This is a genomic window from Enterobacter sp. 198, assembly GCF_009025585.1.
In the GTDB taxonomy this organism is placed as follows: Bacteria; Pseudomonadota; Gammaproteobacteria; order Enterobacterales; family Enterobacteriaceae; genus Enterobacter; species Enterobacter ludwigii.
Window position 1 is genome coordinate 56,278 of sequence record NZ_WCIM01000010.1, and the last position, 115,343, is coordinate 171,620.

Sequence of the window (115,343 nt, forward strand, 5' to 3'; positions counted from 1 at the left end):
GGCCTGATTATCGATTGTTTTGTGCTGAGCCCTGATTGCGTTTAGACGCATCCGGAACCAGACGATAAAAAGTTTCGCCCGGCTTAGTCATACTGAGTTCATTGCGTGCGCGTTCCTCAATCGCCTCTTGCCCGCCATTGAGGTCATCAATTTCAGCAAAGAGTTGATCGTTTCGCGCCTTAAGTTTGGCGTTTGTTGCCTGCTGAGCCGCGACGTCATCGCTTACCCGGCTATAGTCGTGCAGTCCGTTTTTACCGAACCACAGCGAATATTGCAGCCAGATCAGCAAAGCCAGCAACAGCAGCGTTAGTTTACCCATCCTGCCCCCTGAAAAACGGCATCATCATCCCAAAACGCCCCCAGATCTTTTTGCCGGGGTAACAGAGATGCCGCAACATCGCGGGCAAATGTACCACATTTTTTCCGCAGAATCGCCTTGCTCAATATCGTCACACAGTTGTTTACGGTTTGAATTATGGCTGAAGTTAGCCCATGAGCCACAAAAATAACAGACCAAACATCAGAACCACCGTCACAATCGTGACCACGGTACTGTAAAGAAGTTTGCCATTAAGCAGCGAGTGCAGCGCAATACCGACGACAACCGCCACAGGCATCAGCGCCAGGAAGAAAGGCCAGGTATAGAGAAAGAAGAACAGCGTATTACCGCCGTAGATAAGAAAAGGGATGCCCAGGGCCAACAACCACGAGACGAAGCCGACTATGGCCCCAGGAAAGGACCAGGTCGTCTCGTCGTCGGTCGCTAACGGCTCCGACCCGGTGGTAATAATGTAGTTCTCACTGTTGCGCATAGCTGATCCTGTGACCGTGACTCATCGTTCGGGAAGACAGCTCCCGAACGATACCGTCTCAGGATCTGATAATATCGTCCCGTCTGAGCAGGTCTAATAATTGGCTTACTAAATTTGTTACCAATTGTTGACCTTCCAGGTGAATTTCAGGCGATTCAGGCGCTTCGTACACCGAGTCAATGCCGGTGAAGTTTCGCAACTCTCCCGCGCGCGCTTTCTTATACAGCCCTTTGGGATCGCGCGCTTCGCAAATTTCCAGCGGCGTATCAACAAACACTTCGATAAAGCGATCCTGCCCGACGCGCTCGCGCACCATCTGGCGTTCGGCACGATGCGGTGAGATAAACGCGGTCAGTACCACTAACCCGGCATCCGCCATCAGGCTGGCCACTTCCCCCACCCTGCGAATATTCTCTTTACGATCGTCGTCGCTGAAGCCCAAATCGCTGCACAGGCCGTGGCGCACATTGTCGCCATCCAGCAGGTAGGTACTGACCCCCTGCTGGTGTAGCGCCTCTTCCAGCGCGCCCGCTACCGTGGATTTACCAGAGCCGGATAGCCCGGTAAACCACAGTACCACGCCACGATGACCGTGAAGTTTCTCGCGCTGCGCGACGGTGACCGGATGAGGATGCCAGACGACGTTCTCATCATGGGCGGCCATTACTTGCCTCCCAGCAGATCGCGCGCACCCCAGTGCGGGAAGTGCTTACGCACCAGCGCATTCAGCTCCAGCTCAAAAGCGCTGAACTCAGAGGCTACCGTAGCCTGTTCATTTGGCTCACGCACCATACCGGCACCCACGGTCACATTGGAGAGGCGATCGATAAAGATCAGCCCACCCGTTACCGGGTTCTGCTGGTAGGGATCCAGCACCAGCGGCTCGTCAAAGGTCACGTCGACCAGACCAATGCCGTTCAGCGGCAGCTCGGTGACATCGCGCTGGGTCAGGTTATTGATGTCCACCTGGAACTGGATACCGTCCACGCGGGCACGGGTTTTCTTACCCGCGATTTTAATGTCGTAGCTCTGACCGGCGCTCAGCGGTTGTTCAGCCATCCACACCACATCAACGGAAGCCCCCTGCACCGCTGCCAGCGTCTCCTGAGCGTCCACCAGCAGATCGCCGCGGCTGATATCAATTTCATCTTTCAATACCAGCGTGACCGCTTCACCCGCACCGGCTTGCGGCAGATCGCCATCAAAAGTGACGATACGGCTGATGGTGGATTCCACACCAGACGGCAGAACTTTAACGCGCTGACCGACCGCCACGGTGCCCGACGCGAGAGTGCCGGAGAAACCGCGGAAATCGAGGTTAGGACGGTTAACGTACTGAACCGGGAAGCGCATCGGCTGGGTGTCGACCACGCGCTGGATCTCCACGGTTTCCAGCACTTCGAGCAGCGTCGGGCCGCTATACCACGGCATGTTCGCGCTCTGGGAAGCCACGTTGTCGCCTTCCAGCGCAGAGAGCGGCACAAAGCGAATATCCAGGTTACCCGGCAGCTGTTCAGCAAACGTCAGGTAACTCTGGCGGATCTCATCAAACTTCTCTTCGCTGAAGTTCACCAGATCCATTTTGTTGACCGCCACCACCAGGTGTTTGATCCCCAGCAACGTGGAGATAAAGCTGTGGCGACGAGTCTGATCCAGTACCCCTTTACGGGCGTCAATCAGCAGGATCGCCAGTTCACAGGTAGACGCACCGGTCGCCATGTTACGGGTGTACTGCTCGTGCCCCGGGGTGTCGGCAATAATAAATTTGCGCTTCTCGGTGGAGAAATAGCGATACGCCACATCAATGGTGATGCCCTGCTCGCGCTCGGCCTGCAGGCCGTCCACCAGCAGCGCCAGGTCGAGTTTTTCGCCCTGGGTACCATGACGTTTACTGTCGTTGTGCAGGGAAGAGAGCTGATCTTCGTAAATCTGACGCGTATCGTGCAGCAGACGGCCGATCAGCGTGCTTTTCCCGTCATCGACGCTGCCGCAGGTCAGAAAGCGCAGCAGGCTTTTGTGTTGTTGCGCGTGCAGATAAGCTTCTACGCCGCCTTCATTGGCAATTTGTTGAGCAATGGTCGTGTTCATGGCGGCTCCTTAGAAATAACCCTGACGTTTCTTCAGCTCCATGGAGCCTGCCTGGTCGCGGTCAATCACGCGGCCCTGTCGCTCACTGGTGGTCGACACCAGCATCTCTTCAATGATCTCCGGCAGCGTCTGCGCGCTGGACTCCACGGCACCGGTCAATGGCCAGCAGCCGAGGGTACGGAAACGCACCATTTGTTTTTTGATCACTTCGCCTGGCTGCAGGTCGATGCGATCGTCATCGATCATCATCAGCATGCCGTCACGCTCCAGCACCGGACGTTCAGCGGCCAGGTACAGCGGCACGATCTCGATATTTTCCAGATAGATGTACTGCCAGATATCCAGCTCGGTCCAGTTGGAGAGCGGGAACACGCGAATGCTTTCGCCCTTGTTGATCTGGCCGTTGTAGTTATGCCACAGCTCCGGACGCTGGTTTTTTGGATCCCAGCGGTGGAAGCGGTCGCGGAAAGAGTAGATACGCTCTTTCGCACGGGATTTTTCTTCATCACGGCGTGCGCCGCCGAAGGCCGCGTCAAAACCGTATTTGTTCAGCGCCTGCTTCAGCCCTTCGGTTTTCATGATGTCCGTGTGTTTGGCACTACCGTGCACGAACGGGTTAATGCCCATCGCCACCCCTTCCGGGTTTTTATGCACCAGTAGTTCGCAGCCGTAGGCTTTTGCCGTACGGTCGCGGAATTCATACATTTCACGGAATTTCCAGCCGGTATCAACGTGCAGCAGCGGGAACGGCAGCGTACTCGGGTAAAACGCTTTACGCGCCAGGTGTAGCATCACGCTGGAATCTTTACCGATGGAATACATCATCACCGGGTTAGAGAATTCGGCTGCCACTTCGCGGATAATATGGATACTTTCCGCTTCGAGCTGCCGCAGGTGAGTAAGTCGTTTTTGGTCCATAACCGTTCCTTAAGCCAGATTCACCACAGAGGAGCCAAACCCCTCTGAGTCTGTTGTATGTTGAAACCAGGCGAGTGTGCTGTGCAGGTGCACCACTTCCCCTACCACGATAAGCGCGGGCATAGGGGCCTCTTTCGCCAGGGTGGCAAGATCCTGTAGCGTACCGATAGCCACATGCTGATCGACGCGCGTGCCGCGAGAAATTACGGCGACCGGCGTGGTTGCCTCTCGACCGTGTTGAATAAGTTGTTCACTGATGTCCGCCGCCTTCATCGTGCCCATATAGATAGCCAGCGTCTGACGACTCTGGGCCAGATGCGACCAGTCAAACGGGGTGCTGTCCGCCTTGTAATGGCCCGTGACAAAGGTCACGCTCTGGGCATAATCGCGGTGAGTAAGCGGTATACCGGCGTAGGCCGTCACTGCGGAAGCCGCCGTGATACCCGGGACGACCTGGAACGGCACGCCCGCTTCAGCCGCCGCCTGCAGCTCTTCCCCGCCGCGACCAAAGATAAACGGGTCGCCACCTTTAAGCCGCACCACCGTTTTGCCCGCTTTTGCCGCCGCCACCAGCATCTGGTTGGTGTCATGCTGCGGTACAGAGTGCTCGCCCGCCCGTTTGCCTACGCAGATTTGTTCTGCGTCACGGCGAATCAATTCGCGCACCCCGTCGGTGACCAGATGGTCATAGAACACCACATCGGCATCCTGAAGCACCTGCAGGCCGCGCAGGGTCAGCAGCCCGGCATCACCCGGCCCCGCACCGACCAGAATGATCTCGCCGCCGCTACTGCCAGGGTTATCCAGCTCATCTTCGAGGATCTGCTGCGCCGCCGTTTCATTTCCGGCATGCATCAGGCTGGCAAATCGGCCGCGGAACACGCGCTCCCAGAAGCGACGGCGTTCCGTCACGCTGGTCAGGCGCGTTTTCAGATGGTTACGCCAGAAGCTCGCTTTCTCCGCCATCCGCCCAAGGCTGGTAGGCAAAAGCGCTTCGATTTTTTCCCGCAGCACGCGTGCCAGCACCGGCGCGGTCCCGCCGGAGGAGATGGCCACCAGCAATGGCGAACGGTCAACAATCGACGGGAAGATAAACGAACACAGCGGCCGATCGTCCACCACGTTCACCAGACGGTGACGGGCCTGAGCCGCCTCTGAAATACGGCGGTTGAGCTCACGGTTATCGGTTGCCGCAATCACCAGCACCACGGTGTCGATTTGCGACTCGTCGAAATCCGCCTCGTCGACTACCCGTACCTGCGCCCCCGCTCGCTGCAGAAACGCGATTTTGCGATCGGCAACCTCACCGGTGCCGACTACCAGCACAGGTCTGTCTTTTATCGCGGCAAAAAGGGGCAGATAGTCCACAAGCTACAACTCACTAACAACAAGGAATAGTGGGACTATAGGGGGCGGCTTAGATCGAATGAAATTACGAATTGGAATGAGTAGTTACTCAATGGAATAACGCCGTGGAAAAGCAAAGATCAAAAAGTGCTTAACACGCGAATTTTCGGGCATTTAAGAGCAATTCAAATTGTGTATGGTCGATCACAGTTTCATACTAGGCGGGTTAAAATTTTGCTCTGTTTTTAAGGACTCACTATGTTTTCCGCAACGCGCCACCGTATCGCTGCCCTGGCGCTCGGCGTTTGCTTTATCCTTCCGGCCCAGGCAAAAAATCAGCCCTATGGTGAAATCGCGAATATGCAGGCGCGGCATATTGCGACCGTCTTTCCGGGTCGTATGACCGGCACGCCAGCGGAAATGCTTTCCGCCGATTATATTCGCCAGCAATTTGCTGACATGGGATACCAGAGCGATATCCGATCGTTTCACAGCCGCTACGTCTATACCTCGCGCAATAAAACAAAAAACTGGCATAACGTGACCGGCAGTACGGTCATTGCGGCGCATGAAGGTAGCGCGGCGGAACAGATCATTATCATGGCGCACCTGGACACCTACGCGCCAATGAGCGACGCCGATACCGACAATAATCTCGGCGGGCTGACGTTACAGGGGCTGGACGATAACGCGGCGGGTCTGGGCGTGATGCTCGAACTGGCAGAGCGAATGAAAGACATTCCAACCCAATACGGGATCCGTTTCGTTGCCACCAGCGGTGAAGAAGAGGGAAAACTTGGCGCGGAGAATCTCCTGAAACGCATGAGTGCCGAGGAGAGGAAAAATACGCTGCTGGTGATTAACCTCGATAACCTGATCGTCGGCGATAAGCTCTATTTCAACAGCGGACAGAGTACGCCGGGTACCGTGCGTAAACTGACGCGCGACCGCGCGCTGGCGATTGCCCGCAGCCATGGGGTGTATGCCACCAGCAACCCGGGCGGGAATCCCGATTATCCTCGCGGAACCGGCTGCTGTAACGATGGTGAAGTGTTCGATAAAGCGGGCATTCCTGTTCTGTACGTGGAAGCCACTAACTGGATGCTGGGTAAGAAAGACGGTTATCAGCAGCGGGTGAAATCGAAGGCTTTCCCGGACGGGACGAGCTGGCATAACGTGCTGCTGGATAATCAGCAGCATATTGATAGCGCACTGCCGCAGCGGATTGAACATCGCAGTCGGGATGTGGTTAAAGTGATGCTGCCGCTGGTGAAAGAGCTGGCAAAAGCTGGGAAAGCGTAGAACAGAACATGTCCCTCACCCTTTGTAAGAGGGTGAGGGAAAAGGGAACAGAATTTACCCTTCGTGCAATCCGCACTCACGCTTGAGTCCAAAGAATCGCGTCTCTTCTTCCGCCATGCCCGGTTCCCATTTACGCGTGGTATGGGTATCGCCCACGGACAGATAACCCTGGTCCCAGAGCGGGTGGTATTTCAGTCCGTGTTTTTGCAGGTACTGGTAAACCGTACGGTTATCCCAGTCGATGATCGGCAGCACTTTAAACACCCCGCGCTGAACCGCCAGCACCGGGAGCGTGGCGCGACTTCCGGACTGCTCGCGGCGTAACCCCGCAAACCAGGTCTGCGCGTTAAGCTCTTTCAGCGCCCGGTTCATCGGCTCGACCTTGTTGATCTCATTGTATTTCTCAATGCCCTCAACGCCCTGTTCCCACAGTTTGCCATACCGCGCCTCCTGCCAGGCCGCGCTTTGCTCCGCGCGGTAGACTTTCAGGTTCAGCCCGAGCTTGTCCGTCAGCTCATCGATAAACTGGTAGGTTTCCGGAAACAGGTAGCCGGTATCGGTCAGGATCACCGGAATGTCCGGACGAATCTGGTTCACCAGATGCAAACTCACCGCTGCCTGGATACCAAAACTCGACGAGAGCACATAATCACCTGGCAGGTTCTCCAGGGCCCATGCCACGCGGCCTTCGGCGTCGAGCTTTTCAAGCTGCGCATTGGTTTCTGCCAGCGCCAGAATGCGATCGACTTTTGGCAGTTCATTTAGGGCGTTTAGATCGAGTACGGACATAATTACCTCTCGTGTTTACTCCCAGAAATCCCTTGCGGGATCGAGCACCGGGCGAATAATGCCCGCACGCACCGTAAAGTCGCCGAAGCCTTCACCCGCTTCGCGCTCTTTCGCCCAGCGCCCGACAAGCTCGTCGATAGAATCAAGAATTTCCGGCTCGGTGATGTTCTCACGGAACATGCGCGGAATACGCGTTCCGATACGGTTGCCGCCGAGGTGCAGGTTATAGCGACCCGGCGCTTTACCCACCAGACCCAGCTCGGCCAGCATCGCACGGCCACAGCCGTTCGGGCAGCCGGTGACACGCATAACAATATGCTCGTCCGGAATACCGTGTTTTTCCAGAATCGCTTCCACCTTATCGGTGAATGACGGCAGGAAACGTTCTGCTTCCGCCATCGCCAGCGGGCAGGTCGGGAACGACACGCAGGCCATGGAGTTTTCACGCTGCGGCTTCACCGCGTCCATCAACCCATGGTCGCGCGCCAGTTTCTCGATCTTCGCTTTCTGGCTTTCCGGCACGCCGGCAACGATCAGGTTCTGGTTAGCGGTGATACGGAATTCACCTTTATGGATCTTCGCAATTTCCAGCAGACCGGTTTTCAGCGGGCGGCCCGGATAATCAAGAATACGGCCGTTTTCAATAAACAGCGTCAGGTGCCATTTATTGTCGATGCCTTTGACCCAGCCAATACGATCGCCACGTCCCGTAAATTCATACGGACGGATCGGCTCAAACTTAATCCCCGCGCGACGCTCCACTTCTGCTTTGAACGTCTCTACGCCCACGCGCTCCAGGGTGTATTTGGTTTTCGCGTTTTTACGGTCCGTACGGTTACCCCAGTCGCGCTGCGTGGTGACAACCGCTTCAGCCACGGCCAGCGTGTGCTCCAGCGGCAGGAAACCAAATTCGCTTGCGGTGCGGGCGTAGGTTTTCTTGTTACCGTGTTCGATGGAGAGACCGCCGCCCACCAGCAGGTTAAAGCCCACCAGCTTGCCATTTTCGGCAATCGCCACGAAGTTCATGTCGTTGGCGTGCAGATCGATATCGTTCTGCGGCGGGATCACCACGGTAGTTTTGAACTTACGCGGCAGATAGGTCTGGCCGAGGATCGGTTCTTCGTCGGTGGTGGCCACTTTTTCCTGATCGAGCCAGATCTCCGCATAGGCGCGGGTGCGTGGCAGCAGGTGTTCAGAGATCTTCTTCGCCCACTCATAGGCTTCGGCGTGCAGCTCGGACTCGTACGGGTTCGAGGTGCAGAGCACGTTACGGTTCATGTCGTTGGCCGTGGCCAGCGCGTCCAGCCCGACAGAGTGCAGCATCTGGTGTACCGGCTTCACGTTCTTCTTCAGAATGCCGTGGAACTGGAAGGTCTGACGGTTGGTCAGACGGATGCTGCCATAAAGGGTATTTTCACCCGCAAACTTATCGATCGCCTGCCACTGTTTCGTGGTGATCACCCCGCCCGGAAGACGGCAGCGCAGCAGCATCGCATGACGCGGCTCCAGCTTCTGTTCTGCACGTTCGGCGCGGATATCACGGTCGTCCTGCTGATACATACCGTGGAAACGGATCAGCAGAAAGTTGTCGCCTTTAAAGCCGCCGGTGAGACCGTCATTCAGATCTTCAGCAATGGTGCCGCGCAGATAGTTGCTTTCCAGCTTCATGCGCTCGGCGTCTGTCAGTTTACCTTCGACCACCAGTGGCCCTGGATGTTTTTCGCTCATTAGTAGACATCTCGCTGATAACGGCGCTCAACGCGCAGCTCACTTAAAAATTCATCCGCCGTTTCGGCATCCATACCGCCGAATTCGGCAATCACTTCCAGCAATGCCTGCTCAACGTCTTTCGCCATGCGATTGGCGTCGCCGCAGACATAAATGTGGGCACCGTCATTGATCCAGCGCCACAGCTCTGCGCCCTGTTCGCGCAGTTTGTCTTGTACGTATACTTTTTCTTGCTGATCGCGGGACCAGGCCAGGTCGATGCGCGTCAGGACGCCTTCTTTGACGTAACGCTGCCACTCAACCTGGTAGAGGAAATCTTCCGTAAAGTGCGGGTTGCCGAAGAACAACCAGTTTTTACCCGGCGCCTCATCTGCAGCGCGCTGCTGCATAAAGGCGCGGAATGGTGCAATACCGGTACCCGGCCCAATCATGATGACCGGTGTTTCCGGGTTCGCAGGCAGACGGAAGTTGTCGTTGTGCTCGATAAACACGCGCACTTCACCGTCTTCCTCCACGCGATCGGCCAGGAAGCTTGATGCCCCGCCCGCACGGGCACGGCCTTCGATGTCATAACGCACCACGCCCACAGTGATATGCACTTCGCTCTCCACTTCGGCCTGCGAAGAGGCAATGGAGTAGAGGCGCGGCGTCAGTGGACGCAGCAGGCCGATTAGCGCATCCGCATCCAGCTGTGCCGGAGAGAAACGCACCATATCGACAATCGGCGTCGTCGCGGCGTAATGCTGCAGCTTCGCCTTATCCCCCACCAGAGGCAGCAGCGATTCACTGCGCGTTAAGGTGGCGTAATTTTCAACGATGTTTGGCGTGTTGACCGTCAGCTCGAAATGCCACTGCAGCGCCTCAGAGAGCGGCTGCGTGTTACCGTCGACGGTGACAGGCTCATCGCCTTTCAGCCACAGCAGTTCGACCAGTTCTTTAACCAGCGCCGGATCGTTCTGGTACCAGATCCCAAGTGCATCGCCCGGCTGGTAACGCAGACCGGAATCACCGAGATCGATTTCAATATGCCGCACGTCTTTCTCAGAGGCGCGACCGGTAATTTTCTGATTAACCGCCAGGCTCGCTGCCAGCGGTGCCTCTTTGGTAAACGGGCTGGTGTGAATATCATTGACTGCACCCGCCGCGGTGACGGCAGCCTGCGCTGGCGTCTCTTTCGGCACGCGTGCTTTCAGCACGTCAACGATGCGCGCACGCCATTCAGCGGCTGCAGTCTGGTATTCCACATCCGCATCAACGCGGTCCAGCAGGCGCTCAGCGCCCAGTTCCGCCAGTTTGCTGTCGAAATCTTTACCGGACTGGCAGAAAAATTCGTAGGAGGTGTCGCCCAGGCCAAACACGGCGAACGCCGTCCCGTTCAGTTTTGGGGCTTTTTTCGAGAACAGGAATTTATGCAGGGCCACCGCTTCTTCAGCCGGCTCACCCTCACCCTGGGTTGAGGCAACCACCACCAGCAGTTTTTCGGACGCGATCTGTTTGAATTTATAGTCCCCGGCGTTCACCAGGTTCACGTTCAGTTTGGCGGCCAGCAGGTCGTCGCGCAGCGCTTCGGCCACACGGCGAGCATTGCCCGTCTGCGAGGCAGAAATCAGCGTAATCGCCGGAATTTCTACCGCAGTTGCAGGTGCAGCAGCCACAGCGCCCGGTTGCTGGTTAAGCATTCCCCAGAAATAGCCGGAGACCCAGGCAAGCTGGGTGGGAGAAAAATCAGAAGTGGCAGCCTGAAGGCGCGCCAGTTGCTCCGGGTTCAGGGGAAGCAAATTTGAAGGTGGGGCCTGTGTTGTCATGCGTCGTTATGTTCCAGTAGCCAAGCGGACTTTAAGCGAATAAATCCAAACTGAAGATAAGGTTAACGGCGAGGATAATAACAATTAAAGAAGGGATGGAAATAATAAATAACCAAATGGACTAACCTGTTTTAGTTATCGTTCTTAACGGTAAAAGCGATTAACTAACCCATTGAAATTCAATCATAAAATAGTATTCCTTTCTCGTATGCACCACGTTGCGGCAACAGAGCCGTTTTAGTTAATGATAAAAATTGTGCTTTCCGGTACTATGCGGCGGTTTTTCCGCATTACTGAGAGCAATAATGTCCACCACACTGTTTAAAGATTTCACCTTCGAAGCCGCCCACCACCTTCCGCATGTTCCTGAAGGGCATAAATGTGGCCGTCTGCACGGGCACTCGTTTATGGTGCGTCTTGAGATAACCGGTGACGTCGATCCGCATACCGGTTGGATCATGGACTTTGCCGAGCTGAAGGCGGCATTCAAACCGACCTACGATCGTCTGGATCACTACTATCTGAATGATATCCCGGGTCTTGAAAACCCGACCAGTGAAGTGCTGGCTAAATGGATTTGGGATCAGATGAAACCGCAGGTTCCTCTGCTGAGCGCGGTGATGATCAAAGAGACCTGCACCGCGGGCTGTATCTATCGCGGTGAGTAAAAAAAGCCCGGAATATCCGGGCTTTTTTTTAGGCGATGTTCAGGTACTTGTGCGTCTGCATCGACAGCCGCCAGTTGCGGGCAATACAGGTTTCAATACACAAGCGCGTGGCATCCTCTTTCTGGCTGATAGGCTGCAGCGCGATGATCCGCTGCTTTTCATCCGTCAGCGTGGCGAGCAGTTCATCCAGCGCTTCGATATCACGCACGCGGCCAACCGGGTGTTTGATCTCATCAGCACGCTCCAGAGCCTGAGAGAGTACATCGTAGCCGCCGCGCATGTTAACTTTCGGCGAAACCGTCACCCAGGTGGTGTGAGAACAGCGCACTTCATGCGTGCCGCTGGTTTCAATCTGACAGCTGTAGCCGTTCTTTTCGAGCAGCTCGGTCAGCGGCGTCAGATCGTGGATGCAGGGTTCCCCCCCGGTAATCACCACGTGGCGCGCCGTCCAGCCCTGACGGCCAATGATCGCCAGCAGATCTTCTGCACTTCCCGCGCCCCACTTATCGCTCTCTTTGGTTTTAGCCAGAATGCTAAACAGCGACACTTCCCGATCTGCGAGTTTATCCCACGTATGTTTGGTATCACACCAGGCACAGCCAACCGGGCATCCCTGTAATCGAATAAAGATGGCGGGAACGCCGGTAAAGTAACCCTCGCCTTGCAGGGTCTGGAACATCTCGTTAATCGGGTACTGCATAGTCATCTCAGTTAAGGGGATAAACGATAAGTATCGCAGATCCCCGTCAGATGGTCATGCTCCATCGGTGCTTTGAGCGCCAATCGCTGCCATAAACCGCGCAGTAATTTGCTGTGGACGGGTGATGGCCCCGCCGACAACGACCATAAAGGCACCAAGTTCCAGGCACCTCGCCGCCCGTTCAGGTGTGTCAACGTTGCCTTCGGCCACCACGGGAATGTCGACGGCAGCCAGCACCTCTTTCAGAAACGCGCAGTCATTGTCCGGTAGCGCATGGCCTGCGGTTTCTGTCGTATAACCGTAAAGCGTGGTCCCCACACAATCAAAACCCAGCGCCTGCGCCGTCACGGCCTCTTCTGTTGTGGAAATATCCGCCATCAGGCGTACCGACGGGTACCGCGTGCGGATATGCGCGACCAGCGTCGCCAGGTCTTCGCCGCCAGGGCGCTGTCGCGCAGTCGCATCCAGGGCAATGATTTCCGGAGAAACCGTCATCAGCTCATCCACTTCTTTCATCGTGGCGGTGATAAACACCTCACTATCCGGATAATCGCGTTTGATGATGCCGATAACCGGCAGCGCTACCTGCTGCTTGATGGCTTCGATATCCACCACGCTATTGGCACGGATCGCTGCCGCCCCACCCTGCGCGGCGGCCAGCGCCATTCGTGACATAATAAACGCGCTATGCAGAGGTTCATTCTCCAGCGCCTGGCAGGAGACGACCAATTTTCCCTTCAGGTTATCCAGTACAGTTTTCATTACGATAAGATCTCTTCCACTTCGTTTTTAATAATCGTGACATGCGGCCCATAAATGACCTGAACACCGTTGCCGCGGACGATAACGCCGCGTGCGCCGGTCGCTTTCAGCGCCGATTCATTCACTTTGCTGCCATCCTTCACCGTGACGCGAAGACGCGTCGCGCAGCAGTCCACCTCTTCGAGATTGTCTTTGCCACCTAACCCGGCGATCACTGCAACGGCACGCTCGCTCTGCGAAAAGGTCACTTCATCCGCCATCGCCTCTTTCTCACGCCCCGGCGTGGCAAAATCAAAGCGATTAATCAGATAACGGAACGTAAAGTAATAAAGGAAGAACCACGGCACCCCTACCAGCGGTACGAACATCCAGTGGGTTTTGGCCTCGCCCTGGAGAATGCCGAACAGCACGAAGTCGATAAAACCGCCTGAGAAGGTTTGCCCGATAGTGATGTGTAAAATATGGGCGAGCATAAACGCCAGCCCGTCAAACAGGGCGTGAATGACGTACAGCACAGGAGCAACAAAAAGGAATGAGAACTCAATAGGTTCAGTAATCCCCGTCAGGAACGAGGTCAATGCCGCCGAAAGTAACAGCCCCGCGACGCGTTTTTTGTTCTCCGGCTTTGCCGTGTGGTACATCGCGAGGCAGGCACCCAGCAGACCAAACATCATCGTGATGAAGCGTCCGGACATGAAGCGCGACGTGCCTTCATAAAACTGGCGTGTTGTCGGGTCAGCAAGCTGGGCGAAGAAGATCCGCTGTGTACCTTCGACAAGCTGACCGTTAACGATCTCGCTGCCGCCAAGCGCTGTCGTCCAGAAGGGAAGATAGAAGATGTGGTGTAAACCAAACGGCCCGAGCATGCGCAAAATGAAACCGTACAGCATCGTCCCCAGATAACCGGTGGCATCCACAAGCCCGCCCAGACCGAAGATCAGCTTCTGGAAATGCGGCCAGATGACGGTCATTAATGCCCCGACAAGTATTGCCGCCAGCGAGCTGACGATCGGTACAAAACGTGAACCGCCAAAAAAACCCAGGAACTGCGGAAGCGCGATCTTATTGAACCGATGATGTAACGCGCAGGTCACGAGCCCGATGACGACTCCACCAAATACGCCGGTTTCCAGCGTCTGGATCCCTAGCGTCATTCCCTGCCCTACGGCACCCGGGTTCTCAAGCGCCAGTTTTCCGGTCAGGATCAGCAGCGCATTGATGGTGGCATTCATCACCAGAAAAGCGAGCAATGCCGCCAGCCCTGCGGTTCCTTTATCATTTTTTGCCAGCCCGACGGCGACCCCAACAGCAAACAGCACCGAGAGGTTGGCGAACACAATCGAACCGGCACTGCTCATAATGGTAAAGATGGCCTGTAGCCACGCAACATCTAAAAACGGGTAGGCCGTGAGGGTATTGGGATTTGATAACGCGCCTCCAATCCCCAGCAACAAACCCGCCGCGGGCAAGACGGCGATGGGCAACATAAATGATTTGCCAAAGCGCTGCGCTTTCTCAAACCATCCGCCAGAAGAAGCCCCACTGAACATTTGCATCATTTTTTCATCCCCTCGTGTATAGATGAAAATTTTTGCCACATTAATTATTAATAGTGAAAATTATCATCAATAACCAGGAGGACGATCATACTTTTTCGAAATGACTGGCATCTTTCCCCCGCTTTCCGCCACACTAGTCGACAGAAGAATGCATTAAGGATCTCGCATGTCAGACCATGAAAACCTGCTGCTGAAGCTACGCCAGGAGGCTTCCGGGTACAGCCCAACGCAACGAAAACTGGGTGAGTTTGTCCTCAACGATCCTGCCCGGGTGCTTTACCTGACGATCACTGAGCTGGCGCGCGAAAGTCATACCAGCGAGGCCAGCGTGACGCGTCTTTGCCGCACGCTGGGCTGTAAGGGGTACACGGAATTCAAAATGGCGCTTGCGCTGGACATTCAGCAGGGTCAGCCAGAGCGTCAGGCCGGAGATGAAATTGATAGCGTAGTGGAAGAGTCTGTACAGGCTCTGCAGGATACCGCCAGACTGCTCGACAGAGCGCTGCTGGAAAAGGCGGCGCAGGCGCTGCATCAGGCGCAGTCAGTCCAGATTTATGGGGTCGCTGCCAGTGCGATCCTCGGCGAGTATCTGCATTATAAGCTGTTGCGCCTGGGCAAACCTGTGCAGCTCTTCAGCGATATGCACCGTGCAGCCATGAATGCGACCACCCTCTCTAAAGCGTCGCTGGTGGTAGCCATCTCCAGTTCAGGCTCAACGCGGGATTTACTTCACGTCGTAAAACTTGCCCGCAAACGTGGCGTCCCCGTGCTGGCGCTCAGCAATACGCCGCGTAACCCGCTGGCGTCCCTTAGCGATATGCTACTGGTTGCAGCCAAACCCGAGGGGCCGCTTAGCGCAGGCGCACTCAATGCCAAAGTGGGCGTTATGTTGTTGGTCGAGTTGCTTACCCACTCCCTTATTGCAATAGACGGTCATTACGGCGAGGTCAGCCAACAAACCGCCAGCGCAACGCTTCCGCTGTTGCTGTAAAAAACCTTCGCAGGCTATATATCAATAGCCTGCGAGTTCGTTATTTTAAGTGTACTTAAGCATCCGTTAAATTATTTACCGCATCAATGAATGATGTTACAAAGTATTTTTATAATTACATTTTGACTTAATATTCCCACGACACAGGAAGTGCATTTATGATATATAAATCAGCAAGTTAAAATAAATATCTTGATAGATTGAATTTTCTTCCCTCCTGCAATGTCCAATCTCATCCCCTGAATTCCTTACCTTAAAATAAGCTTAAGAAACGGTAAGGCTGGCCATTTTTTTATTTAAACGCCGTTTACTTTCGCCCGCCTACAATCCGCCTCATCAATCATAATGAGACGGTATCAATGAAAACCTTACTGATTACAGGCGTGACCGGATTTCTGGGTGGTGCAGTACTTGAAAAAATCCTGACCGGCGAAAGCGCCGTAAATTTACTTCTGCTTGCGCGCGCCAGTGACCCGCAAGGTGGGCTGGCGCGAGTGCAGGAGAATATGCGTAAGTTCAACGTGCCTGAGCATGCACTGGCCTCGCTGAGCGTGGAGAATATCCTCATTGGCGATCTCAGCCAGCCGGAAGTCTTCCTGAACGATCCGCGCCTTGAACAGGTGACGCATGTCGTTAACTGCGCGGCCGTCGCGTCATTTGGCAACAATCCGCTTATCTGGAAGGTGAACGTCGAGGGAACCCTGGCGCTGGCGCGCCGCATGGAACGGGTGTCGACCCTACAGCGCTTCCTGCACGTTGGCACGGCGATGTCCTGCACGCCGGAGCAGGATTCGCTGGTCGCCGAAAGCGCAGAATTCAGAGAGAACGCCGAGCATCTGGTGGAATATACCTATTCGAAATCCACCATTGAACAGCTGATGCGCCAGCACTGTCCTGATCTGCCGCTGCTCATCGCCCGCCCGTCCATCGTCGTCGGCCATACCCGTCACGGCTGCACGCCTTCAAGCAGTATTTTCTGGGTCTTTAGCATGGGGTTAATGCTGCAAAAATTCATGTGTTCGATGGAAGACAAAATCGATGTCGTTCCGGTGGACTATTGTGCCGACGCGCTGTTAATGCTGCTTACCAGTGATGCACGTTCAGGGGAAGTGGTACATATTTCTGCCGGGGAAGAGAACAGCGTTCGCTTTGCTGATATTGATAAGGCAATGGCGCAGGCGCTGGAGAAAGCCCCTGTCGGAGATCGATACGCTCAGGTGAGTTACGAAACGCTGGTCAGAATGCGCCGCGAACTGAAGGATATTTTTGGGCCGTGCAACGAGCGCCTGATGCTGAAAGCAATGCGTTTATACGGTGCTTTTGCCACACTCAACGTGCGCTTCAGCAATGATAAGCTGCTTAGCATGGGCATGCCTAAGCCACCCCGCTTTACGGACTATATTGCCCGCTGCGTGCAAACCACTCAGGGGCTGACCATTCCGGAACAAATGGCGGTCGATTTTAAATAGCCAAAAAAAATGCCAGTCTTGCGACTGGCATTTTCATTTTAAGGCTTAGCGATTATGCCTGGCCTTTGATCTCTTTACGACCGTTGTATGGTGCTTTTTCGCCCAGTGCTTCTTCGATACGAATCAGCTGGTTGTATTTAGCAACACGGTCAGAACGGCTCATAGAACCGGTCTTGATCTGGCCAGCCGCGGTACCAACAGCCAGGTCAGCGATGGTAGCGTCTTCAGTTTCGCCAGAACGGTGAGAGATAACAGCGGTGTAGCCAGCGTCTTTCGCCATTTTGATCGCAGCCAACGTTTCGGTCAGAGAACCGATCTGGTTGAATTTGATCAGGATGGAGTTAACGATGCCTTTCTCGATGCCTTCTTTCAGGATCTTGGTGTTGGTTACGAACAGGTCGTCACCCACCAGCTGGATTTTGTCGCCCAGTACTTTAGTCTGGTATGCGAAGCCATCCCAGTCAGACTCGTCCAGACCGTCTTCGATAGAAACGATTGGGTACTGTTTGGTCAGGTCTTCCAGGAAGTGAGTGAACTCTTCAGAGGTGAACGCTTTGTTGCCTTCGCCAGCCAGAACGTATTTACCGTCTTTGTAGAATTCAGACGCTGCACAGTCCATCGCCAGAGTGATGTCTTTGCCCAGCTCGTAGCCTGCTGCTTTAACCGCTTCAGCGATAACAGCCAGTGCTTCTGCGTTAGAACCCAGGTTTGGCGCATAGCCACCTTCGTCACCAACAGCCGTGTTCATACCTTTAGCTTTCAGAACTTTAGCCAGGTTGTGGAACACTTCAGAACCCATACGTACTGCTTCTTTCAGGGATTTCGCGCCAACTGGCTGAATCATAAATTCCTGAATATCAACGTTGTTGTCTGCGTGCTCACCACCGTTGATGATGTTCATCATCGGTACAGGCATGGAGTATTTGCCTGGAGTGCCGTTCAGTTCAGCGATGTGTTCGAACAGTGGCATACCTTTAGCAGCCGCTGCAGCTTTGGCGTTCGCCAGGGAAACGGCCAGGATTGCGTTAGCACCGAAGTTAGATTTGTTTTCAGTACCGTCCAGATCGATCATGATCTTGTCGATGCCAGCCTGGTCTTTAGCGTCTTTGCCAATGATTGCCTGAGCAATAGGGCCGTTTACGGCGCCAACAGCTTTCAGTACGCCTTTGCCCATGAAACGGGATTTGTCGCCATCGCGCAGTTCCAGCGCTTCGCGGGAACCAGTAGAAGCACCTGACGGAGCAGCTGCCATACCGACGAAACCACCTTCCAGGTGAACTTCGGCTTCAACGGTCGGGTTACCACGGGAGTCGATGATTTCACGACCGATGACTTTAACGATTTTGGACATTAGATTTTCCTCAGTACAAGTTAAACTAAAACTCCAGACAAACAACGCGTACCAGGGGTACGCGTTGCCGTTCTAACTTTTTTTACTTCGCCTGACGCTTCTGGTAATCGCTGGCGGCTTTCACAAAGCCTGCAAACAGCGGATGCCCGTCACGTGGCGTTGAAGTAAATTCCGGGTGGAACTGGCAGGCGACAAACCACGGATGGTTTGGCACTTCGATGATCTCGACTAACTGATCATCCCCGGAGCGGCCCGCAACACGCAGACCCGCAGCTTCAATTTGTTTCAACAACATGTTGTTGACTTCATAGCGGTGACGATGACGTTCGGTGATAACCGGCTCGCCATACAGCTTGCGAACGACGCTATCGTCGGACAGCTGGCAGGCCTGTGCGCCAAGACGCATCGTGCCACCCAGGTCGCTCTTCTCGGTACGGACTTCGACGTTACCTTCTTCGTCGCGCCATTCAGTGATAAGCGCCACGACAGGGTACTTACAGTCTGGCACAAATTCCGTAGAGTTCGCGTTTTCCATTCCCGCTACGTTGCGCGCAAATTCGATCAGCGCAACCTGCATACCCAGGCAGATACCGAGGTATGGAATATTGTTTTCACGCGCATAGCGTGCGGTGGCGATCTTGCCTTCTACACCACGGTAGCCGAAGCCGCCAGGGATAAGGATCGCATCCAAATCTTTCAGAATTTCAACGCCACGCGTTTCAACATCCTGCGAATCAATCAGCTTGATGTTAACGGAGACGCGGTTCTTCAGACCACCGTGCTTCAGCGCTTCGATAACCGACTTATAGGCATCTGGCAGTTCAATGTACTTGCCAACCATGCCGATAGTCACTTCGCCAGCCGGATTCGCTTCTTCGTAAATAACCTGTTCCCATTCAGACAGGTTAGCTTCCGGACAGTTCAAGCTGAATCGTTTACAAATATAATCGTCCAGGCCCTGTGATTTCAACAGGCCCGGGATTTTATAAATGGAATCGACATCTTTCATTGAAATAACGGCTTTTTCCGGCACGTTACAGAACAATGCAATTTTCGCGCGTTCGTTCGCCGGAACCGCGCGATCGGAACGGCAAACCAGGATGTCTGGCTGAATACCGATGGAGAGCAACTCTTTAACGGAGTGCTGAGTAGGTTTGGTTTTCACTTCACCTGCGGCTGCCATGTAAGGCACCAGCGTCAGGTGCATGAACAGCGCGTTTTCACGGCCAATATCAACCGCCAGCTGACGAATCGCTTCCAGGAATGGCAGGGATTCGATATCACCCACGGTACCGCCGATTTCAACCAGCACCACGTCGTGGCCTTCACCGCCCGCAATAATGCGTTCTTTGATAGCGTTAGTGATGTGTGGGATAACCTGAACGGTAGCACCAAGATAATCACCACGGCGCTCTTTACGCAGAACGTCGGAGTAGATGCGGCCTGTCGTGAAGTTGTTACGACGGGTCATTTTAGTGCGGATGAAACGCTCGTAGTGGCCAAGATCCAGATCGGTTTCAGCGCCGTCTTCAGTAACGAACACTTCCCCGTGTTGGATTGGACTCATGGTACCCGGATCGACGTTGATGTACGGATCCAGTTTCATCATGGTCACATTGAGGCCACGGGCTTCAAGAATGGCTGCGAGGGAGGCTGCGGCAATGCCTTTACCCAGAGAGGATACGACCCCGCCGGTCACAAAAATATAGTTCGTTGTCATGCTGAACCTGAGAAGTTAGGGTGAAACGATGGAATAACCAGGACGGGAAAGTAGTATACCCGAACACGGCGAGCGCCACAAACTTTCATTCTCCGTCTCCTGTCCAGCCAATGACAAACATAAGGAGTGAGAAAATAGCCCCTTTTGGGTAAATGTTTTTGACGCAAATCAAGCGCTTGTCATTTAAAAAATCACACAAATTGCGCTTGATCGCAAAATTTCGTTAGAGATCAGTTTCCTGGCGTTTTACTTCTTGCCAGACTTCTTCCATCGCATCGAGGTCAATTCCGCTCATTTCCAGGCCGCGCGAGGCCACAATCCGCTCAACTTCGCGAAAGCGTCGTTCGAACTTAATGTTGGCTTTTTGCAGGGCGGTTTCCGCTTTTACACCCAGATGGCGAGAAAGGTTGACGGTCGCGAACAGCAAATCGCCCATCTCTTCTTCAAGCTTTGCTTCATCTACCACGGCCTGTTGCGCTTCGTGCATCACTTCGTCGATCTCTTCATGCACTTTTTCCAGCACCGGACCGAGAGACGTCCAGTCAAAGCCAACCGCGGAGCAGCGTTTCTGAATTTTATGCGCCCGCATCAGCGCAGGCAGGTTCAGGGGAATGTCATCCAGTGCCGAGTGCTGGGATTTCTCCGCGCGCTCGGCGCTTTTAATCTGTTCCCAGCGCGCCAGCACTTCCGCGCTATCGCCTGCGGTGGCATCGCTAAAGATATGCGGATGACGGCGTTCCAGTTTGTCGCTGATGGCAGCGCAGATGTCGTCGAAGTTAAAACGCTCCTCTTCCTGCGCCATTTGCGCATAGAACACCACCTGGAACAGCAGGTCACCCAGTTCGCCACGCAGGTCGTCAAAATCCTCGCGTGAAATGGCGTCCAGCACTTCATAGGTCTCTTCGAGGGTGTACGGGGCGATGGTGGCGAAAGTCTGCTCTTTGTCCCACGGGCAGCCGTTTTCCGGATCGCGCAGGCGTTTCATGATGCCAAGCAGGCGGTCAATTTGGGTCATAATTCTGTCCTGATTAAAAATAAATGCCGGGTAAAGGCTACGCCTTACCCGGCTTACAGAAAGGTGGGCTTACCCGCCGTGCAGACGACGTGCGTCAATCACATCCGGGACCTGGTTCAGTTTGCCAAGCACGCGGCCCAGCACCTGCAGGTTGTATATTTCGATGGTCATATCGATGGTGGCAAGCTGCTCGCGCGTATCGCTGCGGCTGGCCACGCCCAGCACGTTGACCTTCTCGTTCGCGAGAATGGTCGTAATATCACGCAGCAGGCCGCTACGGTCGTTTGCGGTGACGCGAACCACCAGCGAGTACCCCGCCGAGTAGCTCTCGCCCCAGACCGCTTCCACAATACGTTCCGGTGCATGCGACTGCAGCTCGGCAAGCTGGTCGCAGTCTGAACGGTGAATGGAAATCCCGCGTCCCTGAGTGATAAAGCCAACGATATCATCACCCGGGATTGGCTGGCAGCAGCGGGCAATGTGGTGCATCAGATTACCCACCCCTTCCACCACAACGCGGCCATTGTCTTTGCTGCGCTGTTGTGGCGCATAGGTTTTCTGCTGCAGCTGCTTCAGCGCCGCCGCATCCTGCTCCGCCGCGCTTGGCTTGTTGAACTGCGCCTGCAGGAAGTTCACCATCTGATTAAGACGGATATCACCGCCGCCAATCGCCGCCAGCAGTTCATCCAGCTCGTTGAAGTTGTAGCGCGGCAGCAGGAATTTCTCGGCCTCTTTCAGGCTTATGCCGATATGTTCCAGCTCGTCGTCGAGGATCTGGCGACCGGCCAGAATGTTCTTGTCACGATCCTGCTTACGGAACCAGGCGTGAATTTTTGAGCGCCCGCGGCTGGTGGTGACATAACCCAGGTTCGGGTTAAGCCAGTCACGGCTCGGGTTAGGCTGCTTCTGCGTGATGATTTCAATCTGGTCGCCCATCTGCAGCTGATAGGTAAACGGTACGATACGCCCGCCAATTTTCGCCCCGATGCAGCGGTGCCCCACATCACTGTGGATGTGATAGGCAAAGTCCAGCGGCGTGGAGCCTGCTGGCAGGTCGACCACGTCACCTTTCGGCGTAAAGACGTAGACCCGGTCGTCAAAGACCTGGCTTCGCACTTCATCCAGCATTTCGCCGGAATCCGCCATCTCTTCCTGCCACGCAATCAGCTTACGCAGCCAGGCAATGCGGTCTTCATGACCAGAGCGCACGCCACCTGACGTCCCCTCTTTGTATTTCCAGTGCGCCGCGACGCCAAGCTCAGCGTCCTCGTGCATCTGTTTGGTACGAATTTGAATCTCGACCGTTTTGCCGCCAGGCCCCAGCACCACGGTATGAATAGACTGATAGCCGTTAGGTTTCGGGTTCGCGACATAGTCATCGAATTCATCTGGCAGATGGCGGAAGTGAGTATGTACTATCCCTAACGCGGCGTAGCAATCCTGCAGACGCTCTGCAACGATGCGCACGGCGCGCACGTCAAACAGCTCATCAAAGGCAAGATGTTTCTTCTGCATTTTGCGCCAGATGCTGTAGATGTGCTTGGGTCGACCATAGACTTCGGCCCGCACATTCTCTTCTTTCATCGACTGGCGCAATCCGCTGACGAACTCCTCAATATAGTGCTCGCGGTCAATGCGGCGCTCGTGCAGGAGTTTTGCAATCCGCTTATATTCTGCCGGGTGCAGGTAACGGAAGCAGTAATCCTCCAGCTCCCATTTCAGTTGACCAATCCCTAAGCGGTTCGCCAGCGGTGCATAGATGTTCGTACACTCTTTCGCGGCCAGTACGCGCTCGTCTTCCGGCGCATCTTTTACTTCGCGCAGGTGGGCAATGCGTTCAGCGAGCTTGATGACCACGCAGCGGAAATCGTCCACCATGGCCAGCAGCATCCGGCGAACGTTATCAACTTGCTCCGAGGAGACGGAATCGGTATGTGCGGCTTTGAGCTGGCGGATTGCCGCCATATCCCGTACGCCGTGGATCAATGCCACGACGGATTGCCCGACGCTGTCGCGCAGCACGTCTTCAGTGACGACATCCGCATCGGCAAGAGGGAACAAAAGCGCGGCCTGCAGCGTTTCGATATCCATGTTCAGCATGGATAAGATTTCAACCATCTCCACGCCGCGCCACAATAACAGTTCGGCGTCAGGATGCCCCAGAGTGGTGCGCTGACAGTAGGCCCAGGTTTCGGTTAAGCGTTCACACGACTGCTGGCTGGAAATCCCCAGACTTGCTATCCATTTTTGTGGGTCAAACTCCCCAGCTTTATTAAGATGTGCACTTCTTACCGCAACCATTGTCCTCTCCTTTAGGGACCAGGGCCTGTCGAAGTCGACAAGCCAAACTAATTAGATGTGCTCAAACAACACCATCGATTCCAGATGCCCAGTGTGCGGGAACATGTCCAGCATTGCCAGACGCTGAATCTGGTAACCCGCCCGGATTAATGCCTCACTGTCTCGGGCAAGCGTTGCCGGGTTACAGGAAACATAGACCACGCGCCTGGGCGCGAGTTTAATTATATGTTGCATTACACCCGGTGCACCTGCGCGCGCCGGGTCGAGAAGAATTTTGTCAAACCCCTGCATCGCCCACGGCTGCTGCGTCACATCTTCCTCAAGATTTTGGTGAAAGAATGTCACATTTTGCAAGCCGTTCTGTCGTGCGTTCTCCTGCCCTTTAGCCACCAGCGCCTCAACGCCTTCGACACCCACAACGCTTGCCGCCTGGCGGGCCAAAGGCAGCGTGAAATTGCCCATTCCGCAGAACAGGTCAAGTACCCGATCGCTCTTCTGCACATCGAGCCACATCAGCGCTTTCTCAATCATTTGCTGATTGACGCCATCATTTACCTGAATGAAATCGCGCGGACTGAACGTTAAGCGTAGCCCGTTTGACGCATACCAGGGCGCTTCACCTGTCAGTTGCTCAAGTATCTCGCTTTGGGGGGCAAGGAAAAGCGCCAGCTCGTGGGAATGCGAAAAGCGTTCCAGTTTTTCCCGATCTTTTGTCGACAGCGGCGCGGTGTGGCGCAGCACCATCAGCGGGCCATTGTTGGCCATGACCAGTTCGACGTGCCCGAGGTGGCGAACGCCGTCCAGTCCGCAGAGGCAGGCATGCACGTCAGGAAGCAATGCCTCAAGACGGGGCACCAAAATGGGGCACTGCCTGATATTGACGATATCGCTGGAGCTGGCTTTGCGAAACCCCATCTCCAGCCGCTCAGTTTTTGGCTGATAGTTCAGGCTCAATCGCGCGCGACGACGATAGCCCCAGGGCTGGTCGGCGATGATCTCGTTGACGTCGCGCTTAAGCAGGCGGGCCAGGGCGCTGCTTTTACTTTTTTGCTGTAATTCTGTGCTGACATGCTGTTGCTGGCAGCCACCGCAGACGCCAAAATGCGGGCAGCGAGGCTTCACGCGGTCCGGGCTATCGTTATGACGCTGCTTAACCTGCCCGCGTGCAAACTGGCGTTTATCTTCCGTCAGCGTAATTTCTGCTCGTTCTGTTGGCAGTAAACCTGTTATAAACAGTGTCTTACCATTATGACGCGCAACCCCCTGGCCAAAGGGATCGAGGTCAGTGGCTTCAACAGTTATGATCTGACGCGTCGTCACGCGTCGCTTTGCAGAGTAGAATTGCGCCATCGCCGAGATTTTTCTCACATAAACATAATTATCCTAATTGTCCCATAACGGAACGCCATGACCAACTACAGCCTGCGCGCGCGCATGATGATTTTGATCCTCGCCCCCACCGTTCTCATCGGTTTGCTGCTGAGTATCTTTTTTGTGGTGCACCGCTATAACGATTTGCAGCGGCAACTGGAAGATGCCGGTGCCAGCATTATCGAACCGCTGGCCGTCTCCAGTGAGTATGGGATGAACCTGCAAAACCGCGAATCGATAGGTCAGTTAATCAGCGTGCTGCACCGCCGTCATTCGGATATCGTGCGTGCCATCTCCGTTTACGACGAGCATAACCGCCTCTTTGTCACCTCGAATTTTCATCTGGATCCAGCGGCCCTGAAAATTCCTGACGGTACGCCCTTCCCGCGCCACCTCACCGTGCTGCGACGCGGCGATATCATGATCCTGCGCACCCCGATTATTTCGGAAAGCTATTCACCCGATGAATCCGCCCAATCTGACGCCAAATCCAGCGACAATATGCTCGGATATGTGGCGCTGGAGCTGGATCTCAAGTCGGTGCGTCTGCAGCAGTACAAAGAAATTTTCATCTCCGGCGTTATGATGCTGTTCTGTATCGGGATTGCACTTATCTTCGGCTGGCGCCTGATGCGTGACGTGACGGGGCCCATTCGCAACATGGTTAACACCGTCGACCGCATTCGCCGGGGCCAGCTCGACAGCCGGGTGGAAGGGTTTATGCTGGGCGAGCTCGATATGCTCAAAAACGGCATTAACTCGATGGCGATGTCGCTGGCAGCGTATCACGAAGAGATGCAGCACAACGTCGACCAGGCGACCTCTGACCTGCGCGAAACCCTGGAGCAGATGGAGATTCAGAACGTTGAGCTGGATCTGGCGAAAAAACGCGCGCAGGAAGCCGCACGTATCAAATCCGAGTTCCTCGCGAATATGTCCCACGAGCTGCGTACGCCGCTCAATGGCGTGATTGGCTTTACCCGTCTGACGCTAAAAAGCGAGCTGAACCCAACCCAGCGCGATCATCTGCACACCATTGAGCGCTCGGCCAACAACCTGCTGGCGATCATCAACGACGTGCTGGACTTCTCCAAGCTGGAAGCCGGCAAGCTGATCCTGGAGAGCATCCCGTTCCCGCTGCGCAGCACGCTCGATGAAGTGGTGACGCTGCTCGCACACTCGTCGCACGATAAAGGCCTGGAGCTGACGCTCAACATTAAAAATGACGTGCCGGATAACGTCATTGGAGACCCGCTGCGCCTGCAGCAGGTGATTACAAACCTTGTCGGTAACGCCATCAAATTCACCGAAAGCGGCAACATTGATATTCTGGTGGAAAAGCGCTCCATCAGTAATAACAAGGTTCAGATTGAAGTTCAGATCCGCGATACCGGCATCGGTATTCCGGAGCGGGATCAGTCCCGTCTGTTCCAGGCGTTTCGTCAGGCCGATGCGAGTATTTCCAGACGCCATGGCGGCACGGGGCTGGGTCTGGTTATCACACAGAAACTGGTTAAGGAGATGGGGGGAGATATCTCTTTCCACAGCCAGCCAAACCGGGGCTCCACGTTCTGGTTCCATATCAATCTGGACCTTAACCCGAACGTGCTGACCGACGGTCCGGTAACCAATTGCCTGAAAGGAATGCGCCTTGCCTACGTTGAGCCGAACGCCGCAGCGGCGCAGTGTACGCTTGATATCTTAAGCACCACGCCGCTGGAGGTGATCTACAGTCCTACCTTCTCAGCGCTTGCCGTGGAGCATTACGACATCCTGCTGTTGGGGGGCCCGGTCACCTTTACCGGCGAGCTCACCATGCAACAGGAACGGCTGGCGAAAGCCGCATCGATGACCGACTACCTGCTGCTGGCCCTGCCGTGTCATGCCCAGATCAATGCGGAAGAGTTAAAAAATGACGGGGCCGCCGCCTGCCTGCTTAAGCCACTTACCGCGACCCGCCTGCTGCCAGCACTGACGGAATACTGTCGTCTGAGCCAGCACGCTCTGCCGCTGATTGACGATGAGCAAAAATTGCCGATGAGCGTAATGGCGGTGGATGATAATCCGGCCAACCTGAAGCTGATTGGCGTGTTGCTTGAAGATCAGGTTCAGCACGTAGAGCTGTGTACCAGCGGTGCGCAGGCGGTTGAGCATGCGAAACAGATGCAGTTCGATTTAATTCTGATGGATATTCAGATGCCCGGCATGGATGGTATTCGTGCCTGCGAGCTGATCCGTCAGCTCCCGCATCAGCAGCAAACGCCGGTGATTGCGGTCACCGCTCACGCGATGGCCGGTCAGAAAGAGAAGCTGCTAAGCGCCGGAATGAATGATTATCTGGCCAAACCTATCGACGAAGAGAAGCTGCATAGCCTGCTGTTACGCTATAAGCCGGGGCATATCGGCGGAACGTACACGGTATCGTCCGAACTGGTGGAAATCAGCGTCAATCAAAACGCCACTTTTGACTGGCAGCTTGCGCTGCGCCAGGCGGCGGGTAAGCCTGATTTGGCCCGCGATATGCTGCAAATGCTGGTCGCGTTTCTGCCGGAAATTCGTAATAAGGTCGAAGAGCAGCTGGTGGGTGAAAACCCGGAAGATCTGCTGGAAGCCATTCATAAGCTGCACGGTAGCTGCGGCTACAGCGGTGTGCCGCGGCTGAAGAATCTCTGCCAGTTGCTGGAGCAACAGCTTCGCGCGGGCACGCCGGAAACAGAGCTTGAACCGGAATTTCTGGAGCTGCTGGACGAGATGGATAATGTGACGCGGGAAGCCATGAAGGTGTTAGGTAACTAGCGTTGCCCTCTCCCGCCGGGAGAGGGCAAACAGGATTGCCCGCCGTTCAGAGCCTGAACGCCTGCCCCACTTTCAGCACTGCAGCGATATTGCGTGCGGCCATCCGCACATTGTCGCTGGCATTTTCCAGCGCGTCCTCCAGCGAACAGATGGTATAAATCACGCTGAATACCGCGTCGATGCCGTGATTATGTACCACCCCGACATCCGCCGTCAGGCTACCCGCAATACCGATGACCGGTTTATTAAAGCGTTTAGCCACCTTCGCGACGCCCACCGGCACTTTGCCGTGGATCGTCTGACTGTCGATGCGCCCTTCTCCCGTAATCACCAGATCGGCGTTAGCCACCTGTTCTGCCAGATGCAGCGCATCGGTGACAATCTCAATCCCCTGACGAAGCTGCGCACCGCAGAAAGCGTAGAGTGCCGCCCCCATCCCACCCGCCGCACCGCCGCCGGCAAGGTTGATGACGTCGATATCCAGATCCCGGGCAATGACCTGCGCGTAATGCGCCAGGGCGTTGTCCAGGGTCACAATCATCTCCGGCGTGGCGCCTTTTTGCGGGCCAAAGACCGCGGATGCCCCTTCGTCTCCGGTGAGCGGATTAGTGACGTCACAGGCGACTTCAATCCGGCACTCCGCCAGACGGTTATCCAACCCGCTCAGGTCGATACGGGCCAGTTTTGCCAGTTCGCCGCCCCCCTGTCCAAGGGGCTGCTCGTTGGTATCCAGCAGCTTTACCCCCAGCGCCTGCACCATGCCGGCACCGCCGTCATTGGTGGCACTGCCGCCAATACCAATAATAATATGCTTAACGCCCGCATCCAGCGCGTGCCGGATAAGCTCGCCGGTCCCCCAGGAGGTGGTAAGAAGGGGATTGCGTTGCGAAGGCGCGACCAGCTCCAGACCGCTTGCCGCCGCCATTTCAATAAACGCGCTCTGTTCGTCACCGGAGATGCCATAGAACCCGTCCACAGGCTCACCCAGCGGGCCTGAGACAGAGGCATGGACAATGCGCCCCTGCGTCGCCGCCACCATAGCTTCTACGGTACCTTCTCCACCATCGGCGACCGGCAATTTCACAAAGTCAGCCGCGGGGAAAATCTCGCGAAAACCCTGCTCAATCGCGGTGGCTACCTCAAGGGCGCTCAGGCTTTCCTTATACGAATCCGGTGCGATAACAATCTTCATAAGCCATCCTTACGCATAGTCATTACGTTAAGCATACACCACGTAAACGACCGCTCATGGGAGCGGTCCCAATGCGTTTATCGTACCATGCACGGACGTTTATTGTCGAATTTCCAGTCAGGTATCAAATATTGCATGGCCATCGCATCGTCGCGTGCCCCCAGACCATGTTTTTGATACAGCTCGTGGGCTTTCATCACCTGATCCATATCCAGCTCAATGCCCAGACCCGGCGTGGTTGGCACCTGCACCATGCCTCCTTTGATCTCAAACGGCTCTCTGGTCAGACGCTGATTACCTTCCTGCCAGATCCAGTGAGTATCGATAGCGGTGATCGTGCCCGGTGCAGCAGCGGCCACGTGGGTGAACATCGCCAGCGAGACATCAAAGTGGTTATTGGAGTGCGAGCCCCAGGTCAGGCCAAATTCATGACACATCTGTGCCACACGCACCGACCCCTGCATCGTCCAGAAGTGGGGGTCTGCCAGCGGAATATCGACAGACTGTAACGACAGGGTGTGCCCCATCTGACGCCAGTCGGTGGCAATCATATTGGTCGCGGTGGGTAAACCGGTGGCGCGACGGAATTCCGCCATCACTTCACGGCCCGAGAAGCCCTGCTCAGCCCCGCACGGATCTTCCGCGTACGCCAGCACGCCTTTCAGTTGTTTACCAATGCGGATAGCTTCATCCAGAGACCAGGCACCGTTCGGGTCGAGCGTGACGCGTGCCTGCGGGAAACGTTTTGCCAGTGCGGTAATGGCTTCCGCCTCCTGTTCACCCGTAAGCACGCCGCCCTTCAGTTTGAAATCGTTAAAGCCATATTTTTCGTACGCGGCTTCCGCCAGGCGCACCACCGCATCCGGGGTCATCGCGTCTTCGTGGCGGAGTCGGTACCAGTCACATTTTTCATCCGCCTGGTTCTGGTACGGCAGCGGCGTCAGCGTGCGGTCGCCAACGAAGAACAGATAGCCCAGCATTTCCACTTCACTGCGCTGCTGGCCTTCGCCCAGCAGCGACGCAACGTTAACGCCCAGGTGTTGGCCCAGCAGATCCAGCATCGCGGCTTCGATACCGGTGACCACGTGAATGGTGGTTCGCAGGTCGAAGGTTTGCAGACCACGACCGCCGGCATCACGGTCAGCGAAGGTGCTTCTCACGGTATTGAGGATATTTTTATATTCGCCCAGCGTTTTTCCCACCACCAGCGGAGCGGCCTCTTCCAGCGTTTTGCGGATCTTCTCACCACCGGGGATTTCACCCACGCCGGTATGCCCGGAGTTATCGTTGATAATGACAATATTGCGGGTGAAAAACGGCGCATGCGCTCCGCTCAGGTTCATCAACATGCTGTCATGGCCGGCGACCGGAATGATCTGCATGGAAGTGACTACAGGGGTAGTAAAAGTACTCATCGTTCAATCCTTTTATCAGTGACGTCCAAAAACAGGGCGCTTACGATCAAATGTCCAGCCGGGGATCAGGTACTGCATCGGCCCCGCGTCGTTACGCGCGCCGCCTGGCAGTTTTTTATACGCCTCATGCGCGTGATGAACCTGATCCCAGTCAAGCTCAACGCCCAGCCCCGGTGCATCTGGTACGGCAATCTTGCCATTTTTGATTACCAGCGGTTCTTTCGTCAGGCGGGCTTCTCCCTCCTGCCAAATCCAGTGGGTATCAATGGCGGTCGGGTTGCCCGGAGCCGCCGCGCCAACGTGCGTAAACATCGCCAGCGAAATGTCGAAATGGTTGTTGGAGTGACAACCCCAGGTCAGTCCCCAGTCGTCGCAGAGCTGTGCGACGCGAACGGCACCTGAGAGTGTCCAGAAATGCGGGTCCGCCAGCGGAATATCGACCGCGTTCAGCATCACCGCGTGGCCCATTTCACGCCAGTTGGTGGCGATCATATTGGTGGCCACCGGTAGACCGGTGGCACGCCTGAATTCCGCCATCACTTCACGACCGGAGAAGCCCTGCTCGGCCCCGCACGGATCCTCCGCGTAGGTCAACACGTCGTCCAGCCCTTTGCATAAGGCAATAGCCTCATCCAGCAGCCATGCACCGTTCGGATCCACCGTGATGCGCGCATCCGGGAAGCGTTTTTTGAGCGCGCGGGCAGTTTCAATCTCCTGCTCGCCGGGCAATACGCCGCCTTTCAGCTTGAAATCTTTAAATCCGTAGCGATCCTGCGCGGCTTCCGCCAGCCGAACCACCGCCTCACCGGAAAGTGCCTCCTGGTGACGCAGGTGATACCACTCGTGGTCGCCAGGGGAATGCGCCAGATAAGGCAGGTCGGCTTTATTGCGATCGCCAACGTAAAACAGATAACCGAGCACCGTCACCGCGTCGCGCTGTTTTCCTGGCCCCAGCAGTTCGCAGACCGGAACCTTCAGCGCCTTACCCAGTAAATCAAGCAGCGCAGCCTCCAGCGCGGCGACGGCGTTGACGCGCAGTTCGAACGTCCAGGCGCCTTTGCCGAACGTGTCAAAGTCTGCCGACTGGTTGCCCTTGTGCACCCGCTGCACCACGTTATTGAGGCGAGCGACCTCCTTCCCGACGACCAGCGGAATGGCGTCTACCAGCGTCTGGTGGATAACCTCGCCACCCGGCGCTTCCCCAACGCCGGTGTGGCCCGCGGAATCCGTCAGCACCACGATATTACGGGTAAACCAGGCGTTATGTGCGCCGCCGATGTTGAGCAGCATACTGTCCTGTCCGGCCACCGGTATGACCTTCATGTCGGTAATCACCGGGCTTGATTGAGTCGTCATCAGCCGCGCTCCACTACAGGTTTAAGTTCCACGCGCTTGATATCACCCACCAGAACCAGGTAGCTCAGGACCGCCACCAGCGCGTGTACGCCAACGTAAATCAGCGCGCCGTTGAAGGAGCCGGTGGTTCCCACGATGTAGCCGATGGCAATGGGGGTCACAATCCCGGAGATGTTGCCAAACATATTGAACAGTCCACCGCTCAGGCCGCTGATCTCTTTCGGTGCGGTATCCGCCATGACCGCCCAGCCGAGGGCACCGATCCCTTTACCGAAGAAGGCCATCGCCATAAAGCCAATAATCATCCACTCAGCGCTGACGTAATTACAGAACACCATGGTCATGGAGAGCAGCATGCCGAGCACAATCGGCGTTTTACGCGCGATATTCAAAGAGCCTGTACGACGCATCAGCCAGTCGGAAATCACGCCCCCCAGCACACCCCCTACAAAACCGCAGATAGCCGGGACTGACGCCACAAAGCCCGCTTTCAGGATCGACATCCCGCGCGCCTGCACCAGGTAAACCGGGAACCAGGTGATGAAGAAGTAAGTTAAGGCGTTAATGCAATACTGGCCCAGATAGATGCCGATCATCATGCGCGAGCCGACGAGCTGTTTGATCTGCGCCCATTTCTGGCTGAACGGCACTTTTGCTTTTGCAGATTTCTGATCCATGTTGATCAGCGCCCCGCCTTCAGCAATGTATTCCAGCTCTTTTTTATTCACGCCGGGATGCTGGTTCGGTTCGTGGATCACTTTCAGCCAGACGAAGCTAATGATGATCCCAAGCCCACCCATAAAGAAGAAGACATGTGACCAGCCCACTTCATGCGTCAGCCAGCCCATAATGGGGGCAAAGATCACCGTCGCAAAGTATTGCGCAGAGTTAAAAATTGCTACCGCCGTTCCCCTCTCCTGCGCCGGGAACCACGCCGCCACAATACGGCTGTTACCGGGGAAGGAAGGTGCTTCGGCTAAGCCCACCAGGAAGCGCAGGGTGAAGAGCGCAACGATGATGCCAAATCCGTTGAACACATCGACGAAGCCCTGCAACAGGGTAAATGCCGACCAGATGAAGATGGACCAGAAATAGACGCGTTTGGAGCCAAAACGATCAAGCAGCCAGCCGCCAGGAATTTGGCCGATAACGTAGGCCCATGAAAATGCGGAGAAAACGTAGCCCATGCCAACCGGATCAAGACCGATGTCTTTTGCCATTTCAGAACCGGCAATCGACAGCGTGGCACGGTCACCATAGTTAAAGGATGTGACGATAAACAGCATCACCACTATCCAGTAGCGCGCATTTGTGCGCTTCTCAGCGCTGCTCGCCGCGTGGCTTAATGTACTCATTGTTGCACTCCTGAATCCAGGCTCTCGCCAGTTCATTCTGTACAGCACCGGTAGGGTAACCAGAATGAGGGTTAGTATTTGGCAGTTTTGGTACGGCTTGATGCCGTTTTATAGTGCGCACTGCCTTTTTGATGACTGACCGGAAAAGTATAGGGAGAAGTGCCTCTGTCCCTCACCGTGCATGAACACAACATTGAGGGGTCAATGAGAAGTTGTTTGGGGCATAAGCCCAAAGCAGTGGAAGGTAGTTCACGGAATTCGCCGGAAGGCGGGAGAAAAGCAAAACGGTAACCGACGTTACCGTTTTGTGTTTGCGCTCGCGCCACGTGGGCGCGGGGGCCCGGGTATGCGAAGGGCTGCCCGGCCAGAGGGTTATTTAAGCAGCGTGGCCCAGTGTTCAACCCACGGGTTCGATTCACTCTCTGGCTCAGGGTGTTCACCGGCATCAATCAGCAGCATTTCACCGACGCGTTGCGCGCTCTGTTCCTGCAAAAGCGCATCGAACTGCTTACCGCCACCACAGAAATTGGCGTAAGAACTGTCGCCCAGAGCAATGATGCCGTAGTGAACATCTGGCTGATAGCCAAGCTGATCCTTGATTGCCTGGAAAAGCGGCACGATGCTGTCCGGCAGATCGCCCTGCCCGGTAGTGGAGGTAACCACCAGAATGTATTTATCTTTGTACTTTTCCCAGTCTGCCAGTTCCGGGTCTTCATAGACCGTGGCTTTATGGCCCTGACCTGCGAGTATCGCCTCAGCCTCTTCTGCTACCAGCAGCGAGTTGCCGTACATTGTGCCGACAAAAATGCCCACTTCAGCCATGATGTATTTCCTTGATTATTGCGCTTGCTGTTCATCCTGGACGTTGCCCGATACAAACTCAACCCTTTCATTTTCGGGGAGTTGCCCCAGCCAGCCAAACTGTGACAGCGCCTGCATCCAGACGTTGTCCAGCCCCGCATGGAGAGTCAGCGGTTCGCCGGTAAACGGGTGCGTCAGGCTCAGTTCACTGGCATGCAGCATCAGGCGGTCGCAGCCAAAATGTTCGGCAGCACTGCGGTTCTGGCGCAAATCGCCGTGCTTGCTGTCACCGATAATCGGATGACGCAGATGTTTCAGGTGACGGCGGAGCTGGTGTTTGCGCCCGGTTTTGGGCAACAGCTCAACCAGACTGTAGCGGGTGGTCGGAAACTTGCTGGTTGCCACCGGCATTTCCGTGGTCGCCATGCCGCGGTAATCCGTCACGGCTGGCTGCGGGCCTTTGTCATCGCGGGCAAATTTATCGGCAATTTTGTCCAGCTCTTCCACCAGCGGATAATCGAGCGTGGCGCTCTCCGTCAGCCAGCCACGAACGATCGCGTGGTAGCGTTTCTGGATCTGGTGCTGTTCAAACTGCTGCGACAGCAGGCGGCCCGCTTCGCTGGAAAGCCCCATCAGCAACACTCCGGAGGTTGGCCTGTCGAGACGATGAGCCGTAAAGACGTGCTGACCAATCTGGTCGCGCACGGTTTGCATCACCACCACTTTTTCATCGCGGTCCAGCCAGCTTCGGTGCACCAGCCAGCCAGACGGTTTGTTTACCGCGACCAGCCACTCATCCTGATAGAGGATCTCAAGCGTCATGCATCTTCACCGGCAAACACAGCATCCAGCTTTTCCAGCTCAATCAGCATGACATCGCGCGCAGGGTGGGTCGCGTCCAGCGCCATTTCATAGTAAGGCGCAACAGCGAACGCCTGCGGCAGCGGGTGGCCACCGTCGAGCAGCGCGTGCATACGCGGAATTAATACCCACTGGAGCCATTCGAACGGTGCCAGCGTATCCAGACAGAACGGCTGAGTGCTTGCGAAGGCTTCTGGCTGCGGCGCGGTCTCCTGCCACAGCTGATGTTGGCGCAATAATGCCTCGATGGCGTGCAACCGGGCACGAACGCTATCGTGTTGCGTCATAGTAACCTCAACTGAAAAAGTGAACGGCGCGCAGCATAGCATTGCAGGAGACAGAAATAAAAAAAGGGAGCACTGTAAAAACAGTGCTCCCGGTTCGTTCCGCAGCAATCCAGCTACAATTCGTGCTCCCTGCTCATCCGTGACAACTTTTCCTGAAGCCCGAAGGCCTGGTCATCCTTCACCTTGTGCATCCTGCTCACATCGTCCTGATGTGTTTGTTTCATCCTGAAACGTCCTGGCCATCCTGACCCACCGACCATCCTGACCGGCTCTCATTCTCCCTTCCTGGAGGTGTCCCTTACGCATCCTGCGCGATCCTTTTGCTTCATCCTGAAGCCTTCCTGCAGCGTCATCCTGACGTGTTCCTGGTGAGAAACGCCATCATCCTGTTGTTCGTTTCTCGTGTCGGCGTCCTGTCGACACAACTAGAATCCGCTATTCTGCTTCGTCTTACAACCCATGCTGGCAGCGCTGTAAGCCGTCCAGTGCCCCCTGGACGCGGCGATACCTCATTAACATATTGAAAAATAGAGTAATGTTAATCTTAATTAAATAAGGTAATACTGAATGATCCAGCGATCTCTCACAACTCTGTAAGAGATCTCTCACACGCGCGATAGCATCGTGGATTACAGAAGTGGCTCAAGTCGGGTGAGGAATTCCGCAAGTGAGGGGGCGAGAGTCTCGCGATTGCGGGTACCGATGGTCTCTTTAACCACTTCACCAGACAGGTTGCAGACTGAGATAACGTCCAGTTCACTGTCCAGCGTGGCAATAAAGAGCGTCGGAGAAAGCTTAAGGCGTTTTTGCGTGACCAGATGACCAATCAGGTTTTCCTGAACACGCTGCAGATCGTCTTCACTCCAGGTCTGCAACAGCGTCAGCGTGATACCAGCAAATCGCGCAGGCATATCCCCTGCAAATTGCGTGGTATAAAACGCGTGAACCGCTGGTTGTACCACAATGTCCATTGCCCGTTCAACCGCATTTACATTTTGCTCACCCGTCGGGGGTTGCGGTTGCCAGATAACGTAATCATCCGGAGAAGAGATAATACATGGCGAAGGTACACCATATAAGTCAGTGCTTTGCGGCCATGTGCCGTGCGTTTCATGCCATGCATCGCAATAGCGGGTCGTGAAGGCAGTGAGGGCATTTGCAGTTTCGATGTCCACCGATTTCTCTCTTCTTGTAAGACAGGATAAACTCAGCCCATAAGTGTACCTGTAAAGTGGCTATGAAACATGTCTTACGAAAATCATCAGGCGTTAACGGGCTTAACGCTGGGTAAATCGACCGATTACCGCGACACCTACGATGCAAACCTGCTGCAGGGCGTACCGCGCAGTCTGAATCGCGATCCTCTGGGCCTGCGCGCTGACGCGCTGCCGTTTGTTGGCGGTGATATCTGGACGCTGTACGAGCTTTCCTGGCTCAACGCCCGCGGTCTGCCGCAGGTTGCTGTGGGCCATGTTGAACTGGATTATGCCAGCCAAAACCTGGTGGAATCCAAAAGCTTTAAGCTCTATCTCAACAGCTTTAACCAGACCAAATTCGACAGTCAGGAAGAGGTTCAGCATACCCTGGAGCGGGATTTAAGCGCCTGCGCACAGGGTAAGGTGAGCGTGTCACTCTATCGTCTGAATGAGCTGGAAGGGCAGCCGGTTGCTCACTTCAACGGCACCTGCATCGACGATCAGGATATCGCAGTGGATAATTACGAATTCAGTACCGATTACCTCGAAAATGCGGCGAGCGGAAAGATCGTTGAAGAGACGCTGGTAAGTCATTTATTGAAATCCAACTGCCTGATCACCCATCAGCCGGACTGGGGCTCCGTGCAGATCCAGTATCGCGGTCCGAAGATTGACCGGGAAAAACTGCTGCGCTACCTGGTGTCGTTCCGCCATCACAACGAATTCCACGAGCAGTGCGTGGAGCGCATCTTTAATGATATTCAGCGTTTCTGTCATCCCGAAACGTTAAGCGTTTATGCGCGCTACACCCGCCGTGGTGGTCTGGATATCAATCCATGGCGCACCAACACGGACTTTGTGCCTGCCACCGGCCGTCTTGTACGCCAGTAACCTAAATATTTTCGCAATATGCGCGGTCTATTCCGCGCTTTAGGTTGTGAAACGTCGTAAGCCAGGGCTATTGTAATCAACAGGGAAAGACGATAATCGTCCCGTAAGGAGCTCACTTGATTACACATATTAGCCCTCTTGGCTCAATGGATATGTTGTCGCAGCTGGAAGTGGACATGCTTAAACGCACGGCCAGCAGCGATCTTTATCAATTGTTTCGTAACTGTTCACTTGCCGTACTGAACTCCGGAAGCCTGACCGACAACAGTAAAGAGCTGCTGTCCCGCTTCGAAAGCTTTGATATCAACGTGCTGCGCCGCGAGCGTGGCGTGAAACTTGAAGTGATCAACCCGCCGGAAGAGGCCTTTGTGGACGGGCGCATCATTCGCTCCCTTCAGGCTAACCTGTTTGCCGTGCTGCGTGACATCCTGTTTGTTAACGGGCAGATCCACAACGCAGGCCGCTTCCAGCATCTCGACCTGGAAAGCTCGGTACATATCACCAATCTGGTGTTCTCCATTTTACGTAACGCCCGCGCCCTGCACGTGGGCGAAGCCCCTAATATGGTCGTCTGCTGGGGTGGTCACTCAATTAACGAAACCGAATATCTCTATGCCCGTCGGGTGGGAAACCAACTCGGCCTGCGTGAGCTGAATATCTGTACCGGCTGTGGTCCCGGGGCGATGGAAGCGCCAATGAAAGGCGCGGCAGTGGGACACGCTCAGCAGCGTTACAAAGAAGGGCGCTTTATCGGCATGACCGAGCCGTCGATCATCGCCGCTGAGCCACCTAACCCGCTGGTTAACGAACTGATTATTATGCCGGATATCGAGAAGCGCCTTGAGGCGTTTGTCCGTATCGCCCACGGGATAATCATCTTCCCGGGCGGCGTGGGAACCGCAGAAGAGCTGCTCTACCTGCTGGGTATTCTGATGAACCCGGCTAACAAAGATCAGGTTCTGCCGTTGATCCTGACCGGGCCGAAAGAGAGCGCTGACTACTTCCGCGTACTGGACGAGTTTATCGTGCATACGCTGGGGGAAACCGCGCGTCGTCACTATCGCATCATCATTGACGATGCGGCAGAAGTGGCGCGTCAGATGAAAAAAGCGATGCCGCTGGTTAAAGAGAACCGTCGCGACACCGGAGATGCCTACAGCTTTAACTGGTCAATCCGCATCGCGCCGGATCTGCAGATCCCGTTCGAACCCTCGCACGAAAACATGGCCAACCTGAAACTGTACCCGGACCAGCCGGTAGAAGTCCTGGCTGCCGACCTGCGACGCGCCTTCTCCGGCATCGTGGCGGGTAACGTGAAAGAGATGGGTATCCGTGCTATCGAGAAGTATGGTCCGTATAAGATCCATGGCGATCGCGAAATGATGCGCCGCATGGATGACATGCTGCAGGGCTTTGTTGCCCAGCACCGCATGAAGCTACCCGGGTCAGCGTACATTCCTTGCTACGAAATCTGCACGTAACATTTTCACTCTCCTGATAAAAGCCGGGTCACGATGCTTTGGGGCCCGGCTTTTTTATTACCGAAACAACTCATAGATATTGCTTATACCTTTTACAAACTCTGATGCCACGCAAACGATTACCTCGTTTTTACAACCGTAAATTATCAGCCTTAAACTAAATTACCTGCCAGAAAATCCTAAAAACCCATTTCTTTACAGCGTAAGACACCTATCTTCGCGGGTACTCTTTTAGCTCACATGTTGTTGATGGTAGCCTTCGCGCCCGTAAATCCTATTCGATGTTTTTTTAATAGATAAATGGTCTAAAGATGCCCACATCAAAAGTGGATTATTGCAATTGGGATCGGGATCACTGATAGATTCATAACGAGAATGTATCTTTCCGCCCGCCAATAGTTACGGGCGAAAATTATTAAAAAACCGTCACTGAACGAATTTCATATTACCGTCAGGCACTTTTTCATCGGATTTGACTACAAACCTGACAATTTGCTTCCTCCAGGAGATACAGATGGAAACCACTCAAACCAGCACCGTTGCTTCGATTGAATCCCGAAGTGGTTGGCGCAAATCAGATACCATGTGGATGCTTGGCCTTTACGGCACAGCTATCGGCGCTGGTGTATTGTTCCTTCCTATTAACGCAGGCGTCGGCGGTCTGATTCCGCTGATTATCATGGCTATCATTGCCTTCCCGATGACCTACTTTGCGCACCGCGGCCTGACCCGCTTCGTGCTGTCCGGTAAAAATCCTGGCGAAGACATTACTGAAGTCGTTGAAGAACATTTTGGCGTGGGCGCAGGTAAACTGATTACCCTGCTCTACTTCTTCGCGATTTACCCTATTTTGCTGGTTTACAGCGTTGCAATCACTAACACCGTTGAAAGCTTCATGCTGCACCAGCTGCACATGACGCCACCACCGCGTGCCATTCTGTCTCTGATCCTGATTGTGGGCATGATGACCATTGTCCGTTTCGGTGAGCAGATGATCGTGAAAGCGATGAGCATCCTGGTGTTCCCGTTTGTGGCTGCACTGATGGTACTGGCGCTGTATCTGATTCCACAGTGGCACGGTGCCGCGCTGGAAACGCTCTCCCTGAGCAGCGCATCTGCAACCGGTAACGGCCTGCTGATGACCCTGTGGCTGGCTATCCCGGTGATGGTATTCTCCTTTAACCACTCACCGATCATCTCCTCCTTCGCCGTGGCGAAGCGTGAAGAGTACGGCGACGGTGCAGAGAAGAAGTGCTCCAGCATCCTGGCGCGTGCGCACATCATGATGGTGCTGACCGTTATGTTCTTCGTCTTCAGCTGTGTACTGAGCCTCTCCCCGGCGGATCTGGCAGCAGCGAAAGAGCAGAACATCACCATTCTGTCTTACCTGGCGAACCACTTTAACGCACCGGTCATCGCGTGGATGGCACCTATCATCGCGATCATCGCCATTACCAAATCCTTCCTCGGCCACTACCTGGGCGCACGTGAAGGCTTCAACGGTATGGTGATTAAATCTCTGCGCGGTAAAGGCAAGAGCATTGAAGTCAACAAACTGAACAAGATGACCGCGCTGTTCATGCTGGTCACCACCTGGGCAGTTGCCACGCTGAACCCAAGCATCCTGGGCATGATTGAAACCCTGGGCGGCCCGGTTATCGCGATGATTCTGTTCCTGATGCCGATGTACGCGATTCAGAAAGTACCTGCCATGCGCAAGTACAGCGGTCAGATGAGCAATATCTTCGTGGTTATCATGGGGCTTATCGCTATCTCCGCAATCTTCTACTCCCTGTACACCATGTTCTGATTATCACCCGCGCCGTCTCAGGACGGCGCACTCCTCCCCCTCTGACTGAAAGCAATGGACGCATCATGATTAGCGTATTCGATATTTTCAAAATCGGTATTGGTCCTTCCAGCTCTCACACCGTCGGACCAATGAAAGCCGGTAAGCAGTTCACGGATGACTTGATTGCGCGCGGCATTTTGCACGACGTAACCCGCGTGGTTGTCGATGTGTACGGCTCTCTCTCCCTGACAGGTAAGGGCCACCATACCGATATCGCCATTATCATGGGCCTGGCAGGAAACCTGCCGGATACCGTTGATATTGATGCGATCCCTGGTTTCATCCAGGACGTCAATACCCACGGTCGCCTGCTGCTGGCAAATGGCGAACATGAAGTGGAATTCCCGGTTGATCATTGCATGAATTTCCATGCTGACAACCTGTCACTGCACGAAAACGGAATGCGTATTACCGCACTGGCAGGCGACAAAGCGGTATACAGCCAGACTTACTACTCTATCGGCGGCGGGTTTATCGTCGACGAAGACCACTTTGGTGAAACCAGCACATCTTCCGTTGACGTGCCTTATCCGTACAAAACCGCGGCGGATCTTCAGCGTCACTGCCAGGAAACAGGGCTCTCCCTTTCCGGCCTGATGATGAAAAACGAGCTGGCCTTGCACAGCAAAGCGGAACTGGAGCAGCACTTCACCAACGTCTGGGAAGTCATGCGCGGCGGTATCGAACGCGGGATCACTACCGAAGGCGTTCTGCCCGGTAAGCTTCGCGTACCACGCCGTGCGGCAGCGCTGCGTCGGATGCTCGTGAGCACCGACAAAACGACCACGGACCCTATGGCGGTCGTTGACTGGATCAATATGTTCGCGCTGGCGGTAAACGAAGAGAACGCTGCGGGTGGCCGCGTGGTGACAGCACCGACTAACGGCGCCTGCGGTATCGTTCCGGCAGTACTGGCGTACTACGACAAGTTTATCCGCGAAGTGAACGCCAACTCGCTGGCACGCTACCTGCTGGTCGCCAGTGCGATTGGTTCACTGTACAAGATGAACGCCTCCATTTCCGGTGCAGAAGTAGGCTGTCAGGGTGAAGTTGGCGTCGCCTGCTCCATGGCTGCGGCGGGTCTGGCAGAACTGCTGGGCGCAAGCCCGACACAGGTCTGTATTGCGGCTGAAATCGGCATGGAACATAACCTGGGACTGACCTGCGACCCGGTTGCCGGACAGGTACAGGTGCCTTGCATCGAGCGTAACGCCATCGCCTCCGTGAAGGCGGTCAACGCCGCACGTATGGCGCTGCGTCGTACCAGTGAACCGCGCGTTTGCCTCGATAAAGTTATCGAAACCATGTACGAAACAGGTAAAGATATGAACGCCAAATACCGCGAAACATCTCGCGGCGGCCTGGCGATGAAGATCGTGACCTGCGATTAAGCCTTTCAGGAAGCCTCGTTTTGCGAGGCTTCTTCCTGTTTTCCCCGCCGCACATAGTTTCCCACCGCTGACAATGTTACCCTTCCCCCATTAAACAGAAGGGAGATTATCTGTGGCTGTTCATTTGCTTATCGTCGATGCGCTCAACCTCATTCGCCGGATCCATGCGGTGCAAGGTACACCCTGTAAGGACACGTGTCTGCACGCGCTGGAGCAACTTATCCGCCATAGCGAACCGACCCATGTGGTTGCCGTTTTTGATGACGAAGCGCGTAACAGCGGCTGGCGACACCAGCGCCTTCCCGACTACAAGGCCGGGCGCGCACCGATGCCTGACGATTTGCATGCCGAAATGCCGGCCATTCGCGCCGCCTTTGAACAGCGCGGCGTTCCCTGCTGGGGAGCCCATGGCAATGAAGCCGATGATCTGGCCGCCACGTTAGCCGTCAAGGTCGCGAACGCCGGGCATCAGGCCACCATCGTCTCAACCGATAAAGGCTACTGCCAGCTGCTTTCGCCCACCGTCCGCATCCGCGATTACTTCCAGAAGCGCTGGCTTGATGCCCCCTTTATCGCCAGTGAGTTTGGCGTCTCGCCGGAACAACTTCCTGACTACTGGGGGCTGGCCGGAATAAGCAGCTCGAAGGTTCCGGGAGTGGCAGGCATCGGGCCGAAGAGTGCCGCCCAACTGCTGACGGATTTTCAGAGTCTGGAAGGGATTTACGCCAGGCTGGACGAGGTCCCGGAAAAATGGCGCAAGAAGCTGGAGGCGCATAAAGAGATGGCCTTTATCTGCCGGGATGTGGCGACGTTACAGACGGATTTACAGCTGGACGGGAACTTGCAGCAGTTGCGCTTAGAACGTTAAATCGTTTTCAGATGAATCGCCCGGCAAGCAAAACGCCACCGGGCAATGTAACGCGTATTATCGCTCGTCGCGACGTCCGCCGACAGCAGCCCACCAGCGACGAATGTGCACCGTCACTTCTTCGCGGTCGTGATACAGCTGGCGCGCCTGAATCTCCACGTTAATGCCGTGCTCATCCATTTGCGCCTGGATATAGGCCAGGTTTTGCGAGACTTCCTCATAGCGCTTTTTCATCGGCAGCTTGAGGTTAAAGATAGTCTCACGGCACCAGCCGTTCACCAGCCAGGAGGCCATCAGCGCGGCCACTTTTGCCGGCTTCTCAACCATATCGCACACCATCCAGGAGATGTTGTTGCGGGTGGGACGATAGCGGAAACCATCTTCACGCAGCCAGGTGACCTGTCCGGTATCCATCAGGCTTTGGGCCATCGGGCCGTTATCAACCGAAGAGACCCACATGTTGCGTTTCACCAGTTGATAGGTCCAGCCGCCCGGACACGCGCCGAGATCGACCGCGTACATGCCGTTCGCCAGACGCTCATCCCACTCATCCGCCGGGATAAACACGTGGAACGCCTCTTCCAGCTTCAGGGTCGAACGGCTTGGCGCATCTGAAGGGAATTTCAGCCGCGGAATGCCCATGAAGAAGGGAGAGTTGTTATTGGTGTAGGAGTAACCCGTATAGCAGCAGCCGGGGGCGATAAAGAATATATGCACCACCGGACGTTTTGGCGTTTCGTAGTTTGTCAGCACGCCTGCGTCACGCAGTGCAGCGCGCAGCGGTACGGTGAATTTACGGCAGAACTTCATCAGCTCTTTGCTTTCGTTGGTGTCCGCGACTTCAACACGCAGCTCGCCACCCTTTTCCACGACGCCCTGCAGCATACCCACAACCGGCGTGATGCGGTCTTCCGGCGGAAGATCTTTTAGCAGTTCACCGGCAACAAACATCTGGCGAGCGAAAATCAGTGAGCTGAACGGCAGCTCACGCGCGAGTTTATCCGCATCCTCAGGCTGATAGCACTCGAATACGACGTAGCCGGCATTATCTTTAACGCGTGCAAAGCCAAAGACTTCGCGCTTCGCCGCTTTATCAGTAATTTCCGCGGCGCACTCTTTCTCAAACCCCGGGCGACAATATAAAACAACCTTATTCATGAACAACGCCCTTGCGTTTCAGACGGATGGCTCCGATAAACATTAATACCCAACCTGCCAGGAAGCTGACGCCGCCGACAGGTGTAACAAACGCCCACAGGCGTAAATGCGAAAGCGCCAGGCAGTACAGACTACCGCTGAACAACACGGTGCCTAACGCCAGGAATACGCTGCTCCAGTAAAACCAGATGCTGATGCGGCGCTGCATTGCCACCGCCAGCCCAAAAATCGCCAGCGTGTGGAATGCCTGGTATTCAAGGCCGGTCTGGATCCAGCCCATTTCTACCGCCCCCAACGACTTGCTTAATACATGTGCGCCAAAGGCGCCCAGTGCAACAAAAATAAAGCCACTCACCGCGGCAAAAATCAGCATGAATCGGCTGGTCATGTTTAAATCCTAAAGTGATGCGTGCCCGGCACACAAAAGTTACTGTTCATACCTGAAGCGGAATTTTTCTTGCTCACTCGCCGCTTTCGCCAGAATCCACTGTCGGAAAGCGGCTATTTTACCCAGTTCTGCCTGACTGTCATGACAAACCAGATAAAACGCGTTCTTGCTGACCAGCACATCATTAAATGGACAAACCAGACGGCCTGCCTCAATTTCGGACTGCGCCATGACGTTATTCGCCAACGCCACGCCTTGCCCGTGAATGGCAGCCTGTAACACCATTGCGCTGTGGCTAAAAATGGGGCCCTGCTGCACGTTTATATGATTAAGACCTAATTGACGGGTATAAGTTTGCCAGTCACGGCGAGAAGCATCATGTAAAAGCGTATGTCGCGCCAGGTCAGCGGGGGTCTTCAGCGCCTTTTCGCCCGTTAAGAGCAGCGGTGAACAGACCGGCAGCAGATATTCTGCGTATAATTTTTCGACACGCAAGCCTGGCCAGTTACCGCGGCCATAAAAAATGGCGACGTCCACATCATCGGCCAGCTTGTCTTCCTGACGGTCCACCGCCTGGATTCGAACGTCGATTCCCGGATAAGCTGAGTTAAAGCTTGTGAGTCTTGGCACCAGCCACTGAATGGCAAAACTGGGTAATAAACTTACCGTCAGCGCGCCTTTTGCACTGCGGGCCTGCAGCTTGCGCGTGGCTTCCGTGAGCTGGGAAAAAATCTCTTTAATATCCTGAAAATAGCTCTGCCCCTCTTCGGTCAACAGTAATGAACGGTTGCGCCGACGGAACAGCTTAAGGCCCAGGAAATCCTCCAGAGACTTGATTTGGTGACTTACTGCGGCCTGTGTCACAAAAAGCTCATCGGCTGCGCGCGTGAAACTCAGGTGACGTGCTGCTGCATCAAAAACACGTAATGCATTTAGGGGTGGCAATCGCTTCGACATGGTTATCTGGCTTAGATGTTAACGAGATTTAACAAACAGGAAACAATGTTTAACCTATTAGTTTTTTTTATCTGAGCCATTATAATTTGTCCGTTGAGGAACTACCAGCAAATACCTATAGTGGCGGCACTTCCTGAGCCGGAACGAAGAGCTTTTTTCGGAATGCGTGTTCTGAAGGGCTTTTGGCTTACGGTTGTGATGTTGTGTTGTTGTGTTTGCAATTGGTCTGCGATTCAGACCACGGTAGCAACGCTACCAATTTTTCACTTCCTGTACATTTACCCTGTCTGTCCATAGTGATTAATGTAGCACCGCCAATTTGCGGTGCTTTTTTTTCGCCTGCGATCGATTAATGCTCGATTTCTTTCATTTCCTTCACGTCAGTGCGATTAATCTGCTGCTTGTTCCCGTTCGCATCTTTATACGAAATCATACCGGTGTCGTTATCGGTTGTCGGTTTCCCTTCAGAGACGATAGAACGGCCATCGTTAGTATGCATTACGTAGTTGTTACCGGAACAGGCGCTCAGGGCAAAGGTCAACGCACAGGCAGAGATAATGGCGGCTGTCTTTTTCATGCTTATTCTCCTTTAGCAATTAATGCTATTCAAACATCGATTTATAACAGGCTTAAACATTCACCTAACCTTATTTAGCATAACCTGCTTTTTCAGAGTCGCCAGGATAAGTAAGGATTAGCAGACAAATCTGATAGATATCAACCTCCTTGCCCTGCCGATGAAATTGCGCGACGATCTCACTATTGAGATGAGGAATTCCATGAACGCTTTCAGTCCCGCGCAGTTTCGCGCACAGTTCCCGGCGCTGGCCGATGCCGGTATTTACCTTGATAGCGCTGCCACCGCCCTTAAGCCTCAGGCAGTCATTGAAGCGACGCAGCAGTTCTACAGCCTGAGCGCCGGGAACGTGCACCGTAGCCAGTTTGCCGAAGCACAGCGATTAACCGCGCGCTATGAAGCCGCACGCGATCAGGTCGCACGCCTGATCAACGCCGAAAGCGGGAAAAACATCGTCTGGACGCGAGGCACAACTGAAGCCATTAACATGGTGGCCCAGTGCTATGCGCGCCCGCGGCTAAAGCCCGGCGATGAAATTATTGTCAGCGAGGCAGAACATCACGCCAACCTGGTTCCATGGCTGATGGTGGCTGAGCAAACGGGCGCGCGCATTGTGAAACTGCCGCTGGGTGCAGATCTTCTGCCAGACGTAGCACGCTTATCTGAGTTCATTACCCCCCGCAGCCGCATTCTGGCACTTGGACAAATGTCGAACGTCACAGGGGGTTGCCCGGATCTGGCTCTGGCCATCGACGTGGCCCACGCTAACGACATGGTGGTGATGGTCGACGGTGCCCAGGGCGTGGTGCATTTCCCCGCTGATGTACAAAAGCTGGATATTGATTTTTATGCCTTCTCAGGACATAAGCTGTATGGCCCAACCGGGATCGGGGTGCTGTACGGAAAACCGACCCTGCTGGCGCAAATGACGCCGTGGCTTGGGGGAGGCAAAATGATCACCGAGGTGACCTTTGAGGGCTTTAAAACACAGGATGTCCCTTACCGTCTGGAAGCCGGAACGCCGAACGTCGCAGGCGTCATCGGCCTGAGTGCCGCGCTTGAATGGCTGGCTGAAACGGATATCGCTCAGGCAGAACGCTGGAGCCGGGGTCTGGCGACGCTTGCAGAAGAAGCGCTGCAGAAACGTCCGGGTTTTCGATCGTTCCGCGTGCAGGACTCAAGCCTGCTGGCCTTTGATTTTGCCGGCGTTCATCATAGCGATATGGTTACGCTGCTTGCCGGGTATGGCATTGCCCTGCGTGCCGGCCAGCACTGCGCGCAACCATTACTGGCCGCGCTGGGTGTTAGCGGTACACTGCGTGCGTCGTTTGCGCCGTATAATACGCAAAGCGATGTGGATGCGCTGGTTGATGCCGTTGACCGCGCCCTTGAAATACTGGTGGATTAATGACGAGTTCAGCGTTAGCCGAGCATCCGTTTGGCACGGTTATCACAGAAGAGACCTTAAAACAGACTTTCGCCCCGCTGTTGCAATGGGAAGATAAATATCGCCAGCTGATCCTGCTCAGCAAGCAGTTGCCGGCGCTGTCAGACGAACGCAAAGCGCAGGCGAAAGAGATTTCCGGCTGCGAGAACCGTGTCTGGCTGGGATGCACGGTATCCGGTGAAAAACTGCATTTCTTTGGCGACAGCGAAGGGCGTATCGTTCGCGGACTGCTGGCGGTACTGTTAACCGCCGTGGAAGGGAAAAGCGCGGCGGAGCTGCTGACGCACTCGCCGCTGGCATTGTTCGATGAGCTGGGGCTACGGGCGCAGCTCAGCGCCTCACGCGGTCAGGGCCTGGTCGCACTCAGTGAGGCGGTACAGGATGCCGCGCGTCAGGCTCAGGCCTGACGTTCCGCCTTCGCCATCATTTTCTTCAGGGCGTGAGAGACGGCTACAAAGCCGAAAGAGGCGGTCACCATGGTGGCCGCACCAAAGCCTGAGGCGCAATCCATCCTTTTTGGCCCTTCCGCCGTGCTTTTCATCGCACACACCGAACCGTCAGCCTGCGGGTAGACCAGGGCTTCAGTCGAAAAGACACAGTCAACGCCCAGCTTGCCTTTGCTGTTTTTCACGACGTTAAAATCGCTTTTTAAGCGCTCGCGCAGCTTGGCCGCGAGCGGGTCCTGAATCGTCTTTGCCAAATCGGCCACCTGAATCTGCGTGGGATCGATTTGCCCGCCAGCCCCCCCGGTGGTAACCAGAGGAACCTTGTAACGCCGACAGTAGGCAATCAACGCCGCTTTTGGACGCACGCTGTCGATAGCATCGATGACATAGCTGTAGCCTTTACTCATGTATTCGGCGACGTTATCTGCCGTCACAAAGTCATCGATCACCGTCACGCGGCATTCCGGGTTAATCAGGCGAATACGCTCCGCCATCACCTCAGATTTCGCCAGCCCGACGTTATCGCGCAGGGCATGGATTTGACGGTTGGTGTTGGTGACGCAAACGTCATCCATATCAATCAGCGTGATCGCGCCAATGCCGGTTCTCGCCAGCGCTTCCGCCGCCCAAGAGCCAACACCGCCAATCCCCACGACGCAGACATGCGCATCCGCAAACAGCTGCAGGGCTTTTTCACCATATAGACGTGCCGTGCCGCCAAAACGCTGACGCCAGGCATCGCTGATTACTACAGACATAAAACCTCAGATGTCAAAAGGGTGAGGTTATTCCTCACCCTTCTCTGTTAATTCAGTACGACTCAGAATACCACAATCAGCCGCTGAATACGTTACCGCTGCCAGGGGCTGCCTTGAGCACCCATACACGCCCATAGTGGTTATACCAGCCTGCACGGTGCCCCGCATCCGGGCCAATGCCCTGATAAATATCGAAGTGCTGACCTTTAATCGCACCGCCGACATCCAGCGCGACCATCAGACGTAGCTCGTACTGACCGTTAAATTTGCCGTTGTTATCCAGCAGAGGCACTTCCGCCAGCAGCGTGGTGCCCGCAGGAATAATAGAACGATCCGAAGCTACCGAGGCGCGGCCAATCAGTGGAACGGCACTCGCCCCTTTCACTGGCGCAAAGTTTTGCGGTTTAAAGAAGACAAACGACGGGTTCTGTTCCAGCAGCTCACGCACTTCGGCTTCGCTGTGTTTTTCACCCCACTCGCGGATCGCCTGCATCGACATGTCTTCTTTTTTCACTTCGCCTCTGTCGATCAGCACTTTACCAATGCTGCGATAGGCATGACCGTTTTTACCGGAATAACTAAAGAAGTTCAGGGGGGAGCCATCGCCAAAGTCGATATAGCCGCTGCCCTGAACATCCATGATGAAGTTGTCCATCAGCGAGTTGCTGTAGGCCAGAACGTAGTTTTCGCTCAGCGCACCGGAGTAGATCTCAGCGCGGGACGGCAGACGACCGCGTTTAGGCGGCATTCGGTAAATGGGATACTGGAACTCGCCCTGACGCGTGTGTCGCGCCTGGATAACCGGGGTGTAGTAACCGGTAAACTGGACGTTGCCATAGTTATCCGCCCCTTCCATCTGCCAGGAGTCGATACCAAACTGGCGCATATTGCGCGTATCACCGCCCGCGCGTAGCCAGTCCTGTACCGCGTTATAAACGCTGCTCTGTGAGCCATACAGACGTGGCGATGCGTTGCGGATCTGGTAAACCTGCTCGGAAAAGTCTCCGGCGTTGATCGGTGCGCCAACGGCATCAGGTTGATTAACTAAAGAGAAAGGCTGGGATAGCTTCCCGTCTTTATACTGTTGACCGCGATCGGTCGGTTTAGAAGAGCAGGCCGCAAGAATGGCTACCATTGCCCCTGTCATTAGATACTTCGCCCAACGTCCTTTCATTATATCTCGTCTTAAAGTTGCCCATTACCGCGTGATGAAGATAACAAACCCACTGTTCTAAAGAAACGGAATCACATGCCCTTTGGCAAATTCTGAGCAAAAAATAGTCCAAATATCGCAACGCCGTTCAATTTACATACAAAGTTAATGATTTATGTGAAAAAGGGGTTGCATCACAAACCTAACCGAGTATAGTGCGCTTCCACGGACGCGGGGTGGAGCAGCCTGGTAGCTCGTCGGGCTCATAACCCGAAGGTCGTCGGTTCAAATCCGGCCCCCGCAACCAATCAAATTTGAAGAAGTAAGTTTCTACAAGAGTAGAAAGACGGACGCGGGGTGGAGCAGCCTGGTAGCTCGTCGGGCTCATAACCCGAAGGTCGTCGGTTCAAATCCGGCCCCCGCAACCAATCAAATTTGAAGAAGTAAGTTTCTACAAGAGTAGAAAGACGGACGCGGGGTGGAGCAGCCTGGTAGCTCGTCGGGCTCATAACCCGAAGGTCGTCGGTTCAAATCCGGCCCCCGCAACCAACACTTCTAAAACAATAAACACCCTTTAGGGTGTTTTTTTGTATCTGCGGTGTGTGAAACTGCCGGGCGTTTACCCGGCGCACTCAACTACCCAAGCCTTGCCAGCGTCGCCCCATCTGAGAAATACGCCCGGATCCCTGCCAGAATCGACTCTGCCACTTCCTGCTGGAATTTTGCCGTCCTGAGCTTACGCTCTTCTTCCACGTTACTGATAAACGCGGTCTCGACCAGAATCGACGGAATATCCGGGGCCTTCAGCACCGCGAACCCGGCCTGTTCAACGCTGTTTTTGTGCAGCTTATTAACATTGCCTAGCTTGCCCAGCACCGCTTTACCAAATTTCAGGCTGTCGGTGATGGTCAACGACTGCACCATATCAAACATGGTGTGGTCGACATAGCGATCGCCACTTTTGCTCACGCCGCCAATCAGGTCCGAGGCGTTCTGAGAGTCAGCCAGGAATCTTGCGGCGGTGCTGGTTGCCCCTTTAGTCGAGAGCGCAAACACCGACGAACCGCTCGGCTGGCGGCTGGTAAACGCATCGGCATGAATTGAGACGAACAAGTCTGCACGCTGCTTCTGGGCTTTCGCCACGCGGACTTTCAGTGGAATAAAGACATCTTCGTTTCGCGTCATATAGGCGCGCATATTGCCTTCTTTATCGATCAGCGCCTTCAGCCGGCGGGCGATTTGCAGCACCACATCTTTTTCCCGGGTACGATATTTCCCCACTGCGCCCGAGTCTTCGCCGCCATGGCCAGGATCTAGCATGATCACAATCGGGCGATCGCGCCCTGCTTTTCCGGGCTGCGGACCACTCTGGGCCGGTGGCACCTGCTTCTCCAGGTTGCCCTGGTTGTAGTCTTCCAGTAATGCCAGCAGCGGATCCTGAATATCCGTCGCATTCGCCGGATAGAGATCCATGACCAGACGCTCTTTGAACGTCGCAACAGGCGCCAGGGCAAACAGCTGCGGTTTAACGTTTTGCTTCAGCTCGAACACCATGCGCACGGTTTGCGGATCAAACTGACCCACGCGCGCCGATTTGATAAACGGATCGTCGCCGCGGATCTGCGCCGCCATTCCCTTAAGCACAGAGTTGAGGTTAACACCTTCGAGATCCACCACCACACGCTCAGGATTGCTGAGAGCAAATTGCTTATATTTCAGCACCCGATTGGATTCTACCGTGACGCGTGTATAGGTCGACGACGGCCAGACGCGCACCGCCACCACCTGACTGGTGGCGGCAAGACCCACCTGGCTGACGCTAAGCAACCACATCGCCCCTGCCCCTTTTAACAACCGGCGGCGGCTTATTGCTGAATTGGATCCCGACATGCTTCTCCCGAGCAAGAAAAGTGATTGATTTACAAAATCGCTAAATTGACCGAAAACTTTAACGAATGACGCATAAACTGTCATCTATAAAAGGGTAAACATTCATACGCTAACGCACGGATTACTTATCAATTTCTGTGGGTCGCAGAAAATTTAGGCTTGCACACACGGCCACAATCGAATAAAAATACAGAAATTACGAATAAACATTCATTAAGGGTTGTGTCATGGTGAAGGAACGTAGAACCGAACTGGTCCAGGGATTCCGCCATTCTGTTCCCTATATCAACGCCCATCGGGGAAAAACGTTTGTCATCATGCTCGGCGGCGAAGCCATTGAGCATGAAAACTTTTCCAGCATCGTCAATGACATTGGCCTGCTGCACAGCCTCGGGATCCGCCTGGTTGTGGTGTATGGCGCGCGCCCGCAGATTGATGCCAACCTGGCCGCGCATCACCACGAGCCGATTTACCATAAACATACCCGCGTCACGGATGCGAAAACCCTTGAGCTGGTGAAACAGGCGGCGGGTCTGCTGCAGCTGGATATCACCGCTCGCCTGTCGATGAGCCTTAACAACACACCGCTGCAGGGCGCGCACATCAACGTTGTGAGCGGCAATTTTATCATCGCTCAGCCTCTCGGCGTGGACGATGGCGTGGACTATTGCCATAGCGGACGTATTCGTCGTATCGATGAAGAGGCCATTCACCGCCAGTTGGACAGCGGTGCCATCGTGCTGATGGGGCCTGTAGCAGTGTCCGTGACCGGTGAAAGCTTTAACCTCACCTCAGAAGAGATTGCCACTCAGTTGGCCATCAAGCTGAAGGCGGAGAAAATGATTGGGTTTTGCTCTTCCCAGGGCGTCGTGAATGATGAAGGGGTGATTGTGCCAGAGCTCTTCCCGAATGAGGCCCAGGCTCGCGTGGAAGCGCTGGAAGCCGAAGGGGATTACCACTCGGGTACCGTGCGTTTTTTGCGCGGTGCCGTGAAGGCCTGCCGCAGCGGCGTACGCCGTAGCCACCTGATCAGCTATCAGGAAGACGGTGCCCTGCTGCAGGAACTGTTCTCCCGCGATGGTATCGGCACCCAGATTGTGATGGAGAGCGCGGAGCAGATCCGTCGCGCCACCATCAATGATATCGGCGGAATTCTGGAGCTGATTCGCCCTCTGGAACAGCAGGGCATTCTGGTTCGGCGCTCCCGCGAACAGCTGGAGATGGAGATCGACAAATTCACCATTATTCAGCGCGATAACCTGACCATTGCCTGCGCCGCCCTCTATCCGTTCCCGGAAGAGCAGATCGGAGAAATGGCCTGCGTCGCGGTGCATCCTGACTACCGGAGCTCTTCACGGGGTGAAATGCTGCTTGAGCGCGTGGCGGCTCAGGCGCGTCAGATGGGGCTGAACAAGCTGTTCGTGCTGACTACGCGCAGCATTCACTGGTTCCAGGAGCGCGGATTTACACCGGTGGACATTGAATCGCTGCCGGAGAGTAAGAAAGAAATGTACAACTATCAGCGCCGGTCAAAAGTGCTGATGGCCGATCTGGGATAATACGAAGCCCTCACCACCCGGTGAGGGCTTTCGCTTAAAGGGATTCAAATATCGCGCTCAGGCCGCTTCGACGTTCCGTGCGGGTGGCAATCGCCTGTAGCAGCACACGTTCATCGGCATACAGCGACAGGCGCTGACGCGCGCGCGTAATGGCGGTATAAATCAGTTCGCGGGTAATGACGGGCGAAAGCTGTGTCGGCAGGATCAGCGCCGCATGGTTGAACTCGGAGCCCTGAGACTTATGCACCGTCATTGCCCAGGCCGTTTCATGTTCAGGCAGGCGGCTGGGCTGAACGGACTTCACGCTTCCATCCGGCATCTGGAACCAGACGCGCAGCCCCAGTCCACGATCGAGGGCAATCCCGATATCCCCGTTAAACAACCCCAGCGCGCTATCGTTGCGGGCGATCATCACCGGGCGTCCCTCATACCAGCGCGAGTGCGGGGTGCGGTGGATTTTGCGTTTCTGGCCCAGCAGCTGTTCGAACCTGTCGTTCAGACCGCTTACGCCAAATGGCCCTTCCCTCAGTGCGCACAGTAGCTGATACTCGCCAAAGGCGGCGAGCGCCTGTGCGGGCGTGCATTGCTGTTGTACACCCGTCAGGAAATGCTGATACCCCTGCAGGGCGTCATCAAGCATCGCCTGATACTCTTCCCCGGTTTGCAGCGATTTTTTCTCGATATCGGTGAATTGACCGTCAAATACCGCACAGGTCGTGTGCCGGTCGCCTCTGTTCACAGCCGAAGCCAGCTGACCGATGCCCGAGTCGCTGCCGAAACGGTAGCTTTTTTGCAGCAGGCACAGGCTGTCGCGCAGCGCCCCCGCAAGGGAATGGTTTTCACTGGCGAGCGAACAGCCGGTCAGACGGGACAGCTCCTCAGCGCGTTCAGCGGTATATCCCAGGCTTGCATAAGTGCAGATATCTCCCAGCACCGCCCCGGCTTCCACCGAGGCAAGCTGGTCGCGATCGCCCAGGAAAATGACGCGGGCGTGCGATGGTAGAGCATCAATCAACCGCGCCATCATCGTCAGGTCGATCATTGACGCCTCATCCACCACCAGCACATCCAGATGCAACGGGTTACCGGCGTGATAGCGCAGACGCTGACTTCCCTGCTGAGCGCCCAGCAGCCGGTGCAGCGTGCTGGCTTCGTTTGGGAAAAGGGCAAGCTGCTCCCCGGTGAGTGGCAACTTCTGCAGCGCACCACCTAACGACTCGGTCAGGCGCGCCGCCGCTTTGCCGGTAGGGGCCGCCAGACGAATACGGCACTTTTGCTCACCTGATAACTGAATCAGGGCGGCAAGCAGTTTGGCCACGGTGGTGGTTTTACCGGTTCCCGGGCCGCCAGAGATGACGGAGATCCGCCGTGTTAAGGCCACGGCTGCCGCCACTTTCTGCCAGTCTGTCGCCTCAACAGAGGTAAACAAGGTATCCAGCGTTTGCCGCAGTTGGGCTTCATCGCAGGGAAGAGGCGCATTGGTCTCGCTGAAAAAACGCGCGACCGCCAGTTCATTACGCCACAGTCGGTTGAGATACAAACGATCGCCCGTCAGGATCATGGGTGTCTGGCTATCGGCTGCGCTGACGGCAGGCGAACGGTGCAACACCGTCGGCCAGTCCACGGATTCTCCCAGCAGAGCAAAGCAGGACTGCAGGGCCGCGGGCATTTTCTCATCCATCGCCAGACGCGAAAGCGGCAGGCAAACGTGCCCTTCCCCTGCGTCTTTACTCAGGATGGCAGCGGCGAGCATCACGGCAGGCTCATCACCTGACACCATCATGGCGAACTGTACGTCCAGGTGGCGCAGTAGTCGCTGTTCTACCGCTTCCAGCAACAATTCCTGCATCGTCATGCCACTTCCTCCGTGTTTGCTGCAAATAAGTTATCCATTTTCTCGATCAGTGCCGCATGCGGGCGTGTGCTAAAGATGCCTGAACGCGGGTCAGCCGCATCCACACCGCGCAGGAAAAGGTAAATCACCCCACCAAAGTGCTCTTCGTAACGGTAGTCAGCAATGCGGTGGCGCAGATAACGATGCAGCGCCAGAGTATAGAGCTGGTACTGCAGATCGTAGCGATGCATTTGCATGGCGGATGCCATCGCCTGCTGGGTGTAGGCTTCGCTGTTCTCACCCAGCCAGTTCGATTTGTAATCCAGCAGGTAGTAGCGCCCATCGTGACGGAAAACCAGGTCAATAAAGCCTTTTAACATCCCCTGCACCTGGCGGAAGTTCAGCGGCGGGCAACCGGCGGACAACGGGTCATACTCGCGGATCACCGCATCAAGCGCGTCAGCCCGCAGCGGGCTGGCGATGGGAAGGTAAAACTCCATCTCCACCTGTTTATCTTTGGCGGTCAACTGGCTGAGAGAGAGGCCCTCTGCCGTGAGCGGGGCGTGCAGAATAGCGCGGATCCACTCGGTGAGGACCCGCTGCCATTGTGCATCATACCCCCCACTCTGTAACATCTTCAGGACCCATTCGTCAGAGACAGGCTGGGTAAAATCCAGCTCTTCAAACAGGCTATGCAAAAAGGTTCCCGGTGACGCGCCGCGTGGAAATTGATGCGGCGTAAGCGCAGGCTCAACCGGTACGCTACCGGCTCCGGCGGCATCAATATCCAGCTTTGGCATCAGGTCCTGCGCAATGCTCTGCCCGTGCTGCTGTAACCCGGAGTAGCTGGTAACGCGCCAGTCGTCGGCAATGGTGCGCAGAATCTGCCGGGCTTCCAGTTCAGATTCCCGCCAGTCCGGCATCTGCCAGCGGCTGTTATCGGGTGGCGACGGAATGTGCAGGGCAACATGCTCGCCGCACAGCGACTCGATGCACTGGCGCAACCCGGCAGCATCTTTGGGCTCGCCGAGCTGAATGAGTCGCCCCAGCGCGCTCAGGTGGAAATCGCTCTCCCCCGACTTGTCGCCACGACGGCGGAACAGCGGCGCCACGCCCAGGCTGCAGTGCCAGACCGAACGGGTCAATGCCACGTAGAGCAGGCGTAAATCTTCCGCCAGACGTTCGGCCTCGGCCAGCTCAACGCTGGACTCCGCTTTACTGAGATCGAGCACGGCGTCGAACGACTCGCGATCGTGGTAAAAGGCCTGATCCTGCACGCGGTAATTGGCGATAAACGGCAGCCAGACCAGCGGATACTCCAGGCCTTTCGACTTGTGAATCGTGACGATTTGTACCAGATGTTTATCACTCTCAAGACGCATCTGCTGGCTGGAGGCGTTGCTGTTTGGGTCGGCAATCTGTTGCGCCAGCCAGCGCACCAGAGCATGTTCGCTTTCAAGCTGCGTGCCCGCCTCCTGCAACAGCTCACTGATATGTAAAATGTCGGTCAGACGGCGTTCACCGCCTGCTGTCGCGAGCATATTCTCCGCAAGGTGTCGCTTCGCCATGAGCTCACGCACCATCGCCATCACACCGCGCTTCTGCCATCGCTCACGGTAGTGAACAAACTCTTCGACGACCGCATCCCATGCGGCTTCGTCATTATTGAGTGCATCAATGTCACGGGCGTTCAGACCGAGCATTGCGCTGGCTAGTGCGCTGCGAAGCGTACTTTCGCGCTCCGGAGACAGCACGGCCTGAAGCAGCCACAGCATCTCCTGTGCTTCCAGGGTTTCAAAAACGCTGTCACGGTTTGAGAGGTACACGGACGGGATGTTCAGCAGGGTAAGCGCATCGCGGATCAGCGACGCCTCCTGACGACTGCGCACCAGCACCGTGATATCAGACGCCTTCACGGGGGCTGACTCATTTTCCTTCCACAACAGCGCCTCGCCACGCGCACCAGCGCTGAGCCAGTCACGGATCTGCGCGGCACAATGCTGAGCCATGGCGTTTTGATAGTCCGCGACGCCACAGCCTTCACCGTCCAGCAGCCAGAAGTTCATGGCTGGCTGCGTCACCCCGTTGAATTCGAAACGCAACGAGCTGTTTTTTGCGGCAAACTTTACCGGCTGAAAGGGGATCTCACGGAACATAAACGCCGTATCCATGCGGCTAAACAGCGCATTGACGCTTTGCACCATGCCCGGGGAAGAGCGCCAGTTGGTATCCAGCGTATAGTGCGCCTCTACCTCACTGCGGGCCTTCATGTAGGTGAAAATATCCGCACCGCGGAAGGCGTAAATGGCCTGTTTCGGATCGCCGATTAACAACAGCGCGGTGTCGGGCTGTTGTCGCCAGATGCGGCGGAAAATACGGTACTGCTGAGGGTCCGTATCCTGAAATTCGTCAATCATCGCTACCGGGAAGCGGGTACGGATCGCGCAGGCAAGGGCTTCGCCGTTTTCACTGCACAGCGCCGCATCAAGGCGGCTCAACATATCGTCAAAACCCAGTTCGCCACGGCGACGTTTTTCACGTGATACGGCTTCGCGAATTTCCGTCATGGCGCGGGTGATCATCAGGTCATTGAGCGTGAGTGGCTCAGCGAGCAGTGATTCAATCGCAACAAACAGGGGGTGCTCAGGCACAATGCCGTCGGCTTTAGTCCGCTCAATTAAAAAACGCTGCGAGAATTTCTCCAGTGCGTCCGGAAGCTGATAACCGCGCGTCTCTTCCTGCGCCCAGGCGCTGATCTTCTCGATCCATTTACCCTGGTTGCCGCGGTTAAATTTACGCCTGTCGATCCCGGAGTTTTCGATGATCGCCTCAATCTCACCGACAGACTCATTCCATTTTTGCTTGAGCGCAGCAATTTTTCCGACAATCTTTTCATGCCGTGAAGCCAGCGTTTCGTCAGCAGGTGGCGGAGATTTGATAACCGGCGCTTCGCCCTGAAGATAACGGTCGATAGCGCGAAGAAGCTCTTCGGGACCTTTCCACAACGCATGGACCGCTTCAGCGATATCGCGCGATAAAGGGTAACAGTGGCGACGCCAGAAATCCGCACAGGCCTGATAGCGAAGCACAGATTCATCTTCAATGAGCTGCTGTTCAAACAGCATTCCGGATTCAAACGCATTCAGGCTCAGCATGCGCTGACAAAAACCATGAATGGTGAAAACGGACGCTTCGTCCATCTGCCGTTCCGCCAACAGCAGCCACTGGGCGGCCTGTTGCTTATCTGCAATCTCTTCAAGAAGGCTGGCGTAGAGAGGGTTATCCGTAGTCTGGCGCAGGCAGGCGATGCGCAGCTCATGAATATTGGCACGAATACGACCGCGCAGCTCAGCGGTAGCGGCCTCGGTGAAGGTGACCACCAGCAGCTCTTCCACGCTTAACGGGCGAGGAAAAGCGGCGTTACCACCAAGCCCTAACAGAAGACGCAGATAGAGCGCGGCGATGGTGAAGGTTTTTCCCGTTCCCGCTGAGGCTTCAATCAATCGTTCACCCTGTAGAGGTAAACGTAAGGGATTAAGGGGCTCAGCGGTATCGGTCATTCTTTCTTACTCCAGGGCATAGATTGCTGCAGCGCGCTGACGCTCTTCCAGATCGTCCAGCCTTTCGGGTTAACGTAGTCCGTTTTCCCGTTCTGACTACCGGAAATCTGCGACAGAATCGCCATTCCCTGCGGTTTAACCACCGCCTGGTGGAAGAAATCAGCAACCTTCTGCGGCGTCAGCTGTTTTATCTCGGCCACTACTTTATCACGCGAATCAAATTTCAGATTACCGCGATCAAAATCTTTGCTCAGTTGTGATGCTTCTTCACCCAGCGTCTGCGGCGGCTGCACCACCTGCGCGATGACGGCCTGCTGAATCTGAGCAAACTCCTCCGGCTTCATCGCCCGCAGCTTCGCTTCCGCCTGTGGGAAGAATGCCTGATAACGCTGCCAGAGATAAGCTGGCTGTTTATCACTGCTTTGCAGCAGGAAGCCCAGCCCCCACTGGCGACCTACGTTCATGGAGAAGGCAAAGACCGCGTAACCAAGCTGCTCTTCTGTACGCAGTTGGTTGTAGAACCACGGCTGAATAATCTGCCCCAGCACCGCACTCTGCGCGGTACTGGTGAATTCATCATAACCCGTGGGTACAAACACAGCGGCCAGTGCAGAATCCGTGCTGTTACCCGCCTTTTCAAAAATCACATTCTGTTTTTTCTCAACCAGTACGTCCTGGTTGCGGCACCACTCGTCGCCTTTCGAACCAAGCTGCGTACGGACATTTTCTGCCAGTGTTTTAGCCTGTACGTCACTCATGTTTCCGACGATAAGGAACTCCGGACGCGTGTTCGTTTTCAGCGCATCACGATACGCCAGCACATCTTTTAAGGTGATAGAGGGCAGCAGCGCCCGGCGATCTTCGCGCTGGAAATAGGGAATTTGCGAAAGCATTTGCGTCGGCATGAGCGCCAGGTCATACGCTTTACCCTTCTCGGCAGAATCCATCATCTGCGCATACCAGGATTTGGCCTGCTCAAGTTGCTCTTCGGTCGGGGTATAACTGAAATAGCCTTCCAGTAACGCCTGGAACAGCTGCGGAAGACGCTGGGTGTAGCCGTTGGCATTGACCATCAGACCGTTATTGGCGTTGGTCGAGAAGCTTATCCCGCCGACGGCCGCCTGATTGCTAAGCTGATCGAGTGCGATACCGGCAAGATAGTCATTGAGCGCAAACATCACCTGATTTTTAGCGCTGTTCATTGCTTTTGGGTTACGCAGAACCACGCTCACATCGGCTTTCGGTTCACTCGCGAAATAGCGGCTTGGCGTATACACCACGCGCAGCGTCGGCTCATCAACGATAAGTTCCGGGTGCGGATAGGCTTTCGTGGTTTTAATCAGCGAGAAATCATCCGGAATGTAGGGGTTCAGCTCCGGCAATTTAAGCGCGATCTCACCGGCCTTTTTCTGCCAGTCGGCGAAGGTCTGGTCACTGATTTTATCCACCTGATAAGGGGCATCGACAAAATAGGCCATTTTGTTATGCGGTTCGTTCGGGCTGATATACCAGACGCGGGCATTCTGCGGCGTCATCATCGCCAGGCGGGCTTTTACCGCGTCGGCGTCATACTGGTCGGCAATATTGACCGCGTCGAGGGTATGTTCCACCGGCACACGGATCATGGTATCCGCCAGCCACTCAACGTAATCCATGTCGCGGGTAATAGACGGATAACGGAAATCGAGATCCAGCACGTGCGCCAGTTCATCAAAGTAGCGTTTATCGACGCCTTTATCGCGCAGCAAAGAGAGATAGCTGAAGATAGCCGCCACGACGTCATCACGGTGAGCCAGACCTTTGTCAGTCAGGGTGGCGGAGATCGCCAGCACGCCGCTGTTGCCGTTCACAACCGGATCGGAGTCGGCACGGATACCTTCCACCAGCCCTTGTTTTTGCAGCCAGTCAGAAAGTGTTCCCGGGCTACGATTGCCAATCAGGTAGGTGATCAGTTCATCGGTTTTGCTGCGAAACTGCGCCGTATTGTTATCAATGCGGAACTCAACGCGTAACACTTTACGCGGCAGTGCAGGAACGTAGTGGATAACGATCCCTTTTTGCGCGTCCGTGACCACAGGAACGTTTATCTGCGGCAGGTCGATATTTTTATTCGGTACCCGGCCAAACGTCTGTGCCGCCATGCTTGCCAGCTCAGGCAACGGTTTGTTGCTGTAGATGACCGCTTCCATCAGATTGGCGGAGTAGTATTTATCGCGAAAAGCATGCAGGGCATCCAGCACCGGGCTGTTCGGTTTATCTCTCAGCGTCTCCAGGTTACCACCGGAAAAACGCGATCCCGGGTGCGCCGGGTTAATGGTTTCTGCACTCACCTGCGCCATGCGCATCCCGTCTCGCGTACGGGCAAGGGTCAGTTCAGCATTAACGGCATTGCGTTCGCGGTCAGCGTATTTTTTATCCAGCAGGGGAGCCGCGATAGAATCCGCCAGACGATCCACTGCACCTCCCAGCGCATCATTCTCAACTTCGAGATAGAAGGCTGTACGGTACGGCGCCGTGCTGGCGTTGTGGCTGCCGCCATGCATTTTGAGAAATTCGGACAGGCTATCTGGCTGTGGGTATTTTTTGGAACCCATAAGCGTCATATGTTCCAGATAGTGTGCAAGCCCAGGGTGGGCTTCCGGATCTTCCAGCGACCCAACCGGCACCACCAGTGCCGACAGGGATTTTACCGCCTGCGGATCGGAAACCAGCAGCACAGTCATCCCGTTATCAAGGCGAATAGCCTGATACTGACGGGTATCTTTTTCGCTCTTACGGATAGTTTCCTGAATGGGTTGCCAACCGGAGCCTGCCTGAGTGAAAGGTGCCCAAAGGGCGACAAACAAAACAAACGCTTTGAACAAGGTGCTGCCTGGCATTACGACCTCTTTATCACGGCTACATCATTAACAAACTGCGTGCTGGACTCACCAACATCTCTTTCTTTGGGTACATCAGTCCGTGATAAGAAGTGCATCATAAATGAACACCCCATACTGCGCAATTTTTATACAGCGCTCAGGACTGATTAAATTTGAACAACGGTAACAGGTAGCGTTGTGCTTCTTCCGTGATAGCCTCGAAGTATTCAGGCTCAAGCGTTCGCCATAAACGTTGATACCAGACATCCTCACCTTCGCCGCGCACCATCATGTTACCTTCATACGCCTGCATGAATTTACTCCGTGCTTTCTGCAGTGAAGCGTCATCCGTTAACATGGCATCATTCTGTGCGTCATAACAAGCTTTTATCCAGGCGCCACCGCTCTCGGGCAGTAGCAGGAGCGGTTTATTCATTCCCCGCAGATAGCCTTCAACGTACAAGGATAAATAACGTAACGCCTGCTCTGCGTCCATCGGCGGAAAGCGCCATTCGCCCTCTTTGCGGACAAAAATACGGCTTTCGCCTTTATGGCCGCCAGCACTGTAGACAAGATGTTCGAGCCAGAGTTGCAAACCTTGTGAAACGCTAAGCATGGAAGGACGCCAGCGCAGGAGCCCATCCGGCTGTACCTGAGTTAGCCAGCCCGTGAGCTGCACACCCTGGCAGTTGAGATCGATTTCAAGACTGGTTCCGGGTTGCCGGCATTCCCTCACGCGTTCTGCCAGAGATTCCATCTCCTGGCGCTGCGCCTCCCAGACAATTTCTCCGAACGCCCCGTAGGGTAACTGCCCCGCAGCACGGTAGCGGCGGTAAAGCTTGTCGGCATCTTCCTCTTCAACCAGCGCGTTCAGCAACTGCAGGTTTAACTGATACCGCTCCAGCCCTTCCAGCGTAAACGGCTCTGCATCAGGAATTTCACTCTCTTCAGAACGGAAATTGACCTGCAACCGTTGCTGGAAGAAAGCGCGTACCGGATGCCCCCAAAACCGCTGAAGCTGTTCAAAGGTCAGGGTGTCTATCGGGCGAGGATCAAGCTCCTGAATGAAATCGGTATGCGCTCTCCCCTCTTTTTTCGCCGCAGGCAGCCATTCGTGGGCATAGCTCTGATGATCGCTGACCACGTAGTTCACCGGGTCAAACGGCATGCGGCTATGGAAGCGGGTGATATGCGCTTTCACTCGCTGCGCACTTTCATCACAGTTACGGGCTTCATCCCCCGCCAGATAGTGGCTCTGCCCGATATAATCCACCAGTTCCTGCACCAGAACAGAAGGAAAGCGCTCGCTGTTGTCCTGGATAGAGCGGCCGATATAGCTGATATACAGCTGACGTTGAGCCGAAATGAGCGCCTCAAGGAAGAGATAGCGGTCATCGTCACGACGGCTACGATCACCCCGCTTTGGATTCGCACTCATCAGATCAAAACCCAGCGGCGCCAGGGCGCGTGGATAAATACCGTCATTCATTCCGAGCAGGCACACCACTTTGAACGGGATAGAACGCATTGGCATCAGGGTGCAAATATTGATTGGGCCTGCCAGGAAACGCTGGCTAATTCGCTCCTGATCGAGCCGTTGCGTCAGCTCATCGCGCAGCAATGACAACGGGATAGCCTCGTTATAGTGGGAACTCACGCCCTCTTCGACGATTGCCTGCCACTGCGTTTCAATGAGCGCCATAGCGGCTTCGGTATCATTGTCCGGCAGGAAGAAATCATTGAGCAACGCCCTGCATACCGGGAGCCACGCATCCAGTGGACGCGGCTGCATCAACTCGAGCCGCCAGCGGTTAAGTTGCATCAGCAGGGAAGCTAAATGACCGACCAGCTCAGCGATCAACCCGCTGGACTCATCGTAGGGCAGGACTTCATTCCACTCGCCCTGGCTGCTTTCCATCGCATAGCCCAGCAGCATACGCGTCAGGCCAAACCGCCAGGTGTGCTGGCCGGTAGGAGGAAGCTCGAACGCCTGAACGTTGTCATCATCAATGCCCCAGCGTACGCCGGACTCGTTAACCCACTGGCGAAGGTAGCGCAGCCCCTCTTCATTGATATAGAAACGTGCGGCCAGGACTGGGACATCCAGTAATGCCAGGACATCTTCGGAGATAAACCGGCTATCCGGTAATGAAAGCAAAGTAATAAAGGCCTGCAAGGCCGGATGAGACTGGCGGGCCCGTCGGTCAGAAATGGCGTACGGCAGGTAGCGTTCACCTGTCGCACTCCCAAAAACAGCCTGAATAAAAGGACTGTAACTGTCGATATCCGCCACCATCACCACAATGTCACGTGGCGTCAGCTCAGGATCGTCCTGCAGCATCGCCAGCAGTTGATCGTGAAGCACTTCAACCTCGCGCTGCGGGCTGTGGCAAACGTGGATCGTGACGCTGCGATCGTCGCCATCCAGCTTGCGCTTACTGTCGCTGCGTTCAAATTCTTTCGCCGTAACGCCCATGACGGCGCGGTTTTCGAGATCCAGAATGTCGAGCTGGATATTATGCAGCAGGCTATCCGGAGCGATCTCGACGAAGGCATCCACATCCCCTTCGCCTGACGACGTGATGTCTGAGAGCATATGAATGTAGTCACGGCCCAGCTTTCCCCAAGAGGCAAGCAGCGGGTTCGGCAGATTTTGAATGCCGTGCTCATCAAATAGCTGTGCGGCAGACGCGCTGTCTTTAAACAGTGGCACGGTACGCTCTTCAAACAGGCGTCGTCTCTGGCGAGACACCAGCCGCGAAAGCCAGCGTTCATCCTGAATGTCGCCCCAGTACTGGCGACACGGATTGGTAAAGAGGATATGTATGTCGATGTGTTTACCCAGCGCACTCAGCGCCTGCAAATACACCGGTGGCAGCGCCGAGATGCCGCAGATAAACACGCGAGAGGGCAGCCGGGCTGGTCGCTCAGCGCTGTTTTCCAGTATGGAGATAAACCGCTGGTAGAGGTTTGCACGGTGCCACTTCGGCTGGCCAAGTTTCTCAGTGTGTTCCACCAGCGCTTTCCAGAGCGGCGCCTGCCAGACTTGCGCCTCCGGTAACCCGTCGACCCGCTCGCCCGCTTCCCAGCGAGTCAGCCATTCCGGGCGATACACCAGATACTGGTCATAGAGATCGGCGGTGCGTGATGCCAGCTGGAACAGCTTGCGTTTATCGGTGTCGTCATTGAGGTAGTGGCGCAGCATGATGAATTCATCATGCTGCAGCATGTCCGGCAGCAATGCCATCAGCTTCCAGCTCATGCTTTGCTTGTTGAAGGCACTCTGTTCCGGGATGTCCGGCAACACGCGGACAAACATCTCCCAGATAAAACTTGCGGGCAGCGGGAAATCGATATTTGCGGCAATGCCGAATTTACGCGAAAGCGACATCTGCAGCCACTGCGCCATACCGGTGCTCTGCACCAGCACCATTTCTGGCTCAAAAGGATCGTCAAGCCGCTCGCGCTCAACGATAAATTCCATCAGCGCTTCCAGCACATCCAGACGATTTGAGTGGTAGACCCTTAACATAGACGCTCCCGACTACTGGCTAACCGGGCAATGCAGACGCGTCATCTCGCCGCGCCGCCCCAGAGGAGAAATAAGTGTAACCGTGATGCTGACACATCCAGAGAGTGTTGTCTGCCCCCGACTGACCTGCCAGCCTGCCGGGAGAGCAATTGTTGAAAGCTGAGACTGATTCCAGGCATGGTGCCAGAGCTGACGATACTGATTAAACATGGAGAACCGCGTCGCCAGTGCCCGCTGATAACCTGACAGTGCCGTGACGATCATCACCAGCAGCATCATCGCCAGTAGTACCTCAACCATGCTAAAGCCTTTTTCTCTGCTCACGGCAGCTGGCATAACGCATTCTCCTTAAGCGGACAAAAATCACTCCAGCCGTGTGGCGAGAAATGGATCTTACCGTCGATGATTTCGCCTCTGCGCCATAGCAGCAGGTCATCACTCCCGGCGATAAGCAGCACACGCGTTTCATTCAGTAGCCGCAGGCAAACTCGCCATGCCGATACCTTTTTGCACTGGATCTCAGGCTCAGACAACCAGCTCTGAACGCGTCCCCATTCAAGCGCTGACTGCACGGATGCCTGCTGTTGAACCGAGCGGCTCTCACCGCCCACCAGTGCGCTAAACGTGGTCAGCTGCTGATTGAGGCCGGTGAGGATCAGCGTGCCCAACACCAGTAAAAGTAATACCAGCGCCAGCGAGGACATTCCGCGCTGCCGGTTCACAGGTTGTACCCCGTGACGCCATAAAAAGCCTGACAGGGCGCCCCCTGCTCGCCCTGACGAAGGGCGGTCATTTCAATATTCAACTGGGGGGCAAACCCCGCATGCTCAACTTGACTCACCACAAAGTGCTGGATGAGAAGCCTGTTGGGGTCAGTGAGTTTCTCCCATCCTTTACCCTCACATGAGGTCGCCCCATGCAGGGTCTCCAGTGCACCTGATTCCAGACGAAAACCTGTGCTGTCGTTTTCCGAAGACGAACTATCCCAGTTACCGTTACTGTTTGCATCCCATCGTACAATGACACAGCGACCTTGCCTGCCGATCGTCAGTCCCTGCCCCGCACAGTTTCCGGCGCAATACCCCGCACGCTGAAGCTGTTTGCCGAGGGAAAAAAGGCGTTGCCACACCTCCTCCTCAAGCCCCCGCTGACCGGATTGCTGTAAAACAGCCCGCTGCAAGCCCGGTAAAAAGCGCGAGGCGCTTATCAGTAAAAGACTGCTGATCGCCGTGGCAATCAGAACTTCCATCAGTGAGAAACCCTGCTGGTTTAGGGACATGAACCTTCTCCTGTGACATTGCACATCCTGATTCGCCCTCCATTCGAGACAATGACGAGCCATTCTCCTGCACGACTTTGCAGGCGTATTCGCCCTGCCCATGCCGTATCCCTGAGTCCATAGAAGCCAAATAACGGCGTTATTTCACTTACCGTGACCTCCGGCCACAGGGGAATAAATACAAACGGACTGCCCTTATCACAGCCCTGCACGAATGCGCTCATCAGACAGGTGACGCCCCTGTCGCGTCGCAGTGTGACCTGGTGGTCACGGTTGTGCCGGTTTGCGTCATTACGCAGAAAGACCAGGTAATCACGCACCTGCCCGGCAGTTTGCCAGAGCCGTTGCTGCCGTTGCCAGTTGTCCCAGCCGTATAGCCCGGAGGCGCTGAGAATGACCACCAGCGAGATAGCCACCAGGGTTTCGATAAGCGTAAAACCGTTCTCTTTTTTCATGCCGGGAGTGTGGCGAAATGGCCTGGAATTGACGAGCTACGGATGACCGTTTTACGAGCCCTTATCAAGGAAAGTTAAACGGTTGCAGTGCGTTGCATACGTTCTGGATAACGCGTTGGAAAGCGGGAAGAAGGCGAAAAAAAACCGGCGCTAAACAGCACCGGTTATGTCACGATTGACGGCCTCAGATAGCGACGGGCGCTTTGATGCCTGGATGAGGGTCATAACCCTCAATCTCAAAATCGTCAAAGCGGTAATCAAAAATGGATTCCGGTTTGCGTTTGATAATCAGCTTAGGCAAGGTGCGCGGTTCGCGGGTCAACTGGAGATGCGTCTGTTCCATATGGTTGCTGTAGAGATGGGTATCCCCACCGGTCCAGACGAAATCGCCCACGTCCAGATCGCACTGCTGCGCCATCATATGCACTAACAGCGCATAGCTGGCAATGTTGAACGGCAGGCCGAGGAACACGTCGCAGGAGCGCTGATAGAGCTGGCAGGAGAGCTTACCGTCTGCCACATAGAACTGGAAGAACGCATGGCACGGTGCCAGTGCCATTTTGTCCAGCTCGCCGACGTTCCAGGCGGAAACGATAATACGGCGCGAGTCCGGATCGTTTTTCAGCTGGTTCATCACGGTGGTGATCTGGTCAATATGGCGGCCATCCGGCGTAGGCCATGCGCGCCACTGCTTACCGTACACCGGGCCCAGGTTGCCGTTTTCATCTGCCCATTCGTCCCAGATAGAGACGTTGTTTTCATGCAGATACGCAACGTTGGTATCGCCTTGCAGGAACCAGAGCAGTTCATGAATGATCGAGCGCAGGTGGCAGCGCTTTGTCGTCACCAGCGGAAAACCTTCCTGCAGATTGAAGCGCATCTGGTGGCCAAAAATGGAGAGCGTGCCGGTACCGGTACGGTCATTTTTCGGCGTGCCCTCATCGAGCACTTTTTTCATCAGTTCAAGATACTGTTTCATGGTTCCTCAGGAAAGTTGTTGCTGTGGACGACGACGATACGCCCAAATCATCATAATGACACCCGCGACAATCATCGGAATGGAGAGGATCTGCCCCATGCTGATGTACTGTACCCATTCGCCGGTGAACTGTGCATCGGGCTGGCGGAAGAACTCGACGATGATACGGAATGCACCGTAGCCAATCAGGAACAGACCGGAGACAGACCCCATCGGACGCGGTTTACGGATAAACAGATTCAGGATGATAAACAGCACCACACCTTCCAGCGCCAGCTCGTAAAGCTGAGACATGTGGCGCGGCAGAACACCGTAAGTATCGAACAGGGATTGCCACTCAGGATGAGACGGCAGCAGCGCCATGTCCTCTGCACGCGAGCCCGGGAACAGCATGGTAAAGGAGACACTCGGGTCGACACGCCCCCAGAGCTCACCATTGATAAAGTTGCCCAGACGTCCTGCTCCCAGACCAAACGGGATCAGTGGCGCGATAAAATCTGACACCTGGAAGAAGTTGCGCTTGGTGCGTTTGGCAAAAATCACCATCACCAGGATCACACCAATCAGCCCGCCGTGGAAGGACATGCCGCCATCCCAGACGCGGAACAGGTAGAGTGGATCGTTCAGGAATACCGGGAGGTTATAGAACAGAACATACCCAATACGGCCGCCCAGGAACACGCCAAGGAAACCTGCATACAGCAGGTTCTCGACTTCGTTTTTGGTCCAGCCACTGCCGGGACGACTGGCGCGACGGCCAGCAAGCCACATGGCAAAAATGAAGCCGACCAGGTACATCAGACCGTACCAGTGAAGCGAAACAGGTCCTATTGAGAAAATGACCGGATCGAATTCCGGAAAATGCAGATAACCACTGTTCATCTGTCACCACAAGATGTTGTTATTCCGCTGAAAGTGGACAGCGGTAGAAATGCGATTCTGCTGTTAGCAGAGGCTCCAAAGTTGCGAATCATAGCATAAGGCGGACGCGGAGGATGCGCCAGAGATGTAAAAGATGTGTATAGAGGAGTGTGTTATATCCTCACCTCCGCCCTGTCACAAAGGATGAGGACGGAGTGAGGGGAAAAGTACGTATTAGCGACCGCCGCGAATCAGGCCGCCCATACCGCGTCGTTCCATGAAAGCAGCCACCTGATGACGCACTTCAGCGGCCAGCTGCGCTTCAAGACTGCGTTCAGCCAGCTCGCGAGCATCCTCAATATCGATATGCCGCAGCAGGTACTTCACGCGGGCAACCGCACGGCCGTTCATGGAGAGGTGGCGGTACCCCAGCCCAATCAGGATTGCAACGCACATCGAATCTCCGGCCATTTCACCACACAGGCGCAAATCAATATCGTGCTGTTCGGCTTCTCGCGCGATCATCGCTAACGCCCGGATCATCGCAGGGTGCAGGCTGTCATAGATGCTGGCAACACGCGTGTTGTTACGGTCGACGGCCAGAATATACTGCGTCAGGTCATTGGTACCGACCGAGATAAAGTCGACACGGTTAGCCAGCTGCGGCAGCATAAAGACCATTGACGGCACTTCAAGCATCACCCCAATTCGTGGTTTGGGGATCGCATAGCCAATCATCTCTTCGACTTCACGACCGGCACGCTCAATCAGACGCCGCGCCTCGTCAATCTCATCAATGCTGGTGACCATCGGCAGTAAAATGCTGAGGTTACCCGTCGCCGCATTCGCGCGCAGCATGGCACGCACCTGGATCAGGAAGATCTCAGGCTGATCGAGCGTAATGCGTATCCCACGCCAGCCCAGGCACGGGTTTTCTTCACTGATCGGCATGTACGGCAGCTGTTTATCTGCCCCGACATCAAGGGTGCGCAGGGTGACCGGTTTGTCGTTAAACATCTGCAGCATGCCCTGATACTGCGCGACCTGCTCCTCTTCAGAGGGAAAGCCACTTTGCAGCATGAACGGGATTTCGGTGCGGTATAAGCCGATACCGTCGATGCGGCTGCCGAGCTTCTCTTCATGCTCGGGGCTTAAACCTGCGTTGAGCATGACTTTGATTCGCTCGCCGCTTTTGAGCTGCGCGGGCAGATTAACGTCATCCTCTGCCAGCTTGCTTAATTCATTCTCTTCGCTGATAAGGCGCTGGTATTCCTGAAGCAGAACCGGCTCAGGATCCACCAACAGCTCACCGCGATAACCGTCGACCACCAGGGTGCGTCGGTGCAGCACCGATGGCTGGATATCCGCCCCCATAACGGTGGGAATTCCCAGCGCACGCACCATAATGGCCGCGTGCGAGTTCGCCGCGCCATCGCGTACCACCACGCCCGCCAGACGGTCATGAGGCAGTTCAGCCAGCGTTGTCGCGGAGAGTTCATCGGCAACCAGCACAAAACGTTTTGGCCAGGCATTCGCGCCCTGAATAGTGTCATCAAGATGGAACAGTAAACGCTGCCCCAGGGCGCGTAAATCACCGGCCCGCTCTTTCAGGTAACCGTCGGTCAGTGCCGCAAACTGCTCGGCAAATTTTTCGATGACCTTTTTAACCGCCCACTCCGCAACCGCACCTTTGTCGACTTCGTCAAAAAGCTCGCGGCGCAGACGTGCATCGGAGAGAAGGTGCGAGTAAAGGTCAAAAATGGCCGCCGTCTCTTTTTGCGCCCCAGCGGCAAAGCGCTTGCTGTAGCGACGAAACTCATTCGACGCCTCTTCCAGCGCGGCGGTGAGACGCTCACGCTCAAGCGCTTCATCAAGCGTTGAGGCTTCGTACACTTGCTCCATCAACGGCAGAGTGGCGTCCATCCAGCCTTCGGCGATAGCGACGCCCGGCGACGCCGGAAGCGCGCGAATACGCGTATGGCGGTACTGACCAAACAGTGCCGTCAACTGGGACTGGGAGAGGATCGCGGCCATCTGCGTGGCCAGCGTGACGAGGAAAGACTCTTCGCTTTCATCGTACTGACGCAACTCACGCTGCTGTACCACCAGCACACCAAGCAGCTGACGGCGCTGAATAATCGGCACGCCCAGGAAGGCGCGGAAACGATCTTCTTTTACGGAGGGGATATATTTAAAGCTGGGGTGTTTTTGTGCGTCGGCAAGGTTGATAGGTTCGGCGAGTCGCCCAACCAGACCAACAATACCTTCATCAAACGCGAGCGTTACGGTGCGTCCACGTGGCTTTTTCAAACCACGGGTCGCCATCAGGTAATAGCAACGCCGATCGTGGTCGGCCAGATACACCGAACAGACTTCGGTCTCCATCGCAAGACAGATGTCGGTAACCAGAATGTTCAGCGCCTCATTCAGACGCGGCGCACTGGCCACCTTCTCGACTATTTCTCGCAAGCGGGTGAGCATGATTTGCGTAGCTTAACCTCTTTTACGTCGCCAGGCAGGTGCGCTCTGCGGCTTAGGCGGGATCTCCTGAAGCTGCATGACAACACTTGCGAACTCTTTCATCACCCTACGGTAAACATCGCGTTTAAATGACACGACCTGACGAACAGGATACCAATAGCTCACCCAACGCCAGCCATCAAACTCCGGCGTACTGCTGGTTTGCATATTGATATCTGAATCGTTGCCCACCAACTGCAGTAGAAACCATTTTTGTTTCTGGCCGATACAAACCGGCTTTGTGTCCCAACGCACCAAACGTTTCGGTAACTTGTAACGCAACCAGTTGCGGGTCGAAGCCAGGATGCGAACATCTTTTCGGCTTAAACCAACCTCTTCAAACAGCTCCCGGTACATCGCTTGTTCTGGGGACTCTCCCGGGTTGATCCCGCCTTGCGGGAACTGCCAGGAGTGCTGACCATATCGACGGGCCCACATCACCTGGCCCTGACGATTACAAATTACTATTCCTACGTTCGGGCGGTAGCCATCGTCATCAATCACCGGACTACCCCAAACTAAACCTTATATATGAATGATTGTTTCACACTACAGGGAGGCGGTAAACCACTCTCTTACAGGGCTGCAACCTAATAACATTTGAATAACTCACAAATACAGGCAGAGTTATAAACAGATGAGCGGCTCTGAGGGGAATTTTATTCACCTTTTCTGTGGATATAGTTGTGAAGAAGTGTCTGATTACCGATGAACAACCTCAGCCGCCGTCAATCTCCCTCCATTACCAATAAAAAATAAAATCATTATTTTCATAAAGTTAATAACCATAAAACCAACCCACACCGCTTAATCGTGACGATCGTCACATCAGGGATCGTTGTGCTGATGAAAGATCGAACAGCGTCGGTTTTATCCACAGATTGTGCCAATAAGTTAGGCACAATTTGTTTGAAAATTGGATTTTCGTCCCACGTCAAGGCTGTAAATTGAAACAGTAGTCAGGGTTATGCCCAGTTATCCCACTTTTCTGTGGATAACATGGTGTAAGATCCTGTTCATTGTCAGTGACCAGAATTGAACAACCGAATTTTTGTCCTTCGCCATCCATTTTTAGCGTGCTAAAAAAACCTATAAATCATACACATGGCATATTCGTACAGAAAAAGTTAAACTCTATCCACAGGGGACAATTTCTTAGTGTATTTTTTAATCAAAAGGTTACCTTCATGCATTCGCTTTTACCCTTGCTTTCACCGCCGTCCAGCGAAACCCAGTTGCTACAGCAGGCGCAGCGTCTGGCTGGCTTTTCGCTTGGCGAGCTGGCGGCAATGGCTGGCCTGCCGATCCCTCAGGATCTGAAGCGGGATAAAGGCTGGATCGGCATGCTGCTGGAGCTGTGGTTGGGTGCAAGCGCAGGGAGTAAACCGGAGCAGGATTTCGCCGCCCTGGGCGTAGAGTTAAAAACCATTCCCATCGATAGCCTTGGTAAGCCCCTGGAAACGACATTTGTCTGCGTTGCACCGTTAACCGGGAATACCGGTGTGACGTGGGAAACCAGTCACGTTCGCCATAAACTGAAGCGCGTACTTTGGGTCCCCGTAGAAGGAGAACGTCAGATCCCGCTGGCTGAACGCCGGGTTGGCGCACCGCTGCTGTGGAGTCCGGATGAAGATGAAGAGCATCAGCTGCGTCTGGACTGGGAAGAGCTGATGGATATGATTGTCCTCGGTCAGGTTGAGCGCATCACCGCCCGACACGGAGAGGTGTTACAGCTGCGGCCAAAGGCGGCGAACAGTAAAGCGCTCACGGAGGCGATCGGTGCCCGGGGCGAGCCGATACTGACATTGCCACGCGGTTTTTATCTCAAAAAGAACTTTACCGGGGCGCTCCTTGCTCGCCATTTCTTACTCAAAACGTAGTTTTTTACTTATTTTGAGAGCTCTCAAACATAATCACCTAGTTTTTAAGATTTTACCGCTTCCTCCTGTCGAAATATCGGGTTATTACTACACTATGATTTGATACGAGCCAGGTGAGGACGATAACGATGAAAAAATGGGCAGTGTTAATTTCAGCAGTCGGATTAGCGTTTGCAGTATCGGGCTGTAGCAGCGATTACGTGATGGCGACAAAAGATGGCCGGATGATCCTGACAGACGGCAAGCCGGAAGTCGATGATGACACCGGTCTGGTCAGCTACCGCGATCAGTCCGGGAATAAAATGCAGATCAATCGCGACGAAGTCTCGCAAATTATCGAGCGATAAACAGAGAGAGGTCAGTACCTTGCTGGCCTTTTTGATTTTTTTCTTCCCCTTTTGCTTCCCCTCTGCCATGTTTATATTCCTTTGTCGGGAGGTTCCTGACGCGGTCTACATGTCTATTGAAGGAAGCCGGCTATGCATTATCACCGTATCCCCCACAGCTCTCTGGAGATAAGCCAACTGGGGTTGGGCACGATGACATTTGGTGAACAAAACAGCGAAGCCGATGCCCATGCACAACTCGATTATGCCGTCAGCCAGGGCATTAACCTGATTGATGTCGCAGAGATGTACCCTGTTCCTCCACGCCCGGAAACGCAGGGGCTTACCGAAACCTACGTCGGCAACTGGCTGGCAAAACGCGGCAATCGCGAAAAACTGGTTATCGCCTCGAAAGTTAGCGGCCCTGCGCGTAACAGCGATGCCGGGATCCGCCCCAACCAGATCCTCGATCGCAAGAATATCCGTGCCGCGCTGGATGCCAGCCTGAAGCGCCTGCAAACCGATTATCTTGATCTCTACCAGGTACACTGGCCGCAGCGTCCAACCAACTGCTTTGGTAAGCTCGGCTACAGCTGGAACGAAAGTGCTCCCGCCGTTACGCTGCTTGAAACGCTGGAAGCGCTGACCGAATGCCAGCGAGCGGGCAAAATCCGCTACATCGGCGTGTCTAACGAAACGGCTTTTGGCGTTATGCGCTACCTGCACCTGGCTGATAAACACGATCTGCCGCGCATTGTCACCATCCAGAACCCCTACAGCCTGCTCAACCGCAGTTACGAAGTGGGTCTGGCCGAAGTGACGCAATATGAAGAGGTTGAGCTGCTCGCCTATTCCTGCCTGGGCTTTGGTACGCTGACGGGTAAATACCTGAACGGCGCGAAGCCAGCCGGCGCGCGTAATACGCTCTTCAGCCGCTTTACCCGCTATAGCGGCGAGCAGACGCAGAAAGCCGTCGCGGCCTACGTTGATATTGCGAAGCGTCACGGGCTCGATCCTGCCCAGATGGCACTGGCCTTCGTACGCCGTCAGCCGTTTGTGGCCAGCACCCTGCTGGGCGCAACGACGATGGAACAGTTGAAAACTAACATTGAGAGTTTCCATCTGGACCTGAGCGAGGACGTGCTGGCGGAGATTGACGCGGTGCATCAGGTTTATACCTATCCGGCACCGTAAAAAAAGCAAAACGGCAACCTCTGTTGCCGTTTTTAATGTTTGCACCCGCTTGTGAAAAGGCGCTGAAGACGACCCGAATCAGCGGCGGCGCTGCCAGACCCACAAGCCGGCAATCGCCAGCGCGAACAGTCCACCGAACCCGACGCCAATCCCCACCACAGGCGCACCGGCTTTAACCGCCAGCGAATACAGGCCCAGCATCAGCAGCATCGCCAGGTTTTCACCGAGGTTTTGCACCGCAATAGCATTGCCCGCCCCGACCGTCTGCTTGCCACGCTCCTGTAATAGCGCATTCAGCGGCACCACGAAGAAGCCCCCCAGAATACCAATCAGGATCAGCAGTACGTAGGCTGGCAATAACGCGTGTTGCAGCGCGAAAAAAAGCACCGCAACGCCAATCAGGATCCCTGCCGGCATGCAGCGAGCAACGGTGTCGAGCGTCACCAGTTTTGCCGCTGCCCCCGCGCCCACCACAATCCCGATCGCCACCATCGCATTAAGGTAGGTTGGCGTCGCGTTGTCCGTGATCCCCAGCGCCACCGGCACCCACAATACCAGCAGGAAGCGCAGCGTAACGCCAGCGCCCCAGAACATACTGGTGCCCATCAGAGAGAATCGCGTTTCACCATTACGCCACAGCACGCGGCAGGCATTGAAGAAGCTGCCGGTCATCGGCTTAAAGCGCCAGGACTGCCCCGGACGCGCCACCGGCAGTTTCGGAATAAACAGGTTAGCGACTACCGCACCACCGTACACCACAGCACACACGCCGAGGGCCGCCAGCACGTGCCAGTCAGCGAGGACACCGCCTGCGACGGAGCCAAGCAGGATTGCCGCAATGGTGGAGGACTCCATCAGCCCATTGGCTTTCACCAGCTTATCACCGGTGGTCAGCTCCCCGAGGATGCCATACTTCGCCGGGGAGTAGGCTGCGGCGCCAATGCCGACCAGCGTATAGCCAATAAACGGATTGAAACCAAAACAAATGCTGGCGGCTCCCAGCAGTTTCAGACCGTTGGCAAACATCATTACCCGGCCTTTCGGGAAGCTGTCCGCAACCTGTCCAACAAACGGTGCAAAGATAATGTAAGCGCCCACAAACACCATCTGCAGAACCGGCTGACTCCAGTCGGGGTAAAACTCAGCCTTGAGCAATGCCAGCGTGGCAAACAGCAGCGCGTTATCGCCAAAGGCGGAGAGGAACTGGGCGGCAATCACCGCCATCATGCCTTTTGAGCGCAGAGAGGTGTTAGTGTGTACTGACTCACGCATTATGTTGTTCCGCCTGTTCAACCATGCCCTTGAGGGTCACGAAGTCGGGCTTACCGCTGCCGAGCACCGGAAGCTGTTTCAGGTAGCGAATATCACGAGGTACCGCCAGCTCCGGGATGCCGTGCTCGCGGGCATAGCTCAGTAACTGGTCGCGCTTAAGCTCGCTGTCGGTGGTGAACAGCACCAGCGCCTCGCCTTTACTTGCATCACTCTTCACAACCGTGGCATGCATCTTGTCGGCGGAGACGCCCGATGCCAGCTGTTCAACCATCTCAAGAGAGACCATTTCACCCGCAATCTTGGCAAAGCGTTTTGCACGCCCCTGGATCTGCACAAAGCCTTGCTCATCGAAACGTACAATATCGCCGGTGTCGTACCAGCCCGTTTCAATCTCGCCATTAACGTTTTCTGCAGTCGGTGCTTCCAGCACGCCGGGGTTTTCCACGCGCAGATAGCCGTTCATCACGTTTGGCCCTTTCAGCTGCAGACGGCCGCCGTCTTCAATACCAGGCACCGCCAGCAGACGAGCATCCAGCCCAGGCAGAATTCGGCCTACTGTCCCCGGCTTCGCCGCCATTGGCACGTTGATAGAGACCACCGGCGCACACTCTGTCACGCCATACCCCTCGAGGATGCGCAGACCAAATTTGTCCTGCCAGATCTGTCGCGTGCTCTCCTGCAGTTTTTCCGCGCCAGCAACCACATAGCGCACGCGGAAGAAGTCATACGGATTGGCGAAACGCGCGTAGTTCCCGAGGAAGGTTGAGGTTCCAAACAACACGGTACAGTTACGGTCATACACCAGCTCCGGCACAATGCGGTAATGCAACGGGCTTGGATAAAGGAAGACTTCGGCACCGGTCAGCAGCGGCGTGAAAAGCCCCACCGTCAGACCAAAAGAGTGGAACAGCGGCAGCGCTGACATAAACCGGTCTTTCGCGGTAAAGTCGGCAATGCTTTTGATCTGCTCAACGTTCGCCAGAATACTCTTGTGACTGTGGACGACACCTTTCGGGTTGCCTTCAGAGCCAGAGGTGAAGAGGATAATCGCGTCGTCTTCCGGCTGCTGTTTCACCTGGGCCAGACGCGGCATCAGCAGATGAGCAAAAATCCACAGTTTGTCGCCTGTCGTCACGTCCGCTTTAAGATCTTCCAGGAAGACCCAGCGTACCTGGGTAAGCTGTTCAGGAAGATGCCACAGTTTGCCTTTGTCGAGGAACTGGCGGGAGGTAAAGACGGTTTTGATTTGCGCTGCCGTGATGGCGCTGGTCAGCCCTTTCACGCCCGCCGTGTAGTTCATCATCGCCGGAATACGGCCACGGGAAACGGCTCCAAAAATCACCGCCGCACTGATGCCTGCGTTGGGCAGCATCAGGCCAATCTTTTCGCCCTGCTGACTGTACTTCTCAAGAATACGGCCCACGAACAATGTTTTGGTCAGCAGCTTGCGATAGGTATCCGGGGTAAAATTGATGTCTTCGATGCAGTTTTTCTTCGCGCCGTAGCGGTGCTGTGCCGACAGCAGGGATTCATACAGCGTCTCGCGCGGGCGGACCGCCATACGCGCTTCCATCATAATCTGGTGCAGCATCTCTCCGGCAATTTTACGGCGATCGCGTGCACGGGGCGCGTCAGGCATCGGTAACGACGTTGGCGGCAGGATATGCAACGTAATTTTTGGGAACACGCGCTGCTTTACCAGCCCTTTCAGACGGCTGAAATAGGAGCGCTCCGCTCCTTCAATACGCAGTGGCACCACGGTTGCTTTTGACTTCGCCGCGACAAACCCGGCGCCGTCGTAGATTTTCATCAGTGAACCGGTCACCGAGATGCGACCTTCCGGGAAAATAACCACCGGACGCCCCTGCTCCACCAGACGCACCAGATGTTTAATCATCATCGGTTTGGTCGGGTCGAGCGGCACAAAATCAATCAGCGGCGTGAGCCAGCGCATGTACCACTGCTGGCTGATGGAGGTATAAACCGCAAACACCGGACGCACGGGCAGAAATAGCGCCAGCAGAATGCCGTCGATAAAGGAAACATGGTTTGGTGTGATAAGAACGCGTTCGCCGCGAAGCGCCTGAGCATCGCCAGTGACGCGAATGCGAAAGAGAATACGGAAGAGTGTACGGAAGAACCCAAAAAGCATCTCAACTCCCTTTGCCAGCCAGTGTGAAGGGTTGATAGTAAATGGTGGCAGATTACACGAGAAGTGATACGGGAGCGACTGCAAAGTTGAGGCGAAAAAAAACCTGCGCATCCGCGCAGGTTGGTGCAAGAGAAGAGTACGAAACCGTACTAAGAATTCTCACCAATCAATACCTCTGGGATCTCGACTCTATCAATCTCCCCCTCATCCTCGCCATCGGACAATCGCAACAGCCTGAGGCAAAGTGTAACTAAAGGTTCAGATTGACATTATTCAGACATGACTGGCCGTGTAACGATTACACGGCCAGGGTTGTGCTGCGTCACGTTTGTGGAGGGCGAAACCCCGCGCCCCTTGAATGCACGGCGCTTTTCCGCAACACTATTTCGTGTGTAAACGCTTACCCCCACTAAGAAGGTATGTAATGGCGACAATAAAGGATGTGGCCCGTCTGGCTGGTGTTTCCGTGGCGACCGTCTCGCGCGTGATTAACGACTCCCCTAAAGCCAGTGACGCATCACGCCAGGCGGTGCAAAACGCCATGGAATCATTGAATTACCATCCGAATGCCAACGCCCGCGCCCTTGCCCAACAGTCTACTGAAACCATCGGACTGGTGGTGGGCGATGTGTCTGACCCGTTTTTCGGCGCCATGGTAAAAGCGGTTGAACAGGTTTCTTATCAGACCGGCAATTTTCTGCTGATCGGCAATGGCTATCACAATGAACAAAAAGAACGCCAGGCTATCGAACAGCTGATGCGCCACCGCTGCGCTGCGCTGGTTGTTCACGCCAAAATGATCCCCGATGCTGAACTCATTCATCTGATGAAGCAGATCCCCGGCATGGTGATCATCAACCGAATTATTCCCGGTTTTGAGAAACGCTGCGTGGCACTCGACGACCGCTACGGCGCCTGGCTTGCTACCCGCCATTTGATTCAGCAGGGCCATACCCGCATTGGTTATCTCTGCTCCAATCACCCGATTTCCGATGCCGAAGATCGCCTGCAGGGCTACTACGATGCCCTGCGCGAAAACGGTTTGCCGTGTAATGACCGGCTGGTGGCCTACGGCGAGCCAGATGAGAGTGGCGGCGAACAGGCAATGACAGAGCTGCTGGGGCGTGGACGGAATTTCACGGCGGTTGCCAGCTATAACGACTCGATGGCCGCCGGGGCAATGGGGGTGTTAAATGACAACGGAATCGAGGTGCCGGGAGAAATTTCACTCATTGGCTTTGATGATGTGCTGGTGTCCCGCTATGTGCGTCCGCGCCTGACCACCGTACGTTACCCGATTATCACAATGGCAACGCAGGCTGCGGAGCTGGCACTGGCGCTGGCCGAACAACGCCAGCCACCGGATATCACCCACCTGTTCAGCCCCACCTTAGTCCGCCGTCACTCCGTAGGTTCGCCAGCAGAAGCGGGAGAGGAATAGCGATACAGATGTACCGTTTTGTTCGGGTATTCGAGCGCATCGCCAATGTACTGCCAGCCGTAACGTTCGTAGAAGTCGCGGCAGGCAGACCACAGATGCAGTTCGTGATACCCGGCCTGTGCGGCATAGGCGATAACATGCTGCTGCAGTTTTCCCGCCAGTCCGTTACCACGCGCCGCTTCATCAACGTACAGCGCAGCCAGCCACGGACAAAGATCCTGTCGGGTGATTAAATCGCAGCGCCAGATCCCGACCGTACCCAGAAGCTGTTCGCCCTCCAGAGCAATAAAGGTCAACGGTAACGCGCCCGGCGTCTGGCTATGTTCAACGATGCTCTGGAAAAACGCCCGCGTAAGCCCGTCACCGAACGCCTGCCAGATCCAGTCAGTTACCTGTTCCGCATACTGAGGCGCGGCACAGAGAGGCAGAATAGTCACACCAGCTTCCCCTGAAACACGGGCACAGATTCAAAAAGATAACCGTCAAAATCCGGCGCATCTTCATCGGAGAGTTCAAGTAAGCTCTTTTTCACATTTTCCAGATGTTGGAACATCGCCTGCCAGGCGCCCATCACGTCACGACGACGAAGCGCCGCGAGGATGGTTTGCCTGTCGCCCAGCCATTTCAGGCGGTATGCACGGCTGGCGATATGCCCATTGAATTGCTGCCACAGCGGGCTGCTGTCCATGTGGTGCCAGATACTCTCTACCGTTGCCAGCAGCATCTGGTTTTGCGTTGCCCCCGCCAGCACCAGGTGAAACATTTTATTGTTGTCCTGGCTGTTATCGTTGGCGGCAATGGCACGCTGCTCCTGCTCAATAATACGGCGCAGATTGTCGATGTCTGCGCGTGTCGCCATTTTGGCAGCAAACGCGGCGATGTTGCTTTCGAGGAGCTGGCGCGCCTGCAGGATCTCAAAGGGGCCGACGTCGCTGTTCAGAAAACGTTCTTCTTCGTTTTCGTGTTCTTCAGGAATGCGCATCACATAAACGCCAGACCCCTGGCGGATATCCACCGTGCCCTGCAGCTCCAGCATCAGCAATGCCTCACGCACGATGGTACGACTTACGCCGTACTTCTCAGCAATATTTCGCTCGGGCGGCAGACGGGAACCTACGGGATAGTGCCCCTGGATAATTTGCGCCCGTAAATCCTCGCCAATTTCCTGGTACTGTTTTTTTTCCGGCAGGATGACAGCCTTATCCACGTTTTCACCTGTTTTTTCAGTTAATGCGCAGGCCGGGCGTCCTCCCGGCCAGTTTGTGCGCTATTTTACCAGAACCAGCATGGTTTTCGCTTACTTCCATTCATCATCGACCGGGAGCGTGAGCACGCGCGCATCGCGCAGCTGCCGGAACCAGCTCGCCGACCTTTTCGCCCGCCTGGCGCGATTGTTATCGAGATCGATCTCAATCAGCCCGTAGCGATTTTTGAAGGCGTTCATCGGCGATACGTTGTCCGTGAAGGCCCACAGCATATAGCCATGACAGTTTGCCCCCTCCTCCCGCGCCAGCAGCGTGTAATAGAGGTGCTCGCGAATGAACGCAATGCGGTACTCGTCGTCAATGACCCCGTCACTGTTGCGAAACTGCGCTTCGTTCTCCACGCCCATCCCGCTCTCCGCCACGAACCAGTCGATATTGCGGTAGTCATTTTTTATCCGCATCGCCATATCGTAGATAATACGGGGGTAGATTTCCCAGCCGCGGGATTTATTCATTCGCCGTCCAGGCAGTTCGAACGGTTCGTAGTAGTACGCCGGGTGGAACGGTGTCTCCGGGTGCCAGGCACGAGACGGCGCTTTCACCCGATGCGGGTAATAGAGGTTTATCCCCAGCTCATCGACGGTGTTCTGCGCAATCAGTTCCAGCTCTTCTGCGGTGTAGTCCCACGCCACCTGATGCTGTTCCAGCAGCGTAAACAGTTCTGACGGGTAGCGCCCGTGCACCAGCGGATCGAGAAATACGCGGTTATAGAACAGATCGTACTTCTCTGCGGCGTTAACATCGTGCGGCGCGCACGAGCGAGGATAGGTGACTTCGGGGTTGAGAATACAGCCAACCGAGCCAGGGTACCCTTTGGCGCGAAACAGCTGCACAACCTTTGCCGTCGCCAGAACCTTATGGTGGTTCCACTGCATCCATTTACCGGTATTCTGCTCGTAGGGCCAGCGCAGCGCATCGAGATAAACGCGGGTCTGTACCACGATCGGTTCATTGAAGGTAAACCAGCGGGTGACTTTACCGTGGTAGCGTTCAAAGACTTTTTCCGCATAGCGGACAAACAGCTCGACAACCTGCTTTGAAGCCCAGCCGCCGTAAGTGTCAAGCAGCACGCCCGGCAGCTCGTAATGCTCGAGGCAGATCATCGGCTCAATACCCTGACGGTGCATCTCATCGAACAACGCGTCGTAATAGGCGGCGTACTCCTCGTCCACCGTCACTTTTTCATAGTCGGTTAAAAAACGTGACCAGTTAATCGAGGTTCGGTAGTGCGTCAGCCCCGCCTGCTTCATCAGCGCCACATCCTCGCGAAAGCGGTTGATAAAGTCGGTCGCCACCGCCGGGCCATAGCCGTTGTGCCAGACGTGGCGATCGTTTTTGTACCAGAGATCGATCCACGAATCCTGCCCCGCCTTTTTGCCGCTCCAGCCTTCGGTTTGCCAGGCTGACGCGGCCGCGCCCAGAATGAAATCCTGCGGAATGGTTATCTGTTTTGTCGTCATCACATCCTCATGCATTGTCGGTCGCCTGTTGCAGTGCGGCCTGTTCGGCACGTCGTGAAGCAATCTTCACAAACGGCAGGTAGATAATGACGGCAGTCACAATGCAGATAAGCTGAGTGATGACCGCCCCCATCGATCCGGCGGTGGAGAGCCAGGCGTTGATCAGCGGCGGCGTGGTCCACGGCACCATCACCACGGCTTTACCGGCAAAGCCGGTCACAGTGGCAAAGTAACCGATAGAGCCGGTCACCAGCGGCGTGATAATGAAAGGAATGGCGAGGATCGGGTTAAGCATGATTGGCATGCCGAAGATCACCGGCTCGTTGATGTTAAAGAGCCCCGGACCAATGGAAAGCTTGGCGATCTCTTTCATCTCTTTGCGTTTGGTGGCAATCATGACCGCGATCAGCAGGCCGATGGTCAGCCCCGACCCGCCGATGCTCATATACACATCCCAGAACGGCATGGTGATGATATTCGGCACCTCTTTGCCCTGCTCAAAGGCGCTCATATTAACGGTGATGGCGCCTAACAGCAGCGGCTCGCGGATCGGCTTGATCATCTGGTTGCCGTGAATACCAATCACCCAGAAAAGCTGTGCGACAAACATCAGCAGCAGAATGCCCGGCAGGCTTTGCACCACGCGCTCCAGCGGCTGTTGCACCACCTGATAGACCGCGTCATAGAGATACATGCCGGTGAGTTGATGGAAGACGAAACCTAATGTGGCAATCGCGGTAGTGGTGATGATCGCCGGGATCAGCGCGGAGAACGATGCCGCCACGTTTGGCGGTACGGTGTCCGGCATCCTGATCTTCAGCCCCTTGCGGTTTTCCAGCCAGCAGTAAATTTCTACCGACAGAATCGCGATAAACATGCCGAGGAACAGGCTACGGGTATCAGAGAACTGACGCAGCAGCACGTCTTTCACCACGTGCATTTCACCATCCACCAGCATCTCGACGGTTGTCGGCGTCACGCAGATAAAGCAGATCACCGCCAGCAGGCCAGGGAATAAGGATTTGATCCCGTTGATGCGGCCCAGTTCAATGCCGATTAAGAACACCGCGCCAATGTTAAGGAAATTCAGGGTGGCGTAATTGAGCGCGCTGGTGATGGGTTTTAGCGTGGCGAGAAAAGAGAGGGACTGGAAGCTCGCCAGGCCATTTTTCGGATCCAGTACCATATTGGAGATCAAGACAGAGAATGCCCCAACGATGATGACCGGCATTAAGGTAATAAAGGCAGACTTGATCGCCATGATATAGCGATAACTGTTGAATTTTGTGGCAAAACTGCCCAGAGCGTCGATCAGTTTTTCCTGTAATGCCATAGGGTAATACCTCAGTAAAAGGGCTTTTATTGGATAAGGTGTACAGCCGGATACTATTGGCATACCAAAAATAGCTACATGTCGGGTTTTGTTCTGTGATTAAGCTCTCAACGACGTAACAGGTATTCCAAAATGCGGTTTATATCGATTTTGGCATACCACTTAAAACCCTGTATGTCGAACTGACCGCTCGTTACCTAAAAGCGTGATCGTGCTGGAAGTTTTGCCCTTCCCGCATCGCTTATGCACCGGATGGTCTGTGTTAAACTGCAGATCGTTACGTGGAATCAGGAATGTCTAATGGCAACAATGCTGGATGTCTCATTGCGCGCGGGCGTGTCGAAAGCCACGGTATCGCGCGTGCTGAACGGCACAGGTCAGGTTAAAGAGAGTACGCGTCAGCAGGTGTTTAATGCGATGGAAGAGCTGGGCTACCGCCCGAATTTTCTCGCGCGTTCGCTGGCGAACCAGACCAGCAACAGCATTGGTCTGGTGGTCTCTACCTTTGATGGTTTTTACTTTGGTCGTCTTCTTCAGCAGGCCTCCCGGCAGACGGAAACCCACGGCAAGCAGCTGATCGTCACGGATGGTCACGACGCCCCGGAGCAGGAAGAGCAGGCGGTACAAATGCTGGCCGATCGCAAATGCGATGCCATCGTGCTTTACACCCGCTACATGAGCGAAAAAGCGATCATGAAGCTGATCCATTCGGTGCAAACCCCGCTGGTGGTCATCAACCGTGAAGTCAGCCAGGCGCCCGATCGCTGCGTGTTCTTCGAACAGCAGGATGCCGCCTTTAAGGCCGTGGATTACCTGATCAACCAGGGCCACCGGGAGATCGCCTGTATCACCGTCCCGATCCACACGCCAACCGGGAAAGCGAGGCTGATGGGCTACCGTAAGGCGCTGGAAAAGCACGGCATTCGTCTGGACGAGCGGCGGATTAAGTATGGCGATGCGGGAATGACGCGAGGATATGAGCTCTGCAAAGAGCTGATTGCCGACGGTATAGCGTTTAGCGCTCTGTTTGCCTGTAACGATGATATGGCGTTGGGTGCGTCCAAGGCGCTACACCAGGCGGGGCTGCGGATCCCGCAGGATATTTCCCTGTTTGGCTTTGACGATGCCCCATGCGCGAAATGGCTGGAGCCTGCGCTCTCGTCGGTTTACCTGCCTATCGACAATATGATCGTTACGGCTATCGATCAGGCGATCCGGCTGGCAAAAAACCAACCGGTCGACGCGATCCCGCCGTTCACCGGTACGCTGGTATTACGCGACTCGGTCACGACGGGGCCGTACTTCACTCAGACGAGTTCCAGCGCCAGCAGCTCCTGAATGGTCTGGCGGCGGCGGATCAGCCGCGCCTTGCCGTTATCAAACAACACTTCTGGCAGCAGCGGGCGGCTGTTGTAGTTTGAGGACATTGACGCCCCGTAGGCACCGGTATCGTGCAGCACCAGATAGTCGCCTGGTTTAACTTCCGGCAGCGCGCGGGTTTCCACTTTCCCCCCTTCCTGCTGGGTAAAGACATCACCAGACTCACACAGCGGGCCCGCGACAACCGTCTCGATACGCGGCGCGTGAGTTAAATCGCGGCCATCGGCAGCCAGAGCCGAAATGTGGTGATAGCTGCCGTACATTGACGGGCGCATCAGATCGTTAAAGCCAGCGTCAATCAGCACAAAGTGGCGCGAGCCCATCTCTTTCACGCTGCGAACCTGCGCCACCAGCACCCCGGATTCAGCCACCAGGAAACGACCCGGCTCAATTTCCAGCTTCACGGCATGACCAAGATGCGCGGCGACCTGGTCACGCGCGGCGCTCCACAGGCCGTAATAGTGATCGGTGTCGATCGCCTCTTCCCCTTCACGGTAAGGAATGGAAAGACCGCCCCCGGCGGAGATCGCCTCCAGATCCTGACCAGACTCGATCACCTGGCGCACCATTGCGCCACAAACCTGCTCAAGGTGCGCGTAATCCACACCGGAGCCGATGTGCATATGAATCCCCACCAGCTTCAGATTGTAACGCTGCAATACGTCCAGGGCAGCGGGCATATCGGCATACCAGATACCGTGCTTGCTGTTTTCGCCGCCGGTATTGGTTTTTTGGCTATGACCGTGACCAAAGCCAGGGTTCACGCGCAGCCAGACGCGGTGGCCCGGAGAAACTTGCCCAAGCTGTTCCAGCATATCCACGGACCCGGCGTTTACCGGCACCTGCAGCTCATGGACGCGAGCAAGCGTGGCGTCGTCGATCACATCGGCGGTAAACACAATCGCGTCAGGATCGGCTTTCGGATCAAACCCGGCCGCCAGCGCGCGCTCAATCTCCCCCAGGGAGACGGAGTCGACCTTCACACCCTGCTCACGCATCAGACGCAGAATGTGGATATTGGAGCACGCCTTCTGGGCAAAACGCACCACGTCAAACTGATGCAGGGCAGCAATCTTCTCGCGAACAATCTGCGCGTCGTAGACCCACACCGGACAGCCAAACTCGGCAGGCAGGCGTAGCAGGTTTTCGGCATTCAAATCGGTATCAGTCTGGTTAAGCGGGCGTGGCATGGTCTTTCTCCGGGGTGACATTTTTTTATGATTACGCCACAGCAGGAAGAGAATAAAAAATATCGTTTTATCGCGAGTCTATGCAAAAATGATATGGACAGTTCTCTGTATTCAGGTGACCTATGCCCGCCGTCAATTTACGCCATATCGAGATTTTTCACGCCGTGATGACCACGGGCAACCTCACCGAGGCTGCGCAGATGCTCCATACCTCGCAGCCAACGGTCAGCCGCGAGCTGGCGCGATTCGAGAAAGTGCTGGGACTGAAGCTGTTCGAACGCACCCGCGGCAGGCTTCACCCGACGGTACAGGGGCTGCGCCTGTTCGAGGAAGTGCAGCGCTCATGGTACGGGCTGGACCGCATTGTCAGTGCGGCGGAAAGCCTGCGCGAGTTTCGGCAGGGCGAGCTATCGATTGTCTGCCTGCCCGTCTTTTCACAGTCTTTTTTGCCGACGCTGCTCCAGCCTTTTCTGGCCCGATATCCGGAGGTGAATCTCACGATTGTCCCGCAGGAGTCACCGCTGCTCGAGGAGTGGCTCTCCGCACAGCGCCATGATTTAGGCCTGACCGAAACCCTCTCTACGCCCGCGGGAACGGAACGCACGGAACTGCTCTCTTTAGATGAGGTGTGCGTGCTGCCAGCCGGGCACCCGCTTGCCCGCAGGCAGATTCTGACGCCAGCGGATTTTCACGGTGAAAACTACATTAGCCTGTCACAAACCGACAGCTACCGGCAGCTGCTGGATTCACTGTTTGCCGAGCATCAGGTGAAGCGCAGGATGGTGGTCGAGACCCACAGTGCGGCCTCCATTTGCGCCATGGTGCGCGCCGGGGTGGGCGTTTCGGTGGTGAATCCACTGACGGCGCTGGATTACGCCGGGCGCGATATTGTCATCCGCCCGTTTAGCCTGTCAGTCCCGTTCACCGTGAGCCTGATCCGCCCCCTCCATCGCCCGGTCTCAGCGCTGGTGGAGGCGTTTACGGAGCACCTGATAGCCCATGCCCGTCAGGTGGCGCTTCGTTTATCCGATCGGCAAAATTTATGACAGCATAAACTCCACGGCATCGGCGGCATGAATCGCGGCGGTATCGAAGACCGGAATCGGGCTTTGCTCAACCGGCACCAGTAAACCGATTTCCGTACAGCCGAAGATCACCCCTTCCGCCCCCTGCTGCGCGAGTTTTTCAATCACGCTGACGTAATATGCCCGGGATGATTCGCTAAAGGTGCCGAGGCAGAGTTCATCAAAGATAATCTGGTTGATGCGGGCCCGGTCTGCCTCATCCGGGATCAGGCTTTCAATGCCAAACTGGCTGCTCAACCGACCACGGTAAAAATCCTGCTCCATGGTGTAGCGCGTTCCCAGCAGCGCCACACGACGTAACCCGGATGCGGTGATGGCCCGCCCGGTTGCATCGGCAATGTGCAGGAAGGGCAGCGAACAGCGCGCTTCGATATGGGACGCGACTTTATGCATGGTGTTGGTACAGAGCAAAATCCCCTCTGCTCCCGCACGCTCCAGCCCCAGCGCGGCCTCGGCCAGTATTTCCCCGGCTTTATCCCATTCACCGCTCGACTGGCAGGCTTCGATTTCATGGAAATCTACGCTGTGCAGCAGCAGGCTGGCAGAATGCAGGCCCCCCAGACGTTGCTTCACCCCTTCATTAATCAGGCGGTAATAGGGGATTGTCGATTCCCAGCTCATCCCCCCTAACAGGCCGATCGTTTTCATCATCCCTCCTTATGTGTTTATCCCAGTGAAGCAAACTTGTGATCGTGTTTCCAGTTCTTTGTCACGTCGTTTCTTTTTAACCCCTGGTGATATAAATTAAATGAAACATTGTTTTAATACATTCTGGGGTGACGATATGTTTATTTTCCACAACGAGACCACGCTTGACGATCTGGGGAACGGCGTGACGCGCCGTATTCTTGCCCATGGCGGTAAAATGATGGCGGTGGAGGTGAATTTTGAACAGGGCGCGACAGGCCCACTGCATAACCATCCTCATGAACAGTTAACCTATGTGCTGTCCGGCGAGTTTGAGTTCACGATTGGAGATGAAAAACATGTGGTGACGGCCGGGGATACCCTCTACAAAAAGCCACATGTGATGCACGGCTGCGTGTGTCTTAAACCCGGCACGCTGCTGGATACCTTCACGCCGGTACGTGAGGATTTTTTGAAATAAAAAAAGGGCGCTGATGACAGCGCCCTTCTCGTCTGCGTTTTTTATTCCGTTACAGGCTCGACCAGAGGATTGCGGCTGAGCATGGCCTCACGCAGTAATACACTGCCACAGGCAAACAGCCCGCCCAGCAGTCCCGCCAGGATCACAATCAGGGCTTTGCCCGGACCGTCTTTTTTCACCGGCATAGATGGAGAGAGCTGATACTTGAACGGTTCAAGTTTGACGTCTTCGACCGACAGCTTTTTCAGCTGCGCCAGGTAGTATTCCCGGTTCTGGAAGTCCGCGTTCAGCTCAGCGATGTCCTTGAGATTTTTTTCAATCTGCAGTTTTTGCGCAATACCGTCGGCACCGAGCGCGACGGAATAATCCGGATCGTCTTTAACCGCCTGACCGTTGCTGTAGACCGGCTTTTTGATACCCGCCGCGTTGGCCACTTCCAGAGAATAGTTAAGACGCTGCAGATTGGTGTTGTGAACATTCGTCAGACGTACCCGATCCAGCTCCAGCTGCTGCTCCACCACTTTGGTTTTCAGGGTGATCTGGTTACGGATATTCTCCATGGTTTCCTGCTCAACAATCTGCGAGATGTAATCCACGTAACCTTTAAGAACCGTTTGCGCATCCCCCGCCGTCGGCGCGGTGAAGCTCAATGTCCACGAGACGTACGGCGCTTTATCCGCGTCTTTTGCCAGGGTGTTATCTACCGCTTTCATCTTTTCGGAGATATTGACCACCGCACGATGCAGCTCAAGCGGATCCACGTCAGTGCCTTCCAGCTGTGCCATCACGTAAGGTGAGGATTTCATGTACTCCTCAAGTAACGACTGCGACTGGAACTTTTTAATAAACTGGTTAAACACGTCCGGACGGGTAATTTTCACGTCCACGTCGAGCACCTGCAGGGCGACCATCATCTGGCGCAGCGGGTTCCACTGCGTCTGTTCCGCCGGTGTGATCACCGCTTTACTGGTCCATTTTTGTGGCAGTAAGAACGCGATGGCCAGTCCAACCAATGCGAATGCGAAGGCAATCACGATGATACGTTTTTTTGCCGCCAGAAGAACTTCTAACAGTCCCAGAAGGTCAATTTCTTTGGAACTGACTGCCGGGGCCGCGTAATGGGGGAAGTCGAGATCCGTATTTTTTTTGAAATCCATTGCTGACATAGCCATTCTTCTTTTGAGGGTGCAGACCATTTCTGCCTGATTGGTTACAGTGGTCCGATGATACAAGAAAGTAAGAATTATCTGAACGAAAGAATGATCCAGCTGTAGACCTGCTATCAGAATTAGTAGTTAGTTTCTCCACGGTATTGTCTTTATTAATCATCCGGTTCTTTCCGCCCCGCCCGCCTCTCTCTTCTTTGAACGCCTGAAATAGCGCAAAAATGCCATCCTCATCACCTTATTGAAACACCGTTTCGACTTTGATCACATTTCCGCTATTAAGCGAATGACGCAGAAACAAATAGCAATAATATAAAATAAAACGGCGTTTTATTATCCAGGAACACGAGTTCTACCGTATTGAAACCCAGGCGTTTGGCTCAACGATGAAATCGAAAAAAGTCTTATAAAACAAAGTTAAATGAAGTAACCGTGACACGTATTACCCAGAACATCGCCGTTCAGGCTCGGTTTCGACAGCCTGAAAGGTTGTTACAGACGCAGATTCCGTTTTAAACCATTGATTACCAGGTAGGTAAGTATGAATGAAAACAAGCTGCTGGGGCTCGCGTGGATATCACCCTACATCATTGGGTTGATACTCTTTACAGCTTTCCCCTTCGTCTCATCGTTTTTCCTGAGTTTTACGGATTACGACCTGATGAGCCCGCCGGTATTTAACGGCATTGAAAATTATCGCTACATGTTTACGGAAGACACGCTCTTCTGGACATCAATGGGAGTGACGTTTGCGTATGTATTTCTGACCATTCCCCTGAAGCTCGCCTTTGCATTAGGGATTGCGTTTGTTCTGAACTTTAAATTACGCGGTATTGGATTCTTCCGTACCGCCTACTATATTCCGTCGATCCTCGGCAGCTCCGTGGCCATTGCTGTTTTGTGGCGCGCGCTCTTTGCCATTGATGGTCTGCTGAACAGCTTTATTGGCGTATTTGGTTTTGACCCGGTGAACTGGCTGGGTGAGCCCTCGCTAGCCCTGATGTCGGTCACCCTGCTGCGCGTCTGGCAGTTCGGTTCCGCGATGGTCATCTTCCTGGCCGCGCTGCAAAACGTACCGCAGTCGCAGTATGAAGCTGCGATGATCGATGGGGCATCCAAATGGCAGATGTTCACGAAAGTGACCGTGCCGCTGATCACGCCGGTGATTTTCTTCAACTTCATTATGCAGACCACCCAGGCGTTCCAGGAATTTACTGGACCGTATGTCATTACCGGCGGCGGGCCAACGTATTCCACTTACCTGTTCTCACTCTACATCTACGACACCGCGTTTAAATACTTTGACATGGGTTACGGCGCAGCACTGGCGTGGATCCTGTTCCTGGTGGTGGCCATTTTTGCCGGTATCGCCTTTAAGTCATCGAAATATTGGGTGTTCTACTCCGCCGATAAAGGAGGCAAAAATGGCTGATATCCAACAACTTTCCACGGCGAGGACGATTGCCGAGCGTGAAGTCGCCCGCACGCTGCGCAGAGAGAAAATTAACGCCGCAGTGCGCTACGTGATCCTGCTGTTTGTCGGCCTGCTGATGCTTTATCCGCTGGTGTGGATGTTCTCGGCGTCGTTCAAACCGAACCACGAGATTTTCACCACTCTCAGCCTGTGGCCTGCCCATGCGACCTGGGACGGTTTTGTGAATGGCTGGAAAACCGGTACCGAATACAACTTCGGCCATTACATGCTGAACACCTTTAAGTATGTGATCCCGAAAGTGATCCTGACCATTATCTCCTCCACCATCGTGGCGTACGGCTTTGCGCGCTTTGAAATCCCGTGGAAGAAATTCTGGTTCGCTACCCTCATCACCACCATGCTGCTCCCCAGCACCGTGCTGCTGATCCCGCAGTACCTGATGTTCCGTGAAATGGGCATGCTCAACAGCTATATGCCGCTGTACCTGCCGCTGGCCTTCGCCACCCAGGGGTTCTTCGTCTTCATGCTTATCCAGTTCCTGCGCGGCGTGCCGCGTGACATGGAGGAGGCGGCGCAAATTGACGGCTGTAACTCGCTTCAGGTGCTGTGGTACGTGGTGGTGCCGATCCTGAAACCGGCCATTATCTCCGTCGCCCTGTTCCAGTTCATGTGGTCAATGAACGACTTTATCGGGCCGCTGATTTATGTCTACAGCGTGGATAAATACCCGATTGCACTGGCTCTGAAAATGTCCATCGACGTCACCGAAGGGGCGCCGTGGAACGAAATTCTGGCAATGGCGAGCATCTCCATTCTGCCATCCATCATTGTCTTCTTCCTGGCACAGCGCTACTTCGTCCAGGGCGTCACCAGCAGCGGAATTAAAGGTTAAGAGGGAAATATTATGGCTGAAGTTATCTTCAACAAACTGGAAAAGGTCTACTCCAACGGCTTTAAAGCGGTACATGCCATTGACCTGAAAATCGCTGAAGGAGAGTTCATGGTGATCGTTGGCCCCTCCGGCTGCGCCAAATCCACCACCCTGCGCATGCTGGCTGGCCTGGAAACCATCAGCGGGGGTGAAGTCCGCATCGGCGATAAGATTGTGAACAACCTCGCGCCGAAAGAGCGCGGGATTGCGATGGTGTTCCAGAACTACGCGCTCTATCCCCACATGACGGTGCGCGAAAACCTGGCCTTTGGTCTGAAGCTGAGCAAACTGCCAAAAGATCAGATTGAATCTCAGGTCAACGAAGCGGCCAAAATCCTTGAGCTGGAAGAGTTACTCGACCGCCTGCCACGCCAGCTTTCCGGCGGCCAGGCACAGCGCGTGGCGGTAGGCCGTGCGATTGTGAAAAAGCCGGATGTATTCCTGTTCGACGAACCGCTGTCAAACCTCGACGCCAAACTACGCGCCTCAATGCGCATTCGTATTTCCGATCTGCACAAGCAGTTGAAGAAATCCGGTAAACCGGCGACCACCGTCTACGTCACCCACGACCAGACCGAAGCGATGACCATGGGCGACCGCATCTGCGTGATGAAGCTCGGCCACATCATGCAGGTTGATACCCCGGACAACCTCTACCACAAGCCGAAAAACATGTTCGTGGCAGGCTTTATCGGCGCGCCGGAGATGAACATTCGTCAAAGCCTGCTGGTGGAAAGCGCCGGGAAACTGCACATCGCCATCGGCAATGAAACCATGCCGCTGAACGCCGGGATGCAGGAGAAAGTCTCCGCTTATGCCGGGCAGGCCATTTACTACGGCGTACGTCCGGAATTCGTTTCCCTCTCCGACGCACCATTCGTTGACGGGGGCTGCAGTGGCGAAATGGTTCGCGTGGAAAACATGGGCCACGAATTCTTCGTCTATCTGAAGGTTGCGGACTACGAACTGACCGCCAGAATTCCATCCGATGAAGCTAAGCCAATGATTGATAAAGGCCTTCATCGCAAGGTGTATTTCAAATTTGATATGAATAAATGTCATATTTTTGACGCAAAAACTGAACAGAACCTCTCTCTCTGATGGAGTTTATAAAAATGAAAAAAGTGCTTTTAAGCGCAGCAATCTCCGCGACGCTGGGCCTTACCGCTTTGCCATCGATGGCGCAAGATGTCGAATTACGCATGTCCTGGTGGGGCGGTAATGGCCGCCATCAGGTAACGTTGAAAGCGCTGGAGGAATTCCATAAGCAGAACCCGGATATCAACGTTAAAGCAGAGTACACCGGCTGGGATGGGCACCTCTCCCGCCTGACCACTCAAATTGCGGGCGGCACCGAGCCGGATGTGATGCAGACCAACTGGAACTGGCTGCCAATCTTCTCGAAAACCGGCGACGGGTTCTACGACCTGAACAAAATGAAAGACGTGATCGACCTGACCCAGTTCGATCCCAAAGAACTTCAGTCCACCACCATCAACGGCAAGCTGAACGGCATTCCGATCTCCGTCACCGCACGCGTGTTCTACTTCAACGACGAGACCTGGAAAAAAGCCGGTATTGCATACCCGAAAACCTGGGACGAGCTAATGGCGGCGGGTAAAACCTTCGAGAGTAAACTCGGCAAGCAGTACTACCCGGTCGTGCTGGAGCATCAGGACACGCTGGCGTTGCTGAACTCGTACATGATTCAGAAGTACAACATCCCTGCCGTGGACGAGAAAACCAAGAAGTTCGCCTACAGCAAAGCGCAGTGGGTGGAATTCTTCCAGACCTACAAAATGCTGGTGGATAGCCACGTCATGCCGGACACCAAATACTATGCGTCGTTTGGTAAGAGCAACATGTATGAGATGAAGCCGTGGATCCAGGGAGAATGGGCGGGAACCTACATGTGGAACTCCACCATCAACAAGTATTCCGACAACCTGAAGCCACCGGCAAAACTGGTGCTGGGCAGTTACCCGATGCTGCCGGGCGCAACCGATGCGGGCCTTTTCTTCAAACCGGCGCAGATGCTCTCGATTGGTAAATCCACCAAAAACCCGGAAGCGGCGGCGAAACTGATTAACTTCCTGCTGAACAGCAAAGAGGGAGTAGACACGCTGGGTCTGGAGCGTGGCGTGCCGCTGAGTAAAGCCGCGGTGCAGTTCCTGACCGAAGACGGCACCATCAAAGAGAGCGATCCGTCGGTCGCGGGGCTGCGTCTGGCGCAGTCTCTGCCGGCCAAACTTTCCGTGTCACCTTACTTTGACGATCCGCAGATTGTGGCCCAGTTCGGCACCTCTCTGCAGTACATCGATTATGGACAGAAATCCGTGGAAGAGACCGCCGCTGACTTCCAGCGTCAGGCTGAACGTATTCTGAAACGCGCGATGCGCTAACGAAAAACCGGGTGGCCTCTTCGCCACCCGGCAACAGACTACACGCCAATATTACGCAGCTTCTCGCCGGACATCAGCCTGCGCTCGATATGCTCCAGCGTGACGCCTTTGGTTTCAGGGATCAGCCAGAACGTGACCCCGATAAACGCGACGTTGAGAACCGTATAGAGCCAGAAGGTCCCTGCCGCGCCAATTGAATCCAGCAGCGTCAGGAAGGTCGCGCCGATGATCATGTTCGACACCCAGTTGGTGGTCGTGGAACAGGTGATGCCAAAGTCACGGCATTTGAGCGGCTGAATTTCGGAACACAGGATCCACACGACGGGCGCAGCGCTCATCGCATATCCGGCAATACACATCATGGTCATGCCAACAGAGAGCCAGGAAAGACCGCTTGAGGCCGTGCCGTTATCAAACTGCATCAGGCAGTAGCCAAGGATCAGCGTACCGAGCGCCATGACGCTAAAGCCAATCTTGAGTGCCGGTTTACGTCCGGCTTTATCCACGGTGAACACCGCGATAAAGGTGGCGAACATAAAGGTCAGCCCCACCACCAGCGTGGCAACCATTTGTTGTTCCGTGGTGGTGAACCCCGCCATTTTGAAGATACGTGGCGCGTAGTACATGATGATGTTCATCCCGGTGAACTGCTGCATCGCCTGCAGCAGCATGCCGAGGAACACCGCGCGACGTACGTTGCGGTTGATCTTAAACAGCGCCCAGCCCCCCTGCTTCAGCTTCAGGCTTTCGCGGATCTCGTTCAGCTCTTCACGTGCTTTTTCTGAGGTATCACGCAGCATCCGCAGCACCTCTTCCGCTTCCACATGACGGCCCTTTTGCGCCAGCCAGCGCGGACTGTTTGGCAGGAAAATCACCAGAACAATCAACACCAGCGCCGGGAGCGCCAGTACGCCCAGCATCGCGCGCCAGTTGCCGCTGTAGCTGAAATAAGTGTCAGACAGAAACGCCAGCACAATACCCAGCGTCACCATCAGCTGGTACATACTGATCATCTTGCCGCGCACGTTCTCGCTCGCCATTTCGGAGAGGTACAACGGCGCAGTGTAAGAGGCAATCCCCACCGCCACGCCGAGCAGCACGCGGGAGAGCAGCAGCATTTCCACGTTCGTGGCAAATGCTGACCCAATGGAGCCGGCGACAAACAGAATCGCCCCCACCATCAGGCTGTATTTGCGCCCGAGGCGGAACGAAAGCCAGCCGTTAAACAGCGCGCCGATGGCCGCACCCAGCATCATGCTGCTGACCACCCACTCCTGCAGGCGGTTACTCAACGTAAAGTGATCGGTGATAAAGGGCAGCGCCCCGGCGATCACGCCAATATCCAGACCGAACAGTAAACCGGCCACTGCAGCCGCGATGGAGACAAACTGATTCATGCGTCGGGTATCACGCAACGCGGCGGGCATAAGGGTAGAGTCATTTATAGATGTCATATTTTCCTGCCTGAACAGCGAAATTCGTTAACTGAAATTACGAGATAGCGCGGAAAAGTGTCAGGCCGTAATTCGCGAAGATATGGATTATTTCGCTGTGGCATATCGATCTGTGATGGACATTACAATTTCAACTAACGATGAAATACCGCCAGTTTTTATTAATCATTTAATTTTTAAGCAATAAAACTGTGATGCATATCATTTATGATTTTTTAGTATGGATTTTTCGTCTTGAGCCATATGGATAATGGCAATTTTTGGGCAAAAAAAACCTCCACCCACCGGCAGAGGTTTAAGACGGAATACGCAATTAACGCGCCAGCCAGCCGCCATCGACCGCCACGGTATAGCCGTTGATGTAATCGGATGCCGGAGAGGCCAGGAATACAATCGGCCCCTTAAGATCGTCCGGAAGGCCCCAGCGGCCCGCCGGGATACGGTCGAGGATTTCCGCGCTACGCTGTTCGTCAGCACGCAACTGCTGAGTGTTATTCGTCGCCATGTACCCCGGCGCAATCGCGTTGACGTTGATGTTGTGCTTCGCCCACTCGTTTGCCAGCAGACGGGTAACGCCCATCACCGCGCTCTTGGATGCGGTATAAGACGGCACGCGGATACCGCCCTGGAAGGAGAGCATAGAGGCGATATTAATGATCTTGCCGCCTTTCCCCTGGGCAATGAAATGTTTCGCCGCCGCCTGGGACATAAAGAACACGCTCTTAATGTTCAGGTTCATCACGTCGTCCCAGTCGCGCTCGCTGAAATTAATCGCGTCTTCACGGCGAATCAGTCCGGCATTGTTCACCAGAATGTCGATATGGCCGAATTCCGCCACCGCGCGATCCAGCAGTTCAGGGATGGCGTCAATTTTACGCAGATCGGCGGTCAGGCTCAGAAAACGACGCCCCAGCGCGGTGACGCGCTCGATGGTTTCAGTAGGTTCAACAATGTTAATCCCGACGATATCGCAGCCCGCTTCCGCCAGCCCTAACGCCATACCCTGGCCCAGTCCGGTGTCACAACCGGACACCACAGCCACTTTACCCTGCAGAGAAAATGCATCCAGAATCATGTTTGTTCCTTAATCTTTCAGCGCCTGTCACCAACAGGCAGGTTTATGCTTAACTGCCTGCGGCTAGCGCAGCTCGTTAACCGCGACGTGGTCCATGTCATCAAAGACCTGGTTTTCACCGACCATACCCCAGATGAAGGTGTACGCTTTCGTGCCTACGCCCGAATGAATAGACCAGCTCGGCGAAATCACCGCCTGCTCGTTATGCATCACGATATGGCGCGTTTCCTGCGGTTGCCCCATCATGTGGAACACGCAGGCGTCCTCGTCCATGTTGAAGTAGAAATACACTTCCATACGGCGCTCGTGGGTATGGCACGGCATGGTGTTCCACAGGTTGCCCGGAGCAAGCTCGGTCAGCCCCATGCTGAGCTGGCAGGTTTCCAGCACATCCGGAACAAAGTATTTATTGATGGTGCGACGGTTGCTGGTGAGGTTGTCACCCAGCGTCACCGGGGCGACATCCGCCGGGGTCACTTTTTTGGTGGGATACGGGGTATGTGCGGGCGCACAGTTGTAGTAAAACTTCGCCGGTTTACCGCTGTCGATGCTGGCGAACACGACCTCTTTCGCCCCTTTACCGACATACAACGCGTCGCGATGACCTATCTCATAGCACTGTCCGTCTACGGTGATGGTGCCGGGGCCACCGATGTTAATCACGCCCAGCTCGCGACGCTCAAGGAAATAGCTCACACCAAGCTGTTTACCCACTTCTCCGCCCACGGAGACGGTCTGCGTCACTGGCATAATCCCGCCAACGATAATACGGTCGATATGGCTGTAGACCATGGTGTATTTATCGGCCTCGAACACCTGCTCGACTAAAAACTCATTGCGCAGCCCCTGAGTATCCAGCGTTTTGGCGTGCGCACTGTGGATGCTTTGTCTGACGTCCACCGTAACCTCCAGAAATGATCGTGCCCGCAGGCAGAAAATTAACGAAACGACGTTCCGTTTTCATGATGAGCACAGTCTAGCCCCAGAGAAGAGGGTTTTCAATTACATTTAAAACAACGTTTCATTTTTTCTGTTTGTTTATACCAGAAATGGCGTTCGGATCACGATAAAGAGAGCCAGACATTAATCTCGCCAATGAAACAGACAAAGTGCGCCATCAGTCACACATAATGAAACATTGTTTTGATAATTTAATACTCACTTTTTAATCTACTTTTATCGTTCAAAGGAGTGCATTATGGCTAAAGGTATGCGGGTCAAGCTGAACTACGAGGTCAGCCACGATCCGGATACAGGCGTGGAAGTCACCCGCCTGACCCCACCCGACGTGACCTGTCACCGCAACTACTTCTACCAGAAGTGCTTCTTTAATGATGGCAGCCACCTGCTGTTCGCAGGGGCGTTTGACGGTCACTGGAACTACTACCTGCTGGATCTGCAGAAGGCCGAAGCGGTACAGCTGACGGAAGGCGCGGGGGATAATACCTTTGGCGGGTTCCTCTCTCCGGATGATAAATCCTTCTACTATGTGAAGAACGACCGCACGCTGCTGGAGGTGGATCTCCATACCCTGGTAGAACGCGAGGTGTACCGTGTCCCAGATGACTGGGTCGGTTACGGTACCTGGGTCGCCAACAGCGACTGCACCAAACTGGTTGGGATAGAAATTGCCCGACGTGACTGGACGCCGCTCAACGACTGGAAAATTTTCCACGACTTCTTCCATAAGGGGCCGCACTGTCGACTGCTGCGGGTGGATCTGAAAACCGGTTTAAGCACCACAATCCACGAAGAGAAAAACTGGCTTGGCCACCCTATCTATCGTCCGTTTGATGACAACACGGTGGCGTTTTGCCATGAAGGGCCGCACGACCTGGTCGACGCCCGCATGTGGCTAGTCAACGAAGATGGTTCGCACGTGCGCAAAGTGAAAACGCATGCGGAAGGCGAAAGCTGTACCCATGAATTCTGGGTGCCGAACGGTTCTGCCCTTGTGTATGTCTCTTATCTGAAGGGCCAAAAGGGCCGCACCATCTGCAGCTTCAATCCGGATACGGGCGTCAATGACGCAGTCATGCCAATGCCCGCCTGTTCCCATCTGATGAGCAACGTTGACGGCACCCTGCTGGTGGGCGACGGTTCAGGAACGCCGGTTGATGTGAAGGATACGCACGGTTACACCATCGATAACGATCCGTATCTGTACGCCTTTGACGTGGCGAAAAAAAGCTACTTCCGCATTGCCCGTCACGACACCTCCTGGGCAACGGTGGCAAATAGCCGCCAGGTCACCCACCCGCATCCCTCCTTTACTCCGGATGAGAAAGCGGTGCTGTTCAGTTCCGATAAAGACGGTCAACCCGCCCTCTATATCGCGAAACTTCCTGAGCAACCTGAAATGTTGCATGCATGATTTGAGTTTGTGTTTCTGTAACTGGCCTTGCCCTCCGTTTCGGAGGGCTTTTTTTTCAGTGGGCTTTTGCCCGTTGGGCGGCGTTTATCAGACATGGGTAAGCCGGGTAGGCACTGGCGCTACCCGGCAATGTTCAGCGGAATAACGTGATATCAGAAAGAATAGGCCATGCCTAAACGAAGGCGGGTCTGGCGTTCATCGGTGTCTTTCACGCCGATGTTACCCACTTCAACATACGGTGCCCAGTTTTTATCCCATTTATACGCCAGCTTGGCGTTATATTCGTTGGAATAATCTTTGTTATTATTACGAACCATACCTTCAGAACTCTTCGCATAAACATAATTGAGTTCGGTACGCCAGTCACCCATTACCCAGCCAACCCAGGCATCACCACGGTTAACTTTGTCGTCATCTTTATTCGAGCTTGACGGGTAGCGGGTATATTCATAACGATAACGCGCGGCAACGTAGAAGCCGTTGTCGAAACTATATTGCAGATGCAGATTCGGTTTATATATGGTGCGGCTGTCGTTACTTTCAAGGGTAAACGCCGGCGTCAGTGCAATATTCTCAGTCGCTTTCCAGCGCCAGCTAATTTGATCTTCATGCCCGTTACCCACCACATCCGCAAACGGCTGGTCGGCTTTATCACCACCGGATTTCCATTTAGCTTCTACAGAAAAACCAACCCCGTTAGCAAAGCGATGTGAGACCGAGACACGGTCAGCATTGGCACCACTGTCGATATATTCATGGCGCAGATCGACGGTAACGGCCTGAGCCATGAAGGACGTACCGATAAGGGAAGTAAGGACCAGAGATTTCTTAAACATGAAAAAACCCTCAACTGAAATAATGTTTCTTATTTATGAAACTGCAGTTTATTTTTTAAAGAACATTATTTTAGTGACAAAGATCGTAATTATTTGTTTCATTTTTTTTGGCAAAGATGGACGTGACATCCATCAACAAACAGGGTGTATTAACGTGAAATTATCGGAGGGGGATCACACTAAGACGTTAACAACGATAATAATTAAGGCCGTAATTATTCAATACCAGAGTGAGAATGTACTAATAACGGTTAATTCGTCATACGTTATGTAAAAAAAACCTCCTGAAGGGAGGCTCTTTTATGCGGGCGGGATTTTAGCGTTCAATGGCGAGGGCGACACCTTGTCCACCACCGATACAGAGCGTCGCAATGCCTTTGCGGGCATTGCGCTTTTTCATCTCATGCACCAGCGATACCAGAATTCGACAACCGGACGCGCCGATAGGATGACCCAGTGCGATTGCCCCACCGTTCACGTTTACCCGCAGGGGATCCCATTCCAGCATTTTGCCAACCGAGATTGCCTGTGCGGCAAAGGCCTCGTTGACTTCAATCAGATCCACATCAGAGAGCTGCCACCCTGCGCGTTCCAGGCAGCGACGGGTAGCATAAACCGGGGCGATACCCATTAACGCAGGATCAACACCCACGCTGGCAAATGCCTTAATGCGGGCCAGGACGGGCAGATCCAGCTCGAGGGCTTTGCTTTCACTCATCATCATCACGGCCGCAGCGCCATCATTAATGGAGGAGGCGTTTCCCGCCGTCACTGAGCCCTGAGTTTCAAACGCAGGATTGAGCCTCGCCAGCCCTTCAGCGCTGGCGTCGGTGCGCGGCTGCTCATCGGTATCCACCACGGCAACCTCACCGTTCTGACGCTGCGTGCTGACCGGGACGATTTCATCCCGAAAGCGCCCGGCATCAATCGCCGCGCGCGCTTTTTGCTGCGAGCTTAACGCGTAAGCGTCCTGCAACTCACGGCTGATACCATACTCACGTGCCAGATTTTCCGCCGTCACGCCCATATGATAGTCATTGAACGCATCCCACAGACCGTCATGCACCAGACTGTCGAGCAACTGGCTGTTGCCCAGCTGCGCGCCGGTACGGCTGTCGGTCAGCACGTGTGGTGCCCGGCTCATATTTTCTTGTCCGCCGGCAATCACGACATCCGCTTCACCACACTGAATGGCCTGCGTCGCCAGATGCAGCGCTTTTAACCCTGAGCCACAGACGTCGTTGATGGTGATAGCGGAGACGGTATTGGGCAGGCCGCCCTTGAGGGCCGCCTGACGGGCAGGGTTTTGCCCGGCACCGGCGGTCAGCACCTGTCCCAGGATCACCTCATCAATTTCATGTGCTGCAATCCCGCTGCGTTCCACCAGCGCTTTCACCACTACGCTGCCCAAATCAACAGCCGAGTGGCGTGCAAGCGCCCCCTGAAAACAGCCGATAGCCGTACGCAACGCACCCACTATAACGACATCTTTCATCACAACCTCTGTGTTAAATGACATGACGATAGTAGTGGATTGTTATTGGCAATTATCTTAATTGTTTAAAAATAGTGAGTTTAATCACAAGGATTAGCGCGCATCCTGCAGATACTGCCGCAGCCAGCTTCCGGCAACGCCGGGCGGGGATCGTTTATTCCAGAGCAGATCGATACCGATCGCCCGTGGCCAGCCGGGGACATTCAGCTGCACCAGCGATTTCGCGGCGGCAAATTCATCCACCAGCGCGCACGGCAGCACGCACCAGCCAAATCCCTGCACCGCCATACTGAGCAGTAACAGGTAGTTGGGTGCCGACCAGACGGGTCCGCGTGCGAGCGTTGCCTCCCGCTCCAGATAGGTGCTGAGCCGCAATTCCCGCCAGCCGTGCAGCTCATCGGCCTGGATTACTTGCTGCCCGGCCAGAGGATGGTTGGTCGCGACATAGATTGCCATCCGGGTCTGTATCGGCAACCGGGTAAAACCAATATCGGTCGGATAACTGTCACGCGCTTCCGTGAGACCAACCTGCGCACGCGACTTCTGCAGCAGATCGATAACGTCCTCTTCCTCGCCAATCAGGCATTCAAATTCGGTATGGGGAAAGCGCTGGTCGAACTGGTTCATCAGGTCTTCCAGCACGTCCGGGTTGAGGGTATCGGAAAGAACAAACGTCAGGCGCGCCTCCGTTTGTGCCGTTAACGACACCGCCAGTTCGTCAAGCCGCGTGCTGGCCGCGAGGATCGCCTGCACATAACCCAGCACCTGTTCGCCCTGGGCGGTTAACACCGGCTGACGGGCCGAACGGTCAAACAGATCGAAGCCCAGATCGGCTTCAAGATTGGCGATGGATGTGCTCACGGTCGACTGGCTTTTACGTAACCGACGCGCGGCGGCAGAAAAAGAGCCAGCCGCGACGGTCTCAACGAATGCGGTAAGGGCTTCAGGTGAATAACGCATGCACTATCTACTTTATCGATGGATACCATCTTTAATATATCACCTTTAGCGATAACAATAGGCCGCATCAACGCCAAAATGCGTATTCACGAGGTCTAAAACTATGCAACATCAGGATGCACTCCAACGTAAACTGCCGGAGCGGATCTTTCATGCCGTCTGTTTCGAAGGGATTGCCACGGCGATCCTCGCCCCGACGGCGGCGTGGCTTATGCAACGTTCCGTGGTGGAGATGGGTGGATTGACCATTATTCTGGCAACCACCGCCATGCTCTGGAACATTATCTATAACGTCGGCTTCGACCGTTTCTGGCCGGTTCACCGCATCACACGCACGGCAAAAATCCGCGCACTGCATGCGCTGGGATTCGAGTGCGGGTTTATTGTGATCGGCGTGTCGATAGTCGCCGCGGTGCTGGGCGTCACGCTGCTGCAGACATTCACACTGGAAATTGGTTTCTTCCTGTTCTTCCTGCCGTACACCATGTTCTATAACTGGGCTTACGATACGCTGCGCGAGAAATTCCTTAAACGTCGCCAGCAGCGACGCGCCCTCGCAGGCTAATTCCCTCTGGCCGGACGCCCGCTCCGGCCAAACTCCTTCGAAGCAACTGCGCTCTCAACCCATAATTATGGTAAATTGCGCTCCATTCTGTTGGTTTGATAGTTGATACGTTGCTCTAATGTCGAAAATTTGGTCAAAAGATGAGACTCTCTGGAGTTTCGCTCTCTATGGCACGGCCGTGGGCGCAGGAACGCTGTTCTTGCCCATTCAGCTGGGCTCCGCAGGCGCTATCGTCCTGTTTATCACTGCCCTTGTGGCCTACCCATTAACCTACTGGCCGCACCGCGCGCTGGCACAATTCATCCTGTCGTCGAAAACAAAAGGCAATGAAGGGATCACCGGCGCCGTTTCCCATTATTACGGCAGGAAGATAGGCAACCTGATCACCACGCTCTATTTCATCGCCTTCTTCGTGGTGGTGCAGATTTATGCAGTGGCCATCACCAACTCGTTAACTGAGCAGCTGGCAAAACACATGACGGTGGATACCGCCGTTCGCGTGCTGGTCAGTTTTGGCGTGGTGCTGGTGTTAAATCTGATCTTCCTGATGGGACGGCATATCACCATAAAAGTGATGGGCTTCCTGGTGTTTCCGCTGATCGCCTACTTTCTGTTTGTCTCGCTCTATCTGACCGGAAGCTGGCAACCCGCGCTGCTCACAAGCCAGATGGCATTTGACCGCCATACGCTGCATCAGGTCTGGATTTCGATCCCGGTGATGGTATTCGCTTTCAGCCATACGCCGATTATCTCGACGTTTGCCGTTGACCGCCGTGAGAAGTTTGGCGACGCCGCCATGGACAAGTGCAAGAAAATCATGAAGATGGCGTACCTGATTATCTGCCTGAGCGTGCTGTTCTTCGTGTTCAGCTGCCTGCTCTCTATTCCACCGTCCTATATCGTTTCGGCAAAACAGGAAGGGGTAACCATTCTGTCGGCGCTGTCGATGATGCCCTCTTCTCCGGCATGGCTGGGGATTTCCGGGATAATTGTGGCGATTATCGCCATGTCGAAATCGTTCCTCGGCACCTATTTTGGGGTGATCGAAGGGGCGACGGAGATTGTGAAGTCATCGCTGAACCAGGTGGGCGTGAAAAAGAGCCGCGCCTTTAACCGCGCGATCTCCATCATGGGGGTGTCGTTAATCACCTTTGCGGTGTGCTGCATTAATCCGAATGCCATTTCGATGATTTATGCCATCAGCGGTCCGCTTATCGCCATGATCCTGTTTATCATGCCGACGCTGTCGACGTACCTGATCCCGTCCCTGAAACCGTACCGATCTGTCGGCAACCTGCTGACGCTGATCGTTGGCGTACTGTGCGTGTCAGTGATGTTTGTAGGCTAAACGCCCCTGCGCCCGGCGTTCTGCCGGGCGCGTTATTCGTCACGCCCTGAAATGTCGAGCGGAAACGGCCTGTCCTGCACGACCGTTTTCATGACCAGCGTTGAGCGAAGATGCTGAACGCCGGGCATCGCAGAGAGCTTCTCATCATAAAGTTTCTGAAAAGCCGGCAGGTCGCGGGTCACGACGTGCATCAGATAATCAGGATCGCCAAATAAACGCTGCGCCAGCACAATTTGCGGGATCTCTTCCACCGCCTCCTCAAAGGCGCTCACCGCTTTTCTGTCGCCCTCTTTTAGCGTCGCAAACACGATCGCCAGAAAGTTAAACCCCATTTTGGCGGGATCGAGACTGGCCCGGTATCCCGTAATGGCCCCGCTTTGCTCCAGCGCCCGCACGCGCCGGTGACACGGCGAGAGGCTCAGGTTCACCCGTTCAGCCAGCTCCGTAAGAGATAAACGGCCATCAGCCTGCAACTGCGCAAGAATTTTTCGATCGATGCTGTCCATGTGGAAGATTTTGTCAATTTCACCGTCTTTTGAGCATAACATTGAAAACTCATTTCGTCCGGATACCGATATGCTTTCTCTCTGTTGACGGGTGAAATTCTGGAGTTTTACAGACGATGGAAATGAGTATTGTGGCCGGGTTTTGGGTGGTGTCTTTCCTGCTCATCATGACGCCGGGCGCCGACTGGGCTTACGCCATTAGCGCCGGCATCCACGGGCGGCGCGTGGTACCCGCAGTGATGGGCCTCATGTCCGGGCATCTGCTGGCGACACTGATTGTGGTCGCGGGCGTGGGCGTCATGATGGCGCAACATCCGCTGGCATTATCCGGGCTGACAATAGCGGGAGCACTTTACTTGCTGTGGCTTGGTATCTCACTGTTACGCGCTCCTGGCGCACCGGAAAGCGCCACAACCTCGGCGGCAAACTGGAAACAGTGGGCGGTGAAGGGATTATGTATCAGCGGCCTTAACCCGAAAGTTTTTTTGCTGTTCCTGGCCCTGCTTCCACAATTTACTGACCCGAAGGGAAGCTGGTCGGTTGCGATGCAGATGTCCGCGCTGGGCTTGCTACATCTCATCACCTGTACGCTGGTCTATCTGCTGGTGGGATACGGTTCAAAAGCCATCCTGGCCACCCGCCCGCAGGCCGCGCGTCAGGTGAGCAGAGCATCAGGAGGAATGATGGTAGTGATTGCGGTGGTGCTGCTGTTTGAACAGATCAGATAAAAAAACACCGGCCATTGCCGGTGTTTTTCTACGCCCGAATATCGTCATATTCCCGCGTATTATCAAACTCATGTTTGGCAAACGGGCATAGCGGGATAATTTTTCGATTTTCACCGCGCATCTTTGCGACCACTTTTGCCACCAGCTGTTTACCCACACCTTGCCCTTTCAGGCTCGGATCCACATCGGTGTGCTCGATAATGCTCAGATGCTCACCGGTCGGTACGAAGACAATCTCTGCAACCTGGTTACCGTCAGCATCGTTGACGTAAAACTTGTTATGGCCTTCCAGAATATCCATGGTTCCTCGCTTATTTTTGGCGATACTTCAGCGCACCGCTCGGGCAGGTATCAATCACATGTACAACCGTTTCGACGTCCACTTCATCCGGTATAATCCACGGTTTACGTTTCAGGTTGAAGAGCTTAGCGCTCCCGCGCACGCAATTTCCTGAGTGTTTGCAGATCGCGGTGTTGAAGTAAACGTCAATTTTCTCTCCGGTATAGGCCCGGTAGCCTGCATCCAGTAGCGCTTTATCCACGACATTGCCTCTGTAATTATTCGGGTGCTGGATGAAGCATAGCCTTACGCGATCCTGATAGCTATAACCCCCAAAACGAAAAGCCAGGTCACAACTCTGTTTTCGCCAGATTGCATCCCCCATTTCCTCATGTCAGTCTGCGCAGACCGCTCTAATCAGACTCCCCGCGTCAGGTCGTATGAAACGCAGACTCTCTTTTCAGGTAAAACTTTTTTTAGCGCTGGTGTGCTTCTCCTGCCTGCTGTTAGTTCTGCTGGGAACCATCCTGTTTCATTTTATTGACCGGCAACTGCATCACGATCTCGGCCAGCGCGCCCGGGTTCAGGCCAGCGAAATCGCGTTGATGCCGGGTCTGGCGGAAAACGTCGCGGCCAGAAATATCCCCGCCATCGCCCGTTTAATTCAGCCTATACGGGCCGAAAGTGATGCCAGTTATATTGTCATTGGCGATACCCGGGAACAGCATCTCTATCATTCAGAATCTCCGGAGCGCATCAATTTACCGATGATCGGCGGGGATAATGCGGAGGTATTACAAGGCAAAACAATTATTTCGGTGCGTAAGGGTGGGATTGGGGTTTCACTGCGCAGCAAAGCGCCCATCTTTAATGCGCAGCATCAGGTGATTGGGATTGTCTCGGTCGGTTATTTGACGTCGTACATTGCGAATATCAATGCGCGTATTCTCTGGCAGTCCGGGTTATACGGTATGGGTCTGTTGCTGTTACTGTTTATTTTTTCCTGGTTGTTTACCCGCAATCTTAAAAAGCAGATGTTCCGCCTTGAGCCAAAAGATATTGCGCAACTGGTCTTACAGCAACGCGCGCTGCTGGAAGCAATGTATGAAGGGGTATTTGCCGTCAATGAAGAAAAGCAGCTGATTTTAATTAACCGTGCCGCCAGAGAGATGCTGGATATTCATCAAAGTGAGAAAGCGCTTATCGGCAAACCGCTGGAAGACGTTCTGCAAACGTCCCCCGGTTTTTTATCTCAGCGCTACGCCTCGGTTAGCCGCGGCAGCCACGACCAGATTGCGGTGCTTAACCAGCGCGAGGTGATTGTGAACCGCGTGGCGATTGAGGTTGAACCTGGTGTTGAAAGCGGTTGGGTTTATAGCTTTCGCGACAAGAATGATATCAACACTCTCAGCAGCCAGCTAAGCCAGATTAAACGCTATGCGGATAACCTGCGCATTATGCGTCATGAACAGCTGAACTGGACCGCCACGCTGGTGGGGTTGCTGCAGATGAAACACTATGACGAGGCGATCCGTTACATCCAGGCACAGTCAGAAGGGGCGCAGCGCGTGCTGGACTTCGTCTCAGCCCATTTTGTCTCGCCGGCCCTGTGCGGATTGCTGCTAGGGAAATATGTCAGCGCCCGGGAAAAGGGCGTTGAACTGCAGTTTGATCCCGCCTGCCAGCTCACCCGCATGCCTGCCAGCATCACGGAAACGGAGCTGGTGTCGGTGATTGGCAACCTGCTGGATAACGCCGTTGACGCCACCCTGAAAGCCCCGGTTCCCGCACCTGTAGAGCTTTACATTTCCGATCGCAACCAGGAGTTGCTGATAGAGGTGGCCGATCGGGGTTGCGGGGTGGATGAGGCGATGAAACCGCATCTCTTTCGCCAGGGATTCAGCAGTAAGCCGGAAAGCGAGAACGACATTGTGGGCACAGAGCACGGTATTGGCCTGTTTCTGGTGGCAGGCTATATCAACAAGGCGGGCGGCAGCATTGAGATAACGGATAACGCTCCTCAAGGCACGATATTCTCTGTGTTTATTCCCAATCCACTCCCCGTTCGACAGGGCTAACGCATGACCACGACCCGAGCACTTGATGTTGTGATTGTTGAGGATGAGCCGCACCTGGCGGAACTGCATCGCGAGTATATCGAGCAAAATTTCCATTTGCGCGTGGTGGGCATTGCCGCGTCGATTGAGCAGGCGTGTAACCTGATACGCCAGCATCAGCCGAGGCTGATACTGCTGGACAATTATCTCCCGGACGGTAAAGGCGTGGCGTTAATCGATAACCCGCTCCTCAAAAGCTATGAATGCTCGGTGATCTTTATCACCGCAGCCAGCGATATGCAGACCTGTAGCCATGCCATGCGCAGCGGCGCGTTTGACTACCTGATTAAGCCCGTTTTTTTCCAGCGTCTGCACGCCTCGCTGGAGCGTTTTATGCGTTTCATCCACACCGTGCAGCAGGTGAAGGTTGTCGACCAGCATGCGCTGGATCGCCTGTTTAACCTCCCCGCCGCGGACACCTCGCAGACCCCGTCCACAAAGGGTATTGAGCCTCACACCCTGAACCGTATTAAGCGTTTATTTGCGGAACACCCCGAAAAAACAATGTCGGTGGAAGAGGTGGTGGAATACGTCGGCATCAGCAAAACCACGGGCCGCCGTTATCTGGAATACTGCGTGGAAAGTGGGTTAATCAGCATCGAAATGCTGTATGGCAATATCGGACATCCCAGAAGGCTTTACCGCAAAGCGGCAGAGAAAACGTAATCCGTAACCGTTCGTTTGCTAAGCGTCGCGGATTTTATGGTGTTAATTGCTGAAACGACGCCGACAATCACACTTCGGAACCGCAACCCGCGCCCCCCTATTGTCGGCGCGGAGCTATGCGCTATGTTGACAATTAGTTCCTCAAATGTAACTAAAAGGTTAACTATAATGTCGAACATCTTCCGAATTTCTCTGATTACCGCTACCGTACTGTGTTCTGCTTCCGCACTGTCTGCTTTGCCGCAGGGCTACCCTGCTGACTATCAAAAAATGGTCGATGCCGCGACCAAAGAGGGCAAAGTGGTGATCTACTCCACCACCGACACCAAAGCTGCCGGGCCGCTGATTGAGGGCTTCGAAAAAACCTATCCGGGCATCAAAGTTGAATATAACGACATGAACAGCACCGAGCTGTACAACCGTTTTATCAGCGAACAGGCCTCGGGTGGCGGTAGCGGCGATGTGGTCTGGAGCTCCTCCATGGACACCGGGCTGAAGCTCGCTACCGACTACGCCATGGAGTACAAATCACCGGAGCAAAGTCAGCTGCCTAAATGGGCGGTCTGGAAAGATAAAGCCTACGGCACCACCTATGAGCCCGTCGTGTTTATCTACAACAAACGGCTGATCCCGGCGGGCGACGTGCCTGATTCCCATGCGGCGCTGGCTAAGCTTATTGCCAGCCAGACGGATAAATTCAAGAGCAAAGTCACCACCTACGACATCGAAAAATCGGGTCTGGGCTTTATGCTCTCGGTGCAGGATCACAAGGCCGATCCTAACTACTTCAAAACCCTGGCCGATATCGCCAAAGGGGGCTTAGCCGTTCAGTCTTCAACCGGCACCATGATGGAGAGGGTGTCATCAGGGGAAAACCTGATCGGTTTTAATATCCTCGGATCCTACGCGGAAGCGCGCGCGAAGAACGATCCGTCGCTGGGGATCGCCTATCCAAAAGATTACACCCTGGTGTTATCACGCGTGTCGTTCATCAGCCAGCAGGCGCAAAACAGCAATGCCGCGAAACTGTGGCTGGACTACGTCCTGTCTGAAAAAGGACAAAGTATTCTGGCAAGCCAGGCGGATATCCCGTCCATTCGTAACGATATCGACGGCAAAAATGATATCGACGGCCTGACGAAAGTGCTCGGCAATGCGCTGAAACCTATCCCGGTTGATGAAAGCCTGCTGGAGTATCTGCAGCCGAAAAAACGCCTGGAGTACATCAAACAGTGGCGTACCGCTGCCGCCAAATAAGCGTCTGAGCGCGACGCGGGTCGTCGCGCTCCTGTTACCTGAGTTCGTTTTGCTGGGCTGCAACACCAGGGATACCCCATGAATACATTACGCAGAAAGTGGCAAAGCCTGCCGCGCGGTATTGTCGTGTTGATAACCGCCCTGGTTATCTACACGCCGCTGTCGTTTATCGTGATACAGAGCTTCTTGTCCGCCCCGTTCTTTTCACCGGCAAAAGAGTGGAGCCTTGAATCATTTGGTTTTATCTTCACCGACCCTGATTTCTATAAGGCGCTGAAAAGCGGTTTTATTCTCGCTTTCGGGCTGGTCATCATCGCCATTCCGTTAGGGGGCGTGCTGGCCTTTCTGATGGTGCGTACCGACCTGCCCGGCCGCCGCCTGATTGAACCGCTGATCCTCGTGCCGGTTTTCGTGTCGCCAATGGTGCTGGGATTCGGCTACGTGGTGGCCGCCGGTCCGGTGGGCTTTTTATCCCTCTGGGCGCAGGCGCTGATTGGTTTCGTACCGTGGAATATCTACGACATGTCGAGCATCGTGGTCATTGCTGGCCTGACGCATGTTCCGCATGCCTATCTCTATATTTCGTCCGCGCTGCGAAGCGTCGGTTCCGATGTGGAAGAGGCCGCACGTACCGCGGGTGCGTCGCCGTTACAGGTGATGACCTCGGTCAGCCTGCCGATGGTGCGCCCGTCCATTTTGTACGCCATCGTTCTGCTGTTCTTCCTCGGTCTTGAAGTGTTTGGTCTGATGCTGGTCCTCGGCGATCCGGAGGGCAACATGGTGCTGGCAACCTACCTGTACCAGCTGACCAACAAGCTTGGCACCCCTTCCTACCACCTGATGGCGGCGGTTGCGGTGGTGCTGATCTGTATCACCATTCCGCTGGTCATGCTGCAGCGTCGCCTGATGCGCACCGCCAACCGTTTCGTGACCATGAAAGGCAAAGCGTCCCAGGCCCGGGCCTTACCTCTGGGTAAATGGCGCTGGGTGGCGGGCGCGGTGGTCGCCTTCTGGCTTACCGTCACGATCGGCGTTCCCCTGCTCGGCGTGGTATTGCGCGCGTTTATCTCAAACTGGGGCGTGGGCGTTTCACTGTGGGACGAGCTTTCCCTGAGTACTTTTCGCACGATATGGGCGCAGCCGAACCTGCTGCGTGCCATCGTCAACTCCATGTCCATTGGGGTCATTGGCGGCGCGCTGGCCGTGGCGTGCTACCTGTTTGTCGGTATCGCCATGCACCGCAAACCGGACAATACCACGCGTTTCCTGGATTACAGCGTCCTGGTGCCGCGTGCCGTGCCTGGCCTGCTCGCGGGTCTGGCCTTTCTCTGGGTGTTCCTGTTCCTGCCAATGTGGCTGGATAATTCGCTGAAATCGGGCTGGCTTTCCGGGTTCGCCTGGAGCGACTGGATGCGCGAAAACCTGATTGTCTGGCTACGTTCACTGCGCAGCACCATTTTCAGCGTCTGGCTGGCCTATACGGTGGTCTGGATGGCGTACGGGCTGAGACTCATCTCGTCCACCCTGCTGCAGGTCGCGCCGGAGCTTGAAGAGGCTGCCCGCAGTACGGGGGCTACACGTGGCCAGATCACCCGCCATGTCACGATCCCGCTCTCCCGCTACGGCCTTATCGGTTCGTGGCTGCTGATGTTCCTGATTTTTGAACGCGAATATTCAACGGGTGTGTACCTGCTTTCACCCGGCACGGAAACCATCGGCTCGATGCTGGTATCCCTCTGGGCCGCGGGAGCCATTGATATTGTGGCGGCGCTCTCTTTTATTAACATCCTGCTGGTGGTGGTAGGTCTGGGCATTGCCCTTCGTTTCGGAGTCAAAATACATGATTGAATTAGCGGTTAACGATCTGCACCTGACCTACGGCGACAATCCTGTTTTAAAAGGGGTCTCCATGAACCTCAACCGCGGCGAAGTGGTCTCCCTGCTGGGGCCATCCGGCAGCGGGAAAACCACTCTGCTGCGTGCGGTGGCGGGCCTGGAAAAACCGACTCAGGGCTCGATTATCATTGGCAAAAACAAAGTCTATGACGGCACGCCGCGCAGTGAGATCCCGGCGGAAGAGCGTAACCTGGGCCTGGTGTTTCAGTCGTATGCGCTGTGGCCGCACAAAACCGTTTTTGAAAACGTGGCCTATCCGCTCAAGCTGCGCAAGGTTCCGGCCAAAGAGATCCAGCAGCGCGTACAGGACGTGCTGGACCAGCTCGGGCTGGGCCATCTGGGCAAACGCCACCCGCACCAGCTCTCCGGTGGACAACAGCAGCGCGTGGCAATTGGCCGGGCGCTGGTCTACAACCCGCCGGTCATTTTACTGGATGAACCGCTCTCTAACCTCGACGCCAAGCTGCGCGAAGAGGCTCGCGTATTCCTGCGTGAGCTGATTATCAAGCTGGGCTTATCCGCGCTGATGGTAACGCACGACCAGAATGAGGCGATGTCGATTTCCGACCGTATCCTGCTGCTTAACAACGGTAAAATCGAGCAACAGGGCACACCGCAGGAGATGTACGGCTCGCCGAAAACGCTGTTTACCGCTGAGTTTATGGGCAGCAATAATCGCCTGCACGGCAAGGTTACGGAAGTACGCGACGGCAAAGCGCGTATCGAAGGCAAAGGCTGGGTGCTGTGGGGCCAGGCCGGTGAAGGGGTACGAAGCGGTGAAGACGCCACCGCGGTGATCCGCGTCGAGCGCGTGGTGGTGGTCGAGGGGCCGGGTGAAAACCAGCTGGCGCTCCCGTTACTGACCAGCATGTATCTCGGCGACCGCTGGGAATACCTGTTCCGCACGCCGGGGGATGATTTTGTCATTCGCGCCTATGGTCACGAGGCCCGGGACCCGCTGCACTGCCACCTTTCGCTGCCTGAAAAGCACGTGTGGATCTTCCCGAAAAACTAAATGTAAAAAGGCTGCGATAAGCAGCCTTTTTTATACCCGACATACTGCCTGCACACGGCAGTGAAAACCTTACGTCATCAGCTTACCAGGCAAGACTGCCCGCGCTGAGTCAACGTCCATAAGGTTGTGACCGCCGGGATGAACGCAGACTGACCGGCGTTCAGCGTCATGGTGGCACCCTCGGCGTGGCTGAGCGTGGCACTCCCCTTCAGCACCAGCAGAATTTGCGCACGGTCTGTCCGGATGCTTTGCTGCTCGCAATGTTCAATGACGCTAAAGCGAAAATCCGTTACCGGGATCGGGTATTGCTGCATCCCCTCTTCCCGCTGCGGATGCATCCTGAGGCGGTCGGCTGGGGTTTCGTCAAACACCGTACAGCGCACTAATTCTGCCACGTTGATGTTCTTGGGGGTTAAGCCCGCGCGCAGCACGTTGTCAGAACTGGCCATGACCTCTACCGCCGTACCGTTCACATAGGCATGTAGCGTACCGGCGCGCAGGAACATCGCCTCACCCGGCGCAAGCGTAATGCAGTGCAGATACAGCGGGGCCAGAGCCCCGATGTCCCCCGGGTAGTCTCGCAGTAGCCGTTCGATAAAGGGCGCTACCGGAGCAAACACCCCGCATGCAAGTCGCGCTTCCAGACACGTCAGCACGCCCTCTTTTTCCGCCGGCTCAAGCGCCATCAGACGCGTAAAAAAGGCCTTAAGCCCTTCAGCATGCAGGTTGTTGCGAAACAGCGACAGCGCGGACGTCAGGGCCGGGGCATCCAGGCGCAAAAAGTGATTAGCAATCTCCTGATACGGCCGGAAGCCGTTCATGGCCATAAAAGGCGTCAGGGCAAAAACCAGCTCGGGCTTATGGTTCGCATCGGTGTAATCCTCTCCGGGCAGGTTGCCCTGACGGGCGAACCCGTCTTCTGCCTGGCGCTTATTGGGATGTACCTGCAGCGACAGTGCGCGCTCCGCTGACAGCAACTTCAGCAGGTAAGGCAACTGCCCCGCAGTTTCTCCCGCGCACGCGCCCAACATCTCTGCCGGCCTCTGTGAAATAAGGTCCTGTAAAGAGCGTAACCCTGTATCGGTTTCAATCTCCGAGCAGCCTGCGGGGTGGCTTCCCATCCAGACCTCGGCCTGGGGTTGATCGTCAGGGTTGAGCAGGCCAAAAAGATGATTAAGCGCTACCCGACTGCCCCAGGCGTAATTTTTGATGCCGTTACGCATCCGGTAAAAAGGCTGACTCATTGCGTATCCTTTTCACATTCGCCAGGGGTGAAGCCATTTTCAGCCGCCAGCTGCGCAAACCACAATGCGTTACGTTTGATTTGTCGCTCCCCGGTGGCTAAATCCAGACGCCAGAAGCCATATCGCCGCTTGAAGCTGTTGATCCAGGACCAGTTATCAATGAAGGTCCACTGATGAACACCAAAACAGTTGGCGCCGTCAGCGATACCACGATGCAGCTGGGCCAGATGCTCCTCCATCAGAGCGATACGGAAGGTGTCATCTATCACGCCATCGGCCTGCACCGGCCCTTCGGACTGCAGATCCATCGCGATGCCAATTTCCGCCAGATACCATTTAATATTGCCGTAGTTATCGCGAATATTGCAGGCAATGTCATAGATAGCTTCCGGGTGGATCTCGTTATTGTCGCGATAAGGGTTAAACCGTCCCTGAGGATCAATATAATTTTCGAAATAGACTTCCGGCGTGAAGTAATCGAGCGCGTAAACGCTTTCCCGCGCTTTCACCCTTCTCGGCACATAATAATTCACCCCCAGAAAATCAATTCTCGACTGCAGGATCGTCTCCACATCCTGCCGTGAAACCTCTGGTAAGCAGCCGTTTGCGGTTAAGATTTCGCACAGTTCTTTGGGGAATTCATGTTTAACCAGCGGGTCGAGGAAGCTACGGTTAAACAGCAGGTCGGCATACCAGGCCGCTTTTTTATCGGCCTCGCTGTCGCTGCGGGTATAAGAAGGCGTGAGGTTGAGCACGACACCAATCTCACCCGGCAAGCCCATTTCACGGTAGACATTCACCGCCCTGGCGTGCGCCAGCATAATATTAAAGGCGACCTGAGCCGCCAGTTTGCCATCTTTTTTACACGGATAATGGAAGTCATATAAATAACCGCCTTCCACCGGCACGATCGGCTCATTAAAGGTTATCCAGTATTTCACCTTATGGCCAAACAGCTCGAACGCGGTGCGGGCGAAGCGGGCAAAAAGCTCGGTTACGTAGGATGACTCAAATCCGCCATATGCTTTTTGCAGCGCCTCGGGCATATCAAAATGGTAAAGATTGATGATGGGCTCGATGCCGTTGGCAATCATTTCATCGAAGTAATCGTTATAGAAGCGGACGGCGTCGCGGTTTGGCTGTCCGGTTTTGAAATCATCGATCAGACGTGACCACTGAATAGAGGTTCGAAACGAGTTAAACCCCGTTTGCTTCATCAGGGCTACGTCTTCTTTATATTTACTGTAGGTTTCACAAACGTGCTGCGGACCAATCTGCTGAAAAAAACGCTCCGGTTGTTCGGCAAACCAGCTGTCCCAGACAGAACGGTGCGGCTTATTGGCTATGCCTTCCGTCTGCGGACCTGATGCCGCTGCGCCCCAAAAAAAACCTTCCGGGAATTGATACCGGTTCATAACGCCTCCTGAATGAAAAAAAGGGCTGCCCCGAACAGGGCAGCCAAATAACTACTCTGCAGTGACTTCAATTGATTTGATGAACATATATCCCCAGTCGCCAGAGAACTTGCCAAAGCTAATGGTGTTGTCCCCTGCCCTGAGCGCGACCGGTACGATCATCGTCTGGCCTTTCTCATCCGTTTGCGGGAATTCAATGCTCACCGGCGTTCCGCCGTTCACAATGAACGAGTTTTTCTTACTCCCCCATTTGCCGTTAAATTTCACGTGCAGGGCAAACTTACCGTCCCAGGGGGCGTTAACCTGCCAGGTCACGCTGTCTCCGTCATTGGCAAAAGGACCAAGGAAACCGTCTTCACCAATCGCTAACGTATCTTTATCGCTCTTGGTGATGTTTAGTTTCCCCTTGCTGACGTCCAGCGTTCCGCCGCCAAAATGAC

The 115,343-nt window shown here is 54.9% G+C and carries 98 protein-coding genes, 3 tRNA genes and 1 pseudogene (1 of these 102 running past the window's edge); 37 read left to right on the forward strand and 65 right to left on the reverse strand.

The features are described 5' to 3' along the window. Positions 1-7: 7 nt before the first annotated feature. The 6 genes from ftsB to cysG form a co-directional block, all read right to left on the reverse strand. The gene (ftsB, locus tag F8561_RS03295; RefSeq protein ID WP_008499609.1) at positions 8-319 is read right to left on the reverse strand and encodes a cell division protein FtsB; all 312 of its coding nucleotides are present in this window, start codon (positions 317-319) and stop codon (positions 8-10) included. Positions 320-485: 166 nt separating this feature from the next. Further along, the gene (locus F8561_RS03300; RefSeq protein ID WP_014171396.1) at positions 486-812 is read right to left on the reverse strand and encodes a DUF3561 family protein; all 327 of its coding nucleotides are present in this window, start codon (positions 810-812) and stop codon (positions 486-488) included. Positions 813-870: 58 nt separating this feature from the next. After that, positions 871-1,476, reverse strand: a complete 606-nt coding sequence (gene cysC, locus F8561_RS03305) for an adenylyl-sulfate kinase (RefSeq protein ID WP_014171397.1) — start codon at positions 1,474-1,476, stop codon at positions 871-873. Beyond that, entirely contained in the window at positions 1,476-2,900 is a 1,425-nt protein-coding gene (gene cysN, locus F8561_RS03310; RefSeq protein ID WP_047956030.1) for a sulfate adenylyltransferase subunit CysN, read from the reverse strand. The genes cysC and cysN overlap by 1 nt, the downstream gene beginning before the upstream one ends. 9 nt (positions 2,901-2,909) lie before the next feature. Further along, positions 2,910-3,818 carry a sulfate adenylyltransferase subunit CysD gene (cysD, locus tag F8561_RS03315; RefSeq protein WP_151887147.1) on the reverse strand — a complete coding sequence of 303 codons (909 nt, stop codon included), beginning with the start codon at positions 3,816-3,818 and terminating at the stop codon, positions 2,910-2,912. A 9-nt stretch (positions 3,819-3,827) separates the two neighbouring features. Continuing rightward, a complete protein-coding gene (gene cysG, locus F8561_RS03320; RefSeq protein WP_153852664.1) occupies positions 3,828-5,177 on the reverse strand; it encodes a siroheme synthase CysG in 1,350 nt (449 codons plus the stop codon). A gap of 246 nt (positions 5,178-5,423) precedes the next feature. Between cysG and F8561_RS03325 the strand changes: the two genes are divergently transcribed. Next, positions 5,424-6,467, forward strand: a complete 1,044-nt coding sequence (locus F8561_RS03325; protein WP_032678868.1) for an aminopeptidase — start codon at positions 5,424-5,426, stop codon at positions 6,465-6,467. A 54-nt stretch (positions 6,468-6,521) separates the two neighbouring features. On the opposite strand, the gene cysH is transcribed toward F8561_RS03325, so the two are convergent. Genes cysH through cysJ form a run of 3 tightly spaced genes read right to left on the reverse strand, consistent with a single transcriptional unit; the run spans position 6,522 to position 10,789 of the window. Continuing rightward, positions 6,522-7,256, reverse strand: coding sequence for a phosphoadenosine phosphosulfate reductase (cysH, locus tag F8561_RS03330; RefSeq protein ID WP_014171401.1), 735 nt, complete (start codon positions 7,254-7,256; stop codon positions 6,522-6,524). A 15-nt stretch (positions 7,257-7,271) separates the two neighbouring features. Next, on the reverse strand, positions 7,272-8,984 hold the full coding sequence (gene cysI / locus F8561_RS03335; RefSeq protein ID WP_014171402.1) for an assimilatory sulfite reductase (NADPH) hemoprotein subunit: 1,713 nt from the start codon (positions 8,982-8,984) through the stop codon (positions 7,272-7,274). Continuing rightward, positions 8,984-10,789 (reverse strand): NADPH-dependent assimilatory sulfite reductase flavoprotein subunit, encoded by a 1,806-nt coding sequence (cysJ, locus tag F8561_RS03340; RefSeq protein ID WP_014171403.1) that lies wholly within the window; start codon positions 10,787-10,789, stop codon positions 8,984-8,986. The genes cysI and cysJ overlap by 1 nt, the downstream gene beginning before the upstream one ends. Positions 10,790-11,094: 305 nt before the next feature. On the opposite strand from cysJ, the gene queD reads away from it, so the two are divergent. Then, positions 11,095-11,457, forward strand: coding sequence for a 6-carboxytetrahydropterin synthase QueD (gene queD / locus F8561_RS03345; RefSeq protein ID WP_014171404.1), 363 nt, complete (start codon positions 11,095-11,097; stop codon positions 11,455-11,457). A gap of 28 nt (positions 11,458-11,485) precedes the next feature. Here queD and queE read toward each other — a convergent pair whose 3' ends face one another. From queE to F8561_RS03360, 3 genes are read right to left on the reverse strand one after another with little or no spacing between them, the layout of a single operon-like run. Next, positions 11,486-12,157, reverse strand: coding sequence for a 7-carboxy-7-deazaguanine synthase QueE (queE, locus tag F8561_RS03350; protein WP_020883810.1), 672 nt, complete (start codon positions 12,155-12,157; stop codon positions 11,486-11,488). 54 nt (positions 12,158-12,211) lie between these two features. Next, positions 12,212-12,919 (reverse strand): N-acetylmannosamine-6-phosphate 2-epimerase, encoded by a 708-nt coding sequence (locus F8561_RS03355; protein ID WP_025203360.1) that lies wholly within the window; start codon positions 12,917-12,919, stop codon positions 12,212-12,214. After that, positions 12,919-14,478 carry a maltose/glucose-specific PTS transporter subunit IIC gene (locus F8561_RS03360; protein ID WP_020883808.1) on the reverse strand — a complete coding sequence of 520 codons (1,560 nt, stop codon included), beginning with the start codon at positions 14,476-14,478 and terminating at the stop codon, positions 12,919-12,921. Before F8561_RS03360 ends, F8561_RS03355 begins: the two co-directional genes overlap by 1 nt. A 166-nt stretch (positions 14,479-14,644) precedes the next feature. Between F8561_RS03360 and F8561_RS03365 the strand changes: the two genes are divergently transcribed. Continuing rightward, on the forward strand, positions 14,645-15,469 hold the full coding sequence (locus F8561_RS03365) for a MurR/RpiR family transcriptional regulator (RefSeq protein WP_151887148.1): 825 nt from the start codon (positions 14,645-14,647) through the stop codon (positions 15,467-15,469). Between the two features lie 359 nt (positions 15,470-15,828). Beyond that, positions 15,829-16,938 carry an SDR family oxidoreductase gene (locus F8561_RS03370; RefSeq protein WP_134179502.1) on the forward strand — a complete coding sequence of 370 codons (1,110 nt, stop codon included), beginning with the start codon at positions 15,829-15,831 and terminating at the stop codon, positions 16,936-16,938. Positions 16,939-16,990: 52 nt separating this feature from the next. Here the strand turns inward: F8561_RS03370 and eno are convergent, their stop codons facing one another. The 5 genes from eno to rlmD form a co-directional block, all read right to left on the reverse strand. Beyond that, positions 16,991-18,289, reverse strand: a complete 1,299-nt coding sequence (gene eno, locus F8561_RS03375; RefSeq protein WP_014885045.1) for a phosphopyruvate hydratase — start codon at positions 18,287-18,289, stop codon at positions 16,991-16,993. An 82-nt stretch (positions 18,290-18,371) separates the two neighbouring features. Further along, positions 18,372-20,009 (reverse strand): glutamine hydrolyzing CTP synthase, encoded by a 1,638-nt coding sequence (pyrG, locus tag F8561_RS03380; protein ID WP_014171412.1) that lies wholly within the window; start codon positions 20,007-20,009, stop codon positions 18,372-18,374. Between the two features lie 223 nt (positions 20,010-20,232). Beyond that, the gene (gene mazG, locus F8561_RS03385) at positions 20,233-21,024 is read right to left on the reverse strand and encodes a nucleoside triphosphate pyrophosphohydrolase (protein ID WP_079231720.1); all 792 of its coding nucleotides are present in this window, start codon (positions 21,022-21,024) and stop codon (positions 20,233-20,235) included. A 69-nt stretch (positions 21,025-21,093) separates the two neighbouring features. Continuing rightward, the gene (gene relA, locus F8561_RS03390; RefSeq protein ID WP_151887149.1) at positions 21,094-23,325 is read right to left on the reverse strand and encodes a GTP diphosphokinase; all 2,232 of its coding nucleotides are present in this window, start codon (positions 23,323-23,325) and stop codon (positions 21,094-21,096) included. Between the two features lie 51 nt (positions 23,326-23,376). Next, positions 23,377-24,675 carry a 23S rRNA (uracil(1939)-C(5))-methyltransferase RlmD gene (rlmD, locus tag F8561_RS03395; RefSeq protein ID WP_106503452.1) on the reverse strand — a complete coding sequence of 433 codons (1,299 nt, stop codon included), beginning with the start codon at positions 24,673-24,675 and terminating at the stop codon, positions 23,377-23,379. 57 nt (positions 24,676-24,732) lie between these two features. On the opposite strand from rlmD, the gene barA reads away from it, so the two are divergent. Continuing rightward, positions 24,733-27,492, forward strand: coding sequence for a two-component sensor histidine kinase BarA (gene barA, locus F8561_RS03400; protein WP_151887150.1), 2,760 nt, complete (start codon positions 24,733-24,735; stop codon positions 27,490-27,492). A gap of 46 nt (positions 27,493-27,538) precedes the next feature. Here the strand turns inward: barA and F8561_RS03405 are convergent, their stop codons facing one another. The 8 genes from F8561_RS03405 to syd form a co-directional block, all read right to left on the reverse strand. Continuing rightward, a complete protein-coding gene (locus tag F8561_RS03405) occupies positions 27,539-28,684 on the reverse strand; it encodes a glycerate kinase (protein ID WP_025203356.1) in 1,146 nt (381 codons plus the stop codon). A gap of 77 nt (positions 28,685-28,761) precedes the next feature. Continuing rightward, complete coding sequence (gene gudD / locus F8561_RS03410) at positions 28,762-30,099, reverse strand: glucarate dehydratase (RefSeq protein ID WP_151887151.1); 1,338 nt, start codon at positions 30,097-30,099, stop codon at positions 28,762-28,764. A gap of 15 nt (positions 30,100-30,114) precedes the next feature. Continuing rightward, positions 30,115-31,455 carry an enolase C-terminal domain-like protein gene (locus tag F8561_RS03415; protein WP_151887152.1) on the reverse strand — a complete coding sequence of 447 codons (1,341 nt, stop codon included), beginning with the start codon at positions 31,453-31,455 and terminating at the stop codon, positions 30,115-30,117. Continuing rightward, entirely contained in the window at positions 31,455-32,810 is a 1,356-nt protein-coding gene (locus F8561_RS03420; protein ID WP_020883799.1) for an MFS transporter, read from the reverse strand. The genes F8561_RS03415 and F8561_RS03420 overlap by 1 nt, the downstream gene beginning before the upstream one ends. Positions 32,811-33,182: 372 nt before the next feature. Further along, positions 33,183-33,632, reverse strand: coding sequence for a flavodoxin (locus tag F8561_RS03425; RefSeq protein WP_014171421.1), 450 nt, complete (start codon positions 33,630-33,632; stop codon positions 33,183-33,185). 15 nt (positions 33,633-33,647) lie between these two features. After that, positions 33,648-34,433, reverse strand: a complete 786-nt coding sequence (gene truC, locus F8561_RS03430; protein ID WP_014171422.1) for a tRNA pseudouridine(65) synthase TruC — start codon at positions 34,431-34,433, stop codon at positions 33,648-33,650. Beyond that, entirely contained in the window at positions 34,430-34,759 is a 330-nt protein-coding gene (locus F8561_RS03435; protein ID WP_032678877.1) for a YqcC family protein, read from the reverse strand. The genes truC and F8561_RS03435 overlap by 4 nt, the downstream gene beginning before the upstream one ends. Positions 34,760-35,388: 629 nt before the next feature. Next, complete coding sequence (gene syd, locus F8561_RS03440; RefSeq protein WP_032678878.1) at positions 35,389-35,934, reverse strand: SecY-interacting protein; 546 nt, start codon at positions 35,932-35,934, stop codon at positions 35,389-35,391. A gap of 69 nt (positions 35,935-36,003) precedes the next feature. Between syd and queF the strand changes: the two genes are divergently transcribed. From queF to xni, 5 genes are all read left to right on the forward strand, one after another. After that, a complete protein-coding gene (gene queF / locus F8561_RS03445; RefSeq protein WP_113657007.1) occupies positions 36,004-36,846 on the forward strand; it encodes an NADPH-dependent 7-cyano-7-deazaguanine reductase QueF in 843 nt (280 codons plus the stop codon). Between the two features lie 116 nt (positions 36,847-36,962). Then, positions 36,963-38,327, forward strand: coding sequence for a nucleotide 5'-monophosphate nucleosidase PpnN (gene ppnN, locus F8561_RS03450; RefSeq protein ID WP_014171428.1), 1,365 nt, complete (start codon positions 36,963-36,965; stop codon positions 38,325-38,327). 514 nt (positions 38,328-38,841) lie between these two features. Next, a complete protein-coding gene (locus F8561_RS03455; protein ID WP_025203352.1) occupies positions 38,842-40,137 on the forward strand; it encodes an HAAAP family serine/threonine permease in 1,296 nt (431 codons plus the stop codon). 65 nt (positions 40,138-40,202) lie between these two features. Next, positions 40,203-41,570: an L-serine ammonia-lyase gene (locus tag F8561_RS03460; RefSeq protein ID WP_032680378.1), complete on the forward strand. Its 1,368-nt coding sequence runs from the start codon at positions 40,203-40,205 to the stop codon at positions 41,568-41,570. A 112-nt stretch (positions 41,571-41,682) separates the two neighbouring features. Next, positions 41,683-42,438: a flap endonuclease Xni gene (gene xni, locus F8561_RS03465; protein ID WP_020883792.1), complete on the forward strand. Its 756-nt coding sequence runs from the start codon at positions 41,683-41,685 to the stop codon at positions 42,436-42,438. 57 nt (positions 42,439-42,495) lie between these two features. On the opposite strand, the gene rlmM is transcribed toward xni, so the two are convergent. From rlmM to F8561_RS03485, 4 genes are all read right to left on the reverse strand, one after another. Further along, positions 42,496-43,596, reverse strand: a complete 1,101-nt coding sequence (gene rlmM, locus F8561_RS03470) for a 23S rRNA (cytidine(2498)-2'-O)-methyltransferase RlmM (RefSeq protein ID WP_025203351.1) — start codon at positions 43,594-43,596, stop codon at positions 42,496-42,498. Continuing rightward, positions 43,589-43,984 carry a DUF423 domain-containing protein gene (locus tag F8561_RS03475; protein WP_008499646.1) on the reverse strand — a complete coding sequence of 132 codons (396 nt, stop codon included), beginning with the start codon at positions 43,982-43,984 and terminating at the stop codon, positions 43,589-43,591. Before F8561_RS03475 ends, rlmM begins: the two co-directional genes overlap by 8 nt. 39 nt (positions 43,985-44,023) lie before the next feature. Then, positions 44,024-44,941, reverse strand: a complete 918-nt coding sequence (gcvA, locus tag F8561_RS03480) for a glycine cleavage system transcriptional regulator GcvA (protein WP_014171433.1) — start codon at positions 44,939-44,941, stop codon at positions 44,024-44,026. Between the two features lie 349 nt (positions 44,942-45,290). Next, the gene (locus F8561_RS03485) at positions 45,291-45,518 is read right to left on the reverse strand and encodes a YgdI/YgdR family lipoprotein (protein WP_003862759.1); all 228 of its coding nucleotides are present in this window, start codon (positions 45,516-45,518) and stop codon (positions 45,291-45,293) included. Positions 45,519-45,720: 202 nt separating this feature from the next. Between F8561_RS03485 and csdA the strand changes: the two genes are divergently transcribed. Together csdA and csdE are read left to right on the forward strand one after the other, a co-directional pair. After that, complete coding sequence (gene csdA / locus F8561_RS03490; RefSeq protein WP_025203350.1) at positions 45,721-46,926, forward strand: cysteine desulfurase CsdA; 1,206 nt, start codon at positions 45,721-45,723, stop codon at positions 46,924-46,926. Next, positions 46,926-47,372: a cysteine desulfurase sulfur acceptor subunit CsdE gene (gene csdE / locus F8561_RS03495; RefSeq protein WP_032680377.1), complete on the forward strand. Its 447-nt coding sequence runs from the start codon at positions 46,926-46,928 to the stop codon at positions 47,370-47,372. Before csdA ends, csdE begins: the two co-directional genes overlap by 1 nt. Here the strand turns inward: csdE and tcdA are convergent. Both tcdA and mltA read right to left on the reverse strand, forming a co-directional pair. After that, positions 47,363-48,169: a tRNA cyclic N6-threonylcarbamoyladenosine(37) synthase TcdA gene (tcdA, locus tag F8561_RS03500; protein ID WP_006811804.1), complete on the reverse strand. Its 807-nt coding sequence runs from the start codon at positions 48,167-48,169 to the stop codon at positions 47,363-47,365. The two genes, csdE and tcdA, sit on opposite strands and share 10 nt — an antisense overlap. 76 nt (positions 48,170-48,245) lie before the next feature. Further along, a complete protein-coding gene (gene mltA, locus F8561_RS03505; protein WP_151887153.1) occupies positions 48,246-49,343 on the reverse strand; it encodes a murein transglycosylase A in 1,098 nt (365 codons plus the stop codon). A 209-nt stretch (positions 49,344-49,552) separates the two neighbouring features. Here mltA and F8561_RS03510 point away from each other — a divergent pair. The 3 genes from F8561_RS03510 to F8561_RS03520 all read left to right on the forward strand — a co-directional run bounded on the left by F8561_RS03510 (position 49,553) and on the right by F8561_RS03520 (position 49,871). Next, positions 49,553-49,629: transfer RNA gene (locus tag F8561_RS03510), tRNA-Met, on the forward strand. A gap of 44 nt (positions 49,630-49,673) precedes the next feature. Next, positions 49,674-49,750 (forward strand) — tRNA-Met (locus F8561_RS03515). Between the two features lie 44 nt (positions 49,751-49,794). After that, positions 49,795-49,871, forward strand: a tRNA-Met gene (locus tag F8561_RS03520). Between the two features lie 87 nt (positions 49,872-49,958). Here the strand turns inward: F8561_RS03520 and amiC are convergent. Continuing rightward, a complete protein-coding gene (gene amiC, locus F8561_RS03525; protein ID WP_020883787.1) occupies positions 49,959-51,212 on the reverse strand; it encodes an N-acetylmuramoyl-L-alanine amidase AmiC in 1,254 nt (417 codons plus the stop codon). A 227-nt stretch (positions 51,213-51,439) separates the two neighbouring features. Between amiC and argA the strand changes: the two genes are divergently transcribed. Further along, the gene (gene argA, locus F8561_RS03530; protein WP_020883786.1) at positions 51,440-52,771 is read left to right on the forward strand and encodes an amino-acid N-acetyltransferase; all 1,332 of its coding nucleotides are present in this window, start codon (positions 51,440-51,442) and stop codon (positions 52,769-52,771) included. A gap of 34 nt (positions 52,772-52,805) precedes the next feature. On the opposite strand, the gene recD is transcribed toward argA, so the two are convergent. The 12 genes from recD to rppH all read right to left on the reverse strand — a co-directional run bounded on the left by recD (position 52,806) and on the right by rppH (position 71,156). Continuing rightward, positions 52,806-54,626 (reverse strand): exodeoxyribonuclease V subunit alpha, encoded by a 1,821-nt coding sequence (gene recD, locus F8561_RS03535; RefSeq protein WP_151887154.1) that lies wholly within the window; start codon positions 54,624-54,626, stop codon positions 52,806-52,808. Beyond that, positions 54,623-58,165 (reverse strand): exodeoxyribonuclease V subunit beta, encoded by a 3,543-nt coding sequence (gene recB, locus F8561_RS03540; RefSeq protein WP_151887155.1) that lies wholly within the window; start codon positions 58,163-58,165, stop codon positions 54,623-54,625. Before recB ends, recD begins: the two co-directional genes overlap by 4 nt. Next, a complete protein-coding gene (gene ptrA / locus F8561_RS03545; protein ID WP_151887156.1) occupies positions 58,162-61,044 on the reverse strand; it encodes a pitrilysin in 2,883 nt (960 codons plus the stop codon). Before ptrA ends, recB begins: the two co-directional genes overlap by 4 nt. A 139-nt stretch (positions 61,045-61,183) precedes the next feature. Then, a complete protein-coding gene (gene recC, locus F8561_RS03550) occupies positions 61,184-64,558 on the reverse strand; it encodes an exodeoxyribonuclease V subunit gamma (RefSeq protein WP_151887157.1) in 3,375 nt (1,124 codons plus the stop codon). A gap of 12 nt (positions 64,559-64,570) precedes the next feature. Continuing rightward, positions 64,571-64,894, reverse strand: a complete 324-nt coding sequence (locus F8561_RS03555; RefSeq protein ID WP_014171443.1) for a prepilin-type N-terminal cleavage/methylation domain-containing protein — start codon at positions 64,892-64,894, stop codon at positions 64,571-64,573. Continuing rightward, positions 64,879-65,280, reverse strand: a complete 402-nt coding sequence (locus F8561_RS03560) for a DUF2509 family protein (RefSeq protein ID WP_086532154.1) — start codon at positions 65,278-65,280, stop codon at positions 64,879-64,881. Before F8561_RS03560 ends, F8561_RS03555 begins: the two co-directional genes overlap by 16 nt. Continuing rightward, positions 65,277-65,837 (reverse strand): prepilin peptidase-dependent protein, encoded by a 561-nt coding sequence (locus tag F8561_RS03565; RefSeq protein WP_151887158.1) that lies wholly within the window; start codon positions 65,835-65,837, stop codon positions 65,277-65,279. The genes F8561_RS03560 and F8561_RS03565 overlap by 4 nt, the downstream gene beginning before the upstream one ends. Then, complete coding sequence (locus tag F8561_RS03570; RefSeq protein WP_032680368.1) at positions 65,828-66,292, reverse strand: prepilin peptidase-dependent protein; 465 nt, start codon at positions 66,290-66,292, stop codon at positions 65,828-65,830. The genes F8561_RS03565 and F8561_RS03570 overlap by 10 nt, the downstream gene beginning before the upstream one ends. 184 nt (positions 66,293-66,476) lie before the next feature. Next, entirely contained in the window at positions 66,477-67,271 is a 795-nt protein-coding gene (thyA, locus tag F8561_RS03575) for a thymidylate synthase (protein ID WP_020883778.1), read from the reverse strand. A 6-nt stretch (positions 67,272-67,277) separates the two neighbouring features. Then, a complete protein-coding gene (gene lgt, locus F8561_RS03580; RefSeq protein ID WP_014171449.1) occupies positions 67,278-68,153 on the reverse strand; it encodes a prolipoprotein diacylglyceryl transferase in 876 nt (291 codons plus the stop codon). A gap of 213 nt (positions 68,154-68,366) precedes the next feature. Then, a complete protein-coding gene (ptsP, locus tag F8561_RS03585) occupies positions 68,367-70,613 on the reverse strand; it encodes a phosphoenolpyruvate--protein phosphotransferase (protein WP_014171450.1) in 2,247 nt (748 codons plus the stop codon). Between the two features lie 12 nt (positions 70,614-70,625). Continuing rightward, positions 70,626-71,156, reverse strand: coding sequence for an RNA pyrophosphohydrolase (rppH, locus tag F8561_RS03590; protein ID WP_013098553.1), 531 nt, complete (start codon positions 71,154-71,156; stop codon positions 70,626-70,628). A gap of 463 nt (positions 71,157-71,619) precedes the next feature. On the opposite strand from rppH, the pseudogene F8561_RS24310 reads away from it, so the two are divergent. The 4 genes and pseudogenes from F8561_RS24310 to F8561_RS03605 all read left to right on the forward strand — a co-directional run. Beyond that, positions 71,620-71,685: pseudogene (locus tag F8561_RS24310) on the forward strand (hypothetical protein); the annotation flags it as partial. A gap of 154 nt (positions 71,686-71,839) precedes the next feature. Continuing rightward, entirely contained in the window at positions 71,840-72,532 is a 693-nt protein-coding gene (gene mutH, locus F8561_RS03595; protein WP_032678891.1) for a DNA mismatch repair endonuclease MutH, read from the forward strand. Between the two features lie 128 nt (positions 72,533-72,660). Further along, positions 72,661-72,879: a YgdI/YgdR family lipoprotein gene (locus tag F8561_RS03600; RefSeq protein WP_020883776.1), complete on the forward strand. Its 219-nt coding sequence runs from the start codon at positions 72,661-72,663 to the stop codon at positions 72,877-72,879. A 132-nt stretch (positions 72,880-73,011) separates the two neighbouring features. After that, positions 73,012-74,052 (forward strand): NADP(H)-dependent aldo-keto reductase, encoded by a 1,041-nt coding sequence (locus F8561_RS03605; RefSeq protein WP_025203341.1) that lies wholly within the window; start codon positions 73,012-73,014, stop codon positions 74,050-74,052. 78 nt (positions 74,053-74,130) lie between these two features. Here F8561_RS03605 and lplT read toward each other — a convergent pair whose 3' ends face one another. Beyond that, entirely contained in the window at positions 74,131-75,324 is a 1,194-nt protein-coding gene (gene lplT, locus F8561_RS03610; protein ID WP_025203340.1) for a lysophospholipid transporter LplT, read from the reverse strand. Beyond that, positions 75,317-77,476 carry a bifunctional acyl-ACP--phospholipid O-acyltransferase/long-chain-fatty-acid--ACP ligase gene (gene aas / locus F8561_RS03615; RefSeq protein ID WP_020883773.1) on the reverse strand — a complete coding sequence of 720 codons (2,160 nt, stop codon included), beginning with the start codon at positions 77,474-77,476 and terminating at the stop codon, positions 75,317-75,319. The genes lplT and aas overlap by 8 nt, the downstream gene beginning before the upstream one ends. A 424-nt stretch (positions 77,477-77,900) precedes the next feature. On the opposite strand from aas, the gene galR reads away from it, so the two are divergent. Then, complete coding sequence (galR, locus tag F8561_RS03620; RefSeq protein ID WP_020883772.1) at positions 77,901-78,917, forward strand: HTH-type transcriptional regulator GalR; 1,017 nt, start codon at positions 77,901-77,903, stop codon at positions 78,915-78,917. On the opposite strand, the gene F8561_RS03625 is transcribed toward galR, so the two are convergent. The 4 genes from F8561_RS03625 to F8561_RS03640 all read right to left on the reverse strand — a co-directional run bounded on the left by F8561_RS03625 (position 78,878) and on the right by F8561_RS03640 (position 82,975). Beyond that, positions 78,878-79,354 (reverse strand): GNAT family N-acetyltransferase, encoded by a 477-nt coding sequence (locus F8561_RS03625; RefSeq protein WP_151887159.1) that lies wholly within the window; start codon positions 79,352-79,354, stop codon positions 78,878-78,880. The two genes, galR and F8561_RS03625, sit on opposite strands and share 40 nt — an antisense overlap. Further along, positions 79,351-80,124: a GntR family transcriptional regulator gene (locus tag F8561_RS03630; protein WP_014171459.1), complete on the reverse strand. Its 774-nt coding sequence runs from the start codon at positions 80,122-80,124 to the stop codon at positions 79,351-79,353. Before F8561_RS03630 ends, F8561_RS03625 begins: the two co-directional genes overlap by 4 nt. Before the next feature lie 90 nt (positions 80,125-80,214). Continuing rightward, positions 80,215-81,642 carry a glycoside hydrolase family 1 protein gene (locus F8561_RS03635; RefSeq protein WP_138614576.1) on the reverse strand — a complete coding sequence of 476 codons (1,428 nt, stop codon included), beginning with the start codon at positions 81,640-81,642 and terminating at the stop codon, positions 80,215-80,217. Positions 81,643-81,649: 7 nt separating this feature from the next. After that, positions 81,650-82,975, reverse strand: coding sequence for a PTS sugar transporter subunit IIC (locus F8561_RS03640; RefSeq protein WP_020883770.1), 1,326 nt, complete (start codon positions 82,973-82,975; stop codon positions 81,650-81,652). A 300-nt stretch (positions 82,976-83,275) separates the two neighbouring features. Between F8561_RS03640 and F8561_RS03645 the strand changes: the two genes are divergently transcribed. Next, on the forward strand, positions 83,276-84,313 hold the full coding sequence (locus tag F8561_RS03645) for a LacI family DNA-binding transcriptional regulator (RefSeq protein ID WP_032678896.1): 1,038 nt from the start codon (positions 83,276-83,278) through the stop codon (positions 84,311-84,313). Here the strand turns inward: F8561_RS03645 and lysA are convergent. Then, positions 84,283-85,545, reverse strand: coding sequence for a diaminopimelate decarboxylase (gene lysA / locus F8561_RS03650; RefSeq protein WP_151887160.1), 1,263 nt, complete (start codon positions 85,543-85,545; stop codon positions 84,283-84,285). The two genes, F8561_RS03645 and lysA, sit on opposite strands and share 31 nt — an antisense overlap. Before the next feature lie 122 nt (positions 85,546-85,667). On the opposite strand from lysA, the gene F8561_RS03655 reads away from it, so the two are divergent. Next, positions 85,668-86,591 carry a LysR family transcriptional regulator gene (locus F8561_RS03655; protein ID WP_151887161.1) on the forward strand — a complete coding sequence of 308 codons (924 nt, stop codon included), beginning with the start codon at positions 85,668-85,670 and terminating at the stop codon, positions 86,589-86,591. Here the strand turns inward: F8561_RS03655 and F8561_RS03660 are convergent. Next, on the reverse strand, positions 86,586-87,278 hold the full coding sequence (locus F8561_RS03660) for an aspartate/glutamate racemase (protein WP_020883767.1): 693 nt from the start codon (positions 87,276-87,278) through the stop codon (positions 86,586-86,588). The two genes, F8561_RS03655 and F8561_RS03660, sit on opposite strands and share 6 nt — an antisense overlap. Positions 87,279-87,414: 136 nt before the next feature. Between F8561_RS03660 and F8561_RS03665 the strand changes: the two genes are divergently transcribed. Continuing rightward, positions 87,415-87,738, forward strand: coding sequence for a cupin domain-containing protein (locus F8561_RS03665; protein ID WP_020883766.1), 324 nt, complete (start codon positions 87,415-87,417; stop codon positions 87,736-87,738). 41 nt (positions 87,739-87,779) lie between these two features. On the opposite strand, the gene wzz(fepE) is transcribed toward F8561_RS03665, so the two are convergent. Then, entirely contained in the window at positions 87,780-88,904 is a 1,125-nt protein-coding gene (gene wzz(fepE), locus F8561_RS03670; RefSeq protein WP_073396462.1) for an LPS O-antigen length regulator Wzz(fepE), read from the reverse strand. A 541-nt stretch (positions 88,905-89,445) separates the two neighbouring features. On the opposite strand from wzz(fepE), the gene F8561_RS03675 reads away from it, so the two are divergent. Genes F8561_RS03675 through F8561_RS03690 form a run of 4 tightly spaced genes read left to right on the forward strand, consistent with a single transcriptional unit; the run spans position 89,446 to position 93,672 of the window. Further along, positions 89,446-90,336 (forward strand): carbohydrate ABC transporter permease, encoded by an 891-nt coding sequence (locus tag F8561_RS03675; protein WP_014171468.1) that lies wholly within the window; start codon positions 89,446-89,448, stop codon positions 90,334-90,336. Further along, positions 90,329-91,231, forward strand: a complete 903-nt coding sequence (locus tag F8561_RS03680; protein ID WP_025203331.1) for a carbohydrate ABC transporter permease — start codon at positions 90,329-90,331, stop codon at positions 91,229-91,231. Before F8561_RS03675 ends, F8561_RS03680 begins: the two co-directional genes overlap by 8 nt. A gap of 12 nt (positions 91,232-91,243) precedes the next feature. Continuing rightward, positions 91,244-92,371 (forward strand): ABC transporter ATP-binding protein, encoded by a 1,128-nt coding sequence (locus F8561_RS03685; protein ID WP_032680361.1) that lies wholly within the window; start codon positions 91,244-91,246, stop codon positions 92,369-92,371. 14 nt (positions 92,372-92,385) lie between these two features. Continuing rightward, positions 92,386-93,672 carry an ABC transporter substrate-binding protein gene (locus F8561_RS03690; RefSeq protein WP_086532911.1) on the forward strand — a complete coding sequence of 429 codons (1,287 nt, stop codon included), beginning with the start codon at positions 92,386-92,388 and terminating at the stop codon, positions 93,670-93,672. A gap of 38 nt (positions 93,673-93,710) precedes the next feature. Here F8561_RS03690 and F8561_RS03695 read toward each other — a convergent pair whose 3' ends face one another. The 3 genes from F8561_RS03695 to kduI all read right to left on the reverse strand — a co-directional run bounded on the left by F8561_RS03695 (position 93,711) and on the right by kduI (position 97,101). Then, a complete protein-coding gene (locus tag F8561_RS03695; protein WP_226777985.1) occupies positions 93,711-95,144 on the reverse strand; it encodes a sugar porter family MFS transporter in 1,434 nt (477 codons plus the stop codon). Between the two features lie 295 nt (positions 95,145-95,439). After that, a complete protein-coding gene (gene kduD / locus F8561_RS03700; protein ID WP_014171473.1) occupies positions 95,440-96,201 on the reverse strand; it encodes a 2-dehydro-3-deoxy-D-gluconate 5-dehydrogenase KduD in 762 nt (253 codons plus the stop codon). Positions 96,202-96,264: 63 nt separating this feature from the next. After that, complete coding sequence (gene kduI, locus F8561_RS03705; protein ID WP_049023257.1) at positions 96,265-97,101, reverse strand: 5-dehydro-4-deoxy-D-glucuronate isomerase; 837 nt, start codon at positions 97,099-97,101, stop codon at positions 96,265-96,267. Positions 97,102-97,399: 298 nt separating this feature from the next. Between kduI and F8561_RS03710 the strand changes: the two genes are divergently transcribed. After that, positions 97,400-98,575: an oligogalacturonate lyase family protein gene (locus tag F8561_RS03710; protein ID WP_138014135.1), complete on the forward strand. Its 1,176-nt coding sequence runs from the start codon at positions 97,400-97,402 to the stop codon at positions 98,573-98,575. Positions 98,576-98,727: 152 nt separating this feature from the next. Here the strand turns inward: F8561_RS03710 and F8561_RS03715 are convergent, their stop codons facing one another. The 3 genes from F8561_RS03715 to F8561_RS03730 form a co-directional block, all read right to left on the reverse strand. After that, the gene (locus F8561_RS03715) at positions 98,728-99,411 is read right to left on the reverse strand and encodes a porin (RefSeq protein WP_151887162.1); all 684 of its coding nucleotides are present in this window, start codon (positions 99,409-99,411) and stop codon (positions 98,728-98,730) included. 316 nt (positions 99,412-99,727) lie between these two features. After that, a complete protein-coding gene (locus F8561_RS03725; protein WP_020883759.1) occupies positions 99,728-100,906 on the reverse strand; it encodes an acetyl-CoA C-acetyltransferase in 1,179 nt (392 codons plus the stop codon). A gap of 93 nt (positions 100,907-100,999) precedes the next feature. Continuing rightward, positions 101,000-101,866: a LysR family transcriptional regulator gene (locus F8561_RS03730; RefSeq protein WP_025203325.1), complete on the reverse strand. Its 867-nt coding sequence runs from the start codon at positions 101,864-101,866 to the stop codon at positions 101,000-101,002. 103 nt (positions 101,867-101,969) lie between these two features. Between F8561_RS03730 and F8561_RS03735 the strand changes: the two genes are divergently transcribed. Next, positions 101,970-102,431, forward strand: a complete 462-nt coding sequence (locus tag F8561_RS03735; protein WP_151887163.1) for a multidrug/biocide efflux PACE transporter — start codon at positions 101,970-101,972, stop codon at positions 102,429-102,431. 118 nt (positions 102,432-102,549) lie between these two features. Beyond that, a complete protein-coding gene (locus tag F8561_RS03740) occupies positions 102,550-103,779 on the forward strand; it encodes an amino acid permease (protein WP_151887164.1) in 1,230 nt (409 codons plus the stop codon). Between the two features lie 32 nt (positions 103,780-103,811). On the opposite strand, the gene F8561_RS03745 is transcribed toward F8561_RS03740, so the two are convergent. Then, positions 103,812-104,285 carry an Lrp/AsnC family transcriptional regulator gene (locus F8561_RS03745; protein ID WP_032670215.1) on the reverse strand — a complete coding sequence of 158 codons (474 nt, stop codon included), beginning with the start codon at positions 104,283-104,285 and terminating at the stop codon, positions 103,812-103,814. 116 nt (positions 104,286-104,401) lie between these two features. Between F8561_RS03745 and F8561_RS03750 the strand changes: the two genes are divergently transcribed. Further along, complete coding sequence (locus tag F8561_RS03750) at positions 104,402-105,013, forward strand: LysE family translocator (RefSeq protein WP_134179537.1); 612 nt, start codon at positions 104,402-104,404, stop codon at positions 105,011-105,013. A 28-nt stretch (positions 105,014-105,041) separates the two neighbouring features. On the opposite strand, the gene F8561_RS03755 is transcribed toward F8561_RS03750, so the two are convergent. Both F8561_RS03755 and yjdI read right to left on the reverse strand, forming a co-directional pair. Continuing rightward, positions 105,042-105,314 (reverse strand): GNAT family N-acetyltransferase, encoded by a 273-nt coding sequence (locus F8561_RS03755; RefSeq protein WP_014171484.1) that lies wholly within the window; start codon positions 105,312-105,314, stop codon positions 105,042-105,044. 10 nt (positions 105,315-105,324) lie between these two features. Next, on the reverse strand, positions 105,325-105,555 hold the full coding sequence (gene yjdI, locus F8561_RS03760; RefSeq protein ID WP_020883756.1) for a 4Fe-4S mono-cluster protein YjdI: 231 nt from the start codon (positions 105,553-105,555) through the stop codon (positions 105,325-105,327). A gap of 178 nt (positions 105,556-105,733) precedes the next feature. On the opposite strand from yjdI, the gene F8561_RS03765 reads away from it, so the two are divergent. The 5 genes from F8561_RS03765 to F8561_RS03785 all read left to right on the forward strand — a co-directional run bounded on the left by F8561_RS03765 (position 105,734) and on the right by F8561_RS03785 (position 112,244). Next, entirely contained in the window at positions 105,734-107,371 is a 1,638-nt protein-coding gene (locus tag F8561_RS03765) for a sensor histidine kinase (protein WP_032678909.1), read from the forward strand. A 3-nt stretch (positions 107,372-107,374) separates the two neighbouring features. Then, positions 107,375-108,076 (forward strand): response regulator, encoded by a 702-nt coding sequence (locus tag F8561_RS03770; RefSeq protein WP_134179539.1) that lies wholly within the window; start codon positions 107,375-107,377, stop codon positions 108,074-108,076. A gap of 168 nt (positions 108,077-108,244) precedes the next feature. Beyond that, on the forward strand, positions 108,245-109,333 hold the full coding sequence (locus F8561_RS03775; protein ID WP_020883753.1) for an ABC transporter substrate-binding protein: 1,089 nt from the start codon (positions 108,245-108,247) through the stop codon (positions 109,331-109,333). Between the two features lie 78 nt (positions 109,334-109,411). Next, positions 109,412-111,181, forward strand: a complete 1,770-nt coding sequence (locus F8561_RS03780) for an ABC transporter permease (RefSeq protein WP_020883752.1) — start codon at positions 109,412-109,414, stop codon at positions 111,179-111,181. After that, positions 111,174-112,244 (forward strand): ABC transporter ATP-binding protein, encoded by a 1,071-nt coding sequence (locus F8561_RS03785; protein ID WP_134179541.1) that lies wholly within the window; start codon positions 111,174-111,176, stop codon positions 112,242-112,244. Before F8561_RS03780 ends, F8561_RS03785 begins: the two co-directional genes overlap by 8 nt. A 77-nt stretch (positions 112,245-112,321) precedes the next feature. Here F8561_RS03785 and manA read toward each other — a convergent pair whose 3' ends face one another. The 3 genes in view from manA to F8561_RS03800 are tightly spaced (at most 51 nt apart) and all read right to left on the reverse strand, a layout consistent with a single transcriptional unit that may run on beyond the window. Further along, positions 112,322-113,488 carry a mannose-6-phosphate isomerase, class I gene (gene manA, locus F8561_RS03790; protein ID WP_151887165.1) on the reverse strand — a complete coding sequence of 389 codons (1,167 nt, stop codon included), beginning with the start codon at positions 113,486-113,488 and terminating at the stop codon, positions 112,322-112,324. Beyond that, positions 113,485-114,903: a glycoside hydrolase family 1 protein gene (locus F8561_RS03795; protein WP_032678911.1), complete on the reverse strand. Its 1,419-nt coding sequence runs from the start codon at positions 114,901-114,903 to the stop codon at positions 113,485-113,487. The genes manA and F8561_RS03795 overlap by 4 nt, the downstream gene beginning before the upstream one ends. Before the next feature lie 51 nt (positions 114,904-114,954). Next, on the reverse strand, positions 114,955-115,343 hold the end of the coding sequence (locus F8561_RS03800) for a CBM35 domain-containing protein (protein ID WP_134179545.1). 1,807 nt of this gene lie beyond the right edge of the window; 389 of the gene's 2,196 nt are visible here — the last part of the coding sequence; the start codon falls outside the window, past its right edge; it ends in the stop codon at positions 114,955-114,957.

What these genes read in the sequence shown, in the direction of transcription:
- ftsB (WP_008499609.1), bottom strand. Translation starts at nt 319, where the DNA reads ATGGGTAAACTAACGCTGCTGTTGCTGGCTTTGCTGATCTGGCTGCAA.
- F8561_RS03300 (WP_014171396.1), bottom strand. Translation starts at nt 812, where the DNA reads ATGCGCAACAGTGAGAACTACATTATTACCACCGGGTCGGAGCCGTTA.
- cysC (WP_014171397.1), bottom strand. Translation starts at nt 1,476, where the DNA reads ATGGCCGCCCATGATGAGAACGTCGTCTGGCATCCTCATCCGGTCACC.
- cysN (WP_047956030.1), bottom strand. Translation starts at nt 2,900, where the DNA reads ATGAACACGACCATTGCTCAACAAATTGCCAATGAAGGCGGCGTAGAA.
- cysD (WP_151887147.1), bottom strand. Translation starts at nt 3,818, where the DNA reads ATGGACCAAAAACGACTTACTCACCTGCGGCAGCTCGAAGCGGAAAGT.
- F8561_RS03325 (WP_032678868.1), top strand. Translation starts at nt 5,424, where the DNA reads ATGTTTTCCGCAACGCGCCACCGTATCGCTGCCCTGGCGCTCGGCGTT.
- cysH (WP_014171401.1), bottom strand. Translation starts at nt 7,256, where the DNA reads ATGTCCGTACTCGATCTAAACGCCCTAAATGAACTGCCAAAAGTCGAT.
- cysI (WP_014171402.1), bottom strand. Translation starts at nt 8,984, where the DNA reads ATGAGCGAAAAACATCCAGGGCCACTGGTGGTCGAAGGTAAACTGACA.
- cysJ (WP_014171403.1), bottom strand. Translation starts at nt 10,789, where the DNA reads ATGACAACACAGGCCCCACCTTCAAATTTGCTTCCCCTGAACCCGGAG.
- queD (WP_014171404.1), top strand. Translation starts at nt 11,095, where the DNA reads ATGTCCACCACACTGTTTAAAGATTTCACCTTCGAAGCCGCCCACCAC.
- queE (WP_020883810.1), bottom strand. Translation starts at nt 12,157, where the DNA reads ATGCAGTACCCGATTAACGAGATGTTCCAGACCCTGCAAGGCGAGGGT.
- F8561_RS03355 (WP_025203360.1), bottom strand. Translation starts at nt 12,919, where the DNA reads ATGAAAACTGTACTGGATAACCTGAAGGGAAAATTGGTCGTCTCCTGC.
- F8561_RS03360 (WP_020883808.1), bottom strand. Translation starts at nt 14,478, where the DNA reads ATGATGCAAATGTTCAGTGGGGCTTCTTCTGGCGGATGGTTTGAGAAA.
- F8561_RS03365 (WP_151887148.1), top strand. Translation starts at nt 14,645, where the DNA reads ATGTCAGACCATGAAAACCTGCTGCTGAAGCTACGCCAGGAGGCTTCC.
- F8561_RS03370 (WP_134179502.1), top strand. Translation starts at nt 15,829, where the DNA reads ATGAAAACCTTACTGATTACAGGCGTGACCGGATTTCTGGGTGGTGCA.
- eno (WP_014885045.1), bottom strand. Translation starts at nt 18,289, where the DNA reads ATGTCCAAAATCGTTAAAGTCATCGGTCGTGAAATCATCGACTCCCGT.
- pyrG (WP_014171412.1), bottom strand. Translation starts at nt 20,009, where the DNA reads ATGACAACGAACTATATTTTTGTGACCGGCGGGGTCGTATCCTCTCTG.
- mazG (WP_079231720.1), bottom strand. Translation starts at nt 21,024, where the DNA reads ATGACCCAAATTGACCGCCTGCTTGGCATCATGAAACGCCTGCGCGAT.
- relA (WP_151887149.1), bottom strand. Translation starts at nt 23,325, where the DNA reads ATGGTTGCGGTAAGAAGTGCACATCTTAATAAAGCTGGGGAGTTTGAC.
- rlmD (WP_106503452.1), bottom strand. Translation starts at nt 24,675, where the DNA reads ATGGCGCAATTCTACTCTGCAAAGCGACGCGTGACGACGCGTCAGATC.
- barA (WP_151887150.1), top strand. Translation starts at nt 24,733, where the DNA reads ATGACCAACTACAGCCTGCGCGCGCGCATGATGATTTTGATCCTCGCC.
- F8561_RS03405 (WP_025203356.1), bottom strand. Translation starts at nt 28,684, where the DNA reads ATGAAGATTGTTATCGCACCGGATTCGTATAAGGAAAGCCTGAGCGCC.
- gudD (WP_151887151.1), bottom strand. Translation starts at nt 30,099, where the DNA reads ATGAGTACTTTTACTACCCCTGTAGTCACTTCCATGCAGATCATTCCG.
- F8561_RS03415 (WP_151887152.1), bottom strand. Translation starts at nt 31,455, where the DNA reads ATGACGACTCAATCAAGCCCGGTGATTACCGACATGAAGGTCATACCG.
- F8561_RS03420 (WP_020883799.1), bottom strand. Translation starts at nt 32,810, where the DNA reads ATGAGTACATTAAGCCACGCGGCGAGCAGCGCTGAGAAGCGCACAAAT.
- F8561_RS03425 (WP_014171421.1), bottom strand. Translation starts at nt 33,632, where the DNA reads ATGGCTGAAGTGGGCATTTTTGTCGGCACAATGTACGGCAACTCGCTG.
- truC (WP_014171422.1), bottom strand. Translation starts at nt 34,433, where the DNA reads ATGACGCTTGAGATCCTCTATCAGGATGAGTGGCTGGTCGCGGTAAAC.
- F8561_RS03435 (WP_032678877.1), bottom strand. Translation starts at nt 34,759, where the DNA reads ATGACGCAACACGATAGCGTTCGTGCCCGGTTGCACGCCATCGAGGCA.
- queF (WP_113657007.1), top strand. Translation starts at nt 36,004, where the DNA reads ATGTCTTACGAAAATCATCAGGCGTTAACGGGCTTAACGCTGGGTAAA.
- F8561_RS03455 (WP_025203352.1), top strand. Translation starts at nt 38,842, where the DNA reads ATGGAAACCACTCAAACCAGCACCGTTGCTTCGATTGAATCCCGAAGT.
- F8561_RS03460 (WP_032680378.1), top strand. Translation starts at nt 40,203, where the DNA reads ATGATTAGCGTATTCGATATTTTCAAAATCGGTATTGGTCCTTCCAGC.
- rlmM (WP_025203351.1), bottom strand. Translation starts at nt 43,596, where the DNA reads ATGAATAAGGTTGTTTTATATTGTCGCCCGGGGTTTGAGAAAGAGTGC.
- F8561_RS03475 (WP_008499646.1), bottom strand. Translation starts at nt 43,984, where the DNA reads ATGACCAGCCGATTCATGCTGATTTTTGCCGCGGTGAGTGGCTTTATT.
- gcvA (WP_014171433.1), bottom strand. Translation starts at nt 44,941, where the DNA reads ATGTCGAAGCGATTGCCACCCCTAAATGCATTACGTGTTTTTGATGCA.
- F8561_RS03485 (WP_003862759.1), bottom strand. Translation starts at nt 45,518, where the DNA reads ATGAAAAAGACAGCCGCCATTATCTCTGCCTGTGCGTTGACCTTTGCC.
- csdA (WP_025203350.1), top strand. Translation starts at nt 45,721, where the DNA reads ATGAACGCTTTCAGTCCCGCGCAGTTTCGCGCACAGTTCCCGGCGCTG.
- csdE (WP_032680377.1), top strand. Translation starts at nt 46,926, where the DNA reads ATGACGAGTTCAGCGTTAGCCGAGCATCCGTTTGGCACGGTTATCACA.
- tcdA (WP_006811804.1), bottom strand. Translation starts at nt 48,169, where the DNA reads ATGTCTGTAGTAATCAGCGATGCCTGGCGTCAGCGTTTTGGCGGCACG.
- mltA (WP_151887153.1), bottom strand. Translation starts at nt 49,343, where the DNA reads ATGAAAGGACGTTGGGCGAAGTATCTAATGACAGGGGCAATGGTAGCC.
- amiC (WP_020883787.1), bottom strand. Translation starts at nt 51,212, where the DNA reads ATGTCGGGATCCAATTCAGCAATAAGCCGCCGCCGGTTGTTAAAAGGG.
- argA (WP_020883786.1), top strand. Translation starts at nt 51,440, where the DNA reads ATGGTGAAGGAACGTAGAACCGAACTGGTCCAGGGATTCCGCCATTCT.
- recD (WP_151887154.1), bottom strand. Translation starts at nt 54,626, where the DNA reads ATGACGATGCAGGAATTGTTGCTGGAAGCGGTAGAACAGCGACTACTG.
- recB (WP_151887155.1), bottom strand. Translation starts at nt 58,165, where the DNA reads ATGACCGATACCGCTGAGCCCCTTAATCCCTTACGTTTACCTCTACAG.
- ptrA (WP_151887156.1), bottom strand. Translation starts at nt 61,044, where the DNA reads ATGCCAGGCAGCACCTTGTTCAAAGCGTTTGTTTTGTTTGTCGCCCTT.
- recC (WP_151887157.1), bottom strand. Translation starts at nt 64,558, where the DNA reads ATGTTAAGGGTCTACCACTCAAATCGTCTGGATGTGCTGGAAGCGCTG.
- F8561_RS03555 (WP_014171443.1), bottom strand. Translation starts at nt 64,894, where the DNA reads ATGCCAGCTGCCGTGAGCAGAGAAAAAGGCTTTAGCATGGTTGAGGTA.
- F8561_RS03565 (WP_151887158.1), bottom strand. Translation starts at nt 65,837, where the DNA reads ATGTCCCTAAACCAGCAGGGTTTCTCACTGATGGAAGTTCTGATTGCC.
- F8561_RS03570 (WP_032680368.1), bottom strand. Translation starts at nt 66,292, where the DNA reads ATGAAAAAAGAGAACGGTTTTACGCTTATCGAAACCCTGGTGGCTATC.
- thyA (WP_020883778.1), bottom strand. Translation starts at nt 67,271, where the DNA reads ATGAAACAGTATCTTGAACTGATGAAAAAAGTGCTCGATGAGGGCACG.
- lgt (WP_014171449.1), bottom strand. Translation starts at nt 68,153, where the DNA reads ATGAACAGTGGTTATCTGCATTTTCCGGAATTCGATCCGGTCATTTTC.
- ptsP (WP_014171450.1), bottom strand. Translation starts at nt 70,613, where the DNA reads ATGCTCACCCGCTTGCGAGAAATAGTCGAGAAGGTGGCCAGTGCGCCG.
- mutH (WP_032678891.1), top strand. Translation starts at nt 71,840, where the DNA reads ATGCATTCGCTTTTACCCTTGCTTTCACCGCCGTCCAGCGAAACCCAG.
- F8561_RS03600 (WP_020883776.1), top strand. Translation starts at nt 72,661, where the DNA reads ATGAAAAAATGGGCAGTGTTAATTTCAGCAGTCGGATTAGCGTTTGCA.
- F8561_RS03605 (WP_025203341.1), top strand. Translation starts at nt 73,012, where the DNA reads ATGCATTATCACCGTATCCCCCACAGCTCTCTGGAGATAAGCCAACTG.
- lplT (WP_025203340.1), bottom strand. Translation starts at nt 75,324, where the DNA reads ATGCGTGAGTCAGTACACACTAACACCTCTCTGCGCTCAAAAGGCATG.
- aas (WP_020883773.1), bottom strand. Translation starts at nt 77,476, where the DNA reads ATGCTTTTTGGGTTCTTCCGTACACTCTTCCGTATTCTCTTTCGCATT.
- galR (WP_020883772.1), top strand. Translation starts at nt 77,901, where the DNA reads ATGGCGACAATAAAGGATGTGGCCCGTCTGGCTGGTGTTTCCGTGGCG.
- F8561_RS03635 (WP_138614576.1), bottom strand. Translation starts at nt 81,642, where the DNA reads ATGACGACAAAACAGATAACCATTCCGCAGGATTTCATTCTGGGCGCG.
- F8561_RS03640 (WP_020883770.1), bottom strand. Translation starts at nt 82,975, where the DNA reads ATGGCATTACAGGAAAAACTGATCGACGCTCTGGGCAGTTTTGCCACA.
- F8561_RS03645 (WP_032678896.1), top strand. Translation starts at nt 83,276, where the DNA reads ATGGCAACAATGCTGGATGTCTCATTGCGCGCGGGCGTGTCGAAAGCC.
- lysA (WP_151887160.1), bottom strand. Translation starts at nt 85,545, where the DNA reads ATGCCACGCCCGCTTAACCAGACTGATACCGATTTGAATGCCGAAAAC.
- F8561_RS03655 (WP_151887161.1), top strand. Translation starts at nt 85,668, where the DNA reads ATGCCCGCCGTCAATTTACGCCATATCGAGATTTTTCACGCCGTGATG.
- F8561_RS03660 (WP_020883767.1), bottom strand. Translation starts at nt 87,278, where the DNA reads ATGAAAACGATCGGCCTGTTAGGGGGGATGAGCTGGGAATCGACAATC.
- F8561_RS03665 (WP_020883766.1), top strand. Translation starts at nt 87,415, where the DNA reads ATGTTTATTTTCCACAACGAGACCACGCTTGACGATCTGGGGAACGGC.
- F8561_RS03675 (WP_014171468.1), top strand. Translation starts at nt 89,446, where the DNA reads ATGAATGAAAACAAGCTGCTGGGGCTCGCGTGGATATCACCCTACATC.
- F8561_RS03680 (WP_025203331.1), top strand. Translation starts at nt 90,329, where the DNA reads ATGGCTGATATCCAACAACTTTCCACGGCGAGGACGATTGCCGAGCGT.
- F8561_RS03685 (WP_032680361.1), top strand. Translation starts at nt 91,244, where the DNA reads ATGGCTGAAGTTATCTTCAACAAACTGGAAAAGGTCTACTCCAACGGC.
- F8561_RS03690 (WP_086532911.1), top strand. Translation starts at nt 92,386, where the DNA reads ATGAAAAAAGTGCTTTTAAGCGCAGCAATCTCCGCGACGCTGGGCCTT.
- kduD (WP_014171473.1), bottom strand. Translation starts at nt 96,201, where the DNA reads ATGATTCTGGATGCATTTTCTCTGCAGGGTAAAGTGGCTGTGGTGTCC.
- F8561_RS03710 (WP_138014135.1), top strand. Translation starts at nt 97,400, where the DNA reads ATGGCTAAAGGTATGCGGGTCAAGCTGAACTACGAGGTCAGCCACGAT.
- F8561_RS03715 (WP_151887162.1), bottom strand. Translation starts at nt 99,411, where the DNA reads ATGTTTAAGAAATCTCTGGTCCTTACTTCCCTTATCGGTACGTCCTTC.
- F8561_RS03725 (WP_020883759.1), bottom strand. Translation starts at nt 100,906, where the DNA reads ATGAAAGATGTCGTTATAGTGGGTGCGTTGCGTACGGCTATCGGCTGT.
- F8561_RS03730 (WP_025203325.1), bottom strand. Translation starts at nt 101,866, where the DNA reads ATGCGTTATTCACCTGAAGCCCTTACCGCATTCGTTGAGACCGTCGCG.
- F8561_RS03735 (WP_151887163.1), top strand. Translation starts at nt 101,970, where the DNA reads ATGCAACATCAGGATGCACTCCAACGTAAACTGCCGGAGCGGATCTTT.
- F8561_RS03740 (WP_151887164.1), top strand. Translation starts at nt 102,550, where the DNA reads ATGTCGAAAATTTGGTCAAAAGATGAGACTCTCTGGAGTTTCGCTCTC.
- F8561_RS03745 (WP_032670215.1), bottom strand. Translation starts at nt 104,285, where the DNA reads ATGGACAGCATCGATCGAAAAATTCTTGCGCAGTTGCAGGCTGATGGC.
- F8561_RS03750 (WP_134179537.1), top strand. Translation starts at nt 104,402, where the DNA reads ATGGAAATGAGTATTGTGGCCGGGTTTTGGGTGGTGTCTTTCCTGCTC.
- F8561_RS03755 (WP_014171484.1), bottom strand. Translation starts at nt 105,314, where the DNA reads ATGGATATTCTGGAAGGCCATAACAAGTTTTACGTCAACGATGCTGAC.
- F8561_RS03765 (WP_032678909.1), top strand. Translation starts at nt 105,734, where the DNA reads ATGAAACGCAGACTCTCTTTTCAGGTAAAACTTTTTTTAGCGCTGGTG.
- F8561_RS03770 (WP_134179539.1), top strand. Translation starts at nt 107,375, where the DNA reads ATGACCACGACCCGAGCACTTGATGTTGTGATTGTTGAGGATGAGCCG.
- F8561_RS03775 (WP_020883753.1), top strand. Translation starts at nt 108,245, where the DNA reads ATGTCGAACATCTTCCGAATTTCTCTGATTACCGCTACCGTACTGTGT.
- F8561_RS03780 (WP_020883752.1), top strand. Translation starts at nt 109,412, where the DNA reads ATGAATACATTACGCAGAAAGTGGCAAAGCCTGCCGCGCGGTATTGTC.
- F8561_RS03785 (WP_134179541.1), top strand. Translation starts at nt 111,174, where the DNA reads ATGATTGAATTAGCGGTTAACGATCTGCACCTGACCTACGGCGACAAT.
- manA (WP_151887165.1), bottom strand. Translation starts at nt 113,488, where the DNA reads ATGAGTCAGCCTTTTTACCGGATGCGTAACGGCATCAAAAATTACGCC.
- F8561_RS03795 (WP_032678911.1), bottom strand. Translation starts at nt 114,903, where the DNA reads ATGAACCGGTATCAATTCCCGGAAGGTTTTTTTTGGGGCGCAGCGGCA.